This is a genomic window from Xanthomonas sp. NCPPB 1826 (genome assembly GCF_056725285.1).
In genome coordinates this window covers 4,427,114-4,542,456 of the sequence record NZ_CM161521.1, presented here as the reverse complement: position 1 = coordinate 4,542,456, position 115,343 = coordinate 4,427,114, and the positions used below count along the sequence as shown (strand labels likewise).

Below are 115,343 nucleotides of genomic sequence, written 5' to 3'. Positions count from 1 at the left end.
GATGACCACATTGCCGTAGCCGCGCTGGGTGCCGACGAACACCACCCGCGCATCGCCGGCAGCCATGATCGGCGTGCCCGAGGCTGCCGCGTAGTCCACGCCCTTGTGCATGCGCATGGTGCCCAGCACCGGATGCTTGCGTGCGCCAAAGGTCGAGCTGATGCGGCTGTAGGCCACCGGCATCCGGATGAAGCTCTTCTTCAACGGCCGGCCGGTGATGTCGAAATACTCGGCCGGCTTGCCGGCACGCTCGAAACGGAAGCCGGTGTAGGTCTTGCCGCCGGTGGTAAAGGTCGCTGCCAGGATGTCGCCGGTATTGATCCGCTCGCCCTCGCGCCAGGTTTCGTCCATCACCACGCTGAAGCGATCGCCCGGCTGCAGATCCTTGTCGAAGTCGATGTCGTACTTGAATATCTCATCGGTCATGATCGCCACCGCTGCCGGCGACAACCCCGACTTGCCGGCCGAGGCGTACAGCGAGCTGCTGATTTCCCCGCTCGCCACCACCGTGCGCGTGGTCGTCGCCCGCTCGGTGACGTTCTCGCGCACGCTGTCGCCCAGCAGGCGCAGCTCCACGCGGTGGCTGTCGTCGCGGTCGAAGCGCAATGCGCGCAACTCGCCCGGCGTTGGCATATCGAAGGCGATCTCGGCGCCCGGACGCAGCTTGGTCAGCGCCTCCTTGGTGCCCGGATGCGCCAGTACCTGGTACATCACCGCCGTCGGGATTCCCAGCTCGCCGAACAAGGTGCTCAGCGTCTGCCCGGACTTGACCTGCAGAATTTCCCAATCGGTGCTCGGCGCCAGTTGCTTGCGGCTCGGCACCAACGGCGGCAGCGGCAAGGCCAGCGTGGAATGGCTGGACAGCGGGGTATCGATGGCGTTGGAGAAGCCCGGCACAATCGTGGCCACCAGCGCACCGATGGTCGCGAACAGGCTGGCATGGATCCAATGACGGCGTGTCCACCGGTCGTTGAATGCCGCCGGCAGATGCGCCTTGAGCTTGCGATGCAGGGCAGTGTCGTGGAGGACGTGGAGGCGTTCGTGAAAGCGCCGCTTGCGTGCACGGCCCTGCTCTGAGTTCTGCATCGTTCAAATTCCTCGCTGGCTCGAAGTGCGAGCCCAATCGCCGGTACCATAGACAGCCTGTAACAGCGCGTCAAACCATTGAGCCTGTTCGTTTATTTACATTTGGCGCGGAATTAACCCGCGTTTAACATCGTTCACGTTGTTGACGGCAAACGCCGCTGGAGTCTGTGGTTGGCCACTATCGAAGAATCCCTCGCACTCATCGGTCGCGGCGCCGAGGAGATCCTCAAGCTCGATCAGCTCGAAGCGCGACTGAAATCAGGCGTGCCCCTGCGGGTCAAGGCCGGTTTCGATCCCACCGCGCCGGATCTGCATCTGGGCCACACCGTGTTGCTCAACAAGATGCGGCAGTTCCAGCAGCTCGGGCACCAGGTGATCTTCCTGATCGGTGACTTCACCGGCATGATCGGCGACCCGAGCGGCAAGAACGTCACCCGCAAGCCGTTGAGCCGCGACGATGTGCTGGCCAATGCCCGAACCTATGAGGAGCAGGTCTTCAAGATCCTGGACCGCGAACGCACCGAGGTGCGCTTCAACTCCGAGTGGTTCGGCCAGATGAGCGCGGCGGACATGATCAAGCTGTCCGCGCAGCACACGGTGGCGCGCATGCTCGAGCGCGACGACTTCGCCAAGCGCTTCACTGGCCAGCAGCCGATCGCCATCCACGAATTCCTGTATCCGCTGGTCCAGGGCTACGACTCGGTCGCCCTGAAGGCGGACGTCGAACTGGGCGGTACCGACCAGAAGTTCAACCTGTTGATGGGCCGTGGCCTGCAGGAGCACTACGGCCAGGCCCCGCAGGTCGTGCTGACCATGCCGCTGCTGGAAGGCCTGGACGGCGTGGCCAAGATGTCCAAGTCGCTGGGCAACTACATCGGCATCAACGAGCCGGCTATCGACATCGTCACCAAGACCATGAAGATCGGCGACGAGCTGACCTGGCGCTGGATCGATCTGCTGTCTTTCGACATCAGCGTGGCCGAAGCAGAGCGCCTGAAGGCGCAGGTCGCCTCGGGTGAACTGCACCCGCGTGAGGTCAAATTGCGGCTGGCGCGCGAACTCACCGCGCGTTTCCATGACGCTGCTACCGCGGAGCAGGCCATCGCCGGCTGGCACGCGGTGGTGACAGGGCAGGGCGACACCAGCCTGTTGCCGCTGCAGGAGGTCGCTGTACCGGCCGAAGGTCTGCGGATCGCCAGCCTGCTTACTGCAGCTGGCCTGACGCCAAGTAATTCGGAAGCTACGCGCAAGCTCAAGGAGCGAGCGGTCAAGATCGATGGCGAAGTGGTCGAAGATCCGGCACGCCAGTTCGGGCCAGGCTTCGAAGGTGTCATCCAGGTGGGCAAGCGTAATTTCGCCCGCGTGGCGCTGGTCAGCGGCTGAGCTGCGAAGGGTTGCTGCATGGCGGCAACCTCCGCTCTGCGGTGACATCTATATAGGTGCACCGGATGCATGAGTCGGATCAGCGGCTTGCCATAGCGGACTATCAGGACGTGTCAGCGCAGGGGAAGGGAAAATCGTGAAATTTTTTTCACAAACCCCTTCCCAAACTCGCCGGTTGGGCCTATAGTTCGCCTCCCCCGACGCAACGGCCCCGCAAACGCGGAACCAGAGCGGAAAGGGTTCGAAAATCCCCTAGTTTTAGGGTGTTGACGAAACGAAAAAGCCGGCTATGATGGGCGGCTCGCTACACGGAAAGATGCTACGGCGGATTGAAGTGCAGCGGCGGCAACTTCCTCTTCACGAGGGGTTGACGAAGATGAAAAGCCTGCTAATATGGCCGGCTCGCTTCGCAGAAAACCTTCGGGTCGAAACGAAGCAGCGTCAACCACCTCGAAATGAGGTGTTGACGGAAAGAAAAAGTCCGCTATAATGGGCGGCTCGCTTCGACGGAAACGACGAAGCTGACGGGAACGGCGCTGAGGCCACTTCCCAATGTTCTTTGACAGTGTGCGCAGGTAATTTGTGCGGACGCCTGCAGGAAGGATGATTGTCCATCTTGCAGACGTTTAATCAAAATGCAACATATTAATTGCTTTGCAAGCGATAAGTTGCCAGTGGTTGAACTTCTGCAGCTAAAGTAATTTGCCTTCGGGCATGTAATTTTAAGTGAAGAGTTTGATCCTGGCTCAGAGTGAACGCTGGCGGCAGGCCTAACACATGCAAGTCGAACGGCAGCACAGTAAGAGCTTGCTCTTATGGGTGGCGAGTGGCGGACGGGTGAGGAATACATCGGAATCTACTCTTTCGTGGGGGATAACGTAGGGAAACTTACGCTAATACCGCATACGACCTACGGGTGAAAGCGGAGGACCTTCGGGCTTCGCGCGATTGAATGAGCCGATGTCGGATTAGCTAGTTGGCGGGGTAAAGGCCCACCAAGGCGACGATCCGTAGCTGGTCTGAGAGGATGATCAGCCACACTGGAACTGAGACACGGTCCAGACTCCTACGGGAGGCAGCAGTGGGGAATATTGGACAATGGGCGCAAGCCTGATCCAGCCATGCCGCGTGGGTGAAGAAGGCCTTCGGGTTGTAAAGCCCTTTTGTTGGGAAAGAAAAGCAGTCGGTTAATACCCGATTGTTCTGACGGTACCCAAAGAATAAGCACCGGCTAACTTCGTGCCAGCAGCCGCGGTAATACGAAGGGTGCAAGCGTTACTCGGAATTACTGGGCGTAAAGCGTGCGTAGGTGGTGGTTTAAGTCTGTTGTGAAAGCCCTGGGCTCAACCTGGGAATTGCAGTGGATACTGGGTCACTAGAGTGTGGTAGAGGGTAGCGGAATTCCCGGTGTAGCAGTGAAATGCGTAGAGATCGGGAGGAACATCCGTGGCGAAGGCGGCTACCTGGACCAACACTGACACTGAGGCACGAAAGCGTGGGGAGCAAACAGGATTAGATACCCTGGTAGTCCACGCCCTAAACGATGCGAACTGGATGTTGGGTGCAATTTGGCACGCAGTATCGAAGCTAACGCGTTAAGTTCGCCGCCTGGGGAGTACGGTCGCAAGACTGAAACTCAAAGGAATTGACGGGGGCCCGCACAAGCGGTGGAGTATGTGGTTTAATTCGATGCAACGCGAAGAACCTTACCTGGTCTTGACATCCACGGAACTTTCCAGAGATGGATTGGTGCCTTCGGGAACCGTGAGACAGGTGCTGCATGGCTGTCGTCAGCTCGTGTCGTGAGATGTTGGGTTAAGTCCCGCAACGAGCGCAACCCTTGTCCTTAGTTGCCAGCACGTAATGGTGGGAACTCTAAGGAGACCGCCGGTGACAAACCGGAGGAAGGTGGGGATGACGTCAAGTCATCATGGCCCTTACGACCAGGGCTACACACGTACTACAATGGTAGGGACAGAGGGCTGCAAACCCGCGAGGGTAAGCCAATCCCAGAAACCCTATCTCAGTCCGGATTGGAGTCTGCAACTCGACTCCATGAAGTCGGAATCGCTAGTAATCGCAGATCAGCATTGCTGCGGTGAATACGTTCCCGGGCCTTGTACACACCGCCCGTCACACCATGGGAGTTTGTTGCACCAGAAGCAGGTAGCTTAACCTTCGGGAGGGCGCTTGCCACGGTGTGGCCGATGACTGGGGTGAAGTCGTAACAAGGTAGCCGTATCGGAAGGTGCGGCTGGATCACCTCCTTTTGAGCATGACGTCATCGTCTTGCGGGCGTCCTCACAAATTACCTGCATTCAGAGATTCATACCGGCACAGGTCGGTATGCGAAGTCCCTTTTGGGGCCTTAGCTCAGCTGGGAGAGCACCTGCTTTGCAAGCAGGGGGTCGTCGGTTCGATCCCGACAGGCTCCACCATATTGAGTGAAAAGACTTCGGGTCTGTAGCTCAGGTGGTTAGAGCGCACCCCTGATAAGGGTGAGGTCGGTAGTTCGAGTCTACCCAGACCCACCACTCTGAATGTAGTGCACACTTAAGAATTTATATGGATCAGCGTTGAGGCTGATACATGTTCTTTTATAACTTGTGACGTAGCGAGCGTTTGAGATATCTATCTAAACGTGTCGTTGAGGCTAAGGCGGGGACTTCGAGTCCCTAAATAATTGAGTCGTATGTTCGCGTTGGTGGCTTTGTACCCCACACAACACGGCATGTAACTCCGAGGCAACTTGGGGTTATATGGTCAAGCGAATAAGCGCACACGGTGGATGCCTAGGCGGTCAGAGGCGATGAAGGACGTGGTAGCCTGCGAAAAGTGTCGGGGAGCTGGCAACAAGCTTTGATCCGGCAATGTCCGAATGGGGAAACCCACTGCTTCGGCAGTATCCTGCAGTGAATTCATAGCTGCTGGAAGCGAACCCGGTGAACTGAAATATCTAAGTAACCGGAGGAAAAGAAATCAACCGAGATTCCCTAAGTAGTGACGAGCGAACGGGGAGCAGCCCTTAAGCTGGAATGGCTTTAGAAAAACAATCTGGAAAGATTGGCCATAGAAGGTGATAGCCCTGTATTTAAAAGGGCCACTCCAGTGAAGACGAGTAGGGCGGGGCACGTGAAACCCTGTCTGAATATGGGGGGACCATCCTCCAAGGCTAAATACTCCTGACCGACCGATAGTGAACCAGTACCGTGAGGGAAAGGCGAAAAGAACCCCGGAGAGGGGAGTGAAATAGATCCTGAAACCGTGTGCGTACAAGCAGTAGGAGCTCGCAAGAGTGACTGCGTACCTTTTGTATAATGGGTCAGCGACTTACTGTTCGTGGCAAGCTTAACCGTATAGGGGAGGCGAAGGGAAACCGAGTCTGATAAGGGCGCATAGTCGCGGGCAGTAGACCCGAAACCGGGTGATCTAGTCATGGCCAGGGTGAAGGTGCCGTAACAGGTACTGGAGGCCCGAACCCACGTCTGTTGCAAAAGACGGGGATGAGCTGTGATTAGGAGTGAAAAGCTAATCGAACCCGGAGATAGCTGGTTCTCCTCGAAAGCTATTTAGGTAGCGCCTCGGACGAATACTACTGGGGGTAGAGCACTGTTATGGCTAGGGGGTCATCGCGACTTACCAAACCATTGCAAACTCCGAATACCAGTACGTACTATCCGGGAGACACACGGCGGGTGCTAACGTCCGTCGTGAAAAGGGAAACAACCCAGACCCACAGCTAAGGTCCCAAATTCACTGCTAAGTGGAAAACGATGTGGAAAGGCATAGACAGCCAGGAGGTTGGCTTAGAAGCAGCCACCCTTTAAAGAAAGCGTAATAGCTCACTGGTCGAGTCGGTCTGCGCGGAAGATTTAACGGGGCTAAGCAGTGAACCGAAGCTTGGGGTGCATAAAACTTGTTTTATGCGCGGTAGAGGAGCGTTCCGTAAGCCTGCGAAGGTGGATTGAGAAGTCTGCTGGAGGTATCGGAAGTGCGAATGCTGACATGAGTAACGATAATGCGGGTGAAAAGCCCGCACGCCGAAAGCCCAAGGTTTCCTTGCGCAACGTTAATCGACGCAGGGTTAGTCGGTCCCTAAGGCGAGGGCGAAAGCCGTAGTCGATGGGAAGCAGGTTAATATTCCTGCACCTCGCGTGAGTGCGATGGAGGGACGGAGAAGGTTAGGTGTACCGGGCGTTGGTTGTCCCGGGGAAAGGCGGTAGGTTTGGATCTTTGGCAAATCCGGGATCCTTTAAGACCGAGCACCGAGACGAGCCTTTATGGCGAAGTCACTGATACCACGCTTCCAGGAAAAGCTCCTAAGCTTCAGCTCACGAAGACCGTACCGTAAACCGACACAGGTGGGTAGGATGAGAATTCTCAGGCGCTTGAGAGAACTCGGGTGAAGGAACTAGGCAACATGGCACCGTAACTTCGGGAGAAGGTGCACCCTTTTTGGTGGCTCATGCGAGCTATAGCTGAAGAGGGTCGCAGAAACCAGGCCGCTGCGACTGTTTATCAAAAACACAGCACTCTGCAAACACGAAAGTGGACGTATAGGGTGTGACGCCTGCCCGGTGCTGGAAGGTTAATTGATGGGGTCAGCCGCAAGGCGAAGCTCTTGATCGAAGCCCCAGTAAACGGCGGCCGTAACTATAACGGTCCTAAGGTAGCGAAATTCCTTGTCGGGTAAGTTCCGACCTGCACGAATGGCGTAACGACAGCGGCGCTGTCTCCACCCGAGACTCAGTGAAATTGAAATCGCTGTGAAGATGCAGCGTTCCCGTGGCAAGACGGAAAGACCCCGTGAACCTTTACTATAGCTTTACACTGAACGTTGAGTTCGTCTGTGTAGGATAGGTGGGAGGCTATGAAACTGTGGCGCTAGCTGCAGTGGAGCCATCCTTGAAATACCACCCTGTCGTGCTTGACGTTCTAACCTAGATCCGTTATCCGGATCAGGGACCGTGTATGGTGGGTAGTTTGACTGGGGCGGTCTCCTCCTAAAGAGTAACGGAGGAGCACGAAGGTACGCTCAGCGCGGTCGGACATCGCGCACTGTGTGCAAAGGCATAAGCGTGCTTGACTGCAAGATCGACGGATCAAGCAGGTACGAAAGTAGGTCTTAGTGATCCGGTGGTTCTGTATGGAAGGGCCATCGCTCAACGGATAAAAGGTACTCCGGGGATAACAGGCTGATACCGCCCAAGAGTTCATATCGACGGCGGTGTTTGGCACCTCGATGTCGGCTCATCACATCCTGGGGCTGTAGTCGGTCCCAAGGGTATGGCTGTTCGCCATTTAAAGTGGTACGCGAGCTGGGTTCAGAACGTCGTGAGACAGTTCGGTCCCTATCTGCCATGGGCGTTGGAAGTTTGAGAGGGGCTGCTCCTAGTACGAGAGGACCGGAGTGGACGAACCTCTGGTGTTCCGGTTGTCACGCCAGTGGCATTGCCGGGTAGCTATGTTCGGAAGCGATAACCGCTGAAAGCATCTAAGCGGGAAGCGCGCCTCAAGATGAGACTTCCCGGGGCACAAGCCCCCTAAAGGAACCATATAGACTATGTGGTTGATAGGTCAGGTGTGTAAGTACAGCAATGTATTGAGCTAACTGATACTAATGATCCGTGCGGCTTGACCATATAACCTCAAGTTGCCTTGGTCCCAACGAACGTTGGTAGATCACCAAACGCAAGCTACGTCACAAGTTACCTATGCGAGACGAGCGCTGTGAAGCGCTGCTCCAACCGTCTCCCTGGTGAAATTAGCGCTGTGGAACCACCCGATCCCATCCCGAACTCGGAAGTGAAACGCAGCTGCGCCGATGGTAGTGTGGCTCAAGCCATGCGAGAGTAGGTCATCGCCAGGGGCTTTACCCGAAACCCTCAGTCCAATAGGACTGAGGGTTTCTTTTTGTGCGAAATTTAGCTAACTGGCTAAAGCCAGAGCCAGAGCCAGAGCCAGAGCCGAAGCCAAGTAACACCACGGCACTCGGACGCTCTAGGCGCAATCAACCATCGTAACGATGCTGGGGCGACGAGCTGGATTTACTGCCACGCTGTGATCTGGGGGTTCATCGACATGTAACGCAGCACCTGACGCGTCTGCTTATGCATGTCACTGACACGGTCCAAGATTGAGCTTCTTTCCCACCTCTGTCCCCTGACTTTCACGTCGATGCCGAGTGGTGGGTGCTGGCAGCGATGCCGTTGTGCGCGGCAATGACCTACCGCTTACTTCTACGCAATGCAGATGTACGGGCACGGGACCTTATGCGGACATCTGGGCACAACAAAAAACCCCGCGATGCGGGGTTCTTGTTTTCCTCAGCAAGCCAAGAGAGATGGCCTGATAGTTGTGGGCCTGGCTCTCAGTCGCCCAGTGTCAGAAGCGAGGCATTGCCGCCTGCGGCTGTTGTGTTGACGGTGACGACCTTCTCGGTGGCGAAACGGAGCAGGTAATGCGGGCCGCCGGCTTTCGGGCCGGTACCTGACAGTCCCTGGCCGCCGAAGGGTTGTACGCCGACGACCGCGCCGATCTGATTGCGGTTGATGTAGACATTACCGACCGCAACACGCGTGGTGATGCGATCGATGGTCTCGTCGATGCGCGAGTGCACGCCCAGGGTCAGTCCGTAACCGGTGGCGTTCATCTGATCGATGACGGCGTCGAGTTGGTCGGCTTTCCAGCGGATGACATGCAGGACCGGCCCGAAAATTTCGCGCTGCAGCTGCGCGAGCGAGGCCAGCTCGTACGCACGCGGGGCGAAAAAGCTGCCGTTGGCAGTGGCGGGATCCAGGATGGTGGTGCCGATCAGGCGAGCTTCGCGATCCATGCGCGCCGCATGATCGTCGAGGATCTTGAGCGCATCTGCGTCGATGACGGGACCAACATCGGTGGACAGTAGCGCAGGATCGCCGATCTTCAGCTCTCCCATCGCGCCGGCCAGCATGGTCATGACCTTGTCGGCGATGTCGTCCTGCACGAACAGCACGCGGGCCGCCGAGCAGCGTTGGCCAGCGGACATGAAGGCGCTGGAGATCGCATCCTTGACGACGGCCTCCGGCAACGAGGACGAGTCGGCGATGAACGCGTTCTGGCCACCGGTTTCGGCAATCAGCACACCGATCGCGGCGTCGCGGGAGGCCAGGGTCCGGTTGATGACGCGTGCGGTCTCCGTGGAACCGGTGAAGGCGACGCCCGCCACGCGCGGATCATTGGTCAGCGCGGCGCCGACGGTGGCGCCGTCGCCCGGCAGGAACTGCACAACCGCTTCGGGGATACCCGCTTCGTGCAGCAGCTTCACTGCGGCGTAGCCGATCAAGTTGGTCTGCTCTGCAGGCTTGGCGATCACGCTGTTGCCGGCAGCCAATGCGGCGGCGACCTGGCCGAGGAAGATGGCGAGCGGGAAGTTCCAGGGGCTGATGCAGACGAAGACACCGCGGCCATGCAGCTGCAGCTCGTTGGATTCGCCAGTTGGCCCGGGCAGACGCTCGGGCGCGCCGAACTGGGCGCGTGCCTGGGCTGCGTAGTAACGCAGGAAGTCGACCGCCTCACGCACTTCGGCCACGGCGTCGGGCAGGGTCTTGCCGGCCTCCTTGACGCAGATCGCCATGAACTCGGGCATGCGTGCTTCGAGCAGGTCGGCGGCATGCTCCAGGATGGTGGCGCGGCTGGCCGCAGGTGTGCGGTTCCAGGCCGGCTGCGCAGCAGCGGCGGTTGCCAGCGAGGTCTGCACGGTGGCCGGATCGGCCGGCTGCCAGTGCCCGACCGTTTCGCGTCGGTCCGCCGGGTTGCGCACCGCCTCGCTGGGTGTGCTGATCACCGCGCCGGGAACCAACGGGGTGGCCTTCCACGGCTTGATGGCGGCATTGAGTTGCTCGGCCAGCTGCCGCAGATCGTTGTCGTTGGCGAGATTGGCGCCCATGGAGTTTTTCCTGTGTTGGTTCTGGCTGCGCAACAGATCGGTAGGCAGCGGAATCTTGGGATGCGGAATGGAGCCGAACGAGGACACCGCTTCGACCGGATCGCGGATCAGGTCTTCGATGGCGACGTCCTCGTCGGTGATGCGATTGACGAAGCTGGAATTGGCGCCGTTCTCAAGCAGGCGACGCACCAAGTACGGCAGCAGATCCTCGTGCGAGCCGACCGGTGCGTACACGCGACAGGGCAGTCCCAGGCGATCGGCCGGAATCACTTCGGCATACAGGTCATCGCCCATGCCATGCAGTTTCTGGTGTTCGTAATGCTTGGTCGTCGCGATTGCGCGTACCGCCGCAATGGTCTGCGCGTTGTGCGTGGCGAACATCGGATACAGCGCATCGCTGTGCGCGAACATGCGGCGCGCGCAGGCCAGATACGACACGTCGGTATTCTGCTTGCGGGTAAAGACCGGGTAGCCGGGGTGACCTTCGATCTGTGCGCGCTTGATCTCCGCGTCCCAGTACGCGCCCTTGACCAGACGCACCGGAATGCGACGACCAACGCGGCGTGCCAGATCGGCGAGAAAATCGATCGTATACGGCGTGCGCTTCTGATACGCCTGCACCGCCAGGCCATAGCCCTCCCATCCATCCAGCGACGGGTCGGAGAAGGTGGCCTCGATGATGTCCAGCGACAGTTCCAGACGGTCGGCTTCCTCGGCATCGACGGTGTAGCCGATGCCGTAGGACTTGGCCAGTTGCGCCAGCTCGAGCACGCCCGGCACCAGTTCGGCCATCACGCGTGCGCGCTTGGCATGCTCGTAGCGCGGATACAGTGCGGACAACTTGATCGAGATGCTGGGTGCTGCAAAGACATCGGTACCGACGAAACTGCCGCTGCGGCCGATGGCATGGATGGCATCGCGGTACGCCTGCAGATAGCGCTGCGCATCCTTCATGGTCAATGCGCCTTCGCCGAGCATGTCGAACGAATAGCGGTAATCGGCGTTGTCGCCCTTGCGCGAGCGCGACAGGGCTTCACCGATGGTGCGGCCCATGACGAACTGGTGGCCCATGATCTTCATCGCCTGGCGCACGGCCAGGCGAATCACCGGCTCGCCGACGCGGCCGATCAGGCGCTTGAACGCGCCGGGCACGTCGGCACGGGTGAGGTCGTTGAGCTGCACCAGCTTGCCGGTGAGCATCAGGCCCCAGGTCGATGCGTTGACCAGCACCGAGTCGCTGCCGCCGACGTGTTTTTTCCAGTCCGCATCGCCGAGCTTGTCGCGGATCAGCTTGTCTGCGGTGTCCTGGTCGGGAATGCGCAACAGTGCTTCGGCCACGCACATCAGCAAGACGCCTTCTTCGCTGCCCAGGTCGTACTGGCGCATGAAGGCTTCGATCGCGCCCTGGTCCTGCGCACGTGCGCGGACGCGGGTGACCAGATCGGCGGCCACCGCCTGCACCTTGGCCTGTTCGGCGGCGGGCAGACGCGCCTGGTCGAGCAATTCGCGGACGTGCTCGGTTTCGTCCTTGAGCCAGGCGGCGGTGATCGCCGCACGCAATGCGCCGGGTGCGGCAGGCAGCTCGGGCGCCAGCAGCGGGCGCGCAACTGAGGGAGAGGCAAGCGGGTCGAGCTGAGCGTTCATGCGAAGGGTGCCTGGGAATCCGTGCTCATTCTAGAGAGCCGCAGCCCCTGCGCACTTGTGTGGAAGCGGCAACTTTTCCGCCGTTTTGTGCACGTGGCCGGTGCAGGCCCAAAACGGACTCGATCCTTGCCGGCCGCAGCCACGGACATCGGCACATGCACCGGGAAGTGATTGATTTACGCGTGTTTTTAGCTGCACTGCAGCAATCGCATGATTGCCGGAAACGCTTGCCGCATGCATTCGTGCGGGTCTACCATCGGGCCATTCCCGCAGTGCGCTGCGTGTTGCCAATGATCGAAGTACTGCCGTTGATGTCCGAAGGGGTCGGGACGCAGTTGCGGTTGCGGCCTCCGCGGGCATTGTCGGCCAGGCAATTCGTGCAGCTGTTCGCAGTGTTGGCGGGAACGATGTGGGTATTTGCGGGCCTGGGGTGGTGGACCGGCAATGCATTCGCGCCGGTGTTCGCCCTGTTGCACAGTGGTGTGGTGGCGCTGGCGCTACGGCAGTTGTGGCGAAGTGGCGAGCGCGAAGAAGCGATCCGGGTAGGGGAGACCGTTGTCGAGGTGTTTCCATCCGGACATGCGCCACCAGCGTTTCAGGCACATCCGCATTGGGTGCGGTTATGCATGGAACGCGACGACAGGGTGGTGCTGGTCAGCAGCGGCAAGCAGATCGAGATTGGAAGTTTTCTCGGGCCGGCCGAACGTGTGGAACTGGCAACTACGCTGAAACGCTTGCTCGCGGCCGCCAATGGCCGTCACCGATGACGTAAGGGTCTAGGCAATGACGCAACGCAGCAGCTGGAAGGCGACGTATCCGAAATTGGCTTTGGCGATGCTGGCGCTGTCGAGCGCCTCGGTTGCCTGGGCGCAATCGGCCGACCCGAAGGAATGGCAGCTCAACATGGGCCGCGGGGTCACCCAGACCGCGCGCATGGCCTACGAGGCGCACATGGTGGCGCTGTGGGTCTGCGTGGTGATCGGCGCGCTGGTGTTCGGTGCGATGGGCTATGCGATCTTCAAGTTCCGCAAGTCCAAGGGGGCGGTGGCCGCACAATTCAGCCACAACACCACGGCCGAAGTGCTGTGGACGGTGATCCCGGTGCTGGTGCTGATTGCGATGGCCTGGCCGGCAACGGCCAAACTGATTGCGATGTACGACACCCGCGAATCGGAAATGACCGTCAAGGTCACCGGCTACCAGTGGATGTGGAAATACGAGTATCTGGGCCAGGGCGTGGAGTTCACCAGCCGGCTGGCGCGCGAATCCGACCGCATCCGCCAGAGTGGCGAGCGTCCGACCGCTGCATCGCAACCGCATTATCTGCTGGACGTGGACAATCGCCTGGTGTTGCCGGTCAACACCAAGATCCGTTTCGTGATTACCGCCGACGACGTGATCCATGCGTGGTGGGTGCCGGCCCTCGGCTGGAAGCAGGACGCGATCCCCGGCATCGTCAACGAGGCATGGACCAATATCGAGCAGCCGGGCGTATATCGCGGGCAGTGCGCCGAGTTGTGCGGCAAGGATCATGGCTTCATGCCGATCGTGGTGGAAGCGCTGCCCAAGGCCGAATTCCAGCGCTGGCTGGCGGCCCGTCGCAGTGCCAGCGCAGTGCCTGCTGCACCGGCCGGCACCCCGGCGCCGGCGCCCACACCTGCAGCACCGCCTGCCGGCGAGGCCGCTCCAGCCGCGGCGCCTGCTCCGGCCGCCGCACCGACCGCCGCTCTTTAATCGCCCGCAACCGCACCGCTTCGTAGAGGTCGTTCCGTCATGGCGCATACCGCAGTCGATCACCACGGACACCACCAGCCCGGTTTCGTCGAGCGCTGGTTTTTCTCGACCAATCACAAGGACATCGGCACGCTGTACCTGCTGTTTTCCTTCGTGATGTTCATCATCGGCGCGGCGATGAGCGTGGTGATCCGCGCTGAACTGATGCAGCCAGGCCTGCAGTTCGTCAAGCCGGAATTCTTCAACCAGATGACCACCGTGCATGCCCTGGTGATGATCTTCGGCGGGGTGATGCCGGCCTTCGTCGGCCTGGCCAACTGGATGATTCCGCTGCAGATCGGCGCGCCGGACATGGCGTTGCCGCGCATGAACAACTGGTCGTTCTGGTTGTTGCCGGTGGCGTTTACCTTGCTGCTGCTGACGCTGTTCCTGCCGGGCGGTGCGCCGGCCGGCGGCTGGACGCTGTACCCGCCGCTCTCGCTGCAAGGCGGCTACAACGTGGCCTTCAGCGTGTTTGCGATCCATGTGGCCGGCGTCAGTTCGATCATGGGCGCGATCAACATCATCGCCACCGTGCTCAACATGCGTGCGCCGGGCATCGACCTGTTGAAGATGCCGATCTTCTGCTGGGCCTGGCTGATCACCGCCTTCCTGCTGATCGCGGTGATGCCGGTGCTGGCCGGCGCGGTGACCATGCTGCTGACCGACAAGTTCTTCGGTACCAGCTTCTTCAATGCGGCCGGCGGCGGCGACCCGGTGATGTACCAACACATCTTCTGGTTCTTCGGGCATCCGGAGGTCTACATCATGATCCTGCCGGCGTTCGGCGTGGTCAGCGAGATCATCCCGACCTTCAGCCGCAAGCCGCTGTTCGGCTATCAGGCGATGGTCTATGCGATCGCAGCGATCGCGTTCCTGAGCTTCATCGTGTGGGCGCACCACATGTTCACCGTGGGCATGCCGCTCGGTGGCGAAATCTACTTCATGTTTGCCACGATGCTGATCTCCATCCCGACCGGGGTGAAGGTGTTCAACTGGGTCAGCACGATGTGGAAGGGTTCGCTGACGTTCGAGTCGCCGATGCTGTGGGCGGTGGCGTTCGTGATTCTCTTCAGCATCGGTGGATTTTCGGGTTTGATGCTGGCGATCGTGCCGGCGGACTTCCAGTATCACGACACCTATTTTGTGGTCGCGCATTTCCATTATGTGCTGGTTACCGGTGCGGTCTTCGCGCTGATTGCGGCGGTGTACTACTGGTGGCCGAAGTGGACCGGGCGGATGTACAACGAGACCTGGGCCAAGTTCCATTTCTGGTGGACGATGGTGTTCGTCAATCTGCTGTTCTTCCCGCAGCATTTTCTTGGCTTGGCCGGCATGCCGCGGCGGATCCCCGATTACAACGTGGTGTTTGCCGACTGGAACCTGATCAGCTCGATCGGCGCGTTCGGCATGTTCGCCACGCCGTTCCTGATGGCCGGCATCCTGCTTGCCTCGCTGCGCAGCGGCGCCAAGGCCGACGCACGTGCCTGGGAAGGCGCCAAGGGACTGGAGTGGACAGTGCCGTCGCCGGCACCGGCGCATACCTTCACCGTGCCGCCGGTGATCAAGCCTGGAGATCTTGCGCATGAAGACATCGGTCACTGAGTCCGCGCCGCCGGCTGTGGCACGTCTGCTCTCCGCTGCCGAACGGCAGGCGCAACAGCGTCGTGCGGTGCGCCGCACGGCGATCACCGTCGGCATCATCGCGCTGCTGATCTATGCGGGTTTCATTGCGTCGGGAGTCATCGGGCGGTGAACGCGCGGGCGCCCGCACCTGCACCGACGGCCGGCTTATTCAAGCTGCTGGGCGTGGTGTTGGGCGTGTTCGTGCTGACTTTTTCGCTGGTGCCGCTGTACCGCATCGCGTGCGAAAAAGTCTTCGGCATCCGCATGGAGCGCGCACCGGGCAGCACCCGTGGTAATGCCGCTGCGAGTGCAGGGGCTGGCAAACGCACGGTGCGGGTGGAGTTCGATGCCGGGGTCAATTCCAAACTGCCGTGGACCTTTCATCCCGAGCAGATGACGATGGATGTGGTGCCGGGCGAACTCAATGAGGCGCTGTACTTCGCACGCAACGACAGTGCACGGGCAGTGGTCGGCAGTGCGGTGCCATCGGTCGCACCGGCGCGTGCATCCGGATACTTCAACAAGACCGAATGTTTCTGTTTTACCGCGCAGACCTTGCAGGCCGGCGAAACGCGCGACATGCCGCTACGTTTCATCGTCGACCCTGCACTGCCGCCGGAAGTCACCACGATCACCCTGTCCTACACGTTTTATCGCAACGACACCCTGACTTCGGAGTTGCAGGGCGGTGGCGCATCCAGCGCACCGCGCGCGGCGCCTTGATCCTTCATCCACACGCAGTACCGACACGGAAGCAACGCCATGGCCGACCATAGTCCCAACGCCGATGCGTATTTCGTCCCGAGCCAGAGCAAGTGGCCCTTTGTCGGGTCGATTGCGATGTTCGTGATGATGATCGGCGTGGCCAGCTGGCTCAACGATGCGGCATGGGGGCGCTGGACGTTCTTTGTCGGCATGGCGATGTTGCTGGCGACCTTGTTCATGTGGTTTGGCGATGTCATCCGCGAATCCAACGCCGGGCACTACAACCGCCAGGTGGACGGCTCCTTCCGCATGGGGATGGTGTGGTTCATCTTTTCCGAGGTGATGTTCTTCTGCGCCTTCTTCGGCGCGCTGTTCTACACGCGTGTGCTGACGCTGCCCTGGCTGGGCGGCGAAGGCGATGGCGTGATGACCAACGAACTGCTGTGGAACGGCTATTCCGCTGCATGGCCGACCAATGGCCCCGGCACGATCGGTGGGCAGTTCCAGACCATTCCCGCCTGGGGCCTGCCGCTGATCAATACGCTGATCCTGCTCAGTTCCGGCGTGACCTTGACCATTGCGCACCACGCGCTCAAGGGCGGCCGTCGTGGGGCGCTATTGCTGTGGCTGGGCCTGACCGTGCTGCTGGGTTGCGTGTTCCTGTTCCTGCAGGCCGAGGAATACATCCACGCCTACACCGAGCTCAATCTGACGCTCGGATCGGGCATCTACGGCTCGACCTTCTTCATGCTCACCGGCTTCCACGGTATGCACGTGCTGCTGGGTACGATCATGCTGGCGGTGATGTGGCTGCGGGTGGCGCGCGGGCACTTCACCCGCGACAACCACTTCGCCTTCGAAGCGGCGGCCTGGTACTGGCACTTCGTCGACGTGGTGTGGCTGGCGTTGTTCCTGTTCGTGTATGTACTTTGAGGGCGGGGATTGGGGAGTCGGGATTGGGGATTCGCTAGAGCGATCCGCATTTGCTGTTACCAATCCCCAATGCCGAATCCCCAATCCCATCGGCCGCGTCAGCGGCCGAGTCCATGCGGCTTGATCCAGCCGGTGTAGATGCCGAGGATCACAACGGCGATCAGTGCGACCGATAGACCGATGCGCCAGGTCAGTGCGTTGACGGTGCGCTTGGTTTCGCCACGGTCGGTGAGCAGGTAATACAGGCCCGCACCCAGGTTCCACAGGATCACGATCAGGAAGGCGACAATCAGCAACGTCTTGAGCGAATCGTTCACAAAAGCCCCGGTGGTCGTCGGCGTGGTAACGGCATTGCACGCCTTTTTGCGTCGCTTGTCATGACGCGCAAGCACACGGCGGTGTTGGGATGGTGTCTGGCCGTGCTGGTCAGTGCGGGGTTTGTGGCGCTTGGTCAGTGGCAGCTGCAGCGCATGCACGACAAACAGGCGTTGCTGGAACGCGCGGCGCATGTGCGGCAGACGCCGTTGACCCTGGTGCAGGCCCTGGCCACGCCGCATGCGCTGGCCTGGGCGAGCGGACAGGTGCGGTTCCTGCCGCAGCAGGTGCTGCTGGACAACCAGCTGCATGCCGGGCGCGCCGGTGTGCGCGTCTATCAACTTGTCGCGCCGCAGGGCAGCCCGGTCACGCTGCTGGTCGATCTGGGCTGGCTGCCGTTGCCGGCCAATCGGCAGCTGCCGACAATCGCGCCACTGCAAGGCACCCGGACACTGCAGGGCTTGCTGAGTGCGCCGCCCTCGGCCGGACTCGCAATGGGGCCGGCGTTGGCCGCTGCCAATGCGCCGCAGACCTGGCTGGCCACGCGCCTGGATGCCAGCGCCCTGCGCAGCGCGTTGGGCAGGCGCGACATTTCGTCGCAGGTCCTGCGCCTGGATCCGGCCCTACCGGTCGGGTATGCACGCGACCTGGAGATGCTGCCGAACACGCTGCCACCCGCGCGGCACTTGGGTTATGCGGTGCAATGGTTCGGTCTGGCCGCGACGGTGCTGGTCACCGCGACGCTGCTGAGCTGGCGTGCGCGCCGCCGCCGTCGACGCGGGCACTGACGCCTGCGGCATGAGAAAATCGCCGGCATGACCTCCTCCACATCGGCCACGCCGCATTCGGTCAAACGCGGCCGCAGGATGCTGATTGCCCTGGCGGTGCTGTTCTTCGGCTCGATGTTGCTGGCCGGCGTGCTGCGCTTCTCCGGATGGCAGCCGGCATCGATGCGCAATCACGGCGAACTGCTCAAGCCGCCCGCCGACCTGCGCGGGTTGGTGCCGGTGCGCGCGGACGGGCAGCCGTATGCCTGGACGCCTGCCGAACGTGTGTGGCGGATTGCGCTCGCACCGCCTGCCGGCTGCAAGCAGCAGTGCCTGATGTTGGCGGCCGAACTGGACAAGGTATGGCAGCTGCTCGGGCATCGCGCCGACAAGGTGGAGGTGTTGTGGATCGGCGCCCCGCCGGCCGGTCTGCCGCCGATGCCGGCCCTGCGTGTGCTGCGCGACGACGCGCGGCTGCGGCAGGGCCTGCCGCGTGCCAACGATGCCGCCGGCGTGCCGGTGTATGTAATCGACCCGAATGGCTTCGTGATCCTGCGGTACGCCCCGGGGTTCGACCCGGCCGGCCTGCGTGCCGATCTGGTCAAGCTGCTGAAACTGATGTGAGCCCGTTTCGATGAATCTGTTTGCGCCACCGGCATTGTTCCGCCACTTCCATCGCATGGCCTGGCTGGCTGCGTTGTTCACTGCGAGCACGATCCTGTTCGGGTCGTTCGTGCGCCTGTCCGATGCCGGCATGAGCTGCCCGGACTGGCCGACCTGCTACGGCCGCGTCACCTGGCCGCAGACCAGCGACGAAGCCAATACGCATGTGGCCAGCAAGATCCGGCCGCTGGAATCGCACAAGGCCTGGCGCGAGCAGGTGCACCGCTTCCTGGCCGGTGCGCTCGGGGTGGAGGTGCTGGTGCTGTCGTTGCTGGCGGTGCGCCGCCGCCGCATGGGCATCGCCCAGGTGGTTTCTGCTGCGGTGCTGGTGGCCTTGTCGATTCCTTTGTACATGTCCGGCTGGCACGCGCCGGCGTTCGGCGTGGCGATTGCCGGCGAGGCCATCCTGCTGCTGGCGGCGCTACGCTGGAGCAACATCGACCTGGCGCGTGCGGCGGTGCTGACGCTGGCAGTGGTGATCTTCCAGGCGCTGCTGGGCATGTGGACGGTGACGCTGCTGCTCAAACCCATCGTGGTGATGGGCCATCTGCTCGGCGGCATGCTGATGTTCTCGCTGCTGGTGTGGATGGCCTGGCGCGCGACGCACCTGCCGATCACGCTGGCCGATGCCTCGCGGCTCAAGTGGCTGCTGCGTGCGGGCGTGGCGGTGCTGGGCCTGCAGATCGCCCTCGGCGGCTGGGTCAGTGCCAATTACGCGGCGCTGGCCTGTGGCGGCGGTAGCTGGTCGGCCGACAATTTCCCGCGCTGCGTCAGTCAGTGGTGGCCGCCGCATGACTTCCGCGAAGGCTTCACGCTGTGGCGCGGGATCGGGGTGGATTACGAAGGCGGTGTGCTCGATGGCGCAGCGCGTATCGCCATCCAGATGGCGCACCGGTTGTGGGCAATTGCGACGGCGCTGTATCTGTGGTGGCTGGCCTGGCGCCTGTCGCGTTCGCCGGGCATGCGGGTGTGGGCCGGTGCGCTGGCGGTGCTGGTGGCGGTGCAGGTGACGCTGGGCATGCTCAACGTCAAGCTGGCGTTGCCGCTGGAAGTGTCGGTGCTGCATAACGGCGGCGCGGTCGCATTGTTGTTCGTGCTGGTCTCGCTGCTGGCGCGGCTGCGCGCGCCGGAGTGAGCATGGCTGTCAGCGCACGCGATTACTGGGACCTGACCAAACCCAAGGTGGTGGCACTGATCGTGTTCACCGCCCTGGTGGGCATGTTCCTGGCCATCCCCGATGTGCCGACGTGGGTGCAGGTGCGCACCGGTGCATTGGGCTTTCTGGGTATCTGGTTGGCGGCGTCGGCGGCGGCGGCGATCAACCAGTTGCTGGACGCCAAGATCGACGCGCAGATGGCGCGGACCTCGTGGCGCCCGCTGGTGGTGGGCAAGGTACGGCCGTGGCAGGTGCTGCTGTTTGCCGGCGTGTTGATCGTGATCTCCATGACCATCCTGGTGGTCTGGGTGAATGTGATCACCGCGGTGCTGACGTTTGCGTCGCTGATCGGTTACGCGGTGATCTACACCGTGTACCTGAAGCGTGCGACCTCGCAGAACATCGTGATTGGCGGCCTGGCCGGCGCCACGCCGCCGATGCTGGGCTGGGCCGCAGTGACCGGCTTGCCGACCAGCGCCGACTGGATCAACGCCTCGCTGCTGGTGCTGATCATCTTCATCTGGACGCCGCCGCATTTCTGGGCGCTGGCGATCTTCCGCCGTGCCGATTACGCCAAGGCGGCGATCCCGATGCTGCCGGTCACCCATGGCGTGCCGCATACGCGCAAGCAGATCCTGGTGTACACGGTGCTGCTGGCGATCGTGACCCTGCTGCCGGTGGTGGTGGGCATGAGCGGGCTGTTCTACCTGGGCGGCGCGGTGGTGCTCAACGTGGTGTTCCTCTGGTACGCCTGGCGCATGCTCGATCCGCCGGACGAGCTGTTCTCGATGAAGATGTTCGGTTACTCCATCGTCTACCTGATGGCGCTGTTCGCGTTTCTGATGGTGGACCACCTGCTGTTGCCGTGGGTGCGCTAGCGGCAGCGAGCGCCCTCTGCTGTCATCAAGGCGATCGATAGAGCTGCGATCGAGGCAGCCGTCAGGCGGATGCGGCCGGTGGTTGGAACCGGCCCATCTCGCTCTTACACGTCAGTTATGCGCGCCGTTGAGCATCCGGCGCGCAATCGCTACTCAGCTCATTCAAATTCGCTGTGTAGCGGGCTGCGCACTCATGCCGGCTCAGCTCAGCCAGCTGGCGCAGTCGCTGGTGTTCTTGCTGTCGCAGCTGCTCTGCATCTTCTGCTGCAGGCGCGTCAGCACCGCATTGCCTTCCTGGCGATGCTGCTTGCTCCAGGTCTTCAACGTGGCGCCCAGCGTGGCGAAGCGCTGCCGGGTGCGTTGGCGGTAGCCATCGGGCTGCCCGGCCAGCTCGCCGATCACCTGGGTGGCAGCGGCCTCGATGCCGGCGGTGTCGTCCGGGCTGAGCCGGATCAGGCCATCCACGTACATCACGCCCCATTGCACACGGGTGGCCGGTCCTTGCGCGCTTTCGTACGCCTTCCTGAGCCAGGACAGCGCGGTCTTCTTATCGCCACGTTGTTCGGCCAGATCGGCCAGCTCGGGCATGTAGTAGTAAGGCGTCTTGCTGCGCGTCAACTCGGCCAGCAGCAACTGTTCGGCGCCGCTGCGGTCGCCCACCTCGCCGAGCAATGCCGCGGCGGTGCTGATGGTGGATTGGCGCTCCTCATCGGTCCTGGCGGTGTCGGTCGCCCATTGCACGCGTTGTTGCACGGTGTCGACCACGGTCTTGGGCAACGGCGATTGCGGGCCCTTGGCCTCGGTTTCGGTGGGCTGGCCTTGTGCCAGGCGTGCCAGCTGGATGCGCGCGTACGCGGTGCCGAGCCGGTCGGCGATCGGCAGTGCGGTGTCGGCGTAGACCTTGTCCAATGCCAGATTCAGCGCATTGGACAAGGCAGTGCGCTCACCGGCATCGCTGCTGGCAGCGGCGACCAGCCGTGCAGGCATGTAGCTCAGCGTGCCGAGATTGGCGCGCACCTCTGCCGGATCGGCCAGCACTGCTTCCAGCAACGTGCGTGACGCCGCGCTGGGTGCAGGCGGTTCCTTGGCTGCGGTAATCGCTGCCAGGGCGAAGCTGCGTTGCAGCGCCGGCTGCGGCGCCGACCTGGACAGGCGCGTGAGCACATCCACGGCCTGCTCCGGCTTGACCAGCCGATCGTCGGTGCCCCAGGCATAGTTGCCGAGCACGGCCCAGTCGTCCGCGCTGAGCTGCTGCGGGGTCTGCAATGCGGTGTCGAGCAGTTGCCTGGCGGTACTGGTGCTCTTGGCCGCGACCCGCAGTACATCGGCCAGACGGGCGTTGTCGGCATCGCCGGCCAGGCGGGTGATCTCGCTGCGATCCGGGCGCAGCACGATGATGGTGGGGTAGCCCTTGATGCCGAAGCGTTCGCCCCAGGCCTGCGCGCCCTCCGAATCGCCGTCCAGATGCACCGCCACGAATTGCTGCGTGCGGGCGATGAAGGCCGGGTCCTTGAACAAGGTGGCCTTCAGTCGATTGCAGGGCGGGCACCAGGCCGCACCCCAGTACAGCAGGATCGGCTTGCCGCTTTCCCTGGCTTCGGCGAAGGCATCTTCGACATCGCCCTCGCGCCAGGCGATGCTGGACGCAGGCGCCGGCGTGGCGGCCGCCTTGGTCTGTGACGGGGCTGGCGGCGTGGCGGGCTTGTTGCAGGCAGTGAGCGTGACCAGCACCGCCAGCAGCGCGATCAGGGACGGGGCAGGGCGTCGGAACGATAGCGTCATGGCAATCACCGATGGGGGCGGCAAGGTGGATCGAACACTCTAGCGAGCGGCACCGTGCCAGCGTCGGAGTGCGTCATAACCGTTGTATATCTGCTTACAACCGGCACCGGCACGCAACGCGAACCGGTGTCGCGCCGGGCGTAGCAGGCCGGCGATGGCGCGCAGGCAACGCGCCGGCGGCAAGCAAGCCTTTGCAGGGCACGCAGCGTGGGCTGTGCCATGTGTCGTCGATCAGACCACCGCCGTGCAGTGGCCGTTACCTTCAATGACCACCGGGAGTGATCTGCGGCTCGCCCGGCGCGGTGCGCGCATAACGCGCGGCCACGAATGCACAGACGATCAGCTGCAACTGGTGATACAGCATGATCGGCAACACGATCGCGCCCAGGCCACCGCCGGCGAACATCACCTTGGCCATCGGCACGCCGGTAGCCAGGCTCTTCTTCGAACCGCAGAACACGATCGCGATCTCGTCGGCGCGGTTGAAGCGCAGGCGCCGCGCGATGAAGGTGATCGAGAGCATCGCCACCGTCAGCAACAACGCGGCGGCACCGAGCACCGCGAGCAAGGCCGGCAATGGCGTCTTCTGCCACAGACCTTCGTTCACCGATGCGCTGAAGGCGGTGTAGACCACCAGCAGGATGGTGCCTTGGTCGGTGTAACGCAGCACGGCGCGATGCCGTTCGACCCAGCCGCCGATCCACGGGCGCATGAAATGGCCAGCCAGGAACGGCACCAGCAACTGCAGCAGGATCTTGCCGATCGCCTCGGCCGGGTGCGCCATCGCGCCCTGGCTGCCGACCAGGGCGCCCATCAGCAACGGTGTGAAAAACACCCCCAGCAGGCTGGAAAGCGAGGCGGCACACACGGCTGCCGGCACGTTGCCGCGCGCCATCGAGGTGAAGGCGATCGACGATTGCACCGTGGACGGCAGCGCGCACAGGAACAGCACGCCGATATACAGCTCCGGTGTCAGCGCAAGATGCGCGAGCGGTTTGAACAACAGCCCCAGCAGCGGGAACAGCACGAAGGTGCAGGCCAGGATCACCAGATGCAGGCGCCAATGCAGCGCGCCGGCCTTGACCGCCTCGCGCGACAGGCGCGCGCCGTGCAGGAAGAACAGCGCGGCGATCGCCACGTCGGTGACATCGTCCATGACCGCCGCGGCGGTGCCGGAGACCGGCAGGAACGAGGCGAGCGTGACCGTGCACAGCAGCGCGAGGGTGAATGGATCAATGCGCAACCGCGCCAGCCAGTGTTTGATCATCGTGCGTATTCAGGGGGAGGGCTGTCTGCAGAGTGCCATTGTAGAGGCCAGCGTGCACCGTGCGAGTCGGCCGCGCAGCGCAGGCCGGGGACGCATGCGTGCTCGCACCGGCTCCGGCAGCAGCGTGCGCTTGCGCCTGCCTGCAGCATTGCGGATGGCGCCGCTCGGTGTGGCGAGCGATTCGTGCGATGCGTCGAGATTCCGCTGCGCGGCGCTTCTGGCACGCACATCCTTTGTTAGATTCTGGTTGCACACGCCGCGCGCATCCGTGCCCGAACGGTGCCCGCACGCCGCGTGCGTGTTCGCTCGTGTTTCCACGCAAGGCCTAAGGAAAGGAGCCGGTCCATGCGCTACGACCAATATCAACAGACCTTTGCGCTTTCCGCCCTGGCCAACTGGGTGGGCGATCGCAGGGGCAGCCAGCCGGCGTTGCAGGCGGACTACCAGGCCACGTTGCTGCAGACGCTGGCATCGGCCGACACCCAGGACAGGATCGGCGACTGGCAACTGGTGTGGGGGCCGCAGGTCTGGCAGGCGGCCGATTCGTCGCTGTCGGGCAATGCCATGTACGTGGCCCATACCGGCGCCATGCCGGGCATCGGCGAGGCGTATGTGGTCGCGCTGAGCGCCACCAATCCGGAGTCGCTCTACGACTGGTTCACCGAAGACTTCGATGTATCCTCGGTGGTGGATTTTGCGACCTATACGCCGTTGCTCGGCACCGCGCCGGTTGCGGCGAAGAAACCCGTCAAGCCAGGTTCGGCGGTCATCTCGATGGGCGCCGCTACCGGTGTGTGGCATCTGCTCAACATGGTCAGTCCCTCCACCGCACTGGCGCCGAACACGACGCTGCTGGATTTCCTGCAAGCGCTGGATGGCAGCAAGGCGACGGTGATCTTTGCCGGGCACAGCCTGGGCGGTGCGCTGTCGCCGACCTTGGCGACCTGGTTGAAGACCAACGGCAAGCTGGACAATTTCAGCGCCGTGCACTGCTATCCCACCGCCGGCGCCACGCCGGGCAACGGCAGGTTCGCCGCCCTGTATGCACAGGCATTGCCCTCTCCAGCGCCGGGCGCGGCGCCGTATCAGATCTGGAATGCCGACTTGTGGAACACGCTCGATTGCGTGCCGCATGCCTGGACCGTGCCGATGCTGAGTCAGATCAAGACGCTGTACGGGAATGCGCCGATCAAGGAGATCGATGTGCTGGTCGATGTGGCCATCGCCAATGCGGTGGCGTCCACGGTGAACTACCGGCAGATCGCCAACCAGCCGCTGACCGGCACGCTCACCGGCACCCCCACCACGGTCGTGCAATTTCTCGAGCAGATGGCTTCCCAGCACACCACCGCCTATCAGGCCTTGATTGCCCCATGGCTCACGCCGGTGTCCGGTACGCCGCAGACCCAGAGTGCCGACGGCGCGCCCGCACGCGATGCCCTGATCGAGCGGCTGACCGCGCATGCCGGCCAGGCCGCACTGGCCGATGCCGACAAGATCGAAGCGGTCAGCGCGGCGCTCGGCTCGATGGCCAAGACCTTGTTCAAGCAGCTATGAGCGCGCACCTGCATGCGACGGCCAGGGCTGGCCGGCTGCGTCGGCAACAGGTGGTCTGACAGCATGCGCCGGGTGCTCAGTGCGCGCCCGAACGCAGGCGCGGCAATGCGCAGTGCGTGCTGGTCGATCTCGTCGAGTCCGTGTGCGCGTTGCCTTGTCTGCAGCTCTTCAATGCGCTGCTGCAGCAGTTGCCGGTGCAACTGGGCCATGGCGTCGTGCAGCGTGCGCGCCTGGCCCGCACACGACAGCGTAAGCCGATCCCCTCGCGTTACCCGCACTACAACGCAGCAAGCGCCTTGAACAGCTCGCGCAATTCGTACTTGTCGGTGTCGTCCAGGCCCTGCGCGCGCTGCTTGTCCTGCAGTTCGTCCAGGCGCTGACGCAGCAATTGCTTGTCCAGTTGCGCAACGACGTCATGCAGTTCCATCGCCCAGCTGTGTTCGTCGCCGGGCAATGCCTGTGCGGCCAGTTTCTGCAGCGCGGCCTGTTCGTCGCGCTCGGCGAAGTGTTCCAGCAGTGCGCCGGTGCTGATTTCCGGGCGTTGCCGCACCAGTGCCAGCAGTTCCATCAACAGGTCGATGCCGGGCAAGCGCAGGCCGGAAAAATCGTGGTCGCCCTCCAGGCTCATCGCCAGCGACGGACGCTGCAGCAGGATCGCGATCGACGCGCGTACCAGGCTGCGTTTCTGCGCGGGTGCACCCATGCGGGCAGGTGGCCGTGCCTGCGATGTGGACGCCTGCGCCGCCTGACTGACGCCCACGCCGGTCAGGCGCGATAGCTCCTGCTTCATCAGGTCGCCGAACGCGCCTTCGGGGATCTGTGCCAGCATCGGCTTGGCGCGTTCGGCCAGCCGCGCCTTGCCATCGAGCGTGTGCAGGTTGATCTCGCGTGACATCTCGTCGAAGAAGAACTGCGACAGCGGCGTGGCCTGCTTCAGGCGCTGATCGAAGGCCTGCGCGCCTTCCTTGCGCACGATGGTGTCCGGATCCTCGCCATCGGGCAGGAACAGGAAGAACGCCTGGCGGCCGTCCTTCATGCGTGGCAGCACCGATTCCAGTGCACGCCAGCCCGCCTTGCGGCCGGCGTTGTCGCCGTCGAAGCAGAAGTACACATCCGGCGCGTTGCGGAACAACAACTCGGCATGTTCGGGCGTGGTCGCCGTGCCCAGCGTGGCCACCGCCTGGGTGACGCCAAACTGGAACAGCGAGACCACGTCCATATAGCCTTCCACCACGATCAGCCGCTCGATCTTCTGATTGGCCTGGCGCACCTGCCACAGGCCGTACAACTCGCGGCCCTTGTGGAACAGCGCGGTTTCCGGCGAATTGAGGTATTTCGGCCCCGGGTCACGGCCGTCGGCCGGCGCGCCCATGATGCGTCCGCCGAAGGCGATCACGCGGCCGCGGCGGTCGAAGATCGGGAACATCACCCGGTCGCGGAACTTGTCGTAGACATGGCCGCGATCGTTCTTGGAAAACAGCCCGGCGCGTTCGAGCACGCTCATGCGGCGCGCATCGGTGCCCAGCGTGTCCTTCAGTGCGCTGTAGCCATCGGGCGCGTAGCCGATCTGGAAACGCGCGCGGTTGTCGGCATCCACGCCGCGGCCGTCCAGATAGTCGCGGGCGCGTTCGCTGCCCTCGAGCTGACGCTGGAAGAACTTGGTCGCCGCTTCCAGTGCCGAATACAGCTCGCGGCTGTCGTCCTGCTGCTGCGGGGTGCGTTGCTGGGTCTCGCGCGGGATTTCCATGCCGGCACGCTTGGCCAGCTCGTCGACCGCATCGAGAAATTCGAGGCGGTCGTAATTCATCAGGAAGCTGATCGCGGTGCCATGCGCGCCGCAGCCGAAGCAGTGATAGAACTGCTTGGTCGGCGAGACCGTGAACGAGGCCGAGCGCTCGTCATGGAACGGGCAGCGCGCCGAGTATTCCTTGCCCTGACGCTTGAGGGGCACGCGACCGCCCACCACCTCGACGATGTCGGTGCGTGCAAGCAGTTCGTCGATGAATGCGTCGGGGATGCGAGCCATCCCGCTAGGATATCCCAGCCGCCGGCGCGCGCCGATTTCAGTGAGCGAGGGTCCTCAGCAAAGCGGTGGATGCCGCCTGGGTACGCGCGGCGCCAGGCGCAGCATGCGCAATCAACTGCGCGTCGGTGCTTCCGGCGGCTGCAGCGTGGCGTCTGGTTCGGCGGCGACCGGCGGCAGGTTGTCCGTATTCACGCCGGCCTCGCGCAGCTTGCGATGCGAGCGCACGCGCTCGTCGATCACCGCGGTCAGCAGGGCGCCGACGAAGAACACCACCGAGGCGTAATACATCCACACCAGCAGGATGACCAAGGTGCCCATCGAACCATACGCGCTGCCAGGCGCGGCCTTGGCGATGTACAGGCCGATGCCGTAGCGGCCCAGTGCGAACAACAGCGCGGTGATGACTCCGCCGACGAAGGCCTGCCGCCAGTTGACGGTACGATCGGGCAGATAGCGATACAGAAAAGCGAAGGCGAGCGAATACAGCGCCAGGGTGGTGACGTAGCCGATCGCCGGCAGCACCGATGGCAGCCGTGCGAACACCACCTGCAACGCGGTGGTGGCAATCATCGACACGATCAACAAGAAGCCCAGGGCCAGGATCACGCCGAACGAGAACACGCGCTTCTTCAGCCACGCCATCAGGCCTTCCAGGCGCTGCTTGTCGGTGCGGAAGATCAGGTTCAGGGCGTTCTGCAACTGCGCAAACACCGCCGTGGCGCCGATGAACAGCAGCAACGTGCTCCACAGTCCGGCCAACGACCCTACGCCGGGTTGATCGGTGGCATTGCGGATCACCGTGTCGGCCACTTCCGCCGCGCTACCGCCAGCCAGTTGCGCGATCTGCTGCACCAGCGCTTCCTGTGCAGGTGGATACAGCGATGCGGTCAGCCACAGCAGCAGCACCAGCAGCGGTGCCAGCGACAGCAAGGCGTAGAACGACAGCGACGCGGCCTGCGTCATCACGTCGATCTCGAGAAAGCGATTGAGCAGTGCCATCGGCAGGCTGCGCTGCAGGCGGCTCAGATGTTTCTGCAGGTGTTCGGTTGAGAGCTTCGTCACCGGCGGGGGAATCCTTGGGCATACCGTTGTGTGCGCAGGCGTCGTGAGGTGAAGCCGGCATGCGGAATGCTTCACCCGGACCTGTGCTGGCGAAGGTGTTCTAACAGGGCGTGTTCAAAGATCGGGTGAAAGCGGGCGCTGGATGTTGCGCGTGTGCTGCTATTGAAACGGCGCTGCAGCCAGCCGCACTCGGGCGGCTGGCTGCAGTGCCCTGGCCATCGGGCACAGGGCACTGTGCAGGCGAAGATTCAGCCTGCCAGATGCTGCTTGACCAGCGTCGAAACCAGGCCCATGTCGGCCTGCCCGGCCAGCTTGGGCTTGAGTGCGCCCATCAGCTTGCCGATGTCGGCCGGGCTGCTGGCACCGGTCTGCGCGATGGCTGCCTGGATGGCAGCGACGATCTCGGCTTCGCCCATCTTGGCCGGCAGGTAACGCTCGATCACCACGATCTCCTCGCGCTCGATCTGCGCCAGGTCGTCGCGTGCAGCGGCTTCGAACTGGGTGACCGAGTCCTTGCGCTGCTTGACCATCTTGTCGAGCACGGCAATCACGGCGGCATCGTCCATCTCGACGCGCTCGTCCACTTCCTTCTGCTTGATCGCGGCATTGATTAGCCGGATCACGCCCAGGCTGTGCTTGTCGCCGGACTTCATGGCGGCTTTCATGTCATCGGTGAGCTGTTGCTTGAGGGGCATGGTGTAACTCCTGGGAGTGCGTGTTGCTGATGTGCCGATGCGCCATGACGGGCACGGTGCATCGGCAGGAAGTCGGGCCGGGCAGGCGCGGATGGCGGCAGCGATGCCGGTCGGCTCTGCAGCTGCGCAGAACGCGGCGGTCGCCTGGCAGCGGACCAATACAAAAAGCCGGCGACGCTTGCGCGTGCCGGCTCTTGGGTTCCACTCCGATGGGCCGCGCCTTCAGCGCATGCCCGTCGGCAAGGAACCGCGTTCGATCAGTACAAGCGCTGGCGCTTGGTGACGTCGCGCGAGGAACGACGCAACTGACGCTTCACAGCAGCGGCAGCCTTACGCTTGCGCTCCTGGGTCGGCTTTTCATAGAACTCGCGCTTGCGGGTTTCGGCCAGCACGCCGGCCTTTTCGCAGGTGCGCTTGAAACGGCGGAGCGCAAATTCGAAGGGCTCGTTCTCGCGGACTTTAACGCTGGGCATGGGTTCTCCAGATAATGGGATTTCCGTCCGGGAGCCCCGGGCGGGTGCGAGCGGACTCGCGTGACGGAATTTCCGGGTTGCCCCGGCGAGCCGCGCATTATAACGACTTGCCAACGACCTGCAAGCCCCCTGCAGCATCTGCGTGAGCAAGCCTGATAAAGCCTGCGCTTGCGGGTGATCCGGTGGCGATGACACGGCCGCGCAGCAGATCGCCCCTGGCCGATCTGCGCAGGGCAAAAGCTGCGAAAATAGGCCGCATGTCCATGCCTGCCGAGTTGCCGTGAAAGTTCTTGGGATCGAATCATCGTGCGATGAGACCGGCGTGGCGGTCTACGACACCGCGCTGTCGGGCGTGCCGGCGCTGCGGGCCCACGCGGTCTACAGCCAGATCGCGCTGCATGCCGAATACGGCGGCGTGGTGCCGGAGCTGGCCAGTCGCGACCATGTGCGCAAGCTGCTGCCGCTGATCCGCCAGACCCTGGACGAGGCCGGATTGCGGATCGACGAACTCGATGGGGTGGCCTATACCGCCGGCCCGGGCCTGGTCGGCGCACTCCTTGTTGGTGCCGGTGTGGCGCGGTCGCTGGCCTGGGCGCTGGACGTGCCGGCGATCGGCGTGCATCACATGGAAGGCCATCTGCTGGCGCCGCTGATGGAAGACGACCCGCCGCAGCCACCATTCGTGGCGCTGCTGGTCTCCGGCGGCCACACCCAGCTGGTGTCGGTGAAGGCGCTGGGCGAGTACGAGGTGCTTGGCGAGACGCTGGACGATGCAGCCGGCGAGGCCTTCGACAAGACCGCCAAGATGATGGGCCTGCCGTATCCGGGCGGGCCGCAACTGGCGGCGCTGGCCGAAACCGGCACCCCGGGGCGCTACAAGTTCGCGCGGCCGATGACCGACCGGCCCGGGCTGGATTTCAGTTTCAGCGGGCTCAAGACCCAGGTGCTGCTGGCCTGGCGCGGCAGCGACCAGTCCGATACCACGCGGGCGGATATCGCGCGCGGGTTCGAGGATGCGGTGGTGGAGACGCTGGCGATCAAATGCCTGCGCGCGCTGGACGCGGCCGACTGCAACACCTTGGTGGTGGCCGGCGGCGTGGGCGCCAACAAGCGCCTGCGCGCACGCCTGCAGGACGCGGCGCAGCGGCGCGGCGGCCGGGTGTGCTTCCCGCGGCCGGCCCTGTGCACCGATAACGGCGCAATGATCGCGTTCGCCGGCGCGCTGCGGCTGGAGGCCGGCGAGCGCGCCGACGCGGCAGTGCATGTGACGCCGCGTTGGGATATGGCGGGCTTGCCGCCGCTGGCGGCGGCGCGGGATTCGGGAGTGGGGATTGGAGATTCGTAGAAGCTAGTCCCTCTACCTGCTGTCTGTCGCGCTCTTGCCAATCCCCACTTCCGAATCCCCAATCACGGCTCCCAATGGACAAAGTTTTTATCGAAGGCCTGGAAATCGATGCGCTGATCGGCATCTACGACTGGGAGCGGCGCATCCGCCAGACGCTGCGGTTCGATCTGGAAATGGGCTTTGACAACCGCATTCCGGCCGCCAGCGACGACATCGCCGATACCCTGAACTACAAGGCGGTGAGCAAGCGGCTGATCGAATTCGTGCAGGCCTCGGACTTCGGGCTGGTGGAGACCCTGGCCGAGCGCTGCGCGGCGATCGTGCTGGACGAGTTCGGCGTGCATTGGCTGCGGTTGAAGCTGAGCAAGCCCGGTGCGGTGCGCGGCGCGCAGGCGGTGGGAGTGATCATCGAGCGCGAGCGGGCCCGCTGACGGCCACCGCCGCTGCACCGCTCGGCTAGCTCCGATCCTTGGCCGAGCCCCGGAAGATCCAGGCGGCGCCGGACCAGGGATCCAAGACCACGCCACCGATCCCAGCCCAAGGCGCGGTTCAACCGGACCCGACAAATCCCGAATCCCGAATTCCAAATCCCGACACTTGCCCCCTCGCGGTCGCCTCAGGCTAGAATTGACGGCCATGTAAACGTTTTCTCAAGGATCTCATGGCTGCTGATCGTATCGAAACCCTGATTGCCCAGATGACCGTCGAAGAGAAGGTCGGACAGTTGGGTGTGTTCGCCGACATGGTGCGGCCGTTCGCGCCGGACGTGAATCCCGAAGCCAATGTGCTCAACGCCGACGAGGTGCTGCAGCAGGTGCGCGCAGGCCGGGTCGGCTCGTTGTTCAATGGCGTCGGCGCCGCGCTGGGCGTGCAGATCCAGAAGGTGGCGGTGGAAGAAAGCCGCCTGGGCATCCCGGTGATCCTGGCGGCGGACGTGATCCACGGCATGCGCACGGTATTCCCGATCCCGCTGGGCGAGGCGGCCAGCTTCGAGCCCGAGCTGGCCGAGCGCACCGCGCGCGCCACCGCGATCGAGGCGACCGCCGCCGGCCTGCACTGGACCTACGCACCGGCTGTGGACATTGCGCGTGACCAGCGCTGGGGCCGTGGCGCGGAAGGCGCCGGCGAAGACGTGGTGCTGGGCGCGGCGTTTGCCGCCGCCCGCGTGCGCGGCTTCCAGGGCAGCGATCTGAAGGCCGACGATTGCCTGCTGGCCACCCCCAAGCACTTCGCCGCCTACGGCGCCGTGGCTGCGGGTATGGAATACAACACCGTGGACATCGCGCCGCAGACACTGCGCGATGTGCACCTGCCGCCGTTCAAGGCCGCCTTCGATGCCGGCGCACTGACCGTGATGTCCTCGTTCAACGACATCAACGGCGTGCCGGCCAGTGCCAACCACGAGTTGCTGACCGAGATCCTGCGCGGCGAATGGCAGTTCCCCGGCGTGGTGATTTCCGACTACACCGCCGACATGGAGCTGATTGCGCACGGCTATGCCGCCGATGAGCGCGATGCGACCAAGAAGGCGTTCCTGGCCGGCCTGGATCTGAGCATGCAGAGCGGCTTCTATGCCGCGCATCTGCCATCGCTGGTGGAACGCGGCGAGGTGCCGATGGCCACGCTGGATGCCAGCGTGCGCCGCATGCTGCAGCTCAAGGAGGCGATCGGGCTATTCGACAACCCGTACCGCTCGCTGGATCCGGCACGCGAAGCCGACACCGCGCATCTGCCCGCGCACGATGCGTTGTCGCGCGATGCGGCGCGGCGTTCGATCGTGTTGCTGAAGAACCAGGGCGAGGTGTTGCCGCTGAAGAAAAGCGGGCAGCACATCGCGCTGATCGGGCCGTTCGTGCAGGACCGCGAGAACATCGAGGGGTGCTGGACGCTGTTCGGCGACAAGCAGCGCTACGTGACCCTGGAGCAGGGTGTGCGCGCGGTGGTCGACAGCGAGCATCTGACGGTGGTGCCGGGCTGTGGCCTGGAAGAGGCGCTGCCGGGCGGTATTTCCGCCGCCATCGATGCGGCGCAGGCCGCCGACGTGGTGGTGCTGGCGCTGGGTGAACCGCAGCGCTTCAGTGGCGAGGCGCAGTCGCGCACCGAGATCGTGTTGCCGCCGGCGCAGCAGGCATTGGCCGAAGCCATTGCCGCCACTGGCACGCCGATGGTGGTGCTGCTGCGCAATGGCCGCGCGCTGGCCCTGAGCGGTGCGGTACGCGATGCCGATGCGATTGCAGTGACCTGGTACCTGGGCACGCAGACCGGTACCGGCGTGGCCGACGTGTTGTTCGGCGACTACAACCCCTCCGCGCGTCTGCCGATCAGCTTTCCGCAGGTGACCGGGCAACAGCCGTATTTCTACAACCATCTGCGTACCGGCCGCCCGGAACTGCCGACGCTGTCCGAGTACAAGGCACGCTGGCGCGAGATGCCCAACGAGCCGTTGTATCCGTTCGGCCACGGCTTGAGCTACACCACCTTTGCGTACGCGCAGCCGCAGCTGAGCAGTGCGCAGCTGGGCTGGGACCAGACCCTGACCATCACCACGCGCGTCACCAATACCGGCCGCGTGGCCGGCGAAGAAGTGGTGCAGTTGTATGTGCACGATCGCGTGGCCAGCCGGGTGCGCCCGGTGCGCGAACTCAAGGGTTTCCGCAAGGTGTTGTTGCAGTCTGGCGAAAGTACGGACGTGGTGTTCACCCTGACGCGTGACGCACTGGCCTTTACCAACCACAAGAATGTGTTTGGCGCCGAGCCGGGCGTGTTCGATGTGTGGGTGTGCGCCTCCGCCAAGAGTGGCGAGGCGGTGACGTTCGAGTTGCTGGAGGCCTGAACACCCGCAGGCGTGGTATGACGCACTTACGCGACACGCAGCTGAGTGCGGCTACTGCACCAGGTTTGATGGTGACGGACGTAGCCCAAGGGCGCGCCGTCATCGGGTCAAAGAGGATGTAGGCCCGCTTGGTGGGTGTGCACCACTTTTCTGCTGACACCTGCATGTATTACGCCATTGCACCGCACCGGATCGAACGCGGCTTCGCCGCGAAAATCGTGGCCACCGCCAGCACGCATTCGACGCGTGGCGGTGGCACGACTCCCCTGGGCGCGATCTTGCGGAGTTACGCCTCGTTCTGGACTGCCGCCTTGCTTTTGGGCGTCAGCTTGAGCAGGCGCCCGGTGCTGCCGCTGGCTTCGTCTTCCAGCAACCACAGCGCACCGTCCGGACCCTGTTCCACTTCGCGAATGCGCGCGCCCATGTCGTAGCGGGCCACCTCGCGCGGCTGATCGCCGAGCGAGACCTGCACCAGCGACATCGACGACAAGCCGCCGATAAAGCCGTTGCCGCGCCACGCCGGGAACTGCTTGCCGCTGTAGATCACAAAGCCGGCTGGCGAGATCACCGGTGTCCAGCTGATCTTGGGCGCGGCAAATTCCGGCCGTGTGTTGTGATCCGGGATCGGGGTGCCGTCGTAGTTGTCGCCATTGGAGACGATCGGGTAACCGTAGTTGGCGCCGCGCTGGATCAGGTTCAACTCATCGCCGCCGAGCGGGCCCATCTCGTGTTCCCACAGGCGCCCCTTGCCATCGAAGGCCAGGCCGAGAATATTGCGGTGACCCAGCGACCACACCTGCGCGGCAACGCCGCCCTGCGCAGCGAACGGGTTGTCGGTCGGCACGCTGCCGTCATCGTTGAGACGGATCAGCTTGCCGAGATTGGCTTGCATGTCCTGAGCGGGGGTGAACTTCTGGCGTTCGCTGGAGCTGATCCACAGCTTGCCGTCCGGGCCGAAGGCGAGCCGGTGCCCGAAGTGACCGTTGCCGGTGACCTTGGGATCCTGGCGCCAGATCACCTTCAGGTCCGACAGCGTGCCGCCGCCGCTGGCATCCAGCGTGAGCTTGGCGCGTGCCACTGCTGCGCCGCGGGTGTCGCCCTGTCCCGGTTCGGCGTAGCTGACATAAACCAGGCCATTCTTGGCAAAGCGCGGATGCGCCAGGACATCTCCAAAACCGCCCTGGCCGCCATAGGCGACTGCCGGAATGCCGGTGATGGCGCTCTTGCGGTTGGTCTTGAGATCCAGCCGCATCAATGCACCGCGTTTTTCGCTGACCAACAGACTGCCATCGGGCAGGAAGGTCATTGCCCAGGGCTCGTCGAAATCGGCAACAGTGGTGGCCTGGAACGGCCATTGCGCCTTGGGAATGGCGGCAGCCGGCGCGACGGCAGGCGCAGCACATGCGGTGGCGGTGGTGAACAAGCTGGCCGAGCAGGCCAGGGCAAGCAGACGTCGGACAGACATGAGGTCCTCCAGGGAATGGGCGCAGTGACGTTGCAGCCCTCCCGCAACGTGTCCTGCGTCGGGTTTTAAAGTACCTTACACGACGCCTTCAAGGCGGCCTTGTCGTAGATCACTTTCTTTGTGAGACGTGTGCGTCCCACATTACTGCTTCACCATGAAAAGGAGTTTCCATGGCTGCCACGCAAAAAACGTCACCTGCTTTTATCGCCGCATCCTGGGCTGCATTGCTGCTGGGCGGCATTGCCTACCTGGTCGGGTTATGGAACGCGCAGATGATGCTCAACGAAAAAGGCTATTACTTCACGCTGTTGTTGTTTGGCCTGTTCGCATCGGTGTCGTTGCAGAAGAGTGTGCGTGACCGCGCAGATGGGATTCCTGTGACGGGCCTGTACTACGCGATCTGTTGGTTTTCGCTGGTCATCGCGCTGCTGCTCCTGGCTATCGGCTTGATCAACGCGACCCTGCTGCTGAGCGAGAAAGGTTTCTACGCGATGGCCTACGCATTAAGCCTGTTTGGCGCAGTTGCGGTGCAAAAGAACACCCGTGATGCGATGGATGTCGCCAGCGCATCGCATTATTCGCGCGCAGTACCGCCACCACTGGACTGACGCAGCACCCACACATCGATACAACAACGCCACCTCGACGGTGGCGTTGTTGTCTTCAGGGCTTGGACTTGCTGTCGCCACTCACGAAGTCTGTCGCATTTTCCCAGGCACGCTTGACGGCATGGCGGGCCTTACTCCAGCTCAGGCCATCGGTGCCGCGGTTGGCTTCCCATTCGCGGTGCAATTCTGCTTCCACCTGATCGTAGGCGCGTGCATTTTCGCGGATGCGCGCTTCATGTCCTGCGAGGTAAGCACCTTCGTAATCTTCGTAGCGGTCACCTTCGGTGTAATACGATTCTTCGGTGAAGCGCTCGCGCCAATAATTGGATACGTTCTGGCTGCGGTCTTCGTCCGGCGCGCGGCCCGGAATCTGATACGGCACGTTCATGCTCGTCTCCGTGTTGAGTGTGCGCCCTAACCTAGGCGGACAGGTGTTAAATCCGTTGCCAGGGCAGGTGAGGAGGGCATCAAGGCATGCTGCACTTGTGTATTTGTCTCTAGTGCGCCCTTTAGCGACGCGGTGCGCTGCGCACAGCAATTCAGCCGGTGTCGGCGCGCATCACGTCGCTGCCGATGCAGCCTCGTACGGCAGCGGCGTGGCGCCGGCAGTACGCAGGCTGGCTTCGGCATGCTGCAGCGAGGGCTCGTCGGCGTCGATGATGACCAGGACGCGCCCTGCCTGGATTTCGTCCTCGAATTGGCGGCGGACCGGGTCTGGAACGGTGGCGCCGATCAGTGCAGATGACCAGGTGCCGACCAGGGCGCCTGCCAGCGCCATGACGCCGGCGCCGGCGATGGTGAGGCCGATCGGAGGCACGGCGATGGCGACTAGCCCGGCGACCAGGCCCGCAGCGCCCCCGGTGGCGGCGCCGCGCGCTGCAGCAGGGAGAAAATCCGTCTTGGCGTCCTTGCGCTCATCGGGAATGCCTTCCAGTTCAATATCCGAACGGGCAATCAAGGACAGTGCATCGTTGTCGATGCCGGCGCTGCGTGCGGCCTGCATGACGCGTTGCGCACTTTCGATATCGGGCGTGCTGTAGACACGGCGCAGTTTCATCGCAAGCTCCCATGCAGGTGAGAGCTGCAGCGTTGGACGGGCACGGTTAGTCGTGCGTGATCGCTGTGCGAGCGTCCTGCGAAAACCGCTATGCGGGCTTGCGCGGAAACAGGTAAATCAGCCAGCCCACCAGCAATGCCACCCCGGCGGCTGCTAGGTTCTGCCAGCTGGCGCTGGCCAGCAGACCCAGCGACAGCAGCAGCGCTGCGATGGGAATGGCCGGCCCGCCAGGCAGGCGCAAGGTGTCGGTGCGTTGCCGGTAGCGCCGCGCCAGCACGATCACTGCCGCGGCGGTACCGATATAGGCGAACAGCCGCGTGACCATCGACAGCAATGCCAGCTGCGTAAACGAGCCCGACACCGCCAGCGCCAGCGACAGCACGCCCTGGGTCAGCACTGCCGCAGCCGGGGTGTGGAAGCGCGGATGCACACGCGCCAGGAATGCGGGGCCGTAGCCATCCTGTGCCAGCGCGAACAGAAAGCGCGGCCCGAGCATGACCGTATTGCTGGTGGTGCCGAGGATGGAAATGGTGGCGCCCACGGTGAGGATCAGCGCCAGCGCCTCGCCGCCAAAACGGCTTGCGGCATCGGCCAATGGCGTGGGCGAGGCGGCAAGATTGGGCAGCGTGCCCTGTGCGACGACCTGGACCGCGGCGTAGATCAAGGTGACCGTGACGATCATGGTGATCAGCGCAAACGGCACGTCGCGGCGTGGGTTGCGATATTCGCCCGCGGCCGCAGGAATGTTTTCAAAGCCTGCATAGGCAAACAGCAGCAGCAAGGCCGCTTCGCCCAGATTGCCCAGGTCGCGCAGATCCGGCGTGGTGCCGGCAAAGGCCCACGACCAGTCCACGTAGAACAGGCCGATGGCCACGAACAGCAGCAACGGCACCAGCTTGCCGATCACTAACGCAATGCCGGTACGCGCAGCTGATTTCACGCCGATCACGTTGATGGCGGTGAGCAGGCCCAGGGAACCGACGACCACCAGCAAGCGCGCCCAGTGATCGGTCGCCACGGTTGGCCAGAACCGCGCCACCGCATCGGCCAGGCCGTTGCTCAATGCCGCTGCCGAACTGATGCGCGTAAGCCAGATCATCCAGCCGATCTGAAAGCCGACAAACGGGCCGAACGCCTCACGCGTGTACAGGTAACTGCCGCCCGGCGTGTCGAAATAACTGGCCGCCTGCGCGTAGCACAACACCAGCAGCGCTACCGCCAGGCCGGCCAGCATCACCGCCCACAGGCTCATCGGCCCCAGCAGTGCCGCGGTGGCCGCGGGCAGCAGATAGATGCCACTGCCGATGACATCGTTGATCGACAGGCCAACGATCTGCCAGCGGCTGACCACGCGGACCAGGCCAGTGGAATCGGGTGCAGGAGCCGGGGTGGTCATCGTGCCGCCTCCTTCAATTCGGGCAACTGCCAGCGAGCTTGCAGGCGTGCGTACTCGGCACGTGGCAACAGCACGAACAGCGGTTTGTCGTCGGGCTTCAACCAGGCCAGCAGGCGCTGCATATCGGCCGGCGCCATCGCGGTGCAGCCGGCGGTGAACTGGCCCGGCGTGCGCCACAGGTGCGCGAAGATGCAGCTGCCGCGCCCGGGAACCGCATCGGGATTGTGGGCGATCACGAAGCCCTCGCTGTAACGCGCATCGCCGGGATGTTGCAGGTCCAGGCGCATCGGTTCGGTCGACCCGGCCACTGCAGCCTTACCGACCTGCGCGGAATCGACGATGCGGTTGTACAGCGGCGAACTCGGCACATCCATGCAGTAGTGGGTGGCGCTCATCGCCTGGTACGGCATGGCGCTGTCGATCTGCTGGGCGTAACCGAAGGCCGGGCCGATCGCGAATACACCGGCCGGGCTGCGGCCGTCGCCTTCGCGCTTCTGCGGTCCTTGTGCCTGCGCCGGATGCAAGCCATCGCCCCAGGCACTGCCATGCCGCCCGAGCGCGACTGCGAAGCCCGGTGCGGCCGGTTGCCAGTGGCCGTCCACACGGGTGAATGTCTGCAGGCGCGCCTGGGTGCTGTCCCAGTCCGGCGTGGTCACCACGATCAATGCGCGCGCTTGATTCAAGGCATCGATCGGCCCGGCAGCGACGGCAAGGCTGCTGCAGCTCGCCAGCGCCAACAGCACAACGGATCGAAACAAGGTGGCAAGGCGCATGCAGGCTCCGGGGGAATGGTCGAGCGGGGACGAGTCTGGGGGCGATACACGGTTGACGGAGATAGTGCGCTGCTTTGGTACCACGTTGGGCGCACCATACTGTCGCTACTGTACTCAGCAATGCGGCCGTGTGCCGCATGCGCGCGCCTGGTTTGTGCGACTGCTTGGCGGGGCTTCGAGTGTGTTTTGTTGTTCTGGGAGAGTTGGCCTCTGTGGCTGGCTGGCTGCAGAGCGGCTGATCTGGGGCATGGTTGCAGGGCCCTTGCCCGCCCGCCCTCGCAGGACACGCCGCAAGTACATTCTTTTAGGCGCTTACGCGGCATCCATGCCGCGTAAGGTCCCGCGATGGTGAGCGGGCAAGGACCAGTCGCGATGGTCGGTGGGCATGGTGCAAGCAATGCACGAGGTTCGCTGTCCGGGTGGCTGCGTGTGCAAAGAAGCGCTAACGGCGCCATGCCGGCACCAGCGCGGCATGGAGATCCAATTGGCGTCTTAGTCGGCAAGTTAAGCCGGCAAAAGCTCCAGCCCATGGATGCGGCGGATGCCCAGGCCGGGCGAGTCGTCGATATGGATCTGGGCATCGTCGAAGTGCACGCCGCCCTCGGTGGGATCGAACTGCCCGAGCGCGGGCGCATCCAGATCCGCCAGGGTGATGCTGCCGGCCTTGGCCACCGCCAGATGCACTGCCGCAGCCACGCTGATGCTGGATTCGATCATGCAGCCGATCATGCAGGGCACGCCGTACAGGCCAGCGATATCGGCAATGCGGATTGCGTTGGATAGCCCGCCGGTCTTCATCAGTTTGATGTTGACGATATCGGCGGCACGGCGCTGGATGAGGTCGATCACCTGGACCGGCGAGAACACGCTTTCGTCTGCCATCACCGGCGTGTCGATCCGCGCGGTGACAAACGCCAGCCCGTCGATGTCCGCGGCCTTGACCGGCTGCTCCACAAGTTCCATCACGATGCCGGCGTGTTCCAGTGTGCGCATGGTGCGCACCGCCTGTTTGGGCGTCCAGCCCTGGTTGGCATCCAGGCGCAGCGATGCGCGACCAGCGACAGCGGCATGTATCGCGGTGATCCGCTCGAGGTCCGAGCCGCTGTCCTTGCCGACCTTGATCTTCAGCGACTGATAGCCGCGCGCGAGCGCGGATTGCGCCTGCGCCACCATCACGTCGATGCTATCGACGCTGATGGTGATGTCGGTGGTGATGCGCGGCGTGCCGCCGCCGAGGGCCCGGTAGAGCGGGGTGCCCAGGGCCTGCGCCCACAGGTCGTAGAGCGCGATCTCCACCGCCGCCTTGGCACTGGTGTTGCGCTCCAGCGCGTGCTGCACCAGCGCGCATAGCCGGTTGAGATCGGCCACGTCCTGGCCGATCAACGTCGGCCCGATGCAATGCTGGATCGCAGCGATGATGGAGCCGTGCGTATCGCCGGTGATCGGGGCGGTGGCCGGCGCTGCGCCATAGCCGATGTGGCCGCTGTCGGTCTGCAGCAGCACCACCACATCCTCGATCGCCTGCACGGTACGCACTGCTGTCTTGAACGGGGTCTTCAATGGCACGCGCAGCATGCCGAGGCGGAAGCCAGTGATCTTCATGGCGAGTCAGTCGGTGCGATGCGTTGGATGCGGGTGATGTGGTCGACGAATGGTGTGCCGTCGCTGGCGAGCAAGGGCAGCAGCGGCGTCACCGACACACCGTTCAAGCGCGCGCGCTGCACGTTGCCGGCTGCGTCGCGATAACTGGCGCCGGCCACGTCATGGATCACCCATGGCGCACCGCGCTCGTGTCCGATCACCAGCATCACATGACCAGGGATGTAGATCAGGTCGCCGACCTGCAGCCGGGCAAGTTGTTGCAGGCGCTGCGGCAGTGCGGCCTGCGCCTGGAACGGAACGCCCAGCAGCGCAGGGCTGCGTGCCTGATCGCCGGTATTGCGCGGCAATGCGATGCCCAGGCTGCGATACACATCCAGCACGAAACCGCTGCAGTCGCGCGCATCGTAATCGTTGCCCCAGCCATAGCGTTCGCCGAGAAATTTGAACGCCTGCTGCAACAATGCTGCAGGCGTGGCTGGCAGCGGGCCTACGCGCACGTCGGCACCGCGCGGTATCAGTGCCGGCACCAGCTGCAAGCGACCATCGCTGTTGCGCAGCGGCAACTGCACGACATGGGCAGCCTGCGGCGACTGCCCGTTGACCGGCTGCTGCGGCGGCCAGTCGCGAAGCAGCGGCACGCTGGTGCCCATGTCCAGCGCCAGTGTGGAGATGGCGGGCACCTCCGGGGTGTAGGCGCTTTGCACGCGTGCGCCGGTGACCACCAGCCGTGGGCGGCGTTGTGCATAGTCCAGCACCTCCTCACGCGTGCCCACGGCAATCCGGTCGGCGGCGATCCAGGCCGCATAGTTGGCCGCCAGCACAAAGTGCCATGCACCATCGGCGCTGGTGTGCAGCACCGCCACCGGTGTGCCGGGGTAGAGCGCCGATTCCTGGAAGCGGTCGATATCGTGGTCGTCGGTGGTGCTGAACACGCGTTGCGCGGTGGGGAAGGTGCGCAGTGCCGCGCGCTGCACCACCAGTGCAAACCGTGGCGTGACCTGCGCAGGTAGTGCATCCAGTGCCAGGGCGTGGCGCAGCGTCGCAAGGCGCGAGGCATCGATGCTGCGACCTTCGCTGTCGTATAACGCACGCGTCGGCATGGCCGACAGTGTTTCGATGCGCGCGCGCACCTCGGCCGCCGGCAGCACCTCGGCCAGCTGCGACAGGTCGTGCATGGAGCCATCGTCACGCAGTAAGCGCGCATTGAAGCCGGCGATCTGTGCGGTAGTCATGCGCAGCGTCTGCGCGTTGCCAGCGCGCTGGATCCAGTAGTCGGCGGTCAGCTGCGCATCGCTGGCCGCCAACGGTGCCGTGTGCGGTATCGGGCTGGCAGGCGTTGCCGCAGCGGCAACGCAGGACAGTCCGATGACCAGCAGCAACAACGTCAGCAGGCGGCGCGACAGTGGCATGAAGAGGGCTCTTGATGGATGCAGCGACTGGCGAGGCTTTTTACAGGCAATCACGACCGCAGGCGCGCGGACCTGTGCCGACCGCGCCGGCTTGTAGTGTACGCATGCGCAAGTATCCCCGGGGCGTGTCGCATGGCGCAGCGGCGCCGTAAGGTCTGTCGGTCTCTGCGCACGTGCAGTCTGCCTGCCACCGGCCGTAGCCGCGTGCTGCACGCCATCGCCCGCACGGCAGATAATGGGTGCATCGCCTGCGCGGCCCATCAGGGTGCTGGTGCAGCGCAAGCCCTTGCCGTTTTGCCAGGAGAATCCGATGTCATCTGCTCCCACGCTGTCGCCATCGTCCTGGCTCCGCGCCGCGCTGTGCCTGGTGGTGCTGTCACTGGGTGCGTGCGCGCATGCGCCGCAGCGCAACCCGCTGGCCCAGTGGGTTCCCTCGCCCAACTACGACGCGCGGCGGCCGATCCTGATCGTGCTGCACTTCACCGACCAGCAATCGGTGACGCAGAGCCTGGGCACGCTGCGCGGGCGCAATAGCGGCGGCCGGGTCAGTGCGCACTATCTAATCGGCGAGGATGGTGCGCGCTATCAACTGGTCAGCGACGACCAGCGCGCCTGGCATGGCGGCGCCGGGCGCTGGGGCACCATCACCGACATCAATTCCGCGTCGATCGGCATCGAACTGGACAACGACGGCAGTGAGCCGTTCGCGCCCGCCCAGATCGACAGCCTGCTGGTGTTGCTGGACGACCTGTGCACCCGCTTGCACATCCCGCGCACGCAGATCGTCGGCCATGAAGACGTGGCCCCGACCCGCAAGAACGATCCCGGCCCGCTGTTTCCGTGGAAGCGCCTGGCCGACGCCGGCTTCGGCCGCTGGCCCGCCGCCGATGCCCCCGCCGCGCCGGCAGGCTTCGATCCCTGGCAGGCGCTGGCCCTGCTCGGCTACAGCCTCGACGATCCCGCTGCGACGCTGCAGGCATTTCATCATCACTACCGCGGCAGCGACGCCCGCACGCTGGATGCCGAGGATTTGCGCATCCTGCATGCGTTGACCCGACCAGCACTGCGGCAATTGCAGCTTCCGTCGGTGCCCATCGAACCGGATGCGCCCTAGCGATCCAGCGTGATCGTTTTCCGTCGCCCTGACGAACGCTGCGGGGACTGGATCCCGACCACATTCTTGGTAGCATCCGCTCGCCCAAACTCTTGAAGGACGTCGTGTGATGAGGCTAGGAAAGACTGCCCTATGGGCCGCCACGATCCTGATGGTCGGCGGCTGCACCAAGACACCCGACGCAACGCCCGGAGACGTGCAGGCACCGCCCTCGCAGAGCGCTCCTGCTGCTGTGCCAGCGGCGGCGAGTCCTGCAACGGTCGACGCCGAGGTGCCGGCGCCCGGGCATGTGCTTGCCGATATCTATGGGATGAAGGGCGACGGATCGGAGTCGTACACCATCGACAACGGCGCCTTGGCCAGCTTCTGGTACGGCTACCGCTTCGACCTTGGCGGCAAGCAGTACTACACCGGCTTCGCCAACGCGGGCCCCGGCAAGTACGGCAAATCCGAGGAAGAGGACTCTCCGGACCCTGCTGTCGGCGTCAGCATCAGCCAGGCGACCTATGTGCTCGACGATGCCGGTGGCAAACCGGCATGGGGGCTGTTCCATGCGCAGCAGTGGGCCGGCGATTTCGGCGGCAACGAGAAGGCCGACACGCTGGACCAGACGCGCAAGCCGCAGCGCACCGAGACCAAGGATGGCCACCTGCTACTGGCGCTGCCGACCACGCGCTTTGCCAACGGCATCAGTAGCTTGGGTTTTGCGCTGTTTTCCTTCGATCCGAACAAGAACGACATGGGCGACTACAAGGGCTGGGTTTACCTGGGCACCGTGGCCACCGGCGAAGACAACAGCGCGGCCTGCGACGATGAGGGCACCATGAAGTGCGCGTCCAGCACCGGCACGCTGAGCTTCGAACCCGGCAGTGGATCGATGCCGACCCTGCGTGTGGCCATGAGTGGCACCGCCATTGCCGGCCCCGGCAAGGTCCGCAGCCTCGGCGCCGCCGACGTTGTCACCTATACCTACGACGCCGCCAAGCACCAGTACACGCCGCCGCTGGATCGCTGAGCCTGCCCGCGTGCCGGTCTGTTGTGGGCCGGCACGGGACGCGGACTGGCCGGCAGAGCCGGCTGGTTTCGGGCGCGGGAACTGGATAAGATTCGCCCACGGGGCCTGATGATCAGGCGAGTCATTCGCGAGCGGCAATGGATGCTGCACTCGCCCGAAATGCCGGAGTGGATCGCCGGCTTGCGGTTTGCCATGCGCGAATCGCCATCACCGCCCCTGACTTGGGGCCGGATCGCACTCACCGTTTTCTGTCCGAAGCCGCGTCTGCGACAGCTGCGTCTCTGCGGGTCGGGCCATGTCCGTGATGCGTAGCAGGGCGGCTTTCCGGATAACGCGGCATGGCGTGTCGGGATTGCGGTTGTGTTTCCGGCTTCTTCAATACATACAGGATGTTCTGCACATGTCCAACGACACTCAAGTTGCCGTCACTGTGGCACCGCCCTACCCGGGCAGCGTGCTGTACCTGATTTACGGGATGGATGGGGACGGCGCGCTCTCGTACGAGATCGACAACGGTGCTGTTGCCAGTTTCTGGCACGGCCAGCACTTCGATCTGGACGGCAAGCACTACTACACCGGTTTCGCCTACGCCACGCCCAACAAGTACGGCAGTGACGAAGCCGAGACCTTTCCGGATCCGGGCGAAGGCGTGTCGATCAGCCAGGCCACGTTTCTGCTGACCGCGCCGGACAGCGAGCGGCCGTGGATGCTGTTCCACGCGCAACAGTACGTCGGCCGCTTCGGCGGCGACGAGCGCGCCGACGCGATCGACGAAACGCGCAAGCCGCAGCGGCACCTCCTGGACAACGGTCACCTGCTGTTGGCAGTGCCCACCTCCAGTTTCGGCAATGGCGTCACCAGCTTCGGCTTTGCGCTATTTACCTTCGATCCGGACAAGAACGACCTGGGCGATTACCAGGGCTGGGTCTACCGGGGAACGCTTGCAGCCGGCGAAGACAACGAGCTCAGTAGCGACGAAGAGGGTAGCGTTCCGCACGTCTCCAGCCGCGGCACGCTGAGCTTCCAGCCGGTGCCCGGCGAGCGGATGCCGGCCATGCACGTGGCGTTGCAGGGCACGGTTATTTCCGGCCCTGGCCAGGTGCGCATGCTCGATGCATCCGATGCGGTGATTTACGTGTATGACCAGGCGAGCGGGCAGTACCTGCCGAAAGAAGTCCAGTGAATCGGTCGGTGCGCCGCTCCACGGAGCGACGCCTCGGCAGCAGCAAGAACCCGCGACTTGCAACACCGAACAGTCTTGTTGACCGTACACCAATTAGCTCATGGACGAGCTCGGTTGACCTTGTCGGCGCCCAGCGCCGTATATCAACCTCAAGGAGTAACACGATATGGCACGCGACTACACGAAGGCCGAGAACCTCGACATCATCGAGCGTGAGGCCAGGGAACGCCACATTCCAGTCGACGATTTCATGCGTTTCGCCTATGTCGAAACCGGCGGCAGGTTCGACGAGCAGGCCAGCCGTGGCCCGAACAGCGCCAAGGGCTTGTTCCAGTTCACTCCTGGTACCGCCGCGGCCTACGGCATCAGCGGCCGTGAACTGGATGCGGTGGCCAATACCGATGCCGCGGCGCGGTTATATCAGGACAATGCGAGGTCACTGACCCGCCAGCACGATAAAGACAATCGTCCGTACCTGTCCGGCAAGCCGCAGCCCGATGGGCTGGATATGTACATGGCGCACCAGCAGGGCGCTGCCGGCTATCGGTCGATCCAGAAGGCGGTTGCCGACGGCAGCTTCGCGCGCGGAGACACGCGCGCGAACATCATCAACAATGTGCCGCGCGAAAAGGATGCGGCCGGTGCCAAACAGTTCGAGGCTTATACCGGCAGCTCGCTGGCCGAGTTCAAGAAGATGTCCGATCAGGACATGGCCAAGACCTTTCTGAAGTACTGGGACACCAAGTTCGACCATATCGCCATCCCGGAAAAGGGCATCAAGCCGGTTGCCGAGGGCCAGTCCCAACAGCCGGCGGCGCCGGCCCGCGTGCAGTCGCATCCGGCTGCAGCGGCCGGGCAGGACGGTCAAGACGCAATCAAGCTCACCGCCGCGTATGAGATGGGCGTCAAGTACGACGATGTGAAGTACGCGATCAATATCGAGGGCCACAGGCTCTACCATCCCGGCGTGGACGGCAAGCACCTGGAACAGGGCTACATCGACTGCTCCGGCTGGGTTTCTGAGTTGCAGAACGCCACCATGCGGGAGATCAATCAGAAGGCCGGCCGCGACGTGTTCGGCCGCCAGGACATGCTGGTGCAAGGAATGACTGGCTCCGGTGGCATCGTCAAGAAAGCATTCGACAATTCCGGCGTGTTGCTACAAGGCCAGGACGTATTCAAGCCCGGTGCGCTGAAGGAAGGCATGGTCATTGGCGTGGACGCCAGCCGGAATTCGGGGCATGACCACTGGAAGGGCATCGATCACATCCTGATGGTGGTGCGCGACCCCAAGAGCGGCGAGCTGCAGGTCAGCCAGTCCAGCGGCACAAAGGGCGTCAATACGATGCCTTTGGACAAGTATCTGGCCGACAACCAGAACGCCAGGTTGTTTGCGTCCGATCCATTCGCCAAGGCGCGCGACCTGCTGCAGGACAGGCAGCAGACACAGTCGCAGAATCAGGACCATCCAACGCGTACATCGTTGCGACCGGGCGAGCAGGGTGTGGATGTAAAGGCAATGCAGCAGGCCCTGATCGAACTCGGGATAAAGGACAACAGCGGCAAGTTGCTGTCCGGTACCGGCTATTACGGCGACAAGACCAAGGAAGTGGTGGCAAACCTGCAGCGCGAGAAGGGCATGGATCCGACGGGTATTGCCGATAAGGCCACGCTCGAAGCACTCGGCAAGCAACAGGGCCAGGCCAAGAATAATGGCGAGGCCAAGCTCCCCGCTTCCGCCGCTGTCGAAGCGCAACGTCCAGTGGATCCGTTGCTCAAGCAGGCAATGGACCATCTTCAGAAGCATGGGCCGAACGGCGGCTTCAATAGCCGCGACGAAATGCAGCGTGCCGCTGGCCAAATCGCATTCGAAGCCAATGTCAGTGGGATGTCGCGTATCGACGAGTTGGTGCCGAGCACCAATGGCAAGGGGTTGATTGCGGTAGAGCGCAATCCCAACAACCCGCTCGATGTGAATCGTGCCTACGTGGACAAGCAGCAGGCCGCATCGGTACCGCTGGAGCAGAGTCAGCAAAAGCTCACAGCCGAGACGCAGCGGCAGAACCAGGAGGATCAGCAGCGCACGCAGACCGCGCAGACGCAATCGGGTCCTGCACGCTAGGCACCTCTCGTCAGGTTACGAATCTGTGCGACAGCAATCGCCAGTCCGGCATTCGACCGGACTGGCGATTGCGCAGGAGCGGGGATAGTGCGTCGATGTATAGGTGGCGAGCGCCGCGATCCGGTCTGTCCGTCCCGAGCCGTTGTTCGTCAAGCGATCCAAGTGCTTTGCCTGTTCGAGCGCTTCTGTGCAGGCAGCTTGCCTGTGGTGGCTTATGCTTGGCGCATGACGCAAGCACGATCCCCGGTAAACCCCGTATCGCACCACGTCGCATGCACCCTGCAGCGCATCGGGTGGCAGGTATCTGCGCTGTTTCTTCTGTGCGCAGTCCTCAACGTGCAAGCGGCTCCCATCCTCTCGCCGGCAACAACCGCCGCACAAGCCGGTCTGGTCAATGTGCAGGGCCTTGCGCCGGAGATTGCGGTGGACATGCGTTATGCGGGCAGCAACAACTTCACCGGGCACGTGGTGCCGGGGTATGAGGCGCCCACGTGCTATCTGTTGCGTCCGGCGGCGGAGGCCCTGGCACGGGTGGCGCGGTCGCTCAAGGCCCAGGGATATCGACTGCAGGTGTTCGACTGCTACCGGCCGGTGCGGGCGGTACAGGCCTTCGTGGCCTGGGCTGCGGATCTGCAGGATCAGTCGACCAAGGCGCAGTACTACCCGCGTGTGGACAAGCGCGCGCTGCTGGGCGACTACATTGCCGAGACTTCCGGGCATAGCCGTGGCGCAACGCTGGACCTGGGCTTGCTCGATTGCCGGAAGGGCCCATGCCAGCCGGTGGCGATGGGTACGGACTTCGATTTCTTCGATGCGCGTGCGCATACTGACGCGCGCGATATCAGTCCTGCCCAGCGTGCCCACCGCCAGCAGCTGTTGCGAGTAATGGCGGCGGAGGGATTTGCCAACTACCCGATGGAGTGGTGGCATTTCACCTTCCGCCCCGAGCCGATGCCGGATACCGCGTTCGATGTGCCGGTCAACTGAGCGACTGCGCCGCAGGCGGTGACTCCGGCCGCCGTGCTGTCCATGTTGTGTATCACCCCAAATCGCTGCAAGGAATTGCCATGTCCGACCCGGAACGCTTTATCGATATCGCCTGCCCGTATTGCGGGGAGTGGATCACCCTGACGCTGGATCTGACCGGAGGCGACCAGCATTACATCGAAGATTGTCAGGTGTGCTGCAAGCCGATCTCGGTCAGCGTGCAGTGGGATGAGGAAGGCGAGGCGCAGGTGAGTGCGCGCGGGCAGGACGATGCGTGAGCGCGGCGTGCCGCAGCATCGGGCACTCGTAGCGTTAGGCCGACCCTCATTCGCGTAAGCGCCTGCGCTTGCGGCCCCGGCCGGGATCCATCACCCGCAACCGCTAGACTGGTGCGCCTGCTGCCTGGATCGTCACGATGAATCTGCCCCTGCACTTCGGTCTGCTCGGTTCGCTGGAGGCTGGCCTGATCGCGTTGGTGCTGGGCGTACTGGTCTTCGCTGGGGTCGAGCATATTGGCCGGCGTCTGCACTTCACCCACGGGCACACGCTGGGTATTGCCTGTCTGCTCGCGGTCGCCATCGGCGGCGGCTACGACATCTGGAATCTCGTCTACACCAGCATCGTGCGGCTGGAGTCGCCGCTGTACGCGCGCCTGGCATTGGCCAAGATCCACGATCCCAACGAATTGGGATCGCGGGTGATCCTGGAAGTGGCCGGGGCGATCGCCGGTGTGGTGCTGGGTTGGAAACTGTTCAGCTCCGGAAGCTGGGATGACGAGACACCGAATGCGTAAATTTACGTTATGAAATGCGGCACGGTTCGCATATTTCGATGCATTGAATGAGCTGCTTCTGTTTGGCTCACCGATGTCTAACAGATGGCTAAGCGCAAACGTCTGACGCGTGGTTAAGAGGATGTTTTGCGCGAAATTGCGGCGGGTTTTGCGTTCATTCGGGCTGGGTAAGGTGGGGCCATGTGCGGCGACACCGCGCATTCCCAAGCCAAGGAGACCACCCAATGAAGAATCGCAACCGCACCTCGCTGCTCGCCGCCACCGCCGCTCTTGCCGCCGCCCTGGCGCTGCCGGCCATGGCGCAGAGTACGCAGCAGGATGCCGCCGCGACGTCGGCCCAGTCGGGAAGCTCTGCCACCACTGCGGCACAGCCTGCGCAGTCCGGCGGCGGCCAGACCTGGGCGAGCGTCGACACCGACAGCGACGGCGCCATCAGCACACAGGAAGCCCAGGTCAATGCCGGGCTCGCGCAGATCTTCAATGACGCTGATTCCGACAAGAATGGCAAGCTGACCCCGGACGAATACAAGGCGTTTGTCGCCAAGCAGCAGGGCGGCGCAGCGGGAAGTGGGTCGCAAGGCAACTGAGGTAGCAGGTCGCAAGGTAGTGAGTTCGTTCGCTGACGTGTTTTTTCGACATCAGGAGGCAGCTTTCGCAATCGCAGTCGTTTGAGCAGTGTTGTCGTTTGATCCGTGGCATCGCTTTGTGGATGCCCGTGATCAGCAAGTAACAGCATGACCACGTATCAGGATGGACACGCGGGAGCGATCTGCCAGGATCGCTCCCGTTTTCTTTACGTGCGTAGCGCTAGATTTGCCCGCTCGTCCCTTCGGCACATTCTCATGCTGCTGCGTATCGCCATGCTGGTCGGCCTGTCGAGTCCACTGTTGGCGCTCGCGGCGCCGCCGGAGTTGCCGCCAGCCAACCCGTCGCGTGCGACCTCCACCACAGGGACGGCAACACCGGCAATGGCGCCGTTGCCGATCGATCCACCACCGCCTGCCACCACGCCCTTGCTGCCGGCCGACGCTGCAGCGCCATCGGCTGCCAAAGGCGGTGCGGAGGCCGCACTGGCGCCGCAGGCCGGCACGTTGGCGCCACGGACCTTCCGCAGCCTGGACAGCGACGCCGACGGCTCATTGACCGTGGCCGAAGCCGGCGCAGACCCGGTCCTGCGCGAGAATTTTGCCGGCTTCGACAGCAATGGCGATGGGCGCCTGTCGCGCGACGAATTCGCCAGCTACCAGCCCGGTCCGGGCGACGCCGCGGGGGATTGACCGCAGCAGCGCTCCAGTGCGCTGCTAAACTGGCGCGATGACCTCTTCTGCACAGCGCGACGGCCAGGCGATCCAACTGGTCGGCTTCGACGGCGACGATACCCTCTGGAAAAGCGAGGACTATTACCGCACTGCCGAAGCGGATTTCGAAGCGATCCTGGCCGATTACCTGGATCTGGGCGATACCCGCATGCAGCAGCACCTGCTCGCGGTGGAGCGGCGCAATCTAAAAGTATTCGGCTACGGCGCCAAGGGCATGACGCTGTCGATGATCGAGACGGCGATCGAACTGACGCAGGCGCGCATCGCCGCACGCGACATCCAGCGCATCGTCGAGATCGGCCGTGCCACGCTGCAGCATCCGGTGGAGGTGATTGCCGGCGTGCGCGAGGCGGTCAGCGCAATTGCCGCCGACTATGCGGTGGTGCTGATCACCAAGGGCGACCTGTTCCATCAGGAGCAGAAGATCGAGCAATCCGGTCTGGCCGATCTGTTTCCGCGCGTGGAGGTGGTGTCCGAAAAGGATCCCCAGACCTATGCGCGCGTGCTGGGCGAGTTCGACCTGCCGGCGCAGCGCTTTGTGATGATCGGCAATTCCTTGCGCTCGGACGTGGAGCCGGTGCTGGCCATCGGCGGCTGGGGGATCTACACCCCGTACGCAGTGACCTGGGCGCACGAGCAGGAGCATGGCGTGGCCGCCGACGAGCCACGCATGCGCGAAGTGCCCGACGCCGCCGGCTGGCCGGCGGCAGTGCATGCGCTGGATGCAGTGGCCCGGCAGCACGCGCTAAGCTGACTTCCGTCGCGGCCAGCGCCGCGACCTGGATCTGCCGGCGCAACCGGCGGCGCCCAGCAACAGGACGTTTCCGGTCAGGCGTGGGTGCCTGGCCGACTAGGAGGGATCACCGATGCGCATGTTGTCGTTTACCTGCCGTGTCAGCCTGGCCGTATTGCTGGCTCTGTCAGGCGGCGCGCCGTCGCTAGCGGCTGCCGAGCTCGAGGAAGAAGTCATCAACCCGAGCGAAGTGATCTTTCGCGACGGCCAGCCTTACTACGACGATGGCGGCAACTATGTCCGCCTGCGTACGCGTCGGGACGCGGGAGAGCTGGTGTATTTCCGCATGGTGCGCTTCGACCGCGAGCAGGGTTATGTGGATGCCCAGGGCCAGAGTGTTGCGACCTTGCAGACCCGGCCGGACCGGCGTGAGCGCAGCAGTGTGTTTGCTGCCGACGGATATTCGGGCGAGCGCTACGGCCCATACGGCGGCGACGCCCGCGGATACCTCGGGTTTGGCGCCGGGCTACGGCTGGGCGCGTCGCGCAACCGCCCGTACGGCCAGATCTATTACGGCAATGGTCTGTATGGCCCGGACCCTTACAGCAGCCCGCACAATCGCGATGCGCGACAGCGTTACATCGGCTCGGGCTATGTGGGTGCCTGCGATCTCAGCGGCTGCCGCGAAGTGCACTACGGTGGCTTTTACGATCTGCGCTGAGCGCGGCCGGCGCGGCGGTGCGCGCGCCAGACATGCGAATGCTCGTGGGGGTCCGGCGTCACGCATCCGTTCCGACTCGGGGCATACCACACGGCTGGCGCGCTGACGGCGCGCCGCCTGTGTCGGTGGCGCAAGCGCTCGGCCTGACAGCGACGCGGGCATGCGGCATCATCGGCGCATGCCTTCCTTGCCCACCTCGCTGTTGCGATCCCTGCCGCTGCTGAGTGTGCTGCTGCTGCCGATGCTGGCAGTTGCGCAAACATCGCCTGCGCAAGCATCCGCGCCTGCCGCTGCGGCACCGGCTGCTGCGCCGGCAGTGACGCCGGGCACCGGCGATGCCTGGGTGGACCAGCATCTGGCCGACATGGGCAGCTACGCGCAGCGCTACCCGGACAGTTTCATCGGCGAAGTTGCGCGCTACACCGGCACCCCGCGCGGTTATGTGCAGGCTCTGCTGCAGGTGCATGGCTGGCACGCCGGCGACATCTATTTCGCCTGTTTCTGGGCGCAGACGCTGCAGTTGTCCTGCCGCGACACGGTACGCGCCTACAGCCGTGACCATCATGACGGCTGGGAGGGCGTGATTATGCGGCTGTCGGTCACGCCGGAGACCGTGCATATGCGCGCGCTGCGGCACGCCATCGTCGCCAGTTACGACCGCTGGGAACGTCCGATCACCCTGGACGCGCTGCTGCGCCGCCAGCTCGGCGATCACGCGCAACGGCTGGAAGCCGCGCGCCAGGCCAGCGAGGCGGCCGAGGCAGCGGCGCAGGCCGGGCTTTAAGCGGCTGGCAAACCGACGGCGTAGCCGCCAGGCGGGTGCGGCCGTGCTCGGAACCGGCGTGTACCACTCGTACGCTGCGTTTCCTACGCGCCGCCCACGCAGATCCGGCGGTTGCCGGCTCAAGGTGGTGTCGGCTACCGGTGCGGCAGCGTGCTATTCGGCGTCAACTGGCTGCAGTAGTGGCACCGGAGCCGTGCCAGCCGTTCGATGCGCGCCGGGTCGGCCTGAGCCTGGGCGAGGCTGGTGGCCTTTCGCGCTTGTTGGCCATCCTCGGAGCGACCAGCGAGATGACTGCGCTCCCGGCCGCACGGGCGCAGTCGGCATTAGGACCGACATGGACCACGCCGTGCGCTGGGGTTGCGAGCGTGCCCGCCATCCGTATCCAGCTGACGACTGCTCGCCACGGATCGCCAGCCGCCACTTGATGCGCTTTACGCCTGGTTGGAACCCGCACAGTGGCAAGACGTGAGGTGATCAACAGGCTGCGCGGCTGTCTGCGCGGCAACACAGGCGCCGGCATGCTGCCGTGCAGCTGGCCGCCGCAGGGCGCGGTCGGCGAGAATGCTGCAACGCCGGCGTTGGCCGGCCCTGCCAAGACCAGCCCATGCGCGATACCGTGTTTGTCTCCCCCGATCACATCCGCAGCCTGTTCGCGCAGGCGATGTCGGACATGTATCGCGCCGAGGTGCCGTTGTACGGCGACCTGATGACGCTGGTGGCGCAGGTCAACGCCGACACCCTGAGCGCCGATCCCGCCCTGGCCGCGCGCCTGCAACGCAACGACGAACGCGCGCGGCTGGATCTGGAACGGCATGGTGCCATCCGCGTCGGCACGGCGCAGGAACTGGCCACGTTGCGGCGGCTGTTTGCGGTGATGGGCATGCATCCGGTGGGCTATTACGATTTGTCGGTGGCCGGTGTGCCGGTGCATTCCACCGCGTTCCGCCCGATCGACGAGGCGGCGCTGTCGGTCAATCCGTTCCGCGTGTTCACCTCGTTGCTGCGGCTGGAGCTGATCGAAGACGCCGCGCTGCGGGCGCAGGCGGCGCAGATCCTGGAGCAGCGGCAGATCTTCACCGCCGCCGCGCTGGAGCTGATCGAGCAGCACGAGCGCCATGGCGGGCTGGAGGCGGCGCAGGCGCAGCAGTTCGTGGCCGAAGCGCTGGAAACCTTCCGCTGGCATGGCGATGCCACCGTGTCGCTGCCGACCTACCGCGCGCTGAGCGAGGCGCACAAGCTGATCGCCGACGTGGTGAGCTTCCACGGGCCGCATATCAACCACCTGACGCCACGCACGCTGGATATCGATGCGGCGCAGGCGCAGATGCAGCGCGCCGGCATCGACGCCAAGGCGGTGATTGAGGGGCCGCCGCGTCGTCGGGTGCCGATCCTGCTGCGCCAGACCAGCTTCAAGGCACTGGAGGAGCCGGTGCGCTTTGTCGGCGACAGCGGGCAGGCCGAGCACGGCACGCATACCGCGCGCTTCGGCGAGATCGAACAACGCGGGCTCGCGCTGACGCCCAAGGGCCGCGCGCTGTACGACGCGCTGCTGGCGCAGGCACGCGACAGCGATGGCGCGGGCAGCACCGGTACCGATTACGCCACGCGGCTGCAGACCGCGTTCGTGGCATTTCCCGACGACGAAGCCGTGCTGCGTCAGGAGGGCCTGGGCTATTTCCGCTATGCGCTGACCGAGGCCGGACGTGTCGACCCCGCGCAGGTGGCGGCAATGCCGGCAGAAACCGCGATTGCGCTCGGTCTGCTCAGTGCCGATCCGATCATCTATGAAGATTTCCTGCCGGTGAGCGCGGCCGGCATCTTCCAGTCCAATCTCGGTGGCGCCGAACAACGCGCCTATGCCGCCCATTCGAGCAAGCGCAGTTTCGAACAGGCGCTGGGTGCGCAGGTGCAGGATGAGTGCGCGTTGTACGCGCAGCTGGAGCGGGCGTCGCTGCAGGCGTTGCTGGTGTAGCAGTCACGGCGCGGCGTGCGTGTTTGCACGCCTGCTGTCTGCCGGCTCTGTCGCGCATTACGTGTCGTGATCGCGCAGTGCATATTGCTTTGGGGGCGCCGTCGCCCGAACAACGCATGTAACGCACTGTTTGCATCTTGCACACCGACCATCTCGACAGGTCCTTGCCCGCCTACCGTCGCGGGACCTTACGCGGCATGGATGCCGCGTAAGAGCCTACACGGACGTACTTGCGGCGTGTCCTGCGATGGTAGGCGGGCAAGGGCCCTGCAACCAGGCCGCAGACCTGCCGCGCAACAACTGATCCATTCCTGATCCATCCATACCGTCCAACCACGTCAAGGCAACCGAGCTTCTAGATCGCAGCGTCGTCTGGACGCGGTCAAACACTTGGGCTCTGGCCAAAAGCCGCGTGAGTCGAGCGTGCATTTGCAGCTCGCATCACCGTGCCGCGTTTAAATGCACTGCCAGCAGCGATGCCCCGGCGGCATACCGGCAATCGACAAGCGATGGCGAAAGATACGGGCCACCGCCATGCCGGCCGGCACGCACCGGTCCATGCAGACCGGCGCGTGTGCTGCTTCGCCTTAGTGCGCGGACGCCGGGCGCCGTGCCGCCGCGCGCTCTGCCCGGCGTGCACGCGCACGTGCGCGGCGCGCCTTCCAGCGTTCGCTCAGGCAGGAGAAGATCACGTACAGCGCCGGGGTGCTGAGCAGGGTCAGGCTCTGCGAGAAGATCAGTCCGCCGATCATCGCAATGCCCAGCGGGCGGCGCAGTTCGGAGCCTTCGCCCAGGCCGACCGCCAGCGGCACCGCGGCCAGGATCGCCACCATCGTGGTCATCATGATCGGGCGGAAGCGCACGATCGAGGCCTCGCGTGCGGCCGCACGCGCATCCATGCCGTGCACGCGCTGCGCCACCAGCGCGAAGTCGATCATCATGATCGCGTTCTTCTTGACGATGCCGATCAGCAGCACCAGCGCGATCATCGAAATCACCGACAACTCGGTGTTGGTGAGGAACAACGCCAGCAGCGCGCCGACGCCGGCGGCCGGCAGCGTGGACAGGATGGTCACCGGATGGATCAGGCTCTCGTAGAGCATGCCCAGCACGATGTAGACGGTGAGCACCGCGGCCAGCAGCAACACGCCCATCGAGTTGGGGCTGAGTTGCACGTTGAAGCTGTCGTCGCCACTGAGGCGGATGCCGTCGGGCATGCGCAAGCCTTCCACGGTGGACTTGATGATCAGGTCCGCCTCGCCGGTGCTCACGCCCGGTGCGAGGTTGTAGCTCAGATCCATCGTGGTGTACTGGTTTTCGTGGACGATCTGCGGCGGCGCCAGCCCGGGCACCTGGGTGGCGACGGAGGTGATCGGCACCATCAGGCCGGCGCGGTTGGGCACGAAGACCTGGTCCAGCGCCTTGGGCGTTGCCGTTTGCGAGGGCAGTGCATTGACCACCACGCTGTACTGGTTGAGATCCGAATAGATGGTGGAAATGGAGCGCTGGCCGAAGGCGCCATACAGCGCGCCATCGATGGCACCGACCGAAATGCCCAGGCGCGCGGCCTTGGCGCGGTCGATCACGATGTTCTGGCGCAGGCCGGATGTATCCACGTCGGTGCCGACATCGCGCAGGCGCGGATTCTTCTTCAACGCCGCCTGCAGTTTGGGCAGCCATTCCTGCAGCTGCGCCAGGTCGTTGCCCTGCAGCGAAACGCGGTACTGCGCACCCTGGCTGGTGCCGCCGCCGCCGTCGCTGGGCAGGTCCTGGATCGCGCGCAGGCGCAGATCCAGATCCGGGTAACGGTCGGCCTTGGCGCTCAGGCGTGCGACCACCTGCGCGGTGGTGTCGCGGCGGCCTTCGTCGCGCTTCTTCAATTCGATATTGAACGAGGCGCTGGAACCCTGCCGGCCGGAGCCCAGCCGCGCGCCGACGGTCTTCACCGCCGGGTCGGCCATCAGCATGTCGGTGATGCGGCGCTGGCGGCTGACCATGTCGGCAAACGACACCGTGGCGCTGGAATTGGCGCGGCCCCAGATCAGGCCGGTGTCCTGCGCCGGGAACGAGCCCTTCTTGACTGCGCCGCCGAGAAAGACGGTGGCGGCGATCAACAGCAGCGGCGTCAGCGACAGCAGCAGGGCGTGGCGCAGCGAGAAATCCAGCGCCACCGTGTACACCGCGAGCATGCGCTCGTGCATGCGGTCCAGCCAGGCGCCGAAACGGCCAGGTTTTTTCGGCTCGGTATGTGCGGACAGAAAGCGGCTGCACAGCGCCGGCGTCAGGGTCAGTGACACCAGCATCGACACCACGATTGCCGCCACCAGGGTCACGGTGAACTCGCGGAAGAACGCGCCGATCATGCCGCTGGCAAACAGCATCGGAATGAACACCGCCACCAGCGAGGCAGTGATCGAGACGATGGTGAAGCCGATCTCGCGCGCACCGGCCAGTGCGGCATCCAGACGCGGCATGCCTTCGTCCAGATGACGCATGATGTTTTCGATCACCACGATCGCATCGTCGACCACAAAGCCAATGGCGATCACCAGCGCCAGCAGGCTGAGGTTGTTCAAGGTGAAGCCCAGCATGTACATCACCAGCGCCGAGCCGGCCAGCGACAGCGGCACGGTGACCGCCGCGATCAGCGTCGGCGCCAAGCGGCGCAGGAACAGCGCCATGGTCAGGATCACCATCACCAGGCTGATCATCAGCGTGGCCTGCACCTCGTGCAGCGAGGCGCGGATGGTCGGGGTGCGATCGAAGTAGGGCGTCAGCTTGGTGCCGGGCTGCAGGTAGGCGCGTAGCTCGGGGATCTGCGCCTTCACCTGGTCCACGGTTTCGACGATGTTGGCGCCGGCGCGGGTGAAGGCGTACATCACCACCGCCGGTTTGCCGTCGAACCAGGCCGCTTGATAGGCATCCTGCTGGCCGTCGTAGACGGTGGCCACGTCGCCCAGCCGCACGATGCGCCCGTTGGACTGGGTGGAGATCGCCAGCTGAGCGAAATCGGCGGCCTTGGACACCGAATCGTTGGCCACGATCGCCATGGTGGTGTTGCCGTCGGACAGGAATCCGGTCGGCGAGGTGACGTTGGCCGCGCGCACCGCGTTGCGCAGATCGTCCGGGGTCAGGCCCAGCGCGTTGAGCGCGCGCAGATCCACATCCACGCGGACCGCCGGCGTGGAGGCGCCGGCGATATCGACCGAACTGATGCCGGTGATCTGGCGCAGCCGTTGCGCCAGCAGCGAGTCGGCAACGTTGTAGAGCTCATCGGCCGATTGCGTGTCCGAGGTCAACGCGATGGCGATGACCGGGTCGTCGTTCGGATTGGCTTTCGAATAGATCGGCGTGCCGAGCCCGGACGGCAGGTCCGATTGCGAGGAGTTGATCGCCGTCTGCACATCCTGCGCGGCCGAATCGATGTTGCGATTGCTCTGGAACACCAGCACCACCAGGCTGCTGCTCTCCGAACTGGAGGAGCGCATGCGGTCGATGCCGGGCAGCTGGCCCAGGTGGCGTTCCAGCGGTGCGGTGACGGTGGAGGCCATGGTGCTGGCATCGGCGCCGGACTGCGTGGCGTGCACGAAGATCACCGGAATCTGGATGTTCGGCAACGCCGCCACGCCCAGCCGCAGGTAGCACATCAATCCGATCACGAACAAACCGATCGCCAGCAGCGCGGTGCCGATCGGGCGCTTGATGAAGGGCGCGGAGATGTTCATGGGGTGACTGCCGGGAATCGGGAATCGGGATTCGGGAATCGGGAAAGGCAACGGCCAGCGCAGCTGCCATGCGTGCGTGCGGGAAGGCGATGCCGTGGGCAGGCAGACCGATCAGCGATGACGCCATCGGTCATCATGCCGGGCGCTCCGAAGTGGAGGCCGGAGGCACGCCGTCGCGGCGGGCGGCACGCCGCGCGCGCCAGTCACGCAGCCGCTCGCCGGCACGTTCCATGTACAGGTAGATCACCGGCGTGGTGTACAGCGTCACCAGCTGCGACAGCAGCAGGCCGCCGACGATGGCGATGCCGAGCGGACGCCGCAGTTCCGAACCGATGCCGGTGCCCAGCGCCAGCGGCAGCGCGCCAAGCATCGCGGCGGCGGTGGTCATCATGATCGGACGGAAACGCAGCAGGCAGGCGCGGCGGATCGCCTCGTGCGCGTTGGCGCCGTCGCGGCGGGCGTCGATGGCGAAGTCGATCATCATGATCGCGTTCTTCTTGACGATGCCGATCAGCAGCACGATGCCTACGATGCCGTCCACCGACAGGCTCAACCCGCACATCATCAGCGCCAGCAGCGCGCCGACGCCGGCCGGCGGCAGCGTGGAGATGATCGTCAGCGGGTGGATGTAGCTCTCGTAGAGCACGCCCAGCACGATGTAGATCACCACGATCGAGGCCAGCAGCAGCCACACGATATCGGTCTGGCTGCCAGTGAATTCGGCCGCCTTGCCGACGAACGCCGCATGTACCTGGGTCGGGATCTTCAGATCCTGGCGCGCCTGCTCGATCGCCTCCACCGCCTGCGACAGCGAATGGCCCGGGGCCAGATTGAACGAGATCGTGACCGCCGGCAGCTGTTGCTGGTGGCTGACCACCAACGGCGTGTTGGTGACCTTGGCCTCGGCCAGTGCGGCCAACGGAATGATGCTGCCGGCGCCGACCACGATGCCGGTGTTCTGCGCGCCCACGCCGGTGGCGGTGGAGGAGTTGGACGAGGTCAGCTGGCCGAAGCTGGTGGCATTGGTGCCGGTCAGCGCGCCGCTGCCGTTGCTGGCCACCGCCAGCTGGTTCATCAACGCGGTGCTGCTGCGGAACTCCGGCGCCACTTCCAGCACCACCCGGTACTGATTGAGCTCGGTGAAGATGGTGGAGATCTGGCGTTGACCGAAGGCGTCGTACAGCGTGTCGTCGATGGTCTGCATCGGCACGCCGAGCATGCTGGCCTTGTCGCGATCGATGCTCAGCTCCAGCGCCCGGCCCTGGTTGGCCAGGTTGTTGTCCACGTCGGCCAGCTCGGGCAGCTTGCGCATCGCCTCGGTCATGCGCCCGGCCCAGGTGGCCAGCTCGCTGCTGTCCACATCCGACATCGAATACTGGTACTCGGTGGCGGCCACGCGGGTGTCCAGGGTGACGTCCTGCACCGGCTTGAGGAACAGCGCCACGCCGGGAATGCCGGCCACCGCCTTTTGCAGGCGCGGCAGCACCTCGTCCAGGCCCTCGCGGTCGCCGCGCGTCTTCAGCACGATCGACAGCTGGCCCTGGTTGATGGTCGGGTTCATGGTGCCGGCGCCGATGAAGGCGGCCACGCCGGTCACGGCGGGGTCTTTCTGCAGCGCCGCGGCCACCGCCTGGGTGCGCTGCTCCATCTGCGGGAACGCCACGTTCTGGTCGGCCTGCACCACGCCGGTGATCAGGCCGGTGTCCTGCTCGGGCAGCAGGCCCTTGGGGATCGCCATGTACAGCACCACGGTCAGCGCCACCGCGCCGATCGCCACCGCCAGGGTCAGCGGCTGGTGCGCCAGCACCCAGTCCAGGCTGCGCTCGTAGGCGCCCACGGTGCGCGTCCACAGGTTGGTCTTGCCGGCGGCCGCGGCGCGTTCGTGCGCATCCTCGCCTTCGGGCAGGGCGTCGGGCTTGAGCAGGTAGGCGCACATCATCGGCGTCAGCGTCAGCGACACCAGCATCGAGATCACCACCGCAATCGACAGCACCCATGCAAACTCATGGAACAGCCGCCCGGTCACGCCCGGCATCAGCAGCAGCGGCAGGAACACCGCCACCAGCGATACGGTCAGCGACAGCACGGTGAAGCCGATCTGCTTGGCGCCGATCTCGGCCGCTTCCGGCCCGCTCTTGCCCTGTTCGATGTAGCGCACGATGTTTTCGATCATCACGATCGCATCGTCGACCACGAACCCGGTCGCCACCACAAGCGCCATCAGCGACAGGTTGTCCAGCGACATGCCGGCAAACGCCATCACCCCGAAGGTGCCGGCCAGCGACAGCGGCACTGCCACCGAGGGAATGATGGTGGCCCACAACCGGCGCAGGAACACGAAAATCACCGCCACCACTAGCGCGATGGTCAGCACCAGGGTGAACTTGACCTCGTGCACCGAGGCGCGGATGGTTTCGGTGCGGTCGGAGAACACCTCCAGGTGCACGTCGGCCGGCAGCACCGCCTGCAGCTGCGGCAGGATGCTGCGGATCTGCTCCACCGTCTGCACGATGTTGGCACCGGGCTGGCGGCGGATTTCCAGCAGCACCGCCGGCTTGCCGTCGGCCCAGGCGGCGAGCTGGTCGTTCTCCACCCCGTCGACCACGTTGGCCACATCGGCCAGCCGCACCGGGCGGCCATTGCTGTAGCTGATGATGGTCTCGCGGTACTGCGCCGCGTCGGTGAGCTGGTCGTTGGTGCCGATGCTGTAGGACTGGGTCTTGCCGTTGAGCGAGCCCTTCGGCGCGCTGACGTTGGTCTGGGTCAGCGCGCTGCGCAGCGATTCCATGGTCAGGCCCATGTTCGACAGCTGCGCCGGGTTGACCTGGATGCGCACCGCAGGCCGCACATTGCCGGCGATCGACACCAGGCCCACGCCCGGCACCTGCGACAGGCGCTGGGCCAGGATCGCATCGGCATAGCGGTTGACCTCGCGTAGCGGCAGCGAGTCGGAGGTGAGCTTGAGGGTCAGGATCGCCGCGTCGGCCGGATTGACCCGGTTGTAGACCGGTTGATACGGCAGCGACGAGGGCAGGGTGGCCTGACGGATCGCCGCCTGCACATCCTGCGCGGCGATGTCGATGTCGCGGTCCATCGAGAACTGCAGGATGATCGTGGACAGGCCTGCCGACGAATCGGAGGTCATCATCTGCAGCCCGGAGATCTGCCCGAACTGGCGCTCCAGCGGCGTGGTCACCAGCGAGGCCATGGTGGTCGCGTTGGCGCCGGGGTACTGGGTGGTCACCACCAGGCTGGGCGCGTCGATTTCCGGCAGCGCCGAGACCGGCAATTGCCGGTAGCCCAGGATGCCCAGCAGCAGGATGCCCGCCATCAACAACGAGGTGGCGATGGGACGGCGGATGAAGATGGTCGAAAAGCCCACGGGGGGTGTCCTTGCTGAAGACGTCAATCGATGCCGGCGCGCGCAGCGCCGATGCACACCGGCGACGGAAGGCCCGTCGCCGGTGCTCGCGAGTTAGCGCGGGCCGCCGCCGCTGCGTCGGCCGCCGGCGCCGCCACGGCTCTTGTCCTGCGCGGCCTTGAGTTCGGCCTCGGTCGGCTCCGGCGGGGTTTCGCCCGGCTTGAGCGCGCTGACCTTGCTGCCCGGCTTGAGCCGGAACTGGCCTTCGGTCACCACACGCTCGCCTGGCTTGAGCCCCTTGGTGACCTGTACATGGCTGTCGTCCACTTCCACGCCCTGCACCACGGTGCGCATCTGCGCGGTGTTGTCGTTGCCGATCACGTAGACGTAATCGCCGTCCGGACCGCGCTGCACGGCCTGGGTCGGCACCACGGTGCCGCCGGAGATGGTGCGCAGCTGCAGGCGCACGTTGACGAACTGGCCCGGCCACAAGGCGTTGTCGGTGTTGGCGAAGATCGCACGCGCACCGAAGGTGCCGCTGTCGGCGGCGATGCGGTTGTCGATCACCTCCAGCTTGCCATCGCCGCTGATCACGTGCGCATCGCCGCGATCCAGCGCCGCCACGTCCAGTGGGGCGGCCGCCTGGCCGCTGCGCACCGCCTGCAACTCGCGCTCGGGCAGGTTGAAGGACACGTAGATCGGGCGGATCTGGGTCAGGGTGACGATGGTGGAGCTGGCGCTGACGATATTGCCCACGTCCACGCCGCGGATGCCGGCGATGCCGTCGATCGGCGCGGTCACGCGGGTGAACTGCAACTGCACCTGCGCCGAGCGCATCTGTGCATCGTTGGCCGACACCGCCGCCTCGTACTGCGCCACCTGGTTACGCTGGGTATCCAGGTCTGTGCGCGAGACGTACTGCTTGTAGGCCGGGTCGTTGGAGCGCTGGTAGTTCACCCGCGAGGTCGCCAGCAGCGCCTGGTTCTGGCGCTTGGCCGCCAGCGCCTGGTCGTAGCTGGCCTGCAGGGTGCGCGGGTCGATCTGCGCCAGCAGCTCGCCCTTCTTCACTTCCTGGCCCTCCTTGAAATTCAGGCTCATCAGCTGGCCGCCGACCTGCGGGCTGACCGTGACCGTGTTGAGCGCGGTCACCGTGCCCAGCGCGCTGGCGTAGACCGGCACATCCTGGGTGGTGGCGGCCACGACCGTGACCGGTACCGGGCCGCTGTTCTCGGTGCCATTGCCGTCCGGCGCATCCGCCCGCTTGCCGTGGTTGCCCCCACCGAACATCCGCATTGCGACGAACACCACGACGAGCACCGCTACGACCAGCAGTGTGATCTTCCAAAAACGCGACATGCGACAACTCCTGAGGGCGGGCCGGGCGCTGGTGCGACCGTGGGGCGGCTGTGCGAAGCATATCGTTGCGATCAGGCAATTGAGCGTTACTGAAGTAACGGCCCGCCGGACGAAACGACTGCAGCGTTCACAGATGCAGTGCAGCGGCAACGCGTCAGGGCCGATGTGGTTGACCGCGGGACTGAATCGAGCCCCACTGCAGCCCACCGAGCGTGCACCTGCACTACATTAAGCGACCATCTTTAGAGGATTGCTGATGCGCCACTCCCGCCTGCTGACCAGCGCGTTGCTGCTTGCCCTGCCCACCCTGGCCGCCGCCCAGGCCGCGCCCCGACCCGAAGTCCAGGCCGCCGCCGCGCCGTTGCAGAGCAAGCTGGTGCAGTGGCGCCGCGACTTCCACCAGCACCCGGAGCTGTCCAACCGCGAGGAGCGCACCGCCGCCACCGTGGCCGCGCAGCTGCGCAAGCTCGGCCTCAAGCCGCGTACCGGCATCGCCCATCACGGCGTGGTGGCCATCATCAAGGGCGGCAAGCCGGGTCCGAAGATCGCCTTGCGCGCGGACATGGATGCCTTGCCGGTCAAGGAGCAGACCGGCCTGCCGTATGCCTCCACGGTCACCGCCGAGTACCGCGGCGAGCAGGTCGGGGTGATGCACGCCTGCGGCCACGACGCCCACACCGCGATCCTGCTCGGGGTGGCCGAAGCATTGGTCGGCATGCGCGAGCAGCTGCCCGGCGAAGTGATGCTGATCTTCCAGCCTTCCGAAGAAGGCGCGCCCGGCAACGAGGAGGGCGGCGCATCGCTGATGCTCAAGGAAGGCCTGTTCGCCGACTTCAAGCCACAGGCGGTGTTCGGCCTGCATGTGTTCTCCAGCGTGCAGGCCGGCAAGATCGCGGTGCGCAGCGGCCCGCTGATGGCGGCCTCGGACCGGTTTGCGATCAAGATGATCGGCCGCCAGACGCATGGTTCGGCGCCGTGGAACGGCATCGACCCGATCGTGGCCAGCGCCGACATGATCGGCGCCGCGCAGACCGTGATCAGCCGCCGCGCCAACCTGTCCAAACAACCGGCGGTGTTGAGCTTCGGCGCGATCAAGGGCGGCATCCGCTACAACATCATCCCCGACGACGTGGAAATGGTCGGCACCATCCGCACCTTCGACGAAGCCATGCGCCAGCAGATCTTCGCCGACCTCAAGACGGTGGCCGAGCACACCGCCGCCGCCCACGGGGCCAAGGTCGAGGCGCAGGTGCCGGACCAGCCAGGCAACCCGGCCACGGTCAACGACCCGGCGCTGACCGCCAGGATGCTGCCCAGCCTGCAGGCCGTGGTCGGCGCCGACAATGTCTACGAACCGCCGTTGCAGATGGGCGCGGAAGATTTCTCCTTCTACGCCCAGCAGGTGCCGTCGATGTTCTTCTTCGTCGGCTCCACAGCCAAGGGCATCGACCCGGCCACCGCGCCCAGCAACCATTCGCCGCAGTTCCTGCTCGACGAATCGTCGCTGGATGTGGGCCTGCGCGCGCTGTTGCAGGTGTCATTGGATTACCTGCATCAGGGGGAGGCTGGCTGATTCGGGAATCGGGAATCGTGTGCAGTTGCGCGGTTCCCGCGGAGCGTTGGTGATTGCGTGGGGCGGCGGGTCGCTTGACGGCCCGCTGCTTCTGTCGCCAGGTCGCTCCAGCGTCCGCTATACACCTCACGGCCAGCCCGCTCGGCCTAAAATGGCGCGATGAATACCCCAGAAGATTCCACCCTCGGTCGTGAGGTCGCCTATCCCAGCGGCTACGATCCGTCGCTGTTGTTTCCGATTCCGCGCGCGGCCGGGCGCGAGGCGATCGGCCTGACGGGGGCCTTGCCCTTCATCGGCCGCGACCGCTGGCATGCCTACGAACTCAGCTGGCTCGATGCGCAGGGCAAGCCGTGCGTGGCCACCGCCACCTTGCACGTGCCCAGCGAGTCGCCGTCGTTGATCGAATCCAAGTCGCTCAAGCTGTATCTCAATTCGCTCAATGCCACCCGCTTCAATAGCGCCGAAGCGGTGCGTACGCGCATCGCCTCCGACCTGTCCACGCGCGCCGGTGCCGACGTGGCGGTGGAATTCGGTCTGCCGCCGATCGATGCGGTGGGTGAGGGCGAATCGATCGACGCACTGGATGTCAGCATCGACGACTACGGCCCGCCCAATGCCGCGTATCTGGCGGCGCACGCGCAACCAGTGGTGGAAGAAGTGCTGACCTCGGCCTTGCTCAAATCCAATTGCCCGGTCACCGGTCAACCGGATTGGGCCAGCGTCACGTTGCGCTACCGCGGCGCCCCGATCGACCGCGAAGGCCTGCTGCGTTATCTGGTGAGTTTCCGCGACCACGCCGAGTTTCACGAGCAATGCGTGGAGCGTATCTTCCATGACGTGCTGCTCCACTGCGCGCCCGAGTGGTTGGTGGTGGAAGCGCGCTATACCCGCCGTGGCGGGCTGGACATCAACCCCTTGCGCAGCTCGCCCAGTGTGCCGACACCGCTGTCGATCTTCCGCGACCTGCGCCAGTAATCGCGCCCATTCAAGGCTCGCGCCAGCTTCACGGTGGCGCGATCCACGCTTAACAGCGCGCCGCGCACCCTGCAGTCATCGTGATGCAAAGGGATGGCGGCAATGAGTGTCGACAAGAAAGCAGATTTTTCCAACGTGACGTCCTCGGTCGACAGCACCGCCGACGTCGCGCCAGCGGCGGATTTCTCCAACGTGCGTACCAGCGTGCAAAGCACTGCGCAGCTGGTCAGTGAATCGGTCACCGTGCAGGGGGGCGACAGTCTGTCCAGCATCGCCAAGCGCCATTACGGCGACGGTAACCTGTGGCCGCGGATTTTCGAAGCCAACCGCGAAACGCTCAAGGATCCGGACAAGATCTTTCCCGGTCAGGTGCTGCAGTTGCCGCCGAAGTCATAGGCGCACCGCATACCTGGCACCTTTCGAAACCCACTTTTTATCTTGATATCCGGAGATTGATCCATGCGTACTACTTCCGTTTCTAGCACCCTCGCCATTGCCCTTGCCGGCGTTCTCGCCCTGTCGGGCTGCAGCAAGAAGGCCGACGACGACAGCGTGTCCAAGGATCCGACCTCCGGCGCTGCCACCGAGGCGATGCCAGGCCCGGCCGCAACACCGCCGGCGAGCGATCAGGCTGGCCAGAGCACCGCGACCGGCGCTGCCAGCACTGATACCGCAGCCGCAATGGGTTCCGCAGTCACGGTGTCAAGCGTAGTGGTCGGCACGACGGCGACCGCCGACAAGTCGGTGACCCCGTCGGCCAACATCGGCAGCAAAGACACCATCATCGTCTCGGTGAAAACCGATGGCAGCGCGAGCAATGTGGCGGTCGCAGCCAAGCTCACCTATCAGGATGGCCAGGTGGCCGGCGAGCAGAATGCCACCTTGACCACGACTGGCCCGGAAACCACCAACCTCAGCTTCAGCAAGCCAGATGGCTGGCCGGCCGGCAGCTACACCGCGCAGGTCATGGTGGATGGCAAGCCGGCAGGTACTCCGCAGACCATCACGGTCAAGTAAGCAGCCACGCGAGCAGGCAGTCTGCAGATAGGGATGCGTGCTCGCAACCTGGGTAGCGCACTGACTCCAAGCATGTCGGACACGCGCGTCCATCGCGCTGCCCCAACGCTCATCAAGCAGGCCATCAAGGCGCGATCACACGATCGCGCCTTTTTTCTGCGTAATTCTCTCAGCCGGCACATTCGTTACAGCTGCATCCATCGCATTGGCCGAGTGGCGGGATGGAGCATCCGCCTGTGGTCGCTTTACCCGGGCGCGGCTCAGACGCGACAATGCCGTGCTGATCCATCGCCGCGTTCCACGCGCCGGCCGATCGGCGTGCCAGCAGCGACCCCCGTCGCGCACGCCAACGCCAGTGCCAACAGCGTCGGCGCTCCTTCCGACCACACGAGCCATCGCACCTTATGTCGAAGACACCGAAGATCATCTACACGCTCACCGACGAAGCACCGTATCTAGCCACGCAGTCGCTGCTGCCGATCATCGATGCCTACACCAATACTGCCGGCATCGTGGTCGAAACCCGCGACATCTCGCTGGCCGGCCGCATCCTGTCGCTGTTTCCCGAGCACCTGAGCGACGCGCAGAAGATCGCCGACGACCTCGGTGAGCTCGGCGAGCTGGCCACCACGCCGGAAGCCAACATCATCAAGCTGCCCAACATCAGCGCCTCGGTGCCGCAGCTCAAGGCCGCCATTGCCGAACTGCAGGGCCAGGGCTATGCGCTGCCGGCGTATCCGGACACGCCCAAGGACGATGCCGAAAAGGACATCAAGGCGCGCTACGACAAGGTCAAGGGCAGCGCAGTCAATCCGGTGCTGCGCGAGGGCAACTCCGACCGCCGCGCGCCGTTGTCGGTGAAGAATTACGCACGCAAGCATCCGCACCGCATGGGCAAGTGGAGCAGCGATTCGAAGTCGCACGTGGCCCATATGGACGACGGCGACTTCTTCGGCAGCGAGCAATCCACCACCGTGGCGGCCGCCGGCGCGTTGAAGATCGAGTTCGTCGGTAACGACGGCAGCAGCAGCGTGTTGAAGGACAAGGTCGTGGTCAAGGCCGGCGAAATCGTTGATGCCGCGGTGCTGAGCAAGCGCGCGCTGGCCAGCTTCATCGACGCGCAGATCGCCGATGCCAAGGCCAAGGATGTGCTGTTCTCGGTGCATCTGAAAGCCACCATGATGAAGGTCTCCGACCCGGTGTTGTTCGGTGTGGTGGTCGGCGAGTTCTACAAGGACACGCTGAGCAAGCATGCCGAGGCGCTCGCGTCGGTCGGCTTCGATCCCAACAACGGCATCGGCGACCTGTACGCACGCATCGCCACGCTGCCGGAAGACCAGCAGGCGCAGATCAAGGCGGATATCCAGGCCGAATACGCGCAGCGTCCGGCCCTGGCCATGGTCAATTCGGACAAGGGCATCACCAACCTGCATGTGCCCAGCGACGTGATCGTCGATGCGTCGATGCCGGCGATGATTCGCGACTCCGGTCAGATGTGGAATGCCGAAGGCAAGCTGCAGGACACCAAGGCGGTGATCCCGGATCGCTGTTACGCCGATGTCTATCAGGCGGTGATCGACGACTGCAAGGCGCATGGCGCATTCGATCCGTCCACCATGGGCTCGGTGCCCAACGTCGGCCTGATGGCGCAGAAGGCCGAGGAATACGGCTCGCACGACAAGACCTTCCAGATTGCCGCCGCCGGGACCGTCAAGGTCACCGACGACACCGGCGCCACCGTGTTCGAACATGCGGTGGAAGCCGGCGACCTGTGGCGCATGTGCCAGGTCAAGGACGCACCGATCCAGGACTGGGTCAAGCTGGCGGTCGAACGTGCGCGCCTGAGCGAGACGCCTGCGGTGTTCTGGCTGGACAAGGCCCGCGCGCACGATGCGCAGGTCATCGCCAAGGTTGAAACCTATCTGAAGGATCACGACACCAGCGGTCTGGATATCCGCATCCTGCCGCCGGTGGAAGCGACCACCTTCTCGCTGGAGCGCATCCGCAAGGGCCAGGACACCATCTCGGTCACCGGCAACGTGCTGCGCGATTACCTCACCGACCTGTTCCCGATCCTGGAGCTGGGCACCAGCGCCAAGATGCTATCGATCGTGCCGCTGATGGCCGGTGGCGGCCTGTTCGAGACCGGTGCCGGTGGCTCGGCGCCCAAGCACGTGCAGCAGTTCGTCGAACAGAACAGCCTGCGCTGGGATTCGCTGGGCGAGTTCCTGGCCCTGGCCGCCTCGCTGGAGCATCTGGGCAACCGCTACGACAATCCGTCGGCCACGGTGCTGGCCAAGGCGCTGGACGTCGCCAACGGTCAGTTCCTGGACAACAACAAGTCGCCAGCGCGCAAGGTCGGTGAACTGGACAACCGCGGCAGCCACTTCTATCTGGCGATGTACTGGGCGCAGGCCCTGGCTGCGCAGACCGAGGACACCGCCCTGCAGGCCAAGTTCGCACCGCTGGCCAAGGCCCTGACCGAGAACGAAGCCACCATCGTGGCCGAGCTCAACGGCGCCCAGGGCAAGCCGGTCGAGATCGGCGGCTACTATCACCCCGATCTGGCCAAGGTCAGCGAGGCGATGCGCCCGAGCAAGACCTTCAACGACGTGTTGGCCACGCTGAAGGCCTGATCCAGCGCACCGCCTGGCGGTGCGTCCAGCAGGTGCAACAGGCGGGGCCCGCCTCGATGAGGGGCGGGCCTTGTCGTTTCCGGCGTTTGCGCGCAACAGCGAGAACACGGTCGTTGCGTGCCAGGCCTCACGACCTGGCAATGCCGTGCCTGCGAGAGATCCTGCGCCTCGGTGCGAGCAGTCTCGGCATTTGGCCGACTGTGCGCCTGTTCGATTGATCGTTTGTCTCCGCTGCACGTCGCAACATGCGCTGGGTACACTGCCGGCATGAGCCAGCTCCCGTTACCGCCACAGTCCGAGCGCCGTGCGCTAGCGATCGCCCATGCCGTGTACGACGCTTTCGAGGATTACCACGCCCGGTTTGCCGAGATCACCGCACGCGCCAAACAGCGCTTTGAAACGCGCGACTGGAGCGGCGCGCGCGATGATGCGGTGGCGCGGATCGCGCTGTACGACCAGTACATCAGCGAATGCATGCTGCGCTTGCGTGCGGTGCTGCTGGGGCAGGCGCACGATCGCGCGCTGTGGATGCGTGCACGCGTGCATTACGCCGCGCTGCTGAGCGGGCTGATCGACCAGGAGCTGTACAAGACTTTCTACAACACCCTGACCCGGCGTTACTTCGGCACCCACGGCGTGGATGCGGAGATCGAATTCATCGCGCTGGATATCGAGCCGACCGACGCGATCACGGTGCCGGTTGCGCGGCACACCTATGCGGTCTCGCCCGGCCGGCTGACCGACATGCTGGTGCGCGTGCTCGGCGATTATTCCTTCGACGTTCCGTATGCGCATCGCACCCGCTGTGCAGCGGCGATCGCGGTGCGCCTGCTCGATGATCTCGCGCACTGGGGCGAGCACCCGGTGCGCAGCGTGGAATTGCTGGAGACGGTGTTCTATCGCGAACGGCGCGCCTACCTGGTCGGCCGCGTGTTCGGCGAACATCGCTTCTCGCCATGCGTCATCGCCCTGGTCAACGACGACGCCGGCCTGCGTGCCGAAGCGGTGCTGACCAAACGCAGCGACGTCGCGCAATTGTTCAGCAACTCGCGCAGTTACTTCCAGGCCGATCTGGCCACCGTCGGCGACGCGGTGGTGTTTCTGCGCAGCCTGCTCACCCATAAGCCGGTCGACGAGCTGTACACGATGCTCGGGCGCGCCAAGCAGGGCAAGACCGAACGCTATCGCACGTTTTTCAGCCATTTCCAGGCGCATCCCTCCGAGCAACTGGTGCATGCCGATGGCACGCCCGGCATGGTCATGGTGGTATTTACCCTGCCCAGTTATCCGTTGGTGTTCAAACTGATTCGCGACCGCTTTGCCTATCCCAAGACCATGAGTCGTGCGCAGGTCGAAGGCAAGTACGAGCTGGTGTTCCAGCTCGATCGCATCGGTCGCTTGCTGGACGCGCAGCCGTATCGCTTCCTGCGGTTTCCCAAATCGCGTTTCTCGCCAGCGTTGCTGGAAGAGCTGCAGACCAGCTGTGCGACGAGTCTGAGCGAAGATGGCCAGGACGTGCTGATCGCGCTGTGCTACGTGCAGCGCCGCCTGCGCCCGCTCAATCTCTACCTGCGCGAACAGCTGCCCGAAGCCGCGCATGCGGCCGCGCTGGACTACGGCCAGGCGATCAAGGACATGGCGCGCAACAATATCTTTCCCGGCGACATGCTGCTGAAGAACTTCGGTATCACCCGCCATCAGCGCGCGGTGTTCTACGACTACGATGAGCTGTGCCTGATCACCGAATGCACCTTCCGCGACTGGCCGACCGCCACCACCTATGAAGAACAGATGGCTGCCGAGCCCTGGTTCCACGTCGGCCCGCGCGATGTGTTCCCCGAGCGCTTCGCGCTATTCATGGGCTTGCCACCCTCGCAGTTGGAAGCGGTCAAGCACCTGCACCCGGAACTGTTCGACCCGCAATGGTGGCGCGACCTGCAAACCCGCCTGCGCGAGGACGACTACCCCGACACCCCGCCCTACGCAGACTCGCGACGGCTGGCGTAGCTGCCGAATGCCCATGTGCGTGGCGCGACAATAACGAGGTGCTCGTCGGATACACAATTCCGCAGCCACAAAAAAGCCCCGCAATGCGGGGCTTTTTCTTGTCGAGAATACCGACCGACTCAGCGCTTCATCGAACTGAAGAACTCGTCGTTGGACTTGGTGGTCTTCATCTTGTCCAGCAGGAATTCCATCGCCGCGATTTCGTCCATGGGGTGCAGCAGCTTGCGCAGGATCCAGATCTTCTGCAGCAGCTCCGGCTCGATCAGCAGATCTTCGCGACGCGTGCCGGAGCGGTTGATGTCGATCGCCGGGTACACGCGCTTTTCGGTGATGCGACGGTTCAGATGCACTTCGCTGTTGCCGGTGCCCTTGAACTCTTCGTAGATCACCTCGTCCATCTTGCTGCCGGTTTCCACCAGCGCCGTGGCGATGATGGTCAGCGAGCCGCCTTCTTCCACGTTACGGGCCGCACCGAAGAAGCGCTTCGGACGGTGCAGCGCGTTGGCGTCCACACCACCGGTGAGTACCTTGCCGGAGCTGGGCACCACGTTGTTGTAGGCGCGTGCCAGACGGGTGATCGAGTCGAGCAGGATCACCACGTCCTTCTTGTGCTCGACCAGGCGCTTGGCCCGCTCGATCACCATCTCGGCGACCTGCACGTGGCGCGCGGCCGGTTCGTCGAAGGTGGAGGAGATGACCTCGCCGCGCACGGTGCGCTGCATTTCGGTCACTTCTTCCGGGCGCTCGTCGATCAGCAGCACGATCATGTGCACTTCGGGATGATTGCTGGTGATGGCCGTGGCCACCTGCTGCATCATCATCGTCTTACCGGCCTTGGGCGGGGAGACGATCAGCGCGCGCTGGCCTTTACCCTGCGGCGCCATCAGATCCAGGATGCGGCCGGTGATGTCCTCGGTCGATCCATCGCCACGCTCCAGGCGGAAGCGGCGGCGCGGGAACAGCGGGGTCAGGTTCTCGAACAGCACCTTGTTCTTGCTGGCTTCCAGCGGCTCGCCATTGATGGTGTCGACGATCGACAGCGCGAAATAGCGTTCGCCGTCCTTCGGGAAGCGGATACGGCCGGACAGGTGATCGCCGGTCCGCAGGTTGAAGCGGCGGATCTGGCTGGGCGAGATATAGGTGTCGTCCGGGCCGGCCAGGTAGCTGGCTTCTGCGGCACGCAGGAAGCCGAAGCCGTCGGGCAGGATTTCCAGCACACCGTCGGCGGCAACGCCTTCGCCGTGGCGGGTCAGCACCTTTAGCAGGGCGAAGATCACGTCCTGCTTGCGCGCGCGCGCCACGCCTTCCTGGATGTTGAGCTGGTCGGCGATATCCAGCAGCTTCTGCGCCGGCATCCGCTTGAGATCGCTCAGCGAGTAGACCGGGAAGCCTTCCGGCACGGCCGGGTGTGGGCGCGCGACGAACGGCTCATTGCTGCCATCCGACGACGGCATGCCACCACCACCTTCGTTGCCGAAGCGGTCGCGTCCACGGTCGCGGCGGTTGCGGAAGCGGTCACGGCGGTTGCCTTGCTGGTTCTGCCCCTGGCCCTGGCCTTGCTGATTCTGGCCGCCATTCTGGGCTTGGTCCTGACCCTGACCCTGACCTTGCGCCTGGGGCTGAGCCTGGTTCTGGCCCTGGCCCCGGTGCTGCGCCTGATTCTGGTTCTGCTGCTGCTGCGCCTGATTGAAGCGCTGCTGCTGTGTCTGGCCACCCTCGCGGGAGTCGCCATGGGTGTCGTTGCCCTGGTTGCCCTGGTTGGGGCTGGGGGCGTTACCGGCATAGGACGCGCCATCGCCGGACGTCTGCGCCGGTGCCGAATCGGCAGCGTGCGACGGTGCCTGCGGGGCACGTGGAGCGTCGGGTGCGGGGCTGGCGGGCAAGGGCAGGTTGGGCTGCTGCGCGCCACCGTCGTCGGTGGCAGCGGCGGTCTTGCTCACGCGCGGCTTGCGCACGCGCTTCTCGACAGGAGCGTCGACGCTGCTCCCGGTATCGGAGGAAGGATGATCGGACAAGTGCGTGATTCCTCGCTAAGAGTGCGAGCGCCCGGCTGGGGGGCGAACTTTAGGTGATGGGAGTCTAGAAGAGGTTTCTAGAGGGGTACGTCGGCGCACGAACGTGCTCCGGATCAACTGACACTATCACCGCTGCGCGCAACCGCGCAAGCGCCTGCCGCAGCAGGATTTAACTGCTGGCGCATCACGGGGCGCCCATCACTGGACGCCCGCTCGCTCAGGCGGCCGCGCCGCCCAGGGTCTTGTCGATCATCTGGGTCAGCTGGCCCTTGCCAACCGCACCGATCTGGGTGGCCTGCACCTGGCCGTCCTTGAACAGCAACAGCATCGGGATCGAACGCACGTGGTACTTGATGGCCAGGGCGCGGTTCTGGTCCACATTGACCTTGGCAACCTTCAGTCTGCCCTGGTATGTATCGGCCAGATCGTCCAGCACCGGGGCGATCATCTTGCAGGGTCCGCACCACTCGGCCCAGAAATCCACCAGCACCGGTTCGCCGGATTGCAGTACAGCTGTATCGAAGTCGGCATCGCCGACATGTTGAACCTTATCGCTCACGTTGGGTCTCCTGGAAACCAAAACGGCCCGCCCGAACGGGCAGGCCGCTACATTGCGTTAAACTGGGGCATTGCGCGACTGAATCAAGTGTCAGTCCTGAAGCCGCGCTGTCCGCCACAACAGCCGCAGTTTGCGACGCTGTCGGCATCGATGCAAGCCGCGCCCGGGCTGCCCAGGGCGCCTCACGAAGACGGAATAATGAGCGACAAACCGCTGACCGATTTGACTTTTTCCACGTTCGACCTGCATCCGGCGCTGATCGCCGGGCTGGAGAGCGCCGGGTTTACCCGCTGTACCCCGATCCAGGCGCTGACCCTGCCGGTCGCGCTGCCGGGCGGCGACGTCGCCGGCCAGGCCCAGACCGGCACCGGCAAGACCCTGGCGTTCCTGGTGGCGGTGATGAATCGCCTGCTGATCCGTCCGGCGCTGGCCGACCGCAAGCCGGAAGACCCGCGCGCGCTGATCCTGGCGCCGACCCGCGAGCTGGCGATCCAGATCCACAAGGATGCGGTCAAGTTCGGCGCCGACCTGGGCCTGCGCTTCGCGCTGGTCTACGGCGGGGTGGACTACGACAAGCAGCGCGAGCTGCTGCAGCAGGGCGTGGACGTGATCATCGCCACCCCGGGCCGGCTGATCGACTACGTCAAGCAGCACAAGGTGGTCTCGCTGCACGCATGCGAGATCTGCGTGCTGGACGAAGCCGACCGCATGTTCGACCTGGGCTTCATCAAGGACATCCGCTTCCTGCTGCGGCGCATGCCCGAGCGCGGCACCCGCCAGACCCTGCTGTTCTCGGCCACGCTCAGCCACCGCGTGCTTGAGCTCGCCTACGAGCACATGAACGAGCCGGAAAAGCTGGTCGTCGAAACCGAGAGCATCACCGCCGCACGGGTGCGTCAGCGCATCTATTTCCCGTCCGACGAAGAGAAGCAGACGCTGCTGCTGGGCCTGCTGTCGCGCAGCGAAGGCGCGCGCACCATGGTGTTCGTCAATACCAAGGCGTTTGTCGAGCGCGTGGCGCGCACGCTGGAGCGGCATGGCTACCGGGTCGGCGTGCTGTCGGGCGACGTGCCGCAGAAGAAGCGCGAGTCGCTACTCAACCGCTTCCAGAAGGGCCAGCTCGAAATCCTGGTCGCCACCGACGTGGCTGCGCGCGGCCTGCACATCGACGGCGTCAAGTACGTCTACAACTACGACCTGCCGTTCGATGCGGAAGACTACGTACACCGCATCGGCCGTACCGCGCGGCTGGGCGAAGAGGGCGATGCGATCAGCTTCGCCTGCGAGCGCTATGCGATGAGCCTGCCGGACATCGAGGCCTATATCGAGCAGAAGATCCCGGTCGAACCGGTGACCTCCGAGCTGCTGACGCCGCTGCCGCGCACCGCGCGTGTACCGGTGGAAGGCGAAGAGGCCGACGAGGATGCTGGTGACAGCGTGGGCACCATCTTCCGCGAGGCGCGCGAACAGCGTGCTGCCGAAGAGCAGCGTCGCGGCGGTGGTCGCAGCGGCCCGGGCGGCGCATCGCGCAGTGGCAGTGGCGGCGGTCGTCGCGACGGCGGCAGTGCCGATGGCAAGCCGCGTCCGCGTCGCAAGCCGCGTGTGGAGGGCGAAGCCCCGGCAGCGGCAGCGCCGACCGAAACGCCGGTGGTTGCCGCGGCGTCGGTCGAGGCACCTTCCACCATCGTGGCCGATGCCGAGCGCGCACCACGCAAGCGGCGCCGTCGTCGCAACGGCCGTCCGGTCGAAGGTGCCGAGCCGGCAGTGGCCTCCACTCCGGTCGCCGCACCTGCCGCACCGCGCAAGCCCACCCAGGTGGTCGCCAAGCCGGTGCGCAGCGCCGCCAAGCCGTCCGGCAGCCCGTCGCTGCTGAGCCGCATCGGCCGTCGCCTGCGCTCGCTGGTATCCGGCAACTGATCGCCTGCGGCCTGCGTCGCATTGCCGGGCTCCGGCGATGCGACGCAAGCGCTGGCGCTCCGGCATAATCGCTGAATGACCGTTCTGCGTTTCGACAACGTCAGCAAGCACTACGCCGGTGGCCACCAGGCGCTGACCGATGTCAGCTTCGAAGTGGCCGATGGCGAGATGCTGTTCGTGACCGGCCACTCCGGCGCCGGCAAAAGCACCCTGCTCAAATTGATCCACCTCAGCGAGCGGCCCAGCCAGGGCGCGGTGCTGCTGGGCGAACGCAACCTGCTCAAGGTGCGCGGCCGGCAGATTCCGCTGCACCGTCGTCAGGTGGGCGCGGTCTATCAGGACCATCGCTTGCTCAACGACCGCAGCATCGCCGAGAACGTGGCGTTGCCGCTGATCCTGCGCGGCACCCGGCGTGCCGAGATCGGCAAGCGCGTGCGCTCGGCATTGGAGCGGATCGGGCTGGCCCATCGCGAGCGGGCCTTGCCGTCGCAGTTGTCGGCCGGCGAGCAGCAGCGCGTGGGCATCGCCCGCGCCATCGTCGGCGAACCGCGCCTGCTGGTGGCCGATGAGCCCACCGGCAATCTGGATCCGGCGCTGGCCGCGGAAATCATGCAGTTGTTCGCCGAGCTGCCCGCGCGCGGCACCAGCGTACTGGTGGTCAGCCATGACCTGGCCCTGCTCAAGCAGATGCGCAAGCGCGTGCTGATCCTGGACCACGGCCGCCTGGTCGACGACATCTCGCCGCAGGATCTGGCCGAATGAGCAAGCCCGCCAATACCGAAGCCGTCGCCCCCTCGCGGGTCGGCGTGTGGATCGACCACCATCTGCACAGCATCGCCTTCAGCCTGGGCCGTGCCATGCGCAAGCCGTGGGCCACCTTGCTGACCATCGTGGTGATGGCGCTGGCGCTGGCCTTGCCGCTGGGGCTGTCGATCGCGCTGGACAACGTCAAGTTGCTGGCCGGCAGCGTGCAGCAGTCGCGCGAGATCAACCTGTTCCTGAAGGTCGAGATCGGCGCCGAGGCCGCGCAGGCCCTGGCCGGCGAACTGCGCGCGCGCCCGGACGTTGCCCAGGTCGCGCTGCGCACGCCGGCGCAGGGGCTGACCGAGCTGCGCGAGAGCGCCAAGCTCGACGAGGCGATCGATGCGCTGGGCGACAACCCGCTGCCGACGCTGCTGGTCGTCACGCCCACCGAGACGGCCGACGATGCGCAGCTGGCCGGTGCGCTGCAGGCCTTGCCGCAGGCCGACCAGGTGCAGCACGACGCGCTGTGGCGCAAGCGCCTGGATGGCTGGCTGCACTTCGGCGAGCGACTGGTGCAGGTGTTGTCGGCACTGCTGGGTGTCGGCGCGGTGCTGGTGGTCGGCAATACGGTGCGGCTGGACATCCAGTCGCGGCGCGAGGAAATCGGCGTGCTGCAGTTGCTGGGCGCCAGCGATGGCTTCATCCGGCGTCCGTTCCTGTACCTGGGGGCCTGGTACGGGCTCGGTGCCGGCGCTATGGCGCTCGCGCTGATCGCCGCCTCCGGGCTGGCGCTGCGCGCGCCGTTGGCGACCCTGGCCGACAGTTACGGCAGCTCCTTTACCCTGCACGGGCTGGATCTGCTGCATTCTGCGCTGGTGCTGGTCGGCACCCTGGTCCTGGGCTGGCTGGGCGCCTGGCTGGTCACCGGCCATTTCCTTCGCCAGACCCGTCCCACCGAGACCTGAGGCCTGCCATGCATCCACCGGATCTCAAGCACCTGATCAGCGACGCGCCGCGCGTGATGGTGGTCGATGGCTCCAAGCTGGTGCGCAAGCTGATCGCCGATGTGTTGCAGCGTGATCTGCCCAACGTGCAGGTGATCGGCTGCTCCAGCATCGCCGAGGCGCGCCAGGCGCTGGAAGCCGGGGCGGTGGATCTGGTCACCACCTCGCTGTCGCTGCCCGATGGCGATGGCCTGACCCTGGCGCGCAGCGTGCGCGAAGCGGCCGGCCAGGCCTATGTGCCGGTGATCGTGGTCTCCGGCGATGCGCAGCAGCATCTGGTGGAGCGCCGCTTCACCGAATACGTCACCGATTATTTCGACAAGGCGCTGGGCCACGAAGCCCTGGCGACCTTCATCCGCGGCTATGTGCAGCCCGAGCCGGTGGTCGGCGCGACCGTGCTGTACATCGAGGACAGCCGCGTGGTGGCCGAGGCGACCAAGCGCATGCTCGAGCGGCAGAGCCTGAAGGTGGTGCATGTGCTCACCGCCGAGGATGCCTTTGCGCTGCTCACCGCCGAATCGCTGGGCCGCACCGAGCGCCGCATCGACGTGGTGCTGACCGATGTGACCCTGAAGGGCGAGCTCAACGGCCGCGACGTGGTCGAGCGCATCCGCATCGACTTCGCCTACGGCAAGCGTCGCCTGCCGGTGCTGGTGATGACCGGCGACACCAATCCGCGCAACCAGTCCGAGCTGCTGCGCGCCGGCGCCAACGACCTGGTGCAAAAACCCATCGAAGAACGTCTGCTGGTGACCAAGGTGCTGTTCCAGCTGCGCCTGGCACGGCTCGAGGACCAGGCTGTCACGCTATGACCGAAGTGGCTGAAGTGGAAGCGCGTATCCAGCTGGAACCGTCGTGGAAGGCGCGGGTGGGCGATTGGTTGCTGCGCCCGGAAATGCAGGAGCTGTCCACATTCCTACGCCAGCGCAAGGCGGCCGGGGCGCGGGTGTTCCCGCCGGGCCCGCAGATCTTTGCGGCCTTCGACGCCACCCCGTTCGAGCAGGTCAAGGTGGTGATCCTGGGCCAGGACCCGTATCACGGCGAAGGCCAGGCGCATGGGCTGTGCTTTTCGGTGTTGCCCGGCGTGCCGGTGCCGCCGTCGCTGCTCAACATCTACAAGGAGATCCAGGACGACCTGGGCATCGCGCGTCCGGACCATGGCTATCTGATGCCGTGGGCGCGCCAGGGCGTGCTGCTGCTCAATGCGGTGCTGACGGTGGAGCAGGGCCGTGCCGGCGCGCACCAGAACAAGGGCTGGGAAGGCTTCACCGACCATGTGGTGGAGACCCTCAACCGCGAGCGCGAAGGCCTGGTGTTCCTGCTCTGGGGCAGCTACGCGCAGTCCAAGGGCAAGGTCATCGACCAAGCGCGCCATCGCGTGTTCAAGGCCCCGCATCCCTCGCCGTTGTCGGCGCATCGCGGCTTTCTAGGCTGCCAGCACTTCTCCAAGACCAACGAGCACCTGCAGCGCCGCGGGCTGGGCCCGATCGACTGGTCGCTGCCGCCCCGCAACGCGCTGGACACCACTCCGGCCAGCGGCTGAACGGTACCGGCGCCGGCCCGTTTCGCGGCGGCTTTGTCACGGTCTGCGCAGGGCGGCGGTGGTAGCGTAGATGCTCGAAGTCGGGAGTTGCGCCGTAGAACGACGGCGATTCCAAAAGCCCGAACGTCCTATAAATGGAACGCTGGGAACTCTTTCTGTACCCGGCAGTCCAATAGTTCGACTGCTAAGATGGTGCCCTATGAACCAGATCACCTCGACTGCCCTAGTGGCAAACAATCTCCCGATCCCCAGTGCGCTCGGTTCGCTGGACGCCTACATCGGTGCCGTGCACCAGATCCCGGTGCTGTCGGTCGATGAGGAACAGAATCTTGCCCGTCGCTTCCGTGATGAGCTGGATCTGGACGCCGCGCGCGAGCTGGTCCATTCCCACCTGCGCTTCGTAGTGCACGTCGCTCGCGGCTACAACGGGTACGGCCTGCCGCTGGGCGACCTGATCCAGGAAGGCAACATCGGCCTGATGAAGGCGGTCAAGCGCTTCGACCCGGAAATGGGCGTGCGCCTGGTCAGCTTCGCGGTGCACTGGATCCGTGCCGAGATGCACGAGTTCATCCTGAAGAACTGGCGCATCGTCAAGGTCGCCACGACCAAGGCGCAGCGCAAGCTGTTCTTCAACCTGCGCAAGTCCAAGACCCGCCTGGGCTGGCTCAACGCGTCCGAGGTGACTGCGGTCGCCAAGGACCTGAACGTCTCCGAGCGCGAAGTGATGGAGATGGAGTCGCGTCTGTCCGGTCGCGATATCGGCTTCGATGCCTCGTCCGACGAAGACGACGATCATGGTCCGCCGTCGCCGGTGAGCTATCTGGTGGCCAACGACGAAGATCCGTCGCAGGCCTACGAGCGTCACGACAGCGAGGACAATCAGCTGCAGTTGCTGCGCGAAGGCATGGCCGGCCTGGACACGCGCTCGCGCGACATCGTCAAGCGCCGCTGGCTGGACTCTGACTCCAAGGTGACGCTGCAGGAGCTGGCCGACGAGTACGGCGTGTCGGCCGAGCGTATCCGCCAGATCGAGGCGAATGCGCTGAAGAAGATGAAGGCACTGTTCGTGGCCTGATCCTTCGATCGTGCCTCAGGTGTTGCACAAACGGCCCGGTTTTCCGGGCCGTTTGCATGTGGGCTGCCGGTGCTGCGTCGAGTCCGACGACGCGCGGTGGTTCGTCGTGGTCGTTCGCCGATGATCGACCGCGCGCTGCGCCCGCCGGCGCTATTCCGGCAGGCGCGCCACCGGCAGATGCCAGCCGTAGCGGATGGCCATGAAACGCAGCCCGAAACAGACCAGCGCACCGGTCGCCAGCGACCAGGCCTGCGGCACTGCGAGCATGTGCCCGATCGCGACCAGGCCGCCACCGGCCAGCGCGGCGACCGCATACAGCTCGGCCTGCAGCACCACCGGCGTCCGCGCCACCAACAGATCGCGCGCGATGCCGCCGCCGATGCCGCTGAGCATGCCGAGTAAGGTCGCGCTGAGCGGGCTGAGTTGGTAATCGAGCGCCTTGCTGGTGCCGTAGACCGCAAACAGCGCCAACCCGGCCGCGTCGAACAACTGCACCGGGTTGCGCAGCCGTTCCACCGCCGCATGCCAGTAGAAACCGGCCACGCCGGCCAGGCAGGCGACCAGCAGGTACTGCGGATGCACCAGCGCGGCCGGCGGGGTGGCGCCGATCAGCACATCGCGCACGATCCCGCCGGACACCGCCGCCGCGCACGACAGCACCAGTACGCCGAACAGATCCAGGCGATTACGCACCGCCACGGTCGCGCCGCTGAGGGCGAACACGAAGGTGCCGAGCAGATCCAGCAGGAACAGGAGAGTGGTCACGATCAGACCGTCGCATCAGGCCGCACAGCATCGCGCACGGCCTGCGCCGCTGTCATCCGTCCTTGCTGCTGGGCGGCGGGTCGTCGGTGGCACCGCCGAAGATGATGCGCGCGGCGCGCTGGTAGCTCCAGTACGCCATCGCCCAGTTCACCAGCACCACGAACCGGTTGCGGAAGCCGATCAGGAAGTACACGTGCGCGGCCAGCCAGAACCACCAAGCCACGATGCCGGAGAGCTTGAGCTTGCCGACATGCACGATGGCGGCCATGCGGCCGATCGTGGCCAGGTTGCCGTAGTCCTGATAGCGGAAGGCCGGTGCGGGCTGGCCGCGGTGGCGGGCGCGGATCGCCTTGGCGATGTGCTTGCCCATCTGCTTTGCCGCCGGTGCCACACCCGGCACCGGGCGGCCGTCCTGCTGTACCGAGGCCAGGTCGCCGCCGACGAAGATCTCCGGGTGGCCAGGCACGCTCAGGTCCGGCTCCACCAGCACGCGGCCGGCACGATCCAGCGGCACGCCCAGCGTGCGCGCCAGCGGCGATGCGGCCACGCCGGCGGCCCACACCACGGTGCGTGCAGGCACGAAGGTGTCGCCGAGCTGATAGCCCAGCGCGTCGATGTGGGTGACCGGCGTGCCGGTGTGCACCTCCACTCCCAGGCGTTCGAGCTGCTTGCGCGCCTTGGCGGTGAGATCGTCCGGGAACGAGGGCAGCACGCGCGGGCCGGCTTCGACCAGGCGCACGCGCGCCTGCTGCGGGTCGATATGGCGGAATTCGTTCTTGAGTGTGTGGCGGGCGATCTCGGCCAGCGTGCCGGCCAGCTCGACGCCGGTCGGGCCGCCACCGACCACGGCAAAACTCAGCCAGGCCGCGCGTGCGGCCGGGTCGGATTCGGCCTCGGCGCGCTCGAAGGCGAGCAGCAACTTGCGCCGCAGCACCAGCGCGTCGTACAGCGTCTTCAGGCCGGGCGCATGCTCGGCCCATTGATCGTTGCCGAAGTAGGCATGGGTGGCGCCGGTAGCCAGCAGCAGCATGTCGTAGCCGAGCGTGCTGCCGTCGGCGAGCACCACCTCACGTCGGGCCGGGGCGATTTCGGCGACGTCGCCGAGCAGCACTTCGACATTGCGCTGTTCGCGCAGGATGTGGCGCAGCGGCGCGGCGATATCCGGTGCCGACAGGCCGGCGGTGGCGACCTGGTACAGCAGCGGCTGGAACAGGTGATGGTTCTGGCGGTCGATCAGGGTGATGCGGATGCCGGGATCGTCGAGCGCGCGGGTGGCCCATAAGCCGGCGAAACCGCCGCCAACCACAACCAGGTGCAGCGGAGCTTGGGAGGGGGAAGAAGTCATCGTAAGGTCCGATGGATTGCGACGCGGGCTCATCAGCATGCCGCATCGGTAATGAACATGCCGCCTGGATCCGGCCTGCCTGCGGCATCATGTCGCATCTCGTCGACCTGATGACCGCATGCCGTCACTACCCCCGCCGTTGCCGCCGCTGTCGCCACCGCCATCCGCTTCTCCGGCGATGGCACCGGCTGCCGCGCGTGCGCCCGGACAGAAACTCAGCGGCGTCTCACTCGGCCTGATCGGGCTGGCGGCCTGCGTGGTGCTGTTCGGCATGCTGGTACTGGGCGCGCTTGGCTGGCTGATCGTGTTCGGCTGGTCGCTGTTTGCCGACCAGGCACGCGCCGCGCTGCAGGGCGATGCGGTGGTGCAGGAACAGATCGGCCAGATCCACACGATGCGGGTGGATCTGGTGCGCACCGGTCTGGCGCCGGGCGACGACGATTTCGTTTTCACGGTAGAAGGCGATCGCGGCCGCGGACGCGTACATGCCACCTGGGTCAGTGGCGGCTCCGAGCGCGAGATCCTGAGCGATGGCGTGTTGACCATGCACGATGGCAGCCAGTACACGCTGCCGTCGGCCGATGCCGACGACAGCGAAATCGACAGCGAAATCGACACCGCAAGCAACACCGACTCTGCCGACACCTTCGAGGAATGACCATGATCGACAATCCCGACAAACGCATCGCCTTGCTGATCGATGCCGACAACGCGCCCGCCGGCAAGATCGACGTGGTGCTGGCGGAAGTGGCGCGCTATGGCGTTGCCAACGTGCGCCGCGCCTACGGCAACTGGAAGAGCCCGCACCTGAAGAACTGGGAAGCGGCGCTGCACGAATACGCGATCCGGCCGATCCAGCAATTTGCCTACAGCTCGGGCAAGAACGCCTCGGACATGGCGATGGTGATCGATGCGATGGACCTGCTGTATGCGCGCAATCTGGATGGCTTTGCGATCGTCTCCAGCGATGCGGATTTCACCCCGCTGGTGATGCGTCTGCTCACCGATGGCATGAAGGTATACGGCTTCGGCGAGAAGAAAACCCCGGCGCCGTTCGTCAATGCCTGTTCCAAGTTCACCTATGTCGAAGCGCTGGGGGAGCAGGCGGCAGCGGCCAGCGACACCGCCGCCGGCCGCAAGGACGCCACCGCGCTGCGCGGCGACACCCGGCTGGTGCAGATGCTGCGTAATGCGATCGACAGTGCCTGCGAAGACGATGGCTGGGCGCATCTGGGAGCGGTGGGCAAGCAGGTGGCCAACCAGGCCTCGTTCGACCCACGCAATTACGGCTATCGCAAACTCAGCGATCTGGTGCGTGCGATCGGCCTGTTCGAGATCAAGCAGGACGAGCAGGCCCTGTGGGTACGCGATGCGCCCAAGGGCGGGCGGGCGAAAGCGGCGCAGCCAGCGGCCGCCGTCGCCACGCAGGCGGCCACCGCAAAGCGTCCGGCGCGCGCGACGCCCAAACCGGCAGCGGGGAAATGACGATGGCTGACGCTGCAATGCAATCGGCGGCAGGAAACGCCTCGATCACGCTATGGGGGCGGCGCAATTCCAGCAATGTGCGCAAGGTGCTGTGGTGCGCCGAAGAAGCCGGGGTGCCGTATACCTCGATCGAAGTCGGCGGTGCGTTTGGTCATAACGACACGCCCGAGTATCGCGCGTTGAATCCCAACGGTCTGGTGCCGACGATGCAGGATGGTGAGTTGGTGCTGTGGGAGTCCAATGCGATCGTGCGCTACCTGGCCGCGCAATATGCGCCGGCCCTGTATCCGCAGGCACCGGCCGAACGCGCGCTGGGCGATCGCTGGATGGACTGGACCACCTCGACGTTTGCCGGCGTGTTTCGCGACCTGTTCTGGGGCGTGCTGCGCACACCGCAGGCCGAGCGCGATCCTGCGCGCATCGCCGCGGCGCTGGCGCGCTCGGGCGACCTGCTCGCACGCGCGGATGCGGCCCTGGCGCAGCAGCCGTATCTGTCCGGCACGCAATTTGCGATGGGTGATATTCCACTGGGCAGCTTCATCTACGCCTGGTTCGAAATGCCGATCGAGCGGCCCGAGCTGCCACATCTGCAGGCGTGGTACCAGCGCCTGCGCGCGCGGCCTGCGTACCAGCGTGGCGTGATGACCGCGCTGACCTGAGTTTCGCGTTGCCGCTCAGGCCAGCATGGCCCATGGCAGACACCGCACGCGCTGCCAACCCGACACGTTGCTGCAAGGACATGCGCCTCGTACATCACGCGGCCAAATAGCCGCGTTCTCTGTAGGAGCGCACTTGTGCGCGAGGGCATTCCCGCTAACGCCCCATCGCGCGCAAGCGCGCTCCTACAAAAACGTGGGGACACGTGCGGCCTGTTCGCTCGCGTTTGTTCGTAGGAGCGCACCCGGGCGCGAGGGCATTCCCGGTAACGCACCATCGCGCCCAGGTGCGCTCCTACGAAAGATCACGCCACGCGCGATCAAGGACCTGGGCACAGCGCGCAAGACGTGGGTCTGGCTGCAGCTCCGCGTGCGATACGCCCGCCCTAATACAGATCGATCGGATCCACATCCAGCGACCAGCGTACGCGCCGCGCCTGCGGCAGCGCATAGATCGCAGGCAGTTGCGAATCCAGCAGACGATGCAGGGCCGAACGCTGTTGCGCGGACAACAGCAACTGGGTGCGCTGGAAACCGGCGCGGCGCGGCATCGGTGCCGGCATCGGGCCGTAGCACTCCACTGCGGCAAACGCAGGCGATTGTGCGGTGCTGTCTGCCGTGGTCAGGCCGCGCACCGCCATCAGGAACTGGTTGGCCGCGGCCACGTCCTTGGCCTCGGCGCGGAACAGCGCCAGATGCGCGAACGGCGGGAATCCCGCGGCCTCGCGCTGCTGCAGTTCGACATCGGCGAAGGCGTGGTAGCCGCCGTTGACCAGGGTCTGCAGCAGGGGATGTTCGGGGTGATGGGTTTGCAGCCAGACCTCGCCGGGGCGGTCGGCGCGCCCGGCGCGTCCGGCCACCTGGATCAGCTGCTGGGAGAGCTTTTCGGCGGCACGGAAGTCGGCCGAGAACAGGCCTTCGTCGATGCCGACCACCACCACCATGGTCAGCCGTGGCAGATCGTGGCCCTTGGCCAGGATCTGGGTGCCGACCAGGATGCCGGCCTCGCTGCCCAGGCGCGCCAGCTGGGTCTCCAGCGCGTCGCGGCGCTGGGTGGTGCTGCGGTCGATGCGCACCACCGGAAACTCCGGGAACGCTTCGGTCAGGCGTTCTTCCAGCCGCTCGGTGCCGATGCCTTGCGGCTGCAACGCCAGGCTGGCGCAGGCCGGGCAGGCCAGCGGTGCCTGCTGGCGCGCGCCGCAGTGATGGCATTGCAGGCGCCGCCCGCCGGCGTGCACGGTCATCGGGGTCTGGTGCAGCGGCGTGCTGCAGCGCTGGCAGGCGGCAGTCCAGCCGCAGTCGTGGCACAGCAGCACCGGCGCATAGCCGCGGCGGTTCTTGAACACCAGCACCTGCTCGCCGCGTGCCAGGGTGGCGCCGATGCCGGCCAGCACTTCCGGCGACAGGCCGTCCTTGAGCGGGCGCTTGCGCACGTCGAGCACGCGCACGCGCGGCGGACGCGCCTCGCCGGCGCGGCGCGACAGGCGCAGATGCCGGTAGCGACCGGAATAGGCGTTGTGCAGGCTCTCCAGCGACGGCGTGGCGCTGCCCAGGATCACCGGCACATCCAGCGCCTTGCCGCGCACCAGCGCGAAATCGCGGGCGTGATAGCGGATGCCGTCCTGCTGTTTGTAGCTGCCGTCGTGTTCCTCGTCGATCACGATCAGCCCGGCATTGGGCAGCGGGGTGAACACCGCCGAACGCGTGCCGACGACCAGCTTGGCTTCGCCGCGCCAGGCCGCCGCCCACACCCGCGCCCGTTCGCCGTCGGACAGCCCCGAATGCAGCGCGTGCACCGGCACGCCCAGGCGGGCGCGGAAGCGGCCCAGCGTCTGCGGGGTCAGGCCGATCTCCGGCACCAGCACCAGCGCCTGGCGGCCAGCCGCCAGGCAGTCGGCGATCGCCTGCAGGTAGACCTCGGTCTTGCCGCTGCCGGTGACGCCATCGAGCAGATAGGTGGCAAAACCGCTTTGCGCACGGATGGCGTGGGCGGCGGCCTGCTGTTCGTCGTTGAGCTGCGGGCCGCTGCCGGGACGGGGCGGGATGCTGTCGGCCGGCACCGCCACGCGCTCGGCATGGCCGCGCTTGGCCAGGCTGCGTGCGGCCTCGCGCCACTGCGGCAGCAAGGGGTCCAGCTGTTCTTCGCCTAGCGCACCGGTCAGCAGCAGGGCGGCCAGCAAGGCGGGGCGGCTGCCGGCGCGCAGGCTGGCGGCGCCGGTGCGCCCGGCCTCGGTGAGCTGCCAGGCCCAGGCATGGGTGTCGGCCAGCGGCTCGCCGCGGCGCAACGGGCCGGGCAGGGCGCTGGACTGGGCCTCGCCCAGCGGGGCGTGGGTATAGCGCGCCAGCCACTGCAGCGAACGCGCCAGCTCCTCAACCAGCAGCGGGGCGTCGTCGCACCAGGCCAGCGCCGGGCGCAGTCCTTCGGCGGAGGCCAACTGGCCGATCTCCACCACCACCCCGACCAGCTCGCGCGGCCCGAACGGCACCCGCACCCGGCAGCCGACCCGCGCCGGGTCGGTCAGCGGCGCGTCGGCCGGAGGCAGATAGTCGAACAGTTGGGGCAGCGGCACCGGCAGGGCGACGCGCAAGGTGGCGACGGTCGAAGACATCCGGTCAGTCTACCGACCCTGTCCAGTACCCGGCAGACGCCGCTCGGTCGTCTCCGAATCGGTGCTTCGGCTTACGACGCGTTTGTGTGACGGAAGTGATAAATCCGACGTAAACCTATGTGAGGGCTAGGGAAACGGGTTTATCCACACTGCCTGTGGATAAGCCTGTGAATTAGTCTCGTGCTCCACGCTGTGAAGGCGGATTCACTAGCCTCTGCAACCTGTTGGACATTTTTTCGCCAATCGGCTTAAAGCGATAAGGATCAATCACTTAGGCGTGAAACACGAATGCAACAAAGAAAAATCAACAGTTGACAGACGCCCGCGTATCGGCATGTCTGCCGCTGTGCACAACCTGCGCAGGTGACGGCAGTCGATGGCACCGGGACGCAGCGCAGCCGGGTCGATCTGTCAAGCCATCGGCGGGGGCCGATTGCGTCGGTATCATGCCGGCCGATGCTGGAGTTCCCATGACCGTAGTCCCCGACGCCCCCGTCACTCCTGCCGCGCTGTCTGCTTTCCTGCGCGGTGTCGAACGCCGGGGTCTGGTACTCGCACAACTGCAATGCGGCGATGGCGCGGCGGCCGAGCGGGCCTTGGCGGCGGCGTTGCGTGCGTTCAGCAGCCAGGCGGCGGGTCGCCCGATGTCCGGCTGGCCGATGCGCTTCTGGAGCCTGCTGGCAACGGCACCGCCGCTGCGGCGCGAGCCCATGCCGGGGACCTGGCTGCCGCCGTTTACCGCACTGGGGCGGATGCAGACCAGCGACCGGCTGGCGCTGCTGCTGCGTATCGTGGCCGGGCTGGAAGAAGAGCCTGCCAGCGAGGTGCAGGGCATCGAGGTGGCGGCCTATCGGCAGTCGCTGGCCCGTGCCTGCCCACGCGATGCAGCCGGCAACCCGGATGCGCAGGCCTGGCGGGCACTGGCCGAGGCGGCGCAGCAGGAGTTGCGTGAGCTCAGCCCGGTGCAGGTCAGCCGGCTCGCACAGCTCCGCGAGTCGGCCCTGGCCGGCATGCCGCTGCAGCCTGTCGCAGCAGCGCCCGTGGCCGCCGCCGAAGCGCGCCGCCCGGCCACGCCGCGCCACCGTCCTGCACGCCAGTGGCAGTGGCCACGGATCGACCGCCGCCACGCCGGCCTCGTGCTGGCCGCGCTGGGGTTGGCGCTGCTGCTCGCGGCGCTGGGCTGGTGGTGGACGCATCGCCGCCCGGCCCTGCCGCCCGAGCCGGTCTCGCAGGCCCCGGCCGGCGTGCTGCACGTCACCGATGCCGCGCCGGTGCTGGTGGAAGACCTTCCCGCCGCCGACTTGCCGGACGCGGTGGCGAACCCCGGCCTGGATCCGCGCGACCAGGCGATGCTGGCCGACCCGGACCTGGAACTGGCGCGTTCGGCCGATTTCTACGCCTGGTATGCGGCCGGCCATCCGGTGCCGGCCGACGAATCCGGCGCGCATGCCACCGCCGCCGACCAGCCTGCCGCCACCCTGGAGACCGTCGATGACGACAATTAAGTGGTGCGGCCTGCTGGTGTTGGCTGTTGTCGGCATGGCCGCTGCGCAGACCCTGCCGGCGCCGCTGGAGGAAGGCAACGCGACTGCGCCTGTCGGCGTGCCGACGCCCGCAGCCTCCACCGCCGCAATCCCAAGCGCCGCGCAGCAGCGCGCGCGCTGGGACGCATTGACGCCGGCCCAGCGGGCCGAGCTGCGCGCCCGTTATGCGGCCTGGAAAGGGCTCACCGCCACCGACCGGGTGGTATTGCGGCAGGCACGCGAGCGTCTGCATGGCTTGCCCGACGACCAGCAGCGCGCGCTGCGCACGCAGTTCACCGCGATGGATCGCCTGCATCGCGATGGCTGGCGCCTGGGCTCGCAGCTGGGCGCGTTCTATCCGCAGTTGCAGCCCCTGATCGGCTACGTGCCGCCAGCGCAGCGCGATACGCTGCTGGCGGCGCTACGCAGCCTGGACGCCGGGCAGCTGGAACAGCTGGCGATGCTGGCACAACGCACGCCGCCGCAGGAGCGCGATGGCTTGCGCGATGCCCTGCTCGCGCAGGCGCCGGCAACGCGCAGCGCCTGGTTGAAACGCCAGCTGGCGCGCTGACCGGCAGCGGCGGGACTGCGCCGCTGCAGCCCCCTGCGCTGGCGTCGTCTGCCTACGTGCTCGGTGTCCTCCCCGATGCCGGGCAGCGGGGCCGGACACCGAGCCGAGAGCATGCAGGTCTGCCGCCTTCGACGATGCGTGCGCGAAGCGGCGGTCGTCACGAAGGACACGGACCGCGCTGAAACCCAGGCATCCCGTTCCGGTGACCAGCCACGCCGGCCGCTCGCCGCCGAGCATCTCCCTCCTTACGCCTTGCCGCCGATAGCCGCTGCCCGTGTCGCAAGTGCGGGTAAGATAGCGGCCCCACGCGACCCGGTGCCAGCGCCTCCCGGCACGGCCGTAGTCCGCGCAGCGATCGGTTGTCATGTCTGTCTCTCCTGTACCCACCTCCGCGACGCCGCGTTTCGGCGCGGAAGTGCGCACCACCGGCCTGCTCGCATTGCCGCTGGTGCTCGGTCACGTCTCCACCGGCCTGATCGGATTCGTCGATAACGTCATTGCCGGTCACCACGGCACCGCCACGCTGGCGGCGGTCACCATCGGCACCTCGCTGTTGTGGCTGCCGATGCTGGTGCCGATCGGCACGCTGATCTCGTTGACCGCCTCGGTCTCGCAGCTGCGCGGCGCCGGCCGCGAGCGCGAGATCGGCCCGCTGTTCCGCCAGGCCCTGTGGCTGTCGCTGGGACTGGGCGCGGTGATGTTCGCGTTCCTCAGCGCAGTGCCGCCGCTGTTGCCCACCTTCGGGATTGCGCCGGACATCGTGCCGGGCGCGACCGACTTCCTGCACGCGGTGCGCTGGGGCGGGCCGGCGCTGACGTTCTACTTCTGCATGCGCTATCTCAGCGAGGGCATGCACTGGACCCTGCCGACCATGCTGCTGGGCTTTGGCGGCCTGCTGGTGCTGGCGCCGCTGGGTTATGCGCTGACCTATGGCAAGTTCGGCTTTGCCGAGCACGGTGCGCAGGGCCTGGGCATGGCCTCGGCGGTCACCATGTGGGTGCAGGCCAGCGTGTTTGCGCTGTATCTGTGGCGCTCGCGCCGCTTCGCGCACCTGCAGTTGTTCGCCCATTTCGAAGGCCCGCGCTGGCGTGCGATCGGCGATCTGTTGCGCACCGGTCTGCCGATCGGCATCACCGTGCTGATGGAGGGCGGCCTGTTCATCGTCACCGCCTTGCTGATCGGCCGGCTCGGCTCCACCGAAGCGGCCGCGCACCAGATTGCGATCAACGTCGCGCAGCTGTGTTTCATGATTCCGATGGGCGTGGCCGAGGCGACCACCGTGCGGGTCGGGCATGCGGTCGGGCGCGGCGATCCGCTCGGCATGCGGCGTGCGGCCTGGGCCGGTTACGCCATCGTGCTGGGCACCCAGGCGCTGTCGGCCAGCGTGCTGTTGCTGGGCCACGATGCCATCGTGAGCGTCTATACCGACGATGTGGCGGTGGCCGCGCTGGCCTCGGTGCTGCTGCTGTTTGCCGCCACGTTCCAGTTTCCCGACGGCATCCAGGTGCTCTCCAGCGGCGCGCTGCGTGGGCTCAAGGACACCCGTGTGCCGATGTTCCTGGCGATGTTCTCGTACTGGGGTGTCGGCATGCCGATCGGCGCCGGGCTCGGCCTGGGGCTGGGCTGGGGACCGCAAGGCATGTGGATCGGCCTGATTCTGGGCCTGACCGTGGCGTCGGTCCTGATGGGCTTGCGCTTCCGGCAGACCAGCCGGCGGCTGACTGCCGGCGCGACCCCCTGACTTCCAGCGCATGCCGCGCGCACCGCGCAGCCGGTATGCTGGACACCATTGAATTGTGTGCAGCGTCTTTTGACGGAGTTTTCCATGAACCACCCCGTGCGTCGCAGTCCCATCGCCAGTTTCTTCGTCGGCCTGTGGGATGTGATGAATTTCACCCGGCGCCTGATCTTCAACCTGGTGTTCTTCGGTTTCCTGTTCCTGGTGCTGCTGCTGTTTGTGGTGGCGATCGCGCGTGGCGACGGCAGCAAGCCGCTGGCCGAGCGCACCACCCTGGTGATCAACCCCGAAGGCACGCTGGTCGAGCAGTTCAGCGCCGACCCGGTGAGCCGGTCGCTGGCCAAGGCGGTCGGCGACAAGAGTGCCGAGGAAGTGCAGCTGCGTGACCTGGTGCGGGTGATCGAGGCGGCCGGCAAGGACCGCAAGATCGAGCGGGTGGTGTTGAACCTGGACAAGTTTCAGCCCGCCGGTTTCGCCTCGCAGCGCGAAGTGGCCGCGGCGTTGCAGAAGCTGCGCGCCTCCGGCAAGCAGATCGTCGCCTTCAGCGAGAGCATGAGCCAGGGCCAGTACCTGCTGGCCGCACAGGCCAACGAGGTCTATCTCGACCCGATGGGCAGCGTGCTGCTGGAAGGGCTTGGCCGTTATCGGCAGTATTTCCGCGAGGGCCTGCAGGACAAGCTCGGCGTGGACGTGCATCTGTTCCGCGTGGGCGAGTACAAGTCCGCCGCCGAGCCGTACATCCTCGATGCCGCTTCGGCCGACGCCAAGGAAGCGGACCTGTTCTGGATGAACGACGTGTGGAAGCGCTACCTGGCCGATGTCGGCAAGGCGCGCAAGCTGAGCCCGGCGCAGCTGACCGCCGGCATCGACACGCTGCCCGAGGGCGTGGCCGCTGCCGGTGGCGATCTGGCCAAGTTCGCGCTGCAGCAGAAGCTGGTCGACGGGCTCAAGACCCGCGAGGACGTCGATGCGCTGCTGACCAAGCGCGGCGTGGCCGACAGCGATGCCGATAGCGGCTTTCGCAACATCGGTTTCAACGATTATCTGAGCCAGCTGCAGGCGCAGCGTTCGCCGATGGACAGCCGTCCGCAGGTGGCCGTGGTGGTGGCCGCTGGCGAGATCAGCGGTGGCGAGCAGCCGGCCGGCCGCATCGGTGGCGAGTCCACCGCCGCGTTGCTGCGCCAGGCGCGCGACGACGACGAGGTCAAGGCGGTGGTGCTGCGTGTGGATTCGCCCGGCGGCGAAGTGTTCGCCTCCGAGCAGATCCGTCGCGAGGTGGTCGCGCTCAAGCAGGCCGGCAAGCCGGTGGTGGTGTCGATGGGCGATCTGGCCGCCTCGGGCGGTTACTGGATCAGCATGAATGCCGATCGCATCTATGCCGACCCGTCGACCATCAGTGGCTCGATCGGCATCTTCGGCATGGTGCCCAACCTGACCCGCGCGCTGGACAAGATCGGCGTGCACACCGATGGCGTGGGTACCACGCGCTTTGCCGGTGCCTTCGACATCACCCGTCCGCTGGACCCGGCCGCCGGCCAGGTGATCCAGGCGGTGATCAACAAGGGCTACGCCGACTTCACCGGCAAGGTGGCGCAGGCGCGGCATCAGTCGGTGGATGCCATCGACAAGGTCGCACGCGGTCGCGTGTGGAGCGGTGCGCAGGCCAGGCAGCATGGCCTGGTGGACGCGTTCGGCGGCATGTCCGAAGCGGTGGCCGATGCGGCCGATCGCGCCAAGTTGAGCCGCGGCAAGTTCCGCGTGCGCTATGTGGAAAAGCCGGCGACGCCGTTCTCGCAGTTCATGAGCGGATTTGCCGGCAGCCGCATGGGCGCCTGGATGCTGGGCGATTCGGGCATGGCGCGCGCACTGCTGGCGCGCTCGCTACCGGAAGTGGACACGCAGTTGCGCTTCGTCGAAGACGCCGTGCACGACAGCAAGGCGGGCGGTACCCCGGTCAAGTCGCTGGCGTACTGCTTCTGCGGCTTCTGACGCGGCAGGTTCGCAACGTGATGGATCGACAACGCCGGCCTTGTGCCGGCGTTGTTGTGTCTGCGCTCAGGCGATGCAGCAATGCGGGCGCGCCAACAGCGCAAGAATGGCAGAACGCAGGGCGCCGCGATCACAGGCAATCAGCCATCGGTCGAGCGACCTCACGCGTGTTTGCCGTATGCGCAGATGTAGTGATCGCCTTGCGCTCAATCGCAGGCGCGCACGCGCAGTTGCTGCGTCGACAAAAAACGCGCGTGCTTCAGACAGCAGCCTTCGGTTACTGCGTGGCCGCGTCGATCGCCTTGCGTTGATCGTCTGCGGCCTGATCGCTTGCCGCCTGCACTGCGTGCGCCTTGTTCAACGGTTCCTGGATGTGGTCGCGCAGGGCAGTGGCCTGCGGCTCGGGCTTCTGCTCGGTGGGCGCAGGTTGCGGCCGCTGACAGGCGCCCAGCAGCAACGTCAGGCTGATCGCAAGAATCCAATGCCGTTTCATCGTCGTGACCTCGCTCGGGCTGGCGGTATCCTAACGCCCGGGCCGCAGGCATGCGTCAAGCGCGCTGCCGCGGCCGTTTCCTGCGTCTTGAAAGAGGATGACCCACGTGACAACCCACCGTTGGCGGCTGGATGGACAGACCGCGCTCATCACCGGCGCCAGCGCCGGCATTGGCTTTGCCATCGCGCGCGAATTGCTGGCCTTCGGCGCGGATCTGCTGATGGTGGCGCGCGATGCCGATGCGCTGGCGCAGGCGCGCGACGAGTTGGCCGAGGAATTTCCCGAGCGCGAGCTGCATGGGCTGGCCGCCGATGTGGCCGACGATGAAGAGCGGCGCGCGATTCTGGATTGGGTGGAAGACCATGCCGATGGCCTGCACCTGCTGATCAACAATGCCGGCGGCAACATCACCCGCGCGGCGATCGATTACACCGAAGACCAGTGGCGCGGCATCTTCGAAACCAATGTGTTCGCCGCTTTCGAGCTGTCGCGTTATGCGCACCCGTTGCTGACCCGTCACGCGGCGTCGGCAATCGTCAACGTCGGCAGCGTCTCCGGCATCACCCATGTGCGCAGCGGCGCGCCATACGGCATGACCAAGGCCGCGCTGCAGCAGATGACGCGCAACCTGGCGGTGGAATGGGCCGAGGACGGCATCCGCGTCAACGCGGTGGCACCGTGGTACATCCGCACCCGTCGCACCTCCGGGCCGTTGTCGGATCCGGATTACTACGAGCAGGTCATCGAGCGCACGCCGATGCGCCGCATCGGCGAACCGGAAGAAGTGGCCGCCGCCGTCGGTTTCCTCTGCCTGCCGGCCGCCAGTTACATCACCGGCGAATGCATCGCGGTGGATGGCGGCTTCCTGCGCTACGGGTTCTGACACGCCTGCGTGCGTGGTCGCGCGGACAGTGCCTGCGCATGGCATCGAAGACGCGCAGGCAGGCGCCGATCCGTCGCTGCGCCTGCGCCTGCAGTGTTCGTCCGCCGCGTCTGCACGCAACGCAGGCGACAGTGCGGCGGGCTTGCTCGCATGCGGCTCGCTGCACCGCGCAGGTCATCCGGTGATCGCTAACGGTTGCAGTGGCTCGAAAGAATCAGCCTGGCAAACACAGCACCGGCACACTGGCTGGCATGCGCTGCAACGCCGGTAGCAGTGTCATGGCGTGGCGGACGGATTCGCGCAGCGGCTTTCGTCCAGCACCCGACGCATCTGCAAATAGCGCTGCTTGCGCTCGGCCGCTTGCGCCTCGTCGGAGAAGCGCCAGGTCGATTCGGCCTGCTCGGCACGCTGGCGCCAGGCCTCGCACAGGCTCTGGTCTGGCACCGGTGCGCAGCGGTCGGTGACCACTTCGCAGGCGCTGCCGCCGCCGGTTGCCGGCCCGCCCGCCAGATTGGTGGTCTGCATCGGCAGGCAGCGCGTGGCCGGCTCGCGGTCTTCGGTGAAATAGCGCCCGTTGTCGTGCGCGGTGCATTCGAACAAGGGCGGCGGTGGCAGCGTGGAGGTCGAGGTCGAGGTCGAGGTCGAGGTCGTGGCAGGTGGCATCGCAGCCACCGGTGCCGGCGTCGCAGCCGGTGCGGCGGCGGGCACATCGGTCTTCGGCCTGGTGGGCGGCTGCGCAGCGGGCGCGCTACGTGCAGGCGACGCCGTGCCTAACCCGCCCGCCGTCAACGGCACCGCGGCCGGTGCCGTCATCAGTTTCTTCTGCTGCTGCATGCCTTTCGGGCAGGGCATGTTCTGCACGGTAAGCGCGCCGCTGGGATCAGTGCACCGGTAGATCGCCACTTCCTGTGCGCCGGCCACCGAGACACACGCCAGCAATGCCGCCCACGGCCAGCGCCTCATACGCCGCCGCAATCGCGCTGCAGGCGCGCGTCATCCCACGGCCAGCGCCTCATACGCCGCCGCAATCGCGCTGCAGGCGCGCGTCGATACCGCGCTGTTCGCGGCTGAGATCCTGGCGCTCGCTCTGCAGGGCATTGTTGTAGCGGCGGATCAGTTCCCAGCGACGGTCGGCCAGGCGCGCGCAGACTTCCTGTTCGGGCAGGGCATGGCATTCGTCGCGGATCTGCACGTTGCCGTACGGCACGATCACCGTGCCGCCGTAGCCGCCGCCGTTGTAGCCGCCCTGATAACCGCCCTGATAATCGCCACCGCCGAAGCTTGCGCTGCCGCGCAGGCTTCCACCGCGACCGGCGCTTCCCTGCACCGACATCGCCGGGCGTGGGCGGACCGAAATCGGCGGACGCTGGATGCCGCCGCCGCTGACCGGCGGGGCAATGCCATTGCCCACATAGGCCGGGCCCCAGGTCGGCACCCAGCGCGGATTGCCTTCCGGGCTGTCGCTGGTATAGCGGTTGCCGTCTTCGGTGGTGCACTCGTACATCGGCTGCGGCGGCTGCACGGTGATGATGCGCACCTCGCGCGGTGGCTGCGTCGGGACGGCGGCCGGGGCGGCAACGGCGCGCTGCGGCCGCGGCGGCGGATCCTGCGGGCGCTGCAGGTCCAGCACCTGCTGGCGGCCGCTGCTGCATGGCGCATCCTGCAAGGCGACGGTGCCGGTGCTGCTGACGCAGCGGTAGATCCGCACATTTGGATCCGGTTTGCTGGCGGTATCGGCCGCAGCAACAGGCAGCGCGGTGGCCAGCAACAGAAGGGTCAGGACGGTACGCATGGCCGCAGTGTGCGCGTCTACCCGGCTGTGGGCAAAGGGGCAGACGGTGTCTATGGCCAAGCGCTCCGACCGGCGGCGCGTGGCGGCTGCTCAGTCGCGCAGGATCTGTCCGCTGCGGGCGTCGCGGATCTGGGTCGGTTGCGCCAATGCGCCCACCTCGCCATCCGTCACCCCGTCGATGCTGGCCAGCAGGGCCGGGTCCAGCGCCTGGCGGCTGCGCGCGGGCGGTTCGCCGGCCAGGTTGGCGCTGGTGGACACCAACGGGCCGCCCCAGGCCGCACAGAGCGTGGCGACCAGCGGATGCGCGCTGATGCGCACCGCCAGCCCGTCATGCGCGCCGGTGACCCAGCGCGGCGCCTGGGCGGTGATCGGCAGGATCCAGGTATGCGGGCCTGGCCAGCTGGCCAGCACCTCCTGCTTGCGGGCCGGCGCCAGTGCGTCCAGATCCACCCAGTCGTGCAGCACATCCACGCTGGCGGCCACCACGATCACGCCCTTGTCGACCGGGCGGCGTTTGATCTCCAGCAGTCGCAGCACGGCGGCCTGCTGGCGCGGGTCGCAGCCCAGCCCCCACACCGCTTCGGTGGGATAGGCGATCACGCCGCCCCGGGTCAGGGTGGCGACGGCGCTGTCCAGGCTGAGCGTGTGCTGCATGCGGCGCCCTTAGCCTGCGGCCTTGCTCACGGTCTTCTTGACCACGCGCTTGGTGGCCTTCTTGGCAGCGGCTTTCTTGGCCGGCGCCTTCTTCGCCGCGGTCTTGGTGGCGGTTTTCTTTACCGCGGTCTTCTTGGCTGCGGCGTCCTTGGCCTCCTTGGCCGAATCCTTCACCGCGTTCTTCTTGAGCGTGGCCTTCTTGGCGCCGAAGCCCTTGCGCACCGGCTTGCCGGTGTCGGCCAGCAGCTGCTGCACTTCCTCGAACGTCAGCGACGCCGGCTCGCGATCCTTGGGAATCTTGCCATTGAGCTTGCCATCGCTGATGTACGGGCCGAAGCGGCCGTTGAGCACCTGGATGTCGCTGCCTTCGAATTCCTTGATCACGCGGTTGCGCGCGATCTCTTCCTTCTCCTCGATCAGGAACACCGCGCGCTCCAGATCGATGGTGTACGGGTCGTCTTCCTTCTTCAGCGAGGCATAGACGCTGCCGCGGCGCGCGAACGGGCCGAACCGGCCGATGCCGACGCTGACGTCCTGGTCCTTGTCCTGGCCCAGTGCGCGCGGCATCTTGAACAGCTCCAATGCGTCTTCGATGGAGATCGAGTAAATGCTCTGGCCTGGCCGCAGCGAGGCGAAGGTGGGCTTTTCCTCGTCTTCGACGGTGCCGATCTGCACCATCGGGCCGAACCGGCCGATGCGCGCGCTGACTTCCTTGCCGCTGACCGGGTCGGTGCCCAGTACGCGCACGCTGCCGGCGTCGGTCTTGTCCAACGAATCCTTCTTGTCCTCGACCAGTTCCTTGAACGGGCCCCAGAACTTCTCCATCAGCGGGATCCACTCTTCCTCGCCACGCGAGACCGCATCCAGGTCGTCTTCGAGCTTGGCGGTGAAGTCGTAATCCACGTAACGGGTGAAATGCCCGGACAGGAACTTGGACACCGCGCGGCCCACGTCGGTGGGGCGGAAGCTGCGGCCTTCCATTTCCACGTACTTGCGGAACTGCAGGGTCTGGATGATCGAGGCGTAGGTGGACGGCCGGCCGATGCCGTATTCCTCCAGTGCCTTGACCAACGCCGCTTCGGTGAAGCGCGGCGGCGGCTGGGTGAAATGCTGGTCGGTGACGATGCGGTCCAGCGGGATGTTGTCGCCGGCCTTCATCAGCGGCAGCTTGCGGCCTTCGTCCTCGTCCTCGCTGCTCTTGGTGTCCTTGCCTTCCTCGTAGACCGCCAGGAAGCCGGGCACCACCACGGTGGTGCCGCTGGCGCGGAACACGTGCTCGCTGCCGGCCGACAGATCGACGCTGACGGTGTTGAGCGTGGCCGGAATCATCTGGCAGGCCACGGCGCGGCGCCAGATCAACTCGTACAGGCGACGCTCGTCGTCGGACAGGAAGCGCGCCACCTGCGCCGGGGTGCGCAGCGCCGAGGTCGGGCGCACCGCCTCATGCGCTTCCTGCGCGTTCTTGGATTTGGTGGTGTAGGCGTTAGGCTGGTCCGGCAACGAGGCGGTGCCGAAATCGCGCGCGATCACATCGCGGATTTCCGACAGCGCGTCCTGCGACAGGTTCACCGAGTCGGTACGCATATAGCTGATCAGACCGACCGAGCCTTCGTCGCCCAGCGCCACGCCTTCGTACAGCTTCTGCGCCACCTGCATGGTCTTGCGGGTGGTGAAGCCGAGCTTGCGCGAGGCTTCCTGCTGCAGCGTGGAGGTGGTGAACGGCGGGGCAGGGCGACGCTTGCGCTCCTTGCTGGCCACATCGGTGACATGCAGCACGCCTTGCGCGGCCTGCTGGATGCGCAGCCGCGCCGCTTCGGCGGTGTCGCCATCTGTGACGGTGAACTGCTCGAACTTCTGCCCGTCCAGCTTGATCAGGCGCGCGTTGAACGGCTGCGACGGGTGCCGGCAATGCGCATCGATGGACCAGTACTCGCGCGCGATGAAGGCTTCGATCTCTTCCTCGCGCTCCACGATCATGCGCAGCGCCGGCGACTGCACGCGGCCGGCCGACAGCCCGCGCTGCACCTTGCGCCACAGCACCGGCGATAGGTTGAAGCCGACCAGATAGTCCAGCGCGCGACGGGCCTGCTGCGCATCGACCAGATCGGCCGCGATCGCGCGCGGCTTGAGCATGGCTTCCTTGATCGCACGCGGGGTGATCTCGGTGAACACCACCCGCTGCATCGTCTTGTCCTTGAGCAACCCGCGCTCTTTCAGGATCTCGGCGATGTGCCAGCTGATCGCCTCGCCCTCGCGGTCCGGGTCGGTCGCCAGATAGATGTCGTCGGCGCTCTTGGCCGCGCGTGCAATGGCTTCGACATGCTTCTCGTTCTTTTCGATCAGGTCGTAGCGCATTGCGAAGCCGTTGTCGGGATCGACCGCGCCTTCCTTGGGGACGAGATCGCGCACGTGCCCATACGAGGCCAGGACGGTGAAGTCCTTGCCGAGGTATTTATTGATCGTCTTGGCCTTGGCGGGCGATTCGACGATGAGCAGGTGCTTGGGCATGGTGGCGAATTCTTTGGGCAGGGCCCGGGGGGCGGGTAGCGTGGCCTAATTGGCCGGTGGAGGGAAGCAGATCGACCGTTTCCCACAGGTCAACGCCCGGGAAACGAGCCCGGGCGTTCAGTTCTCTTATTAGAAAGATCACGGCGGACGCCGCCGTGTCAAGCGGCCAGGGCTGCCAACTGCTAGCTCTGGCTCATTCCAATGGCGGCCAGCATGAAGCCCACCACCACCACCGAGATCACCAGCAGCACCGCATAAATGGCCAGCACCACGATGGTGACCGTGTCCAGGCCGCTGGATTGGCGCTCCGGGTGATCCGTAAACGCCCAGCGGTCCACCACCAATGTGTCGCAGACCTTGTCGTGCGGAGCCTGCATGCGCGCGGTCATGCCGGCCATGAACGCGGCCACGACCACGCCGATGCCCAGGGTGAGCACGCTGATCAGCATGTAAGCCAGGTAACGCAGCACATTGCGCCAGAAACCGACCCGGCCGCCATTGCTGTCGGCGCGCACCAGCTTGATGCCGCAGGCGAGCTTGCCCAGGCTGGCCTGGTGCCGGCTGGACTGCATCCAGGCGAAATACAGCGTCGGGATTGCCAGGCCGATGCCGTAGGACATCACCAGGATGGCGATGCTGAGCGCGCTGCCGTCGTCCAGCGCCGAGCCGGAATCGCCGCGGGTGGTCGCCAATGCCACGACGAACACCAGCGGGATCACGATCAGGTACACCGCAAAGCTGGTGATCAGGCTGTCCAGGATGCTGGCGGCCACGCGCCGCCACAGGCCGGCGTAGACAACCGGGGCATCGTGCAATGCGACGCTTGCCGTGGGCGCGGCGACGGAATCCCAGGCGCTTGGAAGCGGCGCGCCGGCCGGTGGTTGCGACACGGCATGCGCGGGTGTTGCCGGCGCGTGCGAGGTGTTGGTCAGGAGCGGGCTCGATGCCGCTGGGGGTGCCGCAGGGTCTGCCGGCGTGGTGGGCCACGCCGCTGGATCTGTCAGCGCAGCCTGCCCGCTCGGCGGACGCTGCTGGTGGTCGGTTACGGCAGGGTGATCGGCAAGGCCGGAGTCGGCCCGCCCGAGTGCAGCGTCTGCCGCCGGGCCGGCAAACGGCGCATCTGCGGCAGGCGTGCGATCCACCGCGACGCTGGTTGGGTGAACCGTCGCCTGCGGCTCACTGTGCGCAACGTCCACCGGCACATCTCCGATGGTCGGCGCGGCGGAAGCTGGCACGGCGGTGTCGATCCCCAGCTCGGCCGCGACCTCGCCAAGTGCCACCCACTGCGGAAAGCCTTCGCGCCAGACCAGGCTGGATGCATTGATCAAGCCTTCCGACAGGCGCGCGCGAAGCGTGTCCGTGTCCACTGGCCCCTGGCGCTCGCGTTGTGCGTCGGCGTAATACCACTGCGTCATTGAAGTCCCCTTGCGTAAAGCGATTGACTAGCCGCGGCAGTCCGGCGGAAGTTGGTTGTCGTCGATCTCGGAGCTGCACTGCCAGCTGCCGGCGTCCGCGTCGAAATCCAGCCACAGCGCCTTACCGTCGATCCTGGTCATTTTCGGCGCATGCAGCAGCGCCTCGACTCCGCACTCGGTGGTGTCGAAACGGCCGATCCGCACGCTGCTCAGGACATCGTTTGCATACTGCTCGGGCGCGAGAAAGCCGGCGTCGCCGTTGACCGGGCAACGGCCTTGCTGCGCGAGAAATTCGGCGATCTGCGGCTTCAGGGGCGTCAGCGCTGCGATCGCCTGGGCGACCTTGGTACGCGTGGTGTAGTCCTGGTACGCCGGCAGCGCGATCGCCGCCAGGATGCCGATCATCGCCACCAGCAAGAACATGCCCACCACCGCGCCCAGCACCAACGCCAGCGGCCACCCCGGCCCGTTGCTGGATAGATGACGCGCTGACGGCGCGGGCGCAATGGCGGCTGCGTTATGGACAGCCGTTGGCGGAACCGGCGGCAGGGGCGGCGGCAGCGCTGCGGCGCGCAGATTGGTGGAAATCGGTGGCCCGAGTTCGTCGGCGCACGCAGACAGCGGCACCCATCGGGCAAATCCTTCGCGCCAGACCAAGGTGTCCAGTGCAATCGCGTGATCGCGATACAGCGCCAGCAAGGCCTCGCCGGCCACCGGGCCACGCCGGTGGCGGTTGCCCTCGGCGTAATACCAACTACTCATTGCCGTCCCCTCGCACGCGTCCGTTGCGGCTTCCGCCTCAGTGTACGGGTTCAGGCTCGTCCAGGAACATCTGCGTTTCCATCCAGGCGTAGGCCGCTTCGGCACCCGGCTGGTTGAACAACACCATCAAGACCACCCATTTGAGGTCGTCCAGGTCCAGTTCGTCCTGGTCCAGCGCCATGGCGCGATCCAGCACCAGCTCGCGCTGGTCGGCATCGAGAATGCGGTGTTGTTCCAGGAACAGCAGGAATCCACGGCAGTCCACATCGAGCTTGTCCAGCTCCGGGCCGTGGTAGATGCGTACCGGTCCATCGACATGCGGGCGCGCGACGCTGGGCCGCTGCTCGGAGAGCGCGTCCAGCCAATCGAAGGCTTTGCTGATTTCTGCGGGACTGAAACCGGCCTGGATCAGGCCATTCTGAAGCGAGTCACGGTCGCGGACCAGGTCCGCATCTTCGCTGAAATAATGTTCGAACAGGTACAGCAGTACATCAAGAATGCTCTCTTTCATTGCCCCTCGGCCTGCGTCGCGCGACGCTGTGGAGGTGAAGAAACTAGGGGTTGCGGGTATAGCGACCGTGCTCGGTGACCACGTCTCCCTCCAGTTCCATGATGAGCAGCATGGAGGACAGCGCGGCGGCCGTCAATCCGGTGCGTTCGACCAGGGAATCCATAGGGGTTGGGTCGTGGCCCAGCGCCTGCCACAAGCGCTGGTAGTCCGGATCCGGGCGCGCCGGGCCGGCCTGCGGCGGTGTCCTGGCCTGATCAGTGGGGGCGGCCAGGCGCTGGCGCAAGGCGCTTGCCAGTTCGCCTGACAGCAGGCGCAGGCCGTCGATGACCTGGGCCGGCTCCTGGGCCAGGGTGGCTCCCTGCCGGATCAGGTGATGGCAGCCCCGCGCGAGCGGATTGTGCAGCGAGCCGGGCAGGGCGAACACCTCGCGCCCGGCCTCTGCCGCCAGCCGCGCGGTGATCAGCGCGCCCGAGCGCATGGCCGCTTCCACCACCAGGGTGCCCAGGGCCAGCCCGGCGATGATCCGGTTGCGGGCCGGGAAGTGCCCCGCGACCGGCCCGGTGCCGGGCAGGTACTCGCTGACCACCGCGCCACGCGCGGCGATGCGATCGCGCAGGGAGTGGTGATTTGCCGGGTAGGCCACATCCGCGCCGGTGCCCACCACCGCCACGGTGATGGCCCCGGCACGGGCAAGCGCGGCCTCGTGTGCGATCGCGTCCACGCCGGCGGCCATGCCGCTGACGATGGCCAGCCCGGCGCCTGCCAGGCCGGAGGCGAACGCGCGGGTGTGGTCGCGGCCGCCGGCGGTGGCGGAGCGGCTGCCGACCACGGCCACGCCCGGGTGCCAGAGCGCGTTCGGGTCGCCGTCCACGAACAGGGCCAGCGGCGGATTGACGATGTGGCGCAGCAGGGCGGGGTAGTCGGGATCGTTCAGGCCGATCAGGTGATGGCCGGGCTGCTCGCACCACTGCAGGGCGGCGTCCAGCGCGCGTGCATCGGGGGTCTGCAGCCGGGCCACCTGCAGTTCGTCGCAGCCGGCGGCAAGCCAGGCTTCTGGCCCGGCCGCCAGTAGCTCGGCCGGGCTGGCGAAGCAGTCCAGCAGCGCGTGACGCGGCGGGCTACGGCCGCCCGCCAGGAGCAGGGTCAGGAGTGCGCGCAGGTCGGAAGTGGGGAGGGCCATGCGTCCAGCCTGGACCGTAAACGCCGACGGCGCCCTCAGGCGCCGTCGTATTACCGCATCGGAATTTTCGCTTACTGCGCGTCGGGATGCTTGACGAAGTAGCCCAGGCCGGTCGGCTTGACGCTTTCCATCACCAGCGCATAGCTGACCTTGTCGAAGGTGCGGAACACCATCGCGTGCGAGGCGTATTCGTCGGGCAGGCCGACGGTGGAGCCGGCCGGGCCGCTGAAGTCGTCGTCGGTCCGCGAGAAGCGCGAATGCTTGACGCGGTCGCTGACCGTGCGGCCCTTGCGCCAGATCGAGAACACCGTGCCGTTGTTGATGCCTTCGCGGGCACCGCCTGAGATGGCGATCACGTCGCGGGTGCCGCCGACGATAAAGGCGTCGGAGATGGCCAGCACCCGCAATTCGGTCTGCAGGGCCTGTTCCGACGGCGGATGCGGGATGAACTGCAGGTCGTAGGGCTGCGCCTCGACGGCGACGATGCGATCGCCGGCGCGTACTTCGCGGCCGCTGTCCTGCAGCAGCAGGGTAGCCGCCTTGGAGTTGCCGCCCGCCGCGCTGCGCGTGATGGTGCCGACGTTGACCTGTGCCAGTTCGTAGCCGAGGAACTCGCGGCGCGTGCTCGGCGCGATGTAGTTCTTCCAGATGTTGCCGGCGCCTGCGGTGATGTTGCCGGCCGCATCGAGGTCTTCGTTGTGCTTGGGTAGGCTGAACTTCACCGTCGGGCGCACCACCGCAAAACGCTGGCCCGGCTGTGCATCGTCCAGGCCGACCACATAGGCCACCTGGCCGGTGGTGGCGCGCGTACGGCCGCCTTCCAGGCCCACCACGTACGGCAGCTGGTCGAAGTCGTCGGTGACGCGCAGGTTCTTCAGAAACGGCTCGACATCGGCCAGCGGAATCGCATTGATCGGCGCTTCCTGGCGCGGACCGGGCTGGACGGTGCCCTTGGCGACGCGATCCAGGTAGGCCAGGCTGATCACGTCACCGGGATAGATCAGGTGCGGATTCTGGATCTGCGGGTTGGCCTGCCAGATTTCCGGCCACAACCAGGGTTTTTGCAGGAAACGTCCAGCGATGTCCCACAGGGTATCGCCCTTGCGGACCACGTAAGTCTCTGGATGCTCGCCCACCGCTTGCGCGGCAGCGTAGGTCGCGACGGTCAGCATCGCCGCAGCGACGACCGTACGAAGTCGGTTCAACATGAGTGCCTTCTTGCCTGATTCCCCAACAGGTCTGCGCACTATAGTCCAGAAACCGGGGCGTCACGCAAGCATTGCGCTAGAATGACAGCGTCTTGCCGGCGCAGCGCCGGTGTTCCCAGACGGGTAATCCCATGGCTTTGCTCCCTATTCTCGAATTCCCCGATCCGCGGCTGCGCACCAAGGCCGTGCCGGTCGACGCTGCCGAGCTCACCAGCCCGGCATTCCAGACCCTGCTCGACGACATGTTCCAGACCATGTACGAGGCGCCCGGCATCGGCCTGGCCGCCAGTCAGGTGGACGTGCACAAGCGTTTCATGGTGATCGACGTCAGCGAGGAGAAGACGCTCCCGCAGGTGTTCATCAACCCGGAGATCGTGAGCAGGCAGGGCGAGCAGGTCTACCAGGAAGGCTGCCTGTCGGTACCGGGCATCTACGCAGACGTCGCCCGCGCCGATGCGATCACCGTGCGCTATCTCGACCGCCAGGGCAAGGCGCAGGAACTGAGCACCGACGGCCTGCTGGCGGTGTGCATCCAGCACGAGATGGACCATCTGGACGGCAAGTTGTTCGTCGATTACCTGTCGCCGCTCAAGCGCGAAATGGTGCGCAAGAAACTGGCCAAGCAGCGTAAGCACGTGGCCTGAGGGCAGGGATTGGGGAGTCGGGATTGAGGATTGGTGAAGCGGGTTTTCTGGCTGCTTGCCCGATCCGTGGGTCCCCATCCCAATCGCCGGGCGCGGCACTCTCGCGTGTGATTGAGGCGATGGCGCAGGCAGTCGCTGCGCGCGCTCCGCGTACACGGATGGAGCGACACGTCGGGACCTGGGATATGGGATTGGCCAGCCATTGCGCTGTTGCCCAAGCCCCCTGCTGCGAGTCCCGATGCCCGAATCCCCATTCCCCGCCGCCGCCGCTGCCACTCCCCAATCCCCACTCCCGAATCCCCACCTTATGAGAATCGTATTCGCCGGTACGCCGGATTTTGCCGTCGCCTCGTTGCGCGCAGCCGCGCAGCGGCATGAAGTGGTGGCGGTCTACACCCAGCCGGATCGGCCGGCCGGCCGTGGCCGCGGGTTGACGCCGTCGCCGGTCAAGCTAGAGGCGATTGCGCGCGGCATCCCGGTCTTCCAGCCGCAGACGCTGCGCTCGCCGGAGGCGCTGGCCACGCTGCGCGCGCTCAATGCCGATCTGATGGTGGTGGTGGCCTACGGCCTGATCCTGCCCAAGGCGGTGCTGGCCGCGCCGACCCATGGCTGCTGGAACGTGCATGCCTCGTTGTTGCCGCGCTGGCGTGGCGCGGCGCCGATCCAGCGCGCGATCGAGGCCGGCGATACCGAAACCGGCGTCTGCCTGATGCAGATGGAAGCCGGGCTGGATACCGGCCCGGTGCTGTTGTCGCAGCGGCTGGCCATCGGCGAGCAGGAAACCGGCGGGCAGCTGCACGACCGCCTGGCCGCGCTGGGCGCGCAGGTGCTGGCCGATGGGCTGGGCCTGCTGCGTGCCGGCATCCGCCCGGTGGCGCAGCCGCAGCCGGCCGAAGGCGTGACCTATGCGCACAAGCTGGACAAGACGCAGGCGCGGCTGGACTGGACCCAGCCGGCGCAGGAGCTGGCGCGGCGGGTACGCGCGTTCAATCCATGGCCGGTGGCCGAGGTGGTCCTGGCCGGCGAGCGCGTGCGCCTGCATGGTGCAGTGGCGCTGGAGCTGGCCCATCAGCAGGCGCCGGGCACCCTGCTCGCCGCCAGCAAGCAGGGCATCGACATCGCCTGCGGGCAGGGCGCGCTGCGGGTGCGCGTGCTGCAGCGCGAGGGCGGCAAGGCGATCACCGCTGCCGACTACCTCAACGCGCGCCGCGACCTGCCGGCGCTGCGCTGATGTCGGCAGAGACCGCAACTGCCGGCGTCGGCTCGCGTCTGGCCGCGGCACGGGTGCTGACGGCGGTGTTCGACCAGGGCCGCTCGCTCAAGGCCGAACTGGCCGCGACCTTGCCCGGTCTTGCTGATCCACGCGACCGCGCGCTGGTGGAGGCGATCTGCTTTGCGGTACTGCGCCGCCGCCCGGCCTATGACGTGGCATTGCGGCAGTGGCTGGAACGCCCGTTGCCGCCGCGCGATGCGGAACTGAAAGCGCTGCTGATGGCCGGCTTCGCCCAGCTCGACGTGCTGCAGCTGCCCGCGCATGCGGCCTTGTCGGCCACCGTGGACGCGTGCCGCGCGCTGGGCCGGCCGCGGCAGGCCGGCATGGTCAACGCGATCCTGCGGCGCGCCCAGCGCGAGGGGTTTCCGGCGGTGTCCGCCGATGCGGGCTGGCCGTCCTGGCTGCGCAAGCAACTGCGCGCCGATTGGGGCGAGCAGGCCGAACGCATCTTCGTGGCCAGCGCGCAGATGGCGCCGATGTGGCTACGCGTGCAGCGCTCGCGGATCGACCCGGCCGGCTATGTCGCACGGCTGGCCGCGCTGGGCATCGGCGCGGACACGGATGCGCTGTTGCCGGATGCGGTGCGTCTGCACGGGGCGGTGCCGGTGAGCCAGTTGCCGGGCTTTGCCGACGGCGATGTCTCGGTGCAGGACGGCTCTGCCCAGCAGGTTGCCGATGCGCTGGCGCTGGCGCCATCGGCACGCGTGCTCGATGCCTGCGCGGCGCCCGGCGGCAAGGCCGCGCATCTGCTGGAGCGTCATCCTGGCCTGCAGCTCACCGCGCTGGATGTGGATGCGCGCCGGCTGGAGCGGGTGCAGCAGACCTTGCAGCGCACCGTGCCGGGCGCGCAGGTGACCTTGCACACCGCTGACGCCGCCGATACCGCCGCATGGTGGGACGGCCAGCCGTTCGATGCGGTGTTGCTGGATGCGCCATGTTCGGCCACCGGCGTGGTGCGCCGTCAGCCCGACGTGCTGCTGCATCGCCGTGCCGACGATATCGACGCCTTGTGCGCGTTGCAGGCGCGTCTGCTCGATACCACCTGGCGCACGCTGCGGCCGGGCGGTCAGCTGCTCTACACCACCTGTTCCCTGCTTGCGCGCGAGAACCAGGCGCAGGTGCAGGCATTCCTGCAACGCACTGCCGATGCACAGGCGCAGCCGCTGGGCGCGCAATTCGGTCATGCGGCCGGTGCCGGACGCCAGCGTTTCCCCGGCGAGCAGCACTGCGACGGTTTTTTTTACGCGCTTTTGCTAAAAGCGTCCTGACCGCGCGCCGATCCCGGCGCTCCACCTTCGCATCCACTGCCGCCCGTCATGCTCAAGACTCGTGCTTCCAAGGATTTCTGGCTGCTGGCCATCACCGCCGTTCTGGTGATCGGTGCCGGCCTGGGATTGCGCGACCCCTGGCCGTCGGACGAGCCGCGGTTTGCACTGGTCGCCAAGCAGATGGTGATGAGCGGCGACTGGCTGTTCCCGCATCGCGGCAACGAGCTGTACTCGGACAAGCCGCCGATGCTGATGTGGCTGCAGGCACTGTTCTACACGCTGCTGGGCAACTGGCGGGTGGCGTTCCTGCTGCCGTCGCTGCTGGCGGCGCTGGGCACGCTGGCCTGCGTGTACGACCTGGGGCGGCGGCTGTGGACCCGGCGCGTGGGCGCGTATGCGGCGTGGATGCTGTTGTTCACGCTGCACTTCACCTTCCAGGCCAAGAAGGCGCAGATCGATCCGCTGGTGGTGTTCTGGATCACCCTGGCCAATTACGGATTGCTGCGCCATCTGCTGCTGGGGCCGGCCTGGCGCTGGTGGACGCTGGGCTGGTTTGCCGCCGGGCTGGGCGTGATCACCAAGGGGGTCGGCGTCATCGCCTTGCTGATGCTGATCCCGGCCGGCATTGCGGCGGCGCGCGGCTGGCCGGGCGTGCGCGTGCATGTGCGCGATCGGCGTTTCTGGCTGGGGCCGCTGTTCTTCTTCGTCGCGATCCTGCTGTGGTTCGTGCCGATGATGGTGACCGCGCTGACCGCCGGCCAGCCCGAGTACCGCGTCTATCTCAACGACATCCTGTTGCGCCAGACCGCCAAGCGCTATGCCAATTCCTGGGATCACGCGCAGCCGGTCTGGTACCACTTCAAGGGCATGGCCACGATGTGGCTGCCGACCATCCTGGTGCTGCCCTGGGCGATCCCGGCCTGGTGGCGCCGGCTCAAGCGACGCGATGCGCGCTATCTGTTGCCGCTGGCCTGGTGGCTGCTGGTGCTGGTGTTCTTCACCATTCCCAGCGGCAAGCGCGATGTGTACATCCTGCCGGCGCTGCCGATGTTCTGCCTGGCGCTGGCGCCGCTGGCGGCAGGCCTGCTGCGCCGCGCCGGGGTGCAGCGGCTGCTGTTCGGATTCGTGCTGCTGCTGACGGTGGCCTTCGCTGCCGGCGGCGCGGCGATGCTGATCGGGCATCCGGGCTTCGAGCAGAAGATCATGGACAGCCGCGGGGTCGGCAGCGAGGCCACCGACCCGCTCGGCTGGTTGCTGCTGGCGGTCGGTCTGTGGGGCGTGGCCAGCCTGTTGCTGCTGCGGGTGCGCCGTTCCGCGCTTGCCGCAGCATCGCTGCTGGGCGCGTGGTGGGTGGCGTTCGGCCTGGTCTGCTATCCGATCTTCAATGACTCAAGTTCGGCGGGCGCGGTGATGCGCGAGGCCGGGCGCCGGATCGGCCCGGACGCGCAGCTCGGGCTGGTGGCCTGGAAGGAGCAGAACCTGCTGATGGCCGACCGCCCCGCGCAGACCTTCGGCTTCAAGGTGCCTTGGGAACAACAGCTGCAGCGCGCGGTGGCCTGGCAGGCAGAGCGTCCCGATCGACGTTGGCTGATGGCGCAGGAGACCGCGCTGCTGGCCTGCGTGGATCGCAGCCGCAGCCAGATGGTGGGGGTGGCCAATCGTCGTCGCTGGTGGCTGGTACCGGCCGATGCCGTGCACGGCAGCTGCGTGGCGAGCTCCGAGCAGCGGGCAGTGGAAGCGCAGGAGCAGGGCAACCTGGACACCGAATGAGCCGGCGCAGCGCAGGTGTTTGCCGCGATCGGCGGCCCGTCAATGCCGTCGCCGGCCGCTGTCTAGCATGGATTCATGCGGGGCATCGTTAGCTTGGCCGGCGTCGCTGACGCGTGTCGCCCGATGTCACCCCATTTGCCACCGATGTCTGAATGAATTCCTTGCCCACCCAGCCCGCTGCGCTTTCTTCGTCGGCCCCCATCGCGTCACCGGCAGGTGTGGGCATTGCCGAACTGGGCGTGTTCGCGTTGACCGCGTTGGTGGTCAGCATGCCGAGCGGGTTGCTGCCCTTCGGGCTGTGCCTGTTGCTTGGCTCGCTGGTGGGGTGGCGCAGCCTGCGCGCAGGCGTTGCCATGTGCCCTTGGTCGCTGCGCGCGCTGGGGTGGTTGGCCGCGGCGGTGATCGCGATGTCGCTGTTGTCGATCGTGCTGTTCGAACACGGGCTGCGCGATGTCGACAACCGTTCGCGCTTTCTGGTGCTGCCGTGGGCGGCCCTGTGGGCGTACGCACTGCAGCCGCGCCAGGTCTGGCTATGGCGTGGCGCGCTGGCCGGCGTGTTCGCGGCAATGTTGATCGCCATCCTGCAGGTGATGAACGGTGCCGACCGCGCGGAAGGCTGGACCAATGCGATTGTATTTGCCGATATCGCGCTGATGCTGCTGGTGGTGGCGGTGTTCTGCCGCCCGCCTGGCAAGGTGCGCTGGCTGGTGGGCGCGGCCATCGCCACGGTGGTGGTGATCGTGCTCAGCGGTAGCCGCGGGGTGTGGTTGTCGTTGCTGGTGACCTTGGGCGTGCTGATCTGGGGTGCACCCTGGCAGAGCGCACGCATGCGCTTGCTGACTTTCGTCGGCAGTGCGGTGCTGGCGGTGGGCGTGGTGCTCAGCGTGCCGGCGTTGACCCAGCAGATGCGCCTGGGCGAATTGCAGAGCGACCTGCAGCGCTATGAGGTCGGCGACAGCGACTCGTCCGCCGGTGCCCGGATCGAGCGCCTGCATGTGGCCTGGGACACCTTGCGCGCGCATCCGCTCACCGGCATCGGCGTCGGGCGCTTTGACGATGCGATGCGCGAGCTGCCGGTATGCGCCGGCGACACCTGGCTGCTGCGCTGTCATCTAGGCCATGCGCACAACGATCTGGCCGAGTGGGGCGCCACCCAGGGCGTGCCGGGCCTGTTGCTGCTGTTTGCGGTCTACGGGGTGCCGTTGTGGATCTTCGTGCGGCTGCACCGCCGCAGCGGCCAGCGCCAGTTCCGCGGACCGGCCGCGGCCGGGGTGATGATCGTGGTGAGCTATGCGCTGTGCGGGCTGACCCAGTCGATGTTTGCGCACCAGGTGTCGGCCAGCTTCTACACGGCGATGGTCGGTGTGCTGGTCGGGCTGGCAGCGCGTCAGGCGCAGGAGTCATCGGCTCGAGCGGCTGACAAGGTCTAGCGAGCGGGCTTGCGGTGGCGATGGGTTATTCGCTCGTCACCGGAATTGACGTGGTGGACTGCCGGCTTCGAGCGCGTCTTGCGCCGACGTAGCGGCGAGCGCAGTCGTGTTGCTGACCGCTCTCAGTCGCCGCGCCGCTCGTCCGCACGCGGCGGGTCCTGCACTGGCTGGTTGTGCTGCAGCAGCCACAGCATGATGGTCTTCTGGCGCACGTAGTTGGCGCGCACGTAGGCATAGATCAACCCGTGCCAGCCATCGCGAAACCCGCCGCGCAGCAGGTAGCCGCGCCAGAAGCGCCAGGCCGGCGCCAGCACCAGCTTGCTCCAGGTCGCGCGTTTGCCGCGCGCATATTCGTGCTCGGCCATCATCTGCGCGTAGCGCTGGGTCTTGGCCAGTTGCTGCGCCAGTGAGCGGTACGGGTAGTGGATCAGATCGCCCGCCAGGGTCACCACTGCACCGTCGACACTGGCCGCCTCGTGGATCTCGCGCTTGCCGCGCCAGCCGCCGCGGCGTCGATCGAACAAGCGCAGCACCCGATCCGGATAGGCATTGCCATGGCGCAGGAACCGGCCGAAATAATCCGACAGCCGTGCGAAGCGATAGCCGGCCGCATTGGCAAACCCGCCATCGCGCGCGGCAATGATCGACGCCCGCAAGGCATCGCTGACGCGTTCGTCGGCATCCAGGCACAGCACCCAGTCGTGGCTGGCCTGCGCAACGCAGAACGCCTTCTGGCTGCGGTAGCCATCGAAGGCGCGCTGCAGGACGCGTGCGCCGTGTGCGGTGGCCAGCGTCACGGTGGCGTCGGTGGAGCCGGAGTCCACCACCACGATCTCGTCGCAGAACGCCAGCGAGCGCAGGCAGTCACGTAGGCGATCGGCCTCGTTGAACGCGATAATGCAGGCGCTGATGCGCGGCCGTTCGTCGGGTGCGGTCGAAGAGGACATGTGATGGCTCAATACCTGCTGTTCGCAACGGAACGTTACGCGTTGCCTATTCTGGCGCCATTGGCGCAGGCATTACAGGCCCGCGGGCACGCCGTGTCGGCGTGGTTCGAGGGCGGTGCACGTGGGCTGGTGTTGCCGGAGGTGCGCGAGGTCGGCCTGCGCGAGGCGCTGGCGTTGCGCCCGCGTGCGGTGTTCAGCGCGGCCAACTGGGTGCCACCGTTCATTGCAGGCGCCAAGGTGCAGCTGTTCCATGGCTTCAATGTGCAGAAACGCGAAGACAACCGCGGGCATTTCCGCGTGCGCGGGCTGTTCGATCTGTATTGCACGCAAGGCCCGGCCACCACGGCGCCGTTTCGCGCACTCGCCGAGCGCGAAGGGCATTTCGCCGTGGTCGAAACCGGCTGGCCCAAGCTCGACCCGGTGTTCCGCGACGATGGCGGCCGCAGCGCTGCACTGCGCGCGCCCGCCAACGGGCGGCCGGTGATCCTGTTCGGCTCCACGTTTACCGAGCGCTTGAGCGCTGCGCCCGCGCTCTACGACGAGATCGCCGCCGATATCGCACGCGGAGCGCATTACTGGCTGCTGACGCTGCATCCGAAGTGCGCGCCGGAGCTGTTCGATCGCTATCGCGCGCTGGCCGGGCCGCATGCCCGCTTCGTCGAACCCGAAGAAGTGATGGCTGCGCAGCGTGCGGCCGATGTGCTGGTGTCGGATACCTCGTCGATCGTGTCCGAGTTCGTGGTGCAGCACAAACCGGTGGTGACCTTCCGCAACCGCGTGCCGCAGCCGCATATGCTGGACTTTCAGCAGCCCGGGCAATTGCCGCAGCAGCTGGCGCGCGCGCTGGCGCCGGATGCGTCGCTGCGTAATGCGCTCGCCAATTATGCCGACGCGATCCACCCGTACCGCGACGGGCGGTCGTCGGAGCGGGTGATGGCAGCGACCGAGGACTTCATCGCCGGCAAGCTCGGCACGCTGCGGCGCAAGCCGCTGGGCGCAGTGTGGCGAGGCCTGCAGATCCGCCGCGAACTCGGATACTGGGGCCCGGCACAACGCTGATCACTGCGAGTTGCGCATCGACGAGATACCGCTGCCAATCAGCACTTCACCCAATCCCGAATCCCGATTCCCCAATCCCGATTCCCAATCCCGATTCCCAATCCCGATTCCCAATCACCAACGCAGCTTGCGCCGCGCCAACGCGGCACTCAGCTGCGCCTGCAGTGCCTGCGCCTGCGCCAACGGCACGAAGCGCAGCCGCAACCCCGGGCCGGCCGCGCTGGCGCCGGCAGTGTCCAGCCACAGCGTTGCGGTGCCGGACAGACGGTCCAGCGGCGAGCGTTGCAGTTGCAGCGCCTGCAGCTTGTCCAGCTCGGCCAGCCGCCACCAGCGTTTCCACCAGCCACCGCGCACGGCGACAAACCGCGCATCCACCGCGTAGCCCATGCGGTGCACCTGGCGATGCGCCTTGAACGCACTCCACGGCAACCACATCAGCAACCACGCCGCCTGGTTGCCGAACTGCCAGGCCAGGCCGATCACCAGCGGCAGCAGCAACAGCAGCGTGGGCAGACTCAAGCGCCACCAGCAATGGGTGGCGATCGCCTGCCACTGTGCCGGCGGCCAGGCAATCCCCGGCAGCAGGCGCTGCAACAAGGCATCGCAGCGCTGCGGGTCGGCAATCGGCGCCAGCTCCTTCAATGCGCTGCCTTCGCGGTCGGCGCTGCCGGCTACTGCAGTCTCCACCCGCAACTGGCGACGGCCGAACAGGCGATGCAGGCGGCCTTCGTACAGCGTCCACGACTGGATGCGCCGCAGCGCCACGCTGCTGCGGATGCGCGTCAGCAGGCCGCGCTCCACGGTGAGGCGGCGCTCGGATTGGCTGAGATGAAAGCCGTGGTACTGCGCCACCGCCAGCGCCACCGATAGCGCGCGCATTGCGACCAATACGGCCAGGGCGCCGAGCACCACCAACGCGGCGGTCACTGCCGCCCCCGGATGGATCTGGCTGACGTAGCGGTAGGCCAGCTCGCCATTGTGTTCGACGAAGTTGGACACCGTGCGGCGCGGAATCATCTGGTAGATCACGCCGAAGCTGGCAGCCACCACCACCATGCCGCGATTGGAGATCAGCCCCAGCCGGATCACTTCGCCCAGCGGCAAACGCAGTAGCGTGTTGCTGTCGGCCTCGATCTGCGGCGTGCTGGCATCGGCGTCATGCGTGCGGCGACGGATCAGGTCTTCCAGCGCCAGTGCCTGGTCCAGCCGCAGCACGCGCATTTCCGCTTCGGGCTTGTGGCCGCCGGCCGATTCCAGGCGCACCTCGGCCACGCCGGCCAGCCGGTGCAGCAACGATTGATGCACCACCACGTTGTGGATGCGCGCGAACGGGATATCGCGCCGGCTGCGTTCCAGCAGCCCGCTGCGGATCGCCACCCCATCAGTGCCGATGCGGTAGCGATAGGTGAAATAGCGCAGCACCGAGATTGCCACCAGCACTGCCATCACCACGCCGGTGGCGATGTGGTCGGCCGAGTCGCGGCTGCCATCGCGGCTGCCGAACAGCACCAAGGCCGCCAGCGGAATCAGGAACTGGCGGATCTGCTGCAACAACACGAACACCCACGACAGCGGATGCAGGCGCTGCTCGTCCTGGCCGCGGTGTTCGATGGCGCTCACAGCGCGTCGTCGTCGTGATCGAGCTGGCGGGCGAGGCGGTCGCGCAGGCGTTCGGCATCGCCCTGATCCAGGCCGGACAAGGCCACCGCGTTGAGCCGGCTGCCGGCGGTATGCACCACCAGCGTGGTCAGCCGGGTGGCGCGTTCGATCGGGCCGCGGCGCAGGTCCACGTGCTGCACGCGCGAAATTGGGATGCGCGTGTCGCTCTGCCACAGATGGCCGCGTTGCAGCGCCAAGCCGTGCTGGTCGAGTTTCCAGTGGGTGAGCCGATGCCGTTTGACCGCGAACCACGCACCCAGCAGCGCGGCCACCACGGTCACGCCCAGCACCACCGGCCAGTCATGCCAGGCGTGCAGCACGGTGACGGTCACGCCGGCCGCGATCAGCCCGGCACATCCGCCGCCCAGCGCGCCGTTGACGCCGGCCACATACGCACCGCGTTGCGGTAGCGGTTGCCACTGGGTGTGGTCCACTGCCGGAACCTGTGCCGGCGCGGCAGCGACGATGACCTCGGGGTGCGGCGGTGGAGCGTCGTGCACAAGGCTGGCCTGCAGGAGCGGTGCGCAAGCATAGCCGGGCGCCGCGGGCGGGCGCATCCGGCGCAGGCGGTGCTTACTGCGCGGCCAGGATCAGCGCATCCACATCCAGCGCATGCCCGGCACGCGCGGCCTTGGTGCGCAGGTACTGCTCGTTCTCCGGAGTGATGTCGCCGGTCACCGGGATGCGGTCTTCGACCGCGATGCCGGCCGCACGCAGGCGCTCGGCCTTGGCGGGATTGTTGGTCAGCAG

At 65.7% G+C, this 115,343-nt stretch carries 93 protein-coding genes, 2 tRNA genes, 3 rRNA genes, 1 other RNA gene and 1 pseudogene (2 of these 100 running past the window's edge); 62 read left to right on the top strand and 38 right to left on the bottom strand.

What is annotated here, in order from left to right:
• Positions 1–1,086, bottom strand: the 5' portion of a protein-coding gene (locus AC1PLA_RS19070) for a M23 family metallopeptidase (RefSeq protein ID WP_102251049.1). It extends 333 nt beyond the left edge of the window; only the first 1,086 of its 1,419 coding nucleotides appear in the window; the start codon lies at positions 1,084–1,086; its stop codon lies beyond the left edge, outside the window.
• Positions 1,087–1,257: 171 nt separating this feature from the next.
• Between AC1PLA_RS19070 and tyrS the strand changes: the two genes are divergently transcribed.
• The 6 genes from tyrS to rrf all read left to right on the top strand — a co-directional run bounded on the left by tyrS (position 1,258) and on the right by rrf (position 8,338).
• Positions 1,258–2,469, top strand: a complete 1,212-nt coding sequence (gene tyrS, locus AC1PLA_RS19065; RefSeq protein ID WP_039520941.1) for a tyrosine--tRNA ligase — start codon at positions 1,258–1,260, stop codon at positions 2,467–2,469.
• Between the two features lie 723 nt (positions 2,470–3,192).
• A 16S ribosomal RNA gene (locus AC1PLA_RS19060) occupies positions 3,193–4,739 on the top strand.
• 92 nt (positions 4,740–4,831) lie between these two features.
• Positions 4,832–4,907: transfer RNA gene (locus AC1PLA_RS19055), tRNA-Ala, on the top strand.
• A 19-nt stretch (positions 4,908–4,926) separates the two neighbouring features.
• Positions 4,927–5,003, top strand: a tRNA-Ile gene (locus tag AC1PLA_RS19050).
• Positions 5,004–5,230: 227 nt separating this feature from the next.
• Positions 5,231–8,111, top strand: a 23S ribosomal RNA gene (locus AC1PLA_RS19045).
• A 112-nt stretch (positions 8,112–8,223) separates the two neighbouring features.
• Positions 8,224–8,338 (top strand): 5S ribosomal RNA (gene rrf / locus AC1PLA_RS19040).
• Together the 16S, 23S and 5S rRNA genes with 2 tRNA genes alongside form the textbook arrangement of a ribosomal RNA operon.
• Before the next feature lie 501 nt (positions 8,339–8,839).
• On the opposite strand, the gene putA is transcribed toward rrf, so the two are convergent.
• Positions 8,840–12,040 carry a bifunctional proline dehydrogenase/L-glutamate gamma-semialdehyde dehydrogenase PutA gene (gene putA, locus AC1PLA_RS19035; protein WP_481105145.1) on the bottom strand — a complete coding sequence of 1,067 codons (3,201 nt, stop codon included), beginning with the start codon at positions 12,038–12,040 and terminating at the stop codon, positions 8,840–8,842.
• A 290-nt stretch (positions 12,041–12,330) separates the two neighbouring features.
• Here putA and AC1PLA_RS19030 point away from each other — a divergent pair, with 290 nt between their 5' ends.
• The 6 genes from AC1PLA_RS19030 to AC1PLA_RS19005 are packed head-to-tail and all read left to right on the top strand — an operon-like array spanning position 12,331 to position 17,077.
• The gene (locus AC1PLA_RS19030; protein WP_016902801.1) at positions 12,331–12,807 is read left to right on the top strand and encodes a DUF2244 domain-containing protein; all 477 of its coding nucleotides are present in this window, start codon (positions 12,331–12,333) and stop codon (positions 12,805–12,807) included.
• 16 nt (positions 12,808–12,823) lie between these two features.
• Entirely contained in the window at positions 12,824–13,774 is a 951-nt protein-coding gene (coxB, locus tag AC1PLA_RS19025; protein WP_481105144.1) for a cytochrome c oxidase subunit II, read from the top strand.
• Between the two features lie 39 nt (positions 13,775–13,813).
• A complete protein-coding gene (gene ctaD / locus AC1PLA_RS19020; protein WP_016902803.1) occupies positions 13,814–15,418 on the top strand; it encodes a cytochrome c oxidase subunit I in 1,605 nt (534 codons plus the stop codon).
• Positions 15,399–15,569, top strand: coding sequence for a hypothetical protein (locus tag AC1PLA_RS19015; protein ID WP_024938846.1), 171 nt, complete (start codon positions 15,399–15,401; stop codon positions 15,567–15,569). Before ctaD ends, AC1PLA_RS19015 begins: the two co-directional genes overlap by 20 nt.
• Complete coding sequence (locus AC1PLA_RS19010; protein WP_039518470.1) at positions 15,566–16,162, top strand: cytochrome c oxidase assembly protein; 597 nt, start codon at positions 15,566–15,568, stop codon at positions 16,160–16,162. The genes AC1PLA_RS19015 and AC1PLA_RS19010 overlap by 4 nt, the downstream gene beginning before the upstream one ends.
• A 39-nt stretch (positions 16,163–16,201) precedes the next feature.
• A complete protein-coding gene (locus AC1PLA_RS19005) occupies positions 16,202–17,077 on the top strand; it encodes a cytochrome c oxidase subunit 3 (RefSeq protein ID WP_016902806.1) in 876 nt (291 codons plus the stop codon).
• A 98-nt stretch (positions 17,078–17,175) separates the two neighbouring features.
• Here AC1PLA_RS19005 and AC1PLA_RS19000 read toward each other — a convergent pair whose 3' ends face one another.
• Positions 17,176–17,394: a twin transmembrane helix small protein gene (locus tag AC1PLA_RS19000; RefSeq protein ID WP_006449736.1), complete on the bottom strand. Its 219-nt coding sequence runs from the start codon at positions 17,392–17,394 to the stop codon at positions 17,176–17,178.
• A gap of 60 nt (positions 17,395–17,454) precedes the next feature.
• On the opposite strand from AC1PLA_RS19000, the gene AC1PLA_RS18995 reads away from it, so the two are divergent.
• The 4 genes from AC1PLA_RS18995 to cyoE are packed head-to-tail and all read left to right on the top strand — an operon-like array spanning position 17,455 to position 20,856.
• Positions 17,455–18,180 (top strand): SURF1 family protein, encoded by a 726-nt coding sequence (locus AC1PLA_RS18995; RefSeq protein WP_481105143.1) that lies wholly within the window; start codon positions 17,455–17,457, stop codon positions 18,178–18,180.
• A 27-nt stretch (positions 18,181–18,207) separates the two neighbouring features.
• On the top strand, positions 18,208–18,783 hold the full coding sequence (locus tag AC1PLA_RS18990) for a hypothetical protein (RefSeq protein ID WP_481105142.1): 576 nt from the start codon (positions 18,208–18,210) through the stop codon (positions 18,781–18,783).
• A 10-nt stretch (positions 18,784–18,793) separates the two neighbouring features.
• Positions 18,794–19,957 carry a COX15/CtaA family protein gene (locus AC1PLA_RS18985; protein ID WP_184433089.1) on the top strand — a complete coding sequence of 388 codons (1,164 nt, stop codon included), beginning with the start codon at positions 18,794–18,796 and terminating at the stop codon, positions 19,955–19,957.
• A 2-nt stretch (positions 19,958–19,959) separates the two neighbouring features.
• Positions 19,960–20,856, top strand: coding sequence for a heme o synthase (gene cyoE, locus AC1PLA_RS18980; protein WP_039518476.1), 897 nt, complete (start codon positions 19,960–19,962; stop codon positions 20,854–20,856).
• A 201-nt stretch (positions 20,857–21,057) separates the two neighbouring features.
• On the opposite strand, the gene AC1PLA_RS18975 is transcribed toward cyoE, so the two are convergent.
• Entirely contained in the window at positions 21,058–22,638 is a 1,581-nt protein-coding gene (locus AC1PLA_RS18975) for a thioredoxin family protein (RefSeq protein WP_481105141.1), read from the bottom strand.
• Positions 22,639–22,900: 262 nt separating this feature from the next.
• The gene (locus tag AC1PLA_RS18970; protein WP_016902812.1) at positions 22,901–23,905 is read right to left on the bottom strand and encodes a bile acid:sodium symporter family protein; all 1,005 of its coding nucleotides are present in this window, start codon (positions 23,903–23,905) and stop codon (positions 22,901–22,903) included.
• A gap of 345 nt (positions 23,906–24,250) precedes the next feature.
• Between AC1PLA_RS18970 and AC1PLA_RS18965 the strand changes: the two genes are divergently transcribed.
• The gene (locus AC1PLA_RS18965; protein WP_481105140.1) at positions 24,251–25,462 is read left to right on the top strand and encodes a lipase family protein; all 1,212 of its coding nucleotides are present in this window, start codon (positions 24,251–24,253) and stop codon (positions 25,460–25,462) included.
• 277 nt (positions 25,463–25,739) lie between these two features.
• Here the strand turns inward: AC1PLA_RS18965 and dnaG are convergent, their stop codons facing one another.
• The 4 genes from dnaG to rpsU form a co-directional block, all read right to left on the bottom strand.
• A complete protein-coding gene (dnaG, locus tag AC1PLA_RS18960) occupies positions 25,740–27,488 on the bottom strand; it encodes a DNA primase (protein WP_039518482.1) in 1,749 nt (582 codons plus the stop codon).
• A gap of 111 nt (positions 27,489–27,599) precedes the next feature.
• The gene (locus tag AC1PLA_RS18955; RefSeq protein ID WP_481105139.1) at positions 27,600–28,550 is read right to left on the bottom strand and encodes a YihY/virulence factor BrkB family protein; all 951 of its coding nucleotides are present in this window, start codon (positions 28,548–28,550) and stop codon (positions 27,600–27,602) included.
• A 248-nt stretch (positions 28,551–28,798) separates the two neighbouring features.
• The gene (locus AC1PLA_RS18950; RefSeq protein ID WP_016902816.1) at positions 28,799–29,245 is read right to left on the bottom strand and encodes a GatB/YqeY domain-containing protein; all 447 of its coding nucleotides are present in this window, start codon (positions 29,243–29,245) and stop codon (positions 28,799–28,801) included.
• Between the two features lie 257 nt (positions 29,246–29,502).
• Positions 29,503–29,718 carry a 30S ribosomal protein S21 gene (rpsU, locus tag AC1PLA_RS18945; RefSeq protein ID WP_002808376.1) on the bottom strand — a complete coding sequence of 72 codons (216 nt, stop codon included), beginning with the start codon at positions 29,716–29,718 and terminating at the stop codon, positions 29,503–29,505.
• Positions 29,719–29,998: 280 nt separating this feature from the next.
• Between rpsU and tsaD the strand changes: the two genes are divergently transcribed.
• From tsaD to AC1PLA_RS18930, 3 genes are all read left to right on the top strand, one after another.
• On the top strand, positions 29,999–31,063 hold the full coding sequence (gene tsaD, locus AC1PLA_RS18940) for a tRNA (adenosine(37)-N6)-threonylcarbamoyltransferase complex transferase subunit TsaD (protein WP_481105138.1): 1,065 nt from the start codon (positions 29,999–30,001) through the stop codon (positions 31,061–31,063).
• Between the two features lie 74 nt (positions 31,064–31,137).
• Positions 31,138–31,494: a dihydroneopterin aldolase gene (folB, locus tag AC1PLA_RS18935; protein ID WP_024938857.1), complete on the top strand. Its 357-nt coding sequence runs from the start codon at positions 31,138–31,140 to the stop codon at positions 31,492–31,494.
• 230 nt (positions 31,495–31,724) lie between these two features.
• On the top strand, positions 31,725–33,896 hold the full coding sequence (locus tag AC1PLA_RS18930) for a glycoside hydrolase family 3 N-terminal domain-containing protein (protein WP_481105137.1): 2,172 nt from the start codon (positions 31,725–31,727) through the stop codon (positions 33,894–33,896).
• A 286-nt stretch (positions 33,897–34,182) separates the two neighbouring features.
• Here the strand turns inward: AC1PLA_RS18930 and AC1PLA_RS18925 are convergent, their stop codons facing one another.
• Entirely contained in the window at positions 34,183–35,361 is a 1,179-nt protein-coding gene (locus tag AC1PLA_RS18925) for a PQQ-dependent sugar dehydrogenase (protein ID WP_481105136.1), read from the bottom strand.
• Between the two features lie 170 nt (positions 35,362–35,531).
• On the opposite strand from AC1PLA_RS18925, the gene yiaA reads away from it, so the two are divergent.
• Entirely contained in the window at positions 35,532–35,969 is a 438-nt protein-coding gene (gene yiaA, locus AC1PLA_RS18920; protein WP_039518492.1) for an inner membrane protein YiaA, read from the top strand.
• A 55-nt stretch (positions 35,970–36,024) separates the two neighbouring features.
• Here the strand turns inward: yiaA and AC1PLA_RS18915 are convergent, their stop codons facing one another.
• The 6 genes from AC1PLA_RS18915 to AC1PLA_RS18890 all read right to left on the bottom strand — a co-directional run bounded on the left by AC1PLA_RS18915 (position 36,025) and on the right by AC1PLA_RS18890 (position 42,206).
• Positions 36,025–36,357 (bottom strand): hypothetical protein, encoded by a 333-nt coding sequence (locus tag AC1PLA_RS18915; protein ID WP_016902822.1) that lies wholly within the window; start codon positions 36,355–36,357, stop codon positions 36,025–36,027.
• Between the two features lie 171 nt (positions 36,358–36,528).
• The gene (locus tag AC1PLA_RS18910; RefSeq protein ID WP_065048579.1) at positions 36,529–37,026 is read right to left on the bottom strand and encodes a hypothetical protein; all 498 of its coding nucleotides are present in this window, start codon (positions 37,024–37,026) and stop codon (positions 36,529–36,531) included.
• Between the two features lie 88 nt (positions 37,027–37,114).
• Entirely contained in the window at positions 37,115–38,422 is a 1,308-nt protein-coding gene (locus AC1PLA_RS18905; RefSeq protein ID WP_039524916.1) for an APC family permease, read from the bottom strand.
• Complete coding sequence (locus AC1PLA_RS18900) at positions 38,419–39,195, bottom strand: L,D-transpeptidase family protein (protein ID WP_039518497.1); 777 nt, start codon at positions 39,193–39,195, stop codon at positions 38,419–38,421. The genes AC1PLA_RS18905 and AC1PLA_RS18900 overlap by 4 nt, the downstream gene beginning before the upstream one ends.
• Before the next feature lie 504 nt (positions 39,196–39,699).
• Positions 39,700–40,797 carry a dipeptide epimerase gene (locus tag AC1PLA_RS18895; RefSeq protein ID WP_039518499.1) on the bottom strand — a complete coding sequence of 366 codons (1,098 nt, stop codon included), beginning with the start codon at positions 40,795–40,797 and terminating at the stop codon, positions 39,700–39,702.
• Positions 40,794–42,206 carry an SH3 domain-containing protein gene (locus AC1PLA_RS18890; protein WP_481105135.1) on the bottom strand — a complete coding sequence of 471 codons (1,413 nt, stop codon included), beginning with the start codon at positions 42,204–42,206 and terminating at the stop codon, positions 40,794–40,796. Before AC1PLA_RS18890 ends, AC1PLA_RS18895 begins: the two co-directional genes overlap by 4 nt.
• 310 nt (positions 42,207–42,516) lie before the next feature.
• Between AC1PLA_RS18890 and AC1PLA_RS18885 the strand changes: the two genes are divergently transcribed.
• The 15 genes and pseudogenes from AC1PLA_RS18885 to hglS all read left to right on the top strand — a co-directional run bounded on the left by AC1PLA_RS18885 (position 42,517) and on the right by hglS (position 54,949).
• The gene (locus AC1PLA_RS18885; protein WP_481105134.1) at positions 42,517–43,320 is read left to right on the top strand and encodes an N-acetylmuramoyl-L-alanine amidase; all 804 of its coding nucleotides are present in this window, start codon (positions 42,517–42,519) and stop codon (positions 43,318–43,320) included.
• A 109-nt stretch (positions 43,321–43,429) separates the two neighbouring features.
• Positions 43,430–44,335: a hypothetical protein gene (locus AC1PLA_RS18880; RefSeq protein WP_481105133.1), complete on the top strand. Its 906-nt coding sequence runs from the start codon at positions 43,430–43,432 to the stop codon at positions 44,333–44,335.
• Between the two features lie 400 nt (positions 44,336–44,735).
• On the top strand, positions 44,736–45,518 hold the full coding sequence (locus AC1PLA_RS18875) for a hypothetical protein (protein ID WP_481105132.1): 783 nt from the start codon (positions 44,736–44,738) through the stop codon (positions 45,516–45,518).
• Positions 45,519–45,684: 166 nt separating this feature from the next.
• Entirely contained in the window at positions 45,685–47,640 is a 1,956-nt protein-coding gene (locus AC1PLA_RS18870) for an XVIPCD domain-containing protein (protein WP_481105131.1), read from the top strand.
• Between the two features lie 336 nt (positions 47,641–47,976).
• Entirely contained in the window at positions 47,977–48,627 is a 651-nt protein-coding gene (locus tag AC1PLA_RS18865) for a M15 family metallopeptidase (protein WP_481105130.1), read from the top strand.
• Positions 48,628–48,707: 80 nt separating this feature from the next.
• Positions 48,708–48,905 (top strand): CPXCG motif-containing cysteine-rich protein, encoded by a 198-nt coding sequence (locus AC1PLA_RS18860; protein ID WP_016903162.1) that lies wholly within the window; start codon positions 48,708–48,710, stop codon positions 48,903–48,905.
• 137 nt (positions 48,906–49,042) lie between these two features.
• Entirely contained in the window at positions 49,043–49,420 is a 378-nt protein-coding gene (locus AC1PLA_RS18855; RefSeq protein WP_481105129.1) for a hypothetical protein, read from the top strand.
• Between the two features lie 224 nt (positions 49,421–49,644).
• Positions 49,645–50,007 (top strand): EF-hand domain-containing protein, encoded by a 363-nt coding sequence (locus AC1PLA_RS18850; protein WP_016903160.1) that lies wholly within the window; start codon positions 49,645–49,647, stop codon positions 50,005–50,007.
• Between the two features lie 285 nt (positions 50,008–50,292).
• Positions 50,293–50,697 carry an EF-hand domain-containing protein gene (locus AC1PLA_RS18845; protein ID WP_181097742.1) on the top strand — a complete coding sequence of 135 codons (405 nt, stop codon included), beginning with the start codon at positions 50,293–50,295 and terminating at the stop codon, positions 50,695–50,697.
• Between the two features lie 37 nt (positions 50,698–50,734).
• Positions 50,735–51,493: an HAD family hydrolase gene (locus AC1PLA_RS18840; RefSeq protein ID WP_047127492.1), complete on the top strand. Its 759-nt coding sequence runs from the start codon at positions 50,735–50,737 to the stop codon at positions 51,491–51,493.
• A 112-nt stretch (positions 51,494–51,605) separates the two neighbouring features.
• Complete coding sequence (locus AC1PLA_RS18835; protein ID WP_481105128.1) at positions 51,606–52,193, top strand: hypothetical protein; 588 nt, start codon at positions 51,606–51,608, stop codon at positions 52,191–52,193.
• A 160-nt stretch (positions 52,194–52,353) separates the two neighbouring features.
• The gene (locus tag AC1PLA_RS18830) at positions 52,354–52,977 is read left to right on the top strand and encodes a hypothetical protein (RefSeq protein WP_481105127.1); all 624 of its coding nucleotides are present in this window, start codon (positions 52,354–52,356) and stop codon (positions 52,975–52,977) included.
• Between the two features lie 123 nt (positions 52,978–53,100).
• Positions 53,101–53,237: pseudogene (locus AC1PLA_RS18825) on the top strand (beta-ketoacyl-[acyl-carrier-protein] synthase II); the annotation flags it as partial.
• Between the two features lie 74 nt (positions 53,238–53,311).
• Positions 53,312–53,393: non-coding RNA, sX9 sRNA (locus AC1PLA_RS18820), on the top strand.
• A 188-nt stretch (positions 53,394–53,581) separates the two neighbouring features.
• The gene (hglS, locus tag AC1PLA_RS18815; protein WP_047130588.1) at positions 53,582–54,949 is read left to right on the top strand and encodes a 2-oxoadipate dioxygenase/decarboxylase HglS; all 1,368 of its coding nucleotides are present in this window, start codon (positions 53,582–53,584) and stop codon (positions 54,947–54,949) included.
• A 587-nt stretch (positions 54,950–55,536) separates the two neighbouring features.
• On the opposite strand, the gene AC1PLA_RS18810 is transcribed toward hglS, so the two are convergent.
• The 3 genes from AC1PLA_RS18810 to AC1PLA_RS18800 all read right to left on the bottom strand — a co-directional run bounded on the left by AC1PLA_RS18810 (position 55,537) and on the right by AC1PLA_RS18800 (position 63,391).
• Entirely contained in the window at positions 55,537–58,674 is a 3,138-nt protein-coding gene (locus AC1PLA_RS18810; RefSeq protein WP_481105126.1) for an efflux RND transporter permease subunit, read from the bottom strand.
• A 133-nt stretch (positions 58,675–58,807) separates the two neighbouring features.
• On the bottom strand, positions 58,808–62,056 hold the full coding sequence (locus AC1PLA_RS18805; protein WP_054591071.1) for an efflux RND transporter permease subunit: 3,249 nt from the start codon (positions 62,054–62,056) through the stop codon (positions 58,808–58,810).
• Between the two features lie 93 nt (positions 62,057–62,149).
• Positions 62,150–63,391 carry an efflux RND transporter periplasmic adaptor subunit gene (locus tag AC1PLA_RS18800; protein WP_481105125.1) on the bottom strand — a complete coding sequence of 414 codons (1,242 nt, stop codon included), beginning with the start codon at positions 63,389–63,391 and terminating at the stop codon, positions 62,150–62,152.
• A gap of 256 nt (positions 63,392–63,647) precedes the next feature.
• Between AC1PLA_RS18800 and AC1PLA_RS18795 the strand changes: the two genes are divergently transcribed.
• The 6 genes from AC1PLA_RS18795 (at position 63,648) to aceK (ending at position 71,599) form a co-directional block, all read left to right on the top strand.
• Positions 63,648–64,964: a M20 family metallopeptidase gene (locus AC1PLA_RS18795; RefSeq protein ID WP_481105124.1), complete on the top strand. Its 1,317-nt coding sequence runs from the start codon at positions 63,648–63,650 to the stop codon at positions 64,962–64,964.
• Between the two features lie 159 nt (positions 64,965–65,123).
• Entirely contained in the window at positions 65,124–65,939 is an 816-nt protein-coding gene (gene queF / locus AC1PLA_RS18790) for an NADPH-dependent 7-cyano-7-deazaguanine reductase QueF (RefSeq protein ID WP_481105123.1), read from the top strand.
• A 102-nt stretch (positions 65,940–66,041) separates the two neighbouring features.
• Entirely contained in the window at positions 66,042–66,335 is a 294-nt protein-coding gene (locus AC1PLA_RS18785) for a LysM peptidoglycan-binding domain-containing protein (RefSeq protein WP_481105122.1), read from the top strand.
• Positions 66,336–66,398: 63 nt separating this feature from the next.
• Positions 66,399–66,956, top strand: a complete 558-nt coding sequence (locus AC1PLA_RS18780) for a hypothetical protein (protein WP_054591074.1) — start codon at positions 66,399–66,401, stop codon at positions 66,954–66,956.
• 404 nt (positions 66,957–67,360) lie between these two features.
• Positions 67,361–69,592: an NADP-dependent isocitrate dehydrogenase gene (locus AC1PLA_RS18775; RefSeq protein ID WP_481105121.1), complete on the top strand. Its 2,232-nt coding sequence runs from the start codon at positions 67,361–67,363 to the stop codon at positions 69,590–69,592.
• Positions 69,593–69,859: 267 nt separating this feature from the next.
• Positions 69,860–71,599, top strand: coding sequence for a bifunctional isocitrate dehydrogenase kinase/phosphatase (gene aceK, locus AC1PLA_RS18770; protein WP_104646480.1), 1,740 nt, complete (start codon positions 69,860–69,862; stop codon positions 71,597–71,599).
• A gap of 119 nt (positions 71,600–71,718) precedes the next feature.
• Here aceK and rho read toward each other — a convergent pair whose 3' ends face one another.
• Both rho and trxA read right to left on the bottom strand, forming a co-directional pair.
• Positions 71,719–73,614, bottom strand: coding sequence for a transcription termination factor Rho (gene rho / locus AC1PLA_RS18765; RefSeq protein ID WP_104575095.1), 1,896 nt, complete (start codon positions 73,612–73,614; stop codon positions 71,719–71,721).
• Positions 73,615–73,831: 217 nt separating this feature from the next.
• Positions 73,832–74,173, bottom strand: a complete 342-nt coding sequence (gene trxA, locus AC1PLA_RS18760) for a thioredoxin TrxA (protein WP_005923050.1) — start codon at positions 74,171–74,173, stop codon at positions 73,832–73,834.
• 198 nt (positions 74,174–74,371) lie between these two features.
• On the opposite strand from trxA, the gene rhlB reads away from it, so the two are divergent.
• The 6 genes from rhlB (at position 74,372) to rpoH (ending at position 80,456) form a co-directional block, all read left to right on the top strand.
• Entirely contained in the window at positions 74,372–76,090 is a 1,719-nt protein-coding gene (gene rhlB, locus AC1PLA_RS18755) for an ATP-dependent RNA helicase RhlB (protein WP_039524962.1), read from the top strand.
• A 75-nt stretch (positions 76,091–76,165) separates the two neighbouring features.
• Positions 76,166–76,852 carry a cell division ATP-binding protein FtsE gene (gene ftsE / locus AC1PLA_RS18750; protein WP_016903688.1) on the top strand — a complete coding sequence of 229 codons (687 nt, stop codon included), beginning with the start codon at positions 76,166–76,168 and terminating at the stop codon, positions 76,850–76,852.
• Entirely contained in the window at positions 76,849–77,799 is a 951-nt protein-coding gene (gene ftsX, locus AC1PLA_RS18745; RefSeq protein ID WP_481105120.1) for a permease-like cell division protein FtsX, read from the top strand. Before ftsE ends, ftsX begins: the two co-directional genes overlap by 4 nt.
• An 8-nt stretch (positions 77,800–77,807) precedes the next feature.
• Positions 77,808–78,650 (top strand): response regulator, encoded by an 843-nt coding sequence (locus tag AC1PLA_RS18740; RefSeq protein WP_016903686.1) that lies wholly within the window; start codon positions 77,808–77,810, stop codon positions 78,648–78,650.
• A 5-nt stretch (positions 78,651–78,655) separates the two neighbouring features.
• Positions 78,656–79,381, top strand: a complete 726-nt coding sequence (gene ung / locus AC1PLA_RS18735; RefSeq protein ID WP_102584027.1) for a uracil-DNA glycosylase — start codon at positions 78,656–78,658, stop codon at positions 79,379–79,381.
• A gap of 199 nt (positions 79,382–79,580) precedes the next feature.
• Positions 79,581–80,456, top strand: coding sequence for an RNA polymerase sigma factor RpoH (gene rpoH / locus AC1PLA_RS18730; RefSeq protein ID WP_024938885.1), 876 nt, complete (start codon positions 79,581–79,583; stop codon positions 80,454–80,456).
• A 150-nt stretch (positions 80,457–80,606) separates the two neighbouring features.
• Here rpoH and AC1PLA_RS18725 read toward each other — a convergent pair whose 3' ends face one another.
• Together AC1PLA_RS18725 and AC1PLA_RS18720 are read right to left on the bottom strand one after the other, a co-directional pair.
• A complete protein-coding gene (locus AC1PLA_RS18725) occupies positions 80,607–81,221 on the bottom strand; it encodes a trimeric intracellular cation channel family protein (RefSeq protein ID WP_016903683.1) in 615 nt (204 codons plus the stop codon).
• A 52-nt stretch (positions 81,222–81,273) separates the two neighbouring features.
• On the bottom strand, positions 81,274–82,566 hold the full coding sequence (locus tag AC1PLA_RS18720) for an NAD(P)/FAD-dependent oxidoreductase (RefSeq protein ID WP_026064621.1): 1,293 nt from the start codon (positions 82,564–82,566) through the stop codon (positions 81,274–81,276).
• Between the two features lie 118 nt (positions 82,567–82,684).
• Between AC1PLA_RS18720 and AC1PLA_RS18715 the strand changes: the two genes are divergently transcribed.
• From AC1PLA_RS18715 to AC1PLA_RS18705, 3 genes are read left to right on the top strand one after another with little or no spacing between them, the layout of a single operon-like run.
• On the top strand, positions 82,685–83,224 hold the full coding sequence (locus AC1PLA_RS18715) for a hypothetical protein (RefSeq protein WP_481105119.1): 540 nt from the start codon (positions 82,685–82,687) through the stop codon (positions 83,222–83,224).
• Positions 83,221–84,051, top strand: coding sequence for an NYN domain-containing protein (locus AC1PLA_RS18710; protein WP_164739441.1), 831 nt, complete (start codon positions 83,221–83,223; stop codon positions 84,049–84,051). The genes AC1PLA_RS18715 and AC1PLA_RS18710 overlap by 4 nt, the downstream gene beginning before the upstream one ends.
• Positions 84,048–84,710: a glutathione S-transferase family protein gene (locus AC1PLA_RS18705; RefSeq protein WP_411862222.1), complete on the top strand. Its 663-nt coding sequence runs from the start codon at positions 84,048–84,050 to the stop codon at positions 84,708–84,710. The genes AC1PLA_RS18710 and AC1PLA_RS18705 overlap by 4 nt, the downstream gene beginning before the upstream one ends.
• A 383-nt stretch (positions 84,711–85,093) precedes the next feature.
• On the opposite strand, the gene AC1PLA_RS18700 is transcribed toward AC1PLA_RS18705, so the two are convergent.
• A complete protein-coding gene (locus AC1PLA_RS18700; protein WP_481105118.1) occupies positions 85,094–87,316 on the bottom strand; it encodes a primosomal protein N' in 2,223 nt (740 codons plus the stop codon).
• A 470-nt stretch (positions 87,317–87,786) separates the two neighbouring features.
• Between AC1PLA_RS18700 and AC1PLA_RS18695 the strand changes: the two genes are divergently transcribed.
• The 4 genes from AC1PLA_RS18695 to sppA all read left to right on the top strand — a co-directional run bounded on the left by AC1PLA_RS18695 (position 87,787) and on the right by sppA (position 93,137).
• Positions 87,787–88,821 carry a hypothetical protein gene (locus AC1PLA_RS18695; RefSeq protein WP_481105117.1) on the top strand — a complete coding sequence of 345 codons (1,035 nt, stop codon included), beginning with the start codon at positions 87,787–87,789 and terminating at the stop codon, positions 88,819–88,821.
• The gene (locus tag AC1PLA_RS18690; protein ID WP_181105546.1) at positions 88,808–89,410 is read left to right on the top strand and encodes a DUF3106 domain-containing protein; all 603 of its coding nucleotides are present in this window, start codon (positions 88,808–88,810) and stop codon (positions 89,408–89,410) included. The genes AC1PLA_RS18695 and AC1PLA_RS18690 overlap by 14 nt, the downstream gene beginning before the upstream one ends.
• 364 nt (positions 89,411–89,774) lie before the next feature.
• Positions 89,775–91,151 (top strand): MATE family efflux transporter, encoded by a 1,377-nt coding sequence (locus AC1PLA_RS18685; RefSeq protein WP_039524984.1) that lies wholly within the window; start codon positions 89,775–89,777, stop codon positions 91,149–91,151.
• A gap of 84 nt (positions 91,152–91,235) precedes the next feature.
• The gene (sppA, locus tag AC1PLA_RS18680; RefSeq protein ID WP_481105116.1) at positions 91,236–93,137 is read left to right on the top strand and encodes a signal peptide peptidase SppA; all 1,902 of its coding nucleotides are present in this window, start codon (positions 91,236–91,238) and stop codon (positions 93,135–93,137) included.
• A gap of 277 nt (positions 93,138–93,414) precedes the next feature.
• Here the strand turns inward: sppA and AC1PLA_RS18675 are convergent, their stop codons facing one another.
• Positions 93,415–93,630 (bottom strand): hypothetical protein, encoded by a 216-nt coding sequence (locus tag AC1PLA_RS18675; RefSeq protein ID WP_016903674.1) that lies wholly within the window; start codon positions 93,628–93,630, stop codon positions 93,415–93,417.
• A gap of 106 nt (positions 93,631–93,736) precedes the next feature.
• Here AC1PLA_RS18675 and AC1PLA_RS18670 point away from each other — a divergent pair, with 106 nt between their 5' ends.
• A complete protein-coding gene (locus tag AC1PLA_RS18670) occupies positions 93,737–94,513 on the top strand; it encodes an SDR family oxidoreductase (protein ID WP_024938534.1) in 777 nt (258 codons plus the stop codon).
• A gap of 276 nt (positions 94,514–94,789) precedes the next feature.
• Here AC1PLA_RS18670 and AC1PLA_RS18665 read toward each other — a convergent pair whose 3' ends face one another.
• The 9 genes from AC1PLA_RS18665 to AC1PLA_RS18625 form a co-directional block, all read right to left on the bottom strand.
• A complete protein-coding gene (locus AC1PLA_RS18665) occupies positions 94,790–95,476 on the bottom strand; it encodes a DUF4124 domain-containing protein (protein ID WP_481105115.1) in 687 nt (228 codons plus the stop codon).
• A 49-nt stretch (positions 95,477–95,525) separates the two neighbouring features.
• Positions 95,526–96,305, bottom strand: a complete 780-nt coding sequence (locus tag AC1PLA_RS18660; protein WP_481105114.1) for a DUF4124 domain-containing protein — start codon at positions 96,303–96,305, stop codon at positions 95,526–95,528.
• A gap of 90 nt (positions 96,306–96,395) precedes the next feature.
• Entirely contained in the window at positions 96,396–96,959 is a 564-nt protein-coding gene (gene tsaC, locus AC1PLA_RS18655) for an L-threonylcarbamoyladenylate synthase type 1 TsaC (RefSeq protein WP_481105113.1), read from the bottom strand.
• Between the two features lie 9 nt (positions 96,960–96,968).
• Positions 96,969–99,467 carry a DNA topoisomerase I gene (locus AC1PLA_RS18650; RefSeq protein ID WP_481105112.1) on the bottom strand — a complete coding sequence of 833 codons (2,499 nt, stop codon included), beginning with the start codon at positions 99,465–99,467 and terminating at the stop codon, positions 96,969–96,971.
• 182 nt (positions 99,468–99,649) lie between these two features.
• A complete protein-coding gene (locus AC1PLA_RS18645) occupies positions 99,650–100,882 on the bottom strand; it encodes an RDD family protein (RefSeq protein ID WP_481105111.1) in 1,233 nt (410 codons plus the stop codon).
• 27 nt (positions 100,883–100,909) lie between these two features.
• Positions 100,910–101,644, bottom strand: coding sequence for a pilin (locus tag AC1PLA_RS18640; protein WP_481105110.1), 735 nt, complete (start codon positions 101,642–101,644; stop codon positions 100,910–100,912).
• A gap of 37 nt (positions 101,645–101,681) precedes the next feature.
• On the bottom strand, positions 101,682–102,155 hold the full coding sequence (locus tag AC1PLA_RS18635) for a DUF494 family protein (protein WP_003484452.1): 474 nt from the start codon (positions 102,153–102,155) through the stop codon (positions 101,682–101,684).
• Between the two features lie 43 nt (positions 102,156–102,198).
• Positions 102,199–103,335 (bottom strand): DNA-processing protein DprA, encoded by a 1,137-nt coding sequence (gene dprA / locus AC1PLA_RS18630; protein WP_053051393.1) that lies wholly within the window; start codon positions 103,333–103,335, stop codon positions 102,199–102,201.
• A gap of 71 nt (positions 103,336–103,406) precedes the next feature.
• Positions 103,407–104,543: a LysM peptidoglycan-binding domain-containing protein gene (locus AC1PLA_RS18625; protein ID WP_047129487.1), complete on the bottom strand. Its 1,137-nt coding sequence runs from the start codon at positions 104,541–104,543 to the stop codon at positions 103,407–103,409.
• Between the two features lie 131 nt (positions 104,544–104,674).
• Here AC1PLA_RS18625 and def point away from each other — a divergent pair, with 131 nt between their 5' ends.
• The 5 genes from def to AC1PLA_RS18600 all read left to right on the top strand — a co-directional run bounded on the left by def (position 104,675) and on the right by AC1PLA_RS18600 (position 110,928).
• Positions 104,675–105,187: a peptide deformylase gene (gene def, locus AC1PLA_RS18620; RefSeq protein ID WP_024938525.1), complete on the top strand. Its 513-nt coding sequence runs from the start codon at positions 104,675–104,677 to the stop codon at positions 105,185–105,187.
• A gap of 307 nt (positions 105,188–105,494) precedes the next feature.
• The gene (gene fmt, locus AC1PLA_RS18615) at positions 105,495–106,418 is read left to right on the top strand and encodes a methionyl-tRNA formyltransferase (RefSeq protein ID WP_481105109.1); all 924 of its coding nucleotides are present in this window, start codon (positions 105,495–105,497) and stop codon (positions 106,416–106,418) included.
• On the top strand, positions 106,418–107,728 hold the full coding sequence (gene rsmB, locus AC1PLA_RS18610; RefSeq protein WP_481105108.1) for a 16S rRNA (cytosine(967)-C(5))-methyltransferase RsmB: 1,311 nt from the start codon (positions 106,418–106,420) through the stop codon (positions 107,726–107,728). Before fmt ends, rsmB begins: the two co-directional genes overlap by 1 nt.
• 48 nt (positions 107,729–107,776) lie before the next feature.
• Positions 107,777–109,498 carry an ArnT family glycosyltransferase gene (locus AC1PLA_RS18605; protein ID WP_481105107.1) on the top strand — a complete coding sequence of 574 codons (1,722 nt, stop codon included), beginning with the start codon at positions 107,777–107,779 and terminating at the stop codon, positions 109,496–109,498.
• A gap of 152 nt (positions 109,499–109,650) precedes the next feature.
• Positions 109,651–110,928 carry an O-antigen ligase family protein gene (locus tag AC1PLA_RS18600; RefSeq protein ID WP_481105106.1) on the top strand — a complete coding sequence of 426 codons (1,278 nt, stop codon included), beginning with the start codon at positions 109,651–109,653 and terminating at the stop codon, positions 110,926–110,928.
• A 122-nt stretch (positions 110,929–111,050) separates the two neighbouring features.
• On the opposite strand, the gene AC1PLA_RS18595 is transcribed toward AC1PLA_RS18600, so the two are convergent.
• The gene (locus AC1PLA_RS18595; protein WP_481105105.1) at positions 111,051–111,875 is read right to left on the bottom strand and encodes a glycosyltransferase family 2 protein; all 825 of its coding nucleotides are present in this window, start codon (positions 111,873–111,875) and stop codon (positions 111,051–111,053) included.
• Here AC1PLA_RS18595 and AC1PLA_RS18590 point away from each other — a divergent pair, their 5' ends adjacent.
• Positions 111,876–112,934, top strand: coding sequence for a CDP-glycerol glycerophosphotransferase family protein (locus AC1PLA_RS18590; protein WP_481105104.1), 1,059 nt, complete (start codon positions 111,876–111,878; stop codon positions 112,932–112,934).
• Between the two features lie 114 nt (positions 112,935–113,048).
• Here AC1PLA_RS18590 and AC1PLA_RS18585 read toward each other — a convergent pair whose 3' ends face one another.
• From AC1PLA_RS18585 to ribA, 3 genes are all read right to left on the bottom strand, one after another.
• Positions 113,049–114,554: a PH domain-containing protein gene (locus AC1PLA_RS18585; protein ID WP_481105103.1), complete on the bottom strand. Its 1,506-nt coding sequence runs from the start codon at positions 114,552–114,554 to the stop codon at positions 113,049–113,051.
• Positions 114,551–115,027 (bottom strand): PH domain-containing protein, encoded by a 477-nt coding sequence (locus AC1PLA_RS18580; protein ID WP_039529659.1) that lies wholly within the window; start codon positions 115,025–115,027, stop codon positions 114,551–114,553. The genes AC1PLA_RS18585 and AC1PLA_RS18580 overlap by 4 nt, the downstream gene beginning before the upstream one ends.
• Positions 115,028–115,166: 139 nt before the next feature.
• Positions 115,167–115,343, bottom strand: partial view of a GTP cyclohydrolase II RibA gene (gene ribA / locus AC1PLA_RS18575; protein ID WP_481105102.1) — the 3' portion only. 957 nt of this gene lie beyond the right edge of the window; 177 of the gene's 1,134 nt are visible here — the last part of the coding sequence; its start codon lies off the right edge, out of view — the gene reads right to left on this strand; the stop codon is at positions 115,167–115,169.

Coding starts and splice junctions, on each gene's coding strand:
- AC1PLA_RS18740 (WP_016903686.1), top strand. CDS start 77,808: ATGCATCCACCGGATCTCAAGCACCTGATCAGCGACGCGCCGCGCGTG.
- AC1PLA_RS18990 (WP_481105142.1), top strand. CDS start 18,208: ATGACCTCCTCCACATCGGCCACGCCGCATTCGGTCAAACGCGGCCGC.
- AC1PLA_RS18840 (WP_047127492.1), top strand. CDS start 50,735: ATGACCTCTTCTGCACAGCGCGACGGCCAGGCGATCCAACTGGTCGGC.
- AC1PLA_RS18775 (WP_481105121.1), top strand. CDS start 67,361: ATGTCGAAGACACCGAAGATCATCTACACGCTCACCGACGAAGCACCG.
- AC1PLA_RS18645 (WP_481105111.1), bottom strand. CDS start 100,882: ATGACGCAGTGGTATTACGCCGACGCACAACGCGAGCGCCAGGGGCCA.
- AC1PLA_RS18705 (WP_411862222.1), top strand. CDS start 84,048: ATGACGATGGCTGACGCTGCAATGCAATCGGCGGCAGGAAACGCCTCG.
- AC1PLA_RS18675 (WP_016903674.1), bottom strand. CDS start 93,630: ATGAAACGGCATTGGATTCTTGCGATCAGCCTGACGTTGCTGCTGGGC.
- ftsX (WP_481105120.1), top strand. CDS start 76,849: ATGAGCAAGCCCGCCAATACCGAAGCCGTCGCCCCCTCGCGGGTCGGC.
- AC1PLA_RS18800 (WP_481105125.1), bottom strand. CDS start 63,391: ATGTCGCGTTTTTGGAAGATCACACTGCTGGTCGTAGCGGTGCTCGTC.
- AC1PLA_RS18870 (WP_481105131.1), top strand. CDS start 45,685: ATGGCACGCGACTACACGAAGGCCGAGAACCTCGACATCATCGAGCGT.
- AC1PLA_RS18855 (WP_481105129.1), top strand. CDS start 49,043: ATGAATCTGCCCCTGCACTTCGGTCTGCTCGGTTCGCTGGAGGCTGGC.
- AC1PLA_RS18930 (WP_481105137.1), top strand. CDS start 31,725: ATGGCTGCTGATCGTATCGAAACCCTGATTGCCCAGATGACCGTCGAA.
- AC1PLA_RS19030 (WP_016902801.1), top strand. CDS start 12,331: ATGATCGAAGTACTGCCGTTGATGTCCGAAGGGGTCGGGACGCAGTTG.
- AC1PLA_RS18810 (WP_481105126.1), bottom strand. CDS start 58,674: ATGAACATCTCCGCGCCCTTCATCAAGCGCCCGATCGGCACCGCGCTG.
- AC1PLA_RS18905 (WP_039524916.1), bottom strand. CDS start 38,422: ATGACCACCCCGGCTCCTGCACCCGATTCCACTGGCCTGGTCCGCGTG.
- AC1PLA_RS18685 (WP_039524984.1), top strand. CDS start 89,775: ATGTCTGTCTCTCCTGTACCCACCTCCGCGACGCCGCGTTTCGGCGCG.
- hglS (WP_047130588.1), top strand. CDS start 53,582: ATGCGCGATACCGTGTTTGTCTCCCCCGATCACATCCGCAGCCTGTTC.
- AC1PLA_RS18660 (WP_481105114.1), bottom strand. CDS start 96,305: ATGCGTACCGTCCTGACCCTTCTGTTGCTGGCCACCGCGCTGCCTGTT.
- AC1PLA_RS18900 (WP_039518497.1), bottom strand. CDS start 39,195: ATGCGCCTTGCCACCTTGTTTCGATCCGTTGTGCTGTTGGCGCTGGCG.
- AC1PLA_RS18995 (WP_481105143.1), top strand. CDS start 17,455: ATGACGCGCAAGCACACGGCGGTGTTGGGATGGTGTCTGGCCGTGCTG.
- def (WP_024938525.1), top strand. CDS start 104,675: ATGGCTTTGCTCCCTATTCTCGAATTCCCCGATCCGCGGCTGCGCACC.
- AC1PLA_RS18925 (WP_481105136.1), bottom strand. CDS start 35,361: ATGTCTGTCCGACGTCTGCTTGCCCTGGCCTGCTCGGCCAGCTTGTTC.
- AC1PLA_RS18720 (WP_026064621.1), bottom strand. CDS start 82,566: ATGACTTCTTCCCCCTCCCAAGCTCCGCTGCACCTGGTTGTGGTTGGC.
- AC1PLA_RS18780 (WP_054591074.1), top strand. CDS start 66,399: ATGCGTACTACTTCCGTTTCTAGCACCCTCGCCATTGCCCTTGCCGGC.
- AC1PLA_RS18975 (WP_481105141.1), bottom strand. CDS start 22,638: ATGACGCTATCGTTCCGACGCCCTGCCCCGTCCCTGATCGCGCTGCTG.
- AC1PLA_RS18915 (WP_016902822.1), bottom strand. CDS start 36,357: ATGAACGTGCCGTATCAGATTCCGGGCCGCGCGCCGGACGAAGACCGC.
- AC1PLA_RS18850 (WP_016903160.1), top strand. CDS start 49,645: ATGAAGAATCGCAACCGCACCTCGCTGCTCGCCGCCACCGCCGCTCTT.
- rhlB (WP_039524962.1), top strand. CDS start 74,372: ATGAGCGACAAACCGCTGACCGATTTGACTTTTTCCACGTTCGACCTG.
- AC1PLA_RS18595 (WP_481105105.1), bottom strand. CDS start 111,875: ATGTCCTCTTCGACCGCACCCGACGAACGGCCGCGCATCAGCGCCTGC.
- coxB (WP_481105144.1), top strand. CDS start 12,824: ATGACGCAACGCAGCAGCTGGAAGGCGACGTATCCGAAATTGGCTTTG.
- rpsU (WP_002808376.1), bottom strand. CDS start 29,718: ATGCCCAGCGTTAAAGTCCGCGAGAACGAGCCCTTCGAATTTGCGCTC.
- AC1PLA_RS18890 (WP_481105135.1), bottom strand. CDS start 42,206: ATGCCACTGTCGCGCCGCCTGCTGACGTTGTTGCTGCTGGTCATCGGA.
- AC1PLA_RS18910 (WP_065048579.1), bottom strand. CDS start 37,026: ATGAAACTGCGCCGTGTCTACAGCACGCCCGATATCGAAAGTGCGCAA.
- AC1PLA_RS18970 (WP_016902812.1), bottom strand. CDS start 23,905: ATGATCAAACACTGGCTGGCGCGGTTGCGCATTGATCCATTCACCCTC.
- AC1PLA_RS18710 (WP_164739441.1), top strand. CDS start 83,221: ATGACCATGATCGACAATCCCGACAAACGCATCGCCTTGCTGATCGAT.
- AC1PLA_RS18835 (WP_481105128.1), top strand. CDS start 51,606: ATGCGCATGTTGTCGTTTACCTGCCGTGTCAGCCTGGCCGTATTGCTG.
- AC1PLA_RS18875 (WP_481105132.1), top strand. CDS start 44,736: ATGTCCAACGACACTCAAGTTGCCGTCACTGTGGCACCGCCCTACCCG.
- folB (WP_024938857.1), top strand. CDS start 31,138: ATGGACAAAGTTTTTATCGAAGGCCTGGAAATCGATGCGCTGATCGGC.
- AC1PLA_RS18665 (WP_481105115.1), bottom strand. CDS start 95,476: ATGAGGCGCTGGCCGTGGGCGGCATTGCTGGCGTGTGTCTCGGTGGCC.
- AC1PLA_RS18880 (WP_481105133.1), top strand. CDS start 43,430: ATGAGGCTAGGAAAGACTGCCCTATGGGCCGCCACGATCCTGATGGTC.
- dnaG (WP_039518482.1), bottom strand. CDS start 27,488: ATGGCTCGCATCCCCGACGCATTCATCGACGAACTGCTTGCACGCACC.
- queF (WP_481105123.1), top strand. CDS start 65,124: ATGAATACCCCAGAAGATTCCACCCTCGGTCGTGAGGTCGCCTATCCC.
- AC1PLA_RS18795 (WP_481105124.1), top strand. CDS start 63,648: ATGCGCCACTCCCGCCTGCTGACCAGCGCGTTGCTGCTTGCCCTGCCC.
- AC1PLA_RS18985 (WP_184433089.1), top strand. CDS start 18,794: ATGAATCTGTTTGCGCCACCGGCATTGTTCCGCCACTTCCATCGCATG.
- putA (WP_481105145.1), bottom strand. CDS start 12,040: ATGAACGCTCAGCTCGACCCGCTTGCCTCTCCCTCAGTTGCGCGCCCG.
- AC1PLA_RS18715 (WP_481105119.1), top strand. CDS start 82,685: ATGCCGTCACTACCCCCGCCGTTGCCGCCGCTGTCGCCACCGCCATCC.
- AC1PLA_RS19005 (WP_016902806.1), top strand. CDS start 16,202: ATGGCCGACCATAGTCCCAACGCCGATGCGTATTTCGTCCCGAGCCAG.
- aceK (WP_104646480.1), top strand. CDS start 69,860: ATGAGCCAGCTCCCGTTACCGCCACAGTCCGAGCGCCGTGCGCTAGCG.
- dprA (WP_053051393.1), bottom strand. CDS start 103,335: ATGGCCCTCCCCACTTCCGACCTGCGCGCACTCCTGACCCTGCTCCTG.
- ctaD (WP_016902803.1), top strand. CDS start 13,814: ATGGCGCATACCGCAGTCGATCACCACGGACACCACCAGCCCGGTTTC.
- AC1PLA_RS18695 (WP_481105117.1), top strand. CDS start 87,787: ATGACCGTAGTCCCCGACGCCCCCGTCACTCCTGCCGCGCTGTCTGCT.
- rsmB (WP_481105108.1), top strand. CDS start 106,418: ATGTCGGCAGAGACCGCAACTGCCGGCGTCGGCTCGCGTCTGGCCGCG.
- AC1PLA_RS18785 (WP_481105122.1), top strand. CDS start 66,042: ATGAGTGTCGACAAGAAAGCAGATTTTTCCAACGTGACGTCCTCGGTC.
- sppA (WP_481105116.1), top strand. CDS start 91,236: ATGAACCACCCCGTGCGTCGCAGTCCCATCGCCAGTTTCTTCGTCGGC.
- yiaA (WP_039518492.1), top strand. CDS start 35,532: ATGGCTGCCACGCAAAAAACGTCACCTGCTTTTATCGCCGCATCCTGG.
- AC1PLA_RS18895 (WP_039518499.1), bottom strand. CDS start 40,797: ATGAAGATCACTGGCTTCCGCCTCGGCATGCTGCGCGTGCCATTGAAG.
- AC1PLA_RS18650 (WP_481105112.1), bottom strand. CDS start 99,467: ATGCCCAAGCACCTGCTCATCGTCGAATCGCCCGCCAAGGCCAAGACG.
- rpoH (WP_024938885.1), top strand. CDS start 79,581: ATGAACCAGATCACCTCGACTGCCCTAGTGGCAAACAATCTCCCGATC.
- AC1PLA_RS18690 (WP_181105546.1), top strand. CDS start 88,808: ATGACGACAATTAAGTGGTGCGGCCTGCTGGTGTTGGCTGTTGTCGGC.
- AC1PLA_RS18600 (WP_481105106.1), top strand. CDS start 109,651: ATGAATTCCTTGCCCACCCAGCCCGCTGCGCTTTCTTCGTCGGCCCCC.
- AC1PLA_RS18830 (WP_481105127.1), top strand. CDS start 52,354: ATGCGGCATCATCGGCGCATGCCTTCCTTGCCCACCTCGCTGTTGCGA.
- AC1PLA_RS18625 (WP_047129487.1), bottom strand. CDS start 104,543: ATGTTGAACCGACTTCGTACGGTCGTCGCTGCGGCGATGCTGACCGTC.
- AC1PLA_RS18885 (WP_481105134.1), top strand. CDS start 42,517: ATGTCATCTGCTCCCACGCTGTCGCCATCGTCCTGGCTCCGCGCCGCG.
- AC1PLA_RS18605 (WP_481105107.1), top strand. CDS start 107,777: ATGCTCAAGACTCGTGCTTCCAAGGATTTCTGGCTGCTGGCCATCACC.
- fmt (WP_481105109.1), top strand. CDS start 105,495: ATGAGAATCGTATTCGCCGGTACGCCGGATTTTGCCGTCGCCTCGTTG.
- AC1PLA_RS18860 (WP_016903162.1), top strand. CDS start 48,708: ATGTCCGACCCGGAACGCTTTATCGATATCGCCTGCCCGTATTGCGGG.
- ftsE (WP_016903688.1), top strand. CDS start 76,166: ATGACCGTTCTGCGTTTCGACAACGTCAGCAAGCACTACGCCGGTGGC.
- AC1PLA_RS19015 (WP_024938846.1), top strand. CDS start 15,399: ATGAAGACATCGGTCACTGAGTCCGCGCCGCCGGCTGTGGCACGTCTG.
- AC1PLA_RS18950 (WP_016902816.1), bottom strand. CDS start 29,245: ATGCCCCTCAAGCAACAGCTCACCGATGACATGAAAGCCGCCATGAAG.
- AC1PLA_RS18700 (WP_481105118.1), bottom strand. CDS start 87,316: ATGTCTTCGACCGTCGCCACCTTGCGCGTCGCCCTGCCGGTGCCGCTG.
- tsaC (WP_481105113.1), bottom strand. CDS start 96,959: ATGCAGCACACGCTCAGCCTGGACAGCGCCGTCGCCACCCTGACCCGG.
- AC1PLA_RS18635 (WP_003484452.1), bottom strand. CDS start 102,155: ATGAAAGAGAGCATTCTTGATGTACTGCTGTACCTGTTCGAACATTAT.
- AC1PLA_RS18640 (WP_481105110.1), bottom strand. CDS start 101,644: ATGAGTAGTTGGTATTACGCCGAGGGCAACCGCCACCGGCGTGGCCCG.
- cyoE (WP_039518476.1), top strand. CDS start 19,960: ATGGCTGTCAGCGCACGCGATTACTGGGACCTGACCAAACCCAAGGTG.
- AC1PLA_RS18965 (WP_481105140.1), top strand. CDS start 24,251: ATGCGCTACGACCAATATCAACAGACCTTTGCGCTTTCCGCCCTGGCC.